Source organism: Arthrobacter sp. 01T414, assembly GCF_056398965.1.
The window spans coordinates 1-113,552 of sequence record NZ_JBFTQK010000003.1 but is presented as its reverse complement, the minus strand read 5'-3'; the positions used below and the strand labels follow the sequence as shown (position 1 = coordinate 113,552).

Sequence of the window (113,552 nt, the reverse complement as noted above, 5' to 3'; positions counted from 1 at the left end):
GACCGCCGGGTCCGACGCCACCGTCCGGGCCAGGGTCAGTGCCTGGTTCTCCGCCTCCCGGCCCAGCCGGTCGTAGGTCAGCCACGCGTGGACGGTGCTGCTGAGCAGCACCACGAGTGCCACCACGCCGAGCTGCAGCAGCAGGGTCTGGGTGGTGAACCGCAGGGGAGTGCGGGCTTTGAGGGCTTGCACGGCGGCCCTCCTTTGGTGTTCCGACGGCGTCAACAGCCTGTGAGCAAAATGCGCAAAATGCGTCCAACAAGCAGTATGCCAATCAATTGAGGCAAAGGCACCTCCGTGACGCACGCCACCCTAACGTCTGTAGTGCGCATCACAGCGGAGTGGTGCGGAACACAGAAGAAGGAGCCGGCCGTGCTGGTATTACTCGGATTCGCCATGATTGCGGTCTTCATGGTGCTGATCATGACGAAGAAGCTGACGCCGGTGCTGGCGCTCATCATCGTCCCCACCGTTTTTGGACTTTTCGCCGGCGCCGGCCTGGGCATCGGCCCCATGGTCCTCGATTCGATGAAGTCGATGACCTCCACGGCCGCGCTGCTCATGTTCGCCATCATCTACTTCGGCCTGATGATCGACGTCGGGCTCTTTGACCCGCTGGTCCGGTTCATCCTGCGCAAGCTCGGCAACGACCCGGCCAAGGTGGTCCTCGGCACCGCGATCCTCGCCGCCGCGGTTTCGCTCGACGGCGACGGCTCCACCACCTTCATCCTCACCACCGCCGCCATGCTGCCGGTCTACCTGCGGCTGAAGATGAGCCCCGTGGTCCTCACCTGCGTGGCCGGCCTGGCCAACGGCACCATGAACATCCTGCCCTGGGGCGGCCCCACCGCCCGCGCCGCCTCCGCGCTGAAGATCAGCGTCTCCGACGTCTTCGTCCCGATGATCCCCTCGCTGGTCGCCGGCCTCGTCGTCGTGTTCGTCTTTGCCTGGCTGCTCGGCTTGCAGGAACGCAACCGCCTGCGCACCGTCGCCCCGGAGATCTGGGCCGAAGGCGCCGAGTTCGACGGCGGAGCTGCCGCCGGCTCAACCGGCGACACCGGCACCGGCGGCGACGGCGGCACCGGCCGCTTCGGCTTCGCCCGCAAGGCCTCAGGCCCTGTCGGCGCCGGAGCCCCGGCCGCTGGCGGCACCGGCGTCGCAGTGCTGGAGCGCCCGGAAGACCTCGTCGACGACCGCGACTCCGCCATGGCGGACACCGCGCTGGATCCCAACCGCGCCACCCTGCGTCCCAAGCTGTTCTGGTTCAACCTCGGCCTGACCGTTGCCGTCATGGTGACCCTGGTTGCCAACATCATCCCGCTGCCGTTCGTCTTCATGGTCGGAGCTGCGATCGCCCTGCTGGTCAACTTCCCCAAGGTCAAGGACCAGAGCGCCCAGCTGATCGCGCACGCACCCTCCATCGTCGCCGTCGTCAGCATGGTCATGGCCGCCGCGGTCCTCACCGGCGTCCTCAACGGCACCGGCATGGTCAAGGCCATGTCCGAATGGCTCGTCCAGATCATCCCCGCAGACATGGGCCCCTTCATGGCGGTCATTACCGGCGTGCTGAGCATCCCGATGACGTTCTTCATGAGCAACGACGCCTTCTACTTCGGCGTCCTGCCGGTCCTGAGCGAAACGGCGGCGCACTACGGCGTCGGCGCCGCGGACATGGCCCGCGCCTCGATCACCGGCCAGCCCTTCCACCTGCAGAGCCCGCTGGTCCCTGCCATCCTGCTCCTGGTCTCGCTGGCCAAGGTGGAGCTGGGCGACCACCACAAGAAGGTCCTGTGGCGCACCGCCGTCATCTCCCTCGTCATGCTCGGCGTAGGAGTCCTGACCGGAGCCATCGGCATCGGCTAACCAAACCAATAAACAGAAGGAGGCAGGGTGCGGAAGATTTTCCCCACCCTGCCTCCTTCTCTATGTGAGGGGGAGTCCGACATCGCTGATGGTGAGAGCGGCACATCGGCGACGGGACGGACATCCGGAAGCGTGCGTCTAAGCGAGGTACGAGCGAGCACGCGGAGGATCGTCCGGCCCGCCGCCGAAAGGCGACCACGTCCGGCCTGGCGCCGGACGGCAACAACACGCGGGGACACGTAGACTGGGACGGAAAATAATCCGAACTTGCAGGGGAGATCCATGGCTGCGATCAACCGCGACGACGTCGCGCATCTCGCGCGTCTCGCGCACATCGAGATGAGTGCTGAAGAGCTGGACAGGATGGCCGGCGAACTCGCGGTCATCGTCGAATCGGTTAAGTCCGTCAGTGAAGCCGCCGGTGATGACGTCCCGGCCACGTCCCACCCGATCCCGCTGACCAACGTGTTCCGCGAGGACATCGTGGGCCACACCTTCACGGCCGAGCAGGCACTTTCCGGAGCCCCCGACGCGTATGAGGGCCGCTTCAAGGTCCCGGCAATCCTGGATGAGGACTAAGACCATGACTGAAACCACCCCCGAGCTGTTCCGCCTCTCCGCGGCCGCGCTCGCCGAGAAGCTCGCCGCCCGCGAAATCACCGCCGTCGAGGTCGTCCAGGCCCACCTGGACCGGATCGCCGCCGTCGACGGCCAGGTCCACGCCTTCCTGCACGTCAACGCCGAGGAAGCCCTCGCCGTCGCCGCCGAGGTGGACGCCATCCGCGCCGCCGGCGGCGCCGAGGCCGAGGCGCTGCACGAACTCGCCGGCGTCCCGGTCGCGGTCAAGGACCTGATCGTCACGATCGGCCAGCCCACCACGGCCGGCTCCAAGATCCTCGAAGGCTGGCACAGCCCCTACGATGCCACCGTGGTGGAGCGCCTCCGCGCGGCCAAGATGCCGATCCTGGGCAAGACCAACCTGGACGAGTTCGCCATGGGCTCCTCCACCGAGCACTCCGCCTACGGCCCCACCCGCAACCCCTGGGACCTGGACCGCATCCCCGGCGGCTCCGGCGGCGGATCCGCCGCCGCCGTCGCGGCCTTCGAAGCCCCGCTGGCCCTCGGCACGGACACCGGCGGTTCCATCCGCCAGCCCGGCGCTGTCACCGGCACCGTCGGCGTGAAGCCCACCTACGGCGGCGTGTCCCGCTACGGCGCGATCGCGATGGCCTCCTCGCTGGACCAGATCGGCCCGGTCACCCGCACCGTGCTGGACTCGGCCCTGCTGCACCAGGTGATCGGCGGCCACGACCCGCGCGACTCCACCTCGCTGCCGGACCCGCTGGAGGACCTGGTGGCCGCGGCCCGGACCGGCAACGTCGAGGGCATGAAGATCGGCATCATCAAGGAACTCCACGGCGAGGGCTACCAGGCCGGCGTCGAGAACCGCTTCAACGAGGCGCTGGAGCTGCTCAAGGGCGCCGGCGCCGAGATCGTCGAGGTCTCCTGCCCCAACTTCAAGTACGCCCTGGGTGCCTACTACCTGATCATGCCCTCGGAGGCCTCCTCCAACCTGGCCAAGTTCGACGGCGTCCGGTTCGGCCTGCGGGTGCTGCCCGAAGAGGGCCCGATGACGATCGAACGCGTCATGGGAGCCACCCGCGCCGCCGGCTTCGGCGACGAGGTCAAGCGCCGCATCATCCTGGGCACCTACGCGCTCAGCGCCGGCTACTACGACGCCTACTACGGCTCGGCCCAGAAGGTGCGCACCCTGATCCAGCGCGACTTCGACGCCGCCTTCGCCCAGGCCGACGTGCTGATCTCCCCGACGGCGCCGACCACGGCGTTCAAGCTCGGCGAGAAGCTCAACGACCCGCTCGCGATGTACCTCAACGACGTCGCCACCATCCCGGCCAACATGGCCGGGGTCCCGGGCCTGTCCCTGCCCGGCGGCCTCGCCGACGAGGACGGCCTGCCGGTGGGCGTGCAGCTGCTCGCCCCGGCCCGCCAGGACGCCCGCCTGTACCGGGTCGGCGCCGTGCTCGAGTCCCTGCTCGAGGCGCAGTGGGGCGGACCGCTGCTTGACCGTGCCCCCTCACTCACTGACGCCGCACTGAGCCACGGAGGTTCACACTAATGACTGACGCAACCCTCAGCTTCGAAGAGGCGATGGAGAAGTACGACCCCGTCCTGGGCTTCGAGGTCCACGTGGAGCTCAACACCAAGACCAAGATGTTCTCCTCCGCGCCGAACGTCTTCGGCGACGAACCGAACACCAACGTCAACGAGGTGGACCTTGGCATGCCGGGCGTACTGCCCGTGGTGAACAAGACCGCAATCGAGTCCTCGATCAAGATCGGCCTTGCGCTGAACTGCAAGATCGCCGAGACCTGCCGCTTCGCCCGGAAGAACTACTTCTACCCGGACACCCCGAAGAACTTCCAGACCTCCCAGTACGACGAGCCCATCGCGTACGACGGCTACCTGGACATCGAGCTCTCCGACGGCACCGTGTTCCGCGTCGAGATCGAACGCGCCCACATGGAGGAGGACGCCGGCAAGCTCACCCACATGGGCGGCGCTGCCGGCCGCATCCAGGGCGCGGACTACTCCCTGGTGGACTACAACCGCTCCGGCGTGCCGCTGGTCGAGATCGTCACCAAGCCGATCGAGGGCGCCGGCAGCCGCGCGCCCGAGCTGGCCAAGGCCTACGTCGCCGCGGTCCGCGAGATCGTCAAGAACCTCGGCGTCTCCGACGCGAAGATGGAGCGCGGCAACGTCCGCTGCGACGCCAACGTATCGCTGCGTCCGCACGGCCGCGAACGCTTCGGCATCCGCTCCGAGACCAAGAACGTAAACTCGCTGCGCGCCGTCGAACACGCCGTCCGCTACGAGATCCAGCGGCACGCCGCCGTGCTGGAGTCCGGTGCGCCGGTCATCCAGGAGACCCGGCACTGGCACGAGGACACCCGCTCCACCACCTCGGGCCGGCCGAAGTCCGACGCCGATGACTACCGCTACTTCCCGGAACCGGACCTGGTGCCGATCGTCGCCTCGCGCGAGTGGGTCGAGGAGCTCCGGGCCACCCTGCCCGAGCCGCCGGCCGCCCGCCGCAAGCGCCTGCAGGCCGACTGGGGCTACTCCGACCTGGAGTTCCGCGACGTCGTGAACGCCGGCGTGATGGACGAGATCGAGGAAACCATCGCCGCCGGCGCCACCGCCACGGTGGCCCGCAAGTGGTGGATGGGCGAGATCGTCGGCCGCGCCAAGAACGCCGACGTCGACCCCGGCCAGCTCGGCGTCGCACCGGCCACCATCGTGGAACTGAACCAGATGGTCGAGGACGGCAAGATCAACAACAAGATGGCCTCCGAGGTCCTGGACGGCGTCCTCGCCGGCGAGGGCACCCCGGCGGAGATCGTCGAACAGCGCGGCCTCGCCGTGGTCTCCGACGACGGCCCGCTGCTCGAAGCCATCGACGCGGTCCTGGCCGCGCAGCCCGGCGTCGCGGACAAGATCCGCGCCGGCAAGCTCCAGGCAATCGGCGCGATCGTCGGCGGCGTGATGAAGGCAACCCGCGGCCAGGCCGACGCCGGCCGCGTCAAGGAGCTGATCCTCGAGCGCCTCGGCGTCGAGGGCTAGCCCCTAGCCACCCAACTGACTCGCATTAGTTGTCGTTTTGAGCCCTCAAAACGACAACTAATGCGAGTCAGTTGGGTTAAGCGTGAAACTTATCCGACCAGCTCGGTCATGATGGCCTGCAGCGCTTCGCAGACCATCATGACCGATTTGCGTTTAAGGTTCTCCGGCCGCGCCAGGATGTCGATCCGGCGCCGCGTGCTGATGCCCTCCAGCGGCTTCAGGACGATCTCCGGGTTGAGGACGGGCCGCGCGGTGTGCCGCGGCAGCAGCCCGATCACGCTCCCCGTCGCCACCAGCGCCGCCACCGTCGAGTAGTCGTTGATCCGGTGCACGATGTTCAGCTCACGGCTGGAGACCGCGGCGACGGCGGAGAGCACGTCCGCGGGGGAGTACCCGGTGTGGCTGGTCACCCAGGGCTCGCCGACGACGTCGTCCGCCGTCACCGCGCGCTGCCCGGCGAGCCGGTGCCCGGCCGGCAGCGCCACGTCCAGCGGCTCGTGCGCGAGCGGAATCACCGCCACGCGTTCTTCCGGCCACCGCGGGCTGTGGTCCATCCGGTGCGCAAGGACCAGGTCGTACCGCGCGGTCAGCCCCGGAAAATCCTGCTGGGCAACGTCCTCGTCGGAGAGCTGGATCCTCGGCTGGCCGGGTTCGGCCAGCAGCCGGGCCAGCGGCGCGAACAAGGCCTGGCCGGCGCTGTGGAACCCGCTCAGGGTCACGGGCGCCACCGGCGAGCCGTGGTACGCGCCGATAGCCGTCCTGGCGTCCGCCATCGCGCTCACGACGGCGGCCCCGGCGTCCGCGAGCACCTGGCCGGCCTCGGTGAGGACCAGGTTCCGGCCCTCCTTCCGGGTCAGCGGCACCTCGACGGATTTCTGCAGGGCGGCCAACTGCTGGGATACCGCGGAGGGGGTGACCAGCAACGTCTCGGCCACCGCCTTTACGCTGCCAAGCGCGCCGAGTTCCCGGAGCATTTCAAGCTGGTGGATTTCCATGGGCACCATCTTAGAGGTAAGCAAAATCTAAATCGTCGATTGAGAAAAATCCGGTTGTGCTAATGCTTCCCGCCGGGTCTAATGAGGTGAGTTGTCCCACACCGCCGCTCCCTTTCCGCGGAGCGGCCACCACAGATAGGCAGGCCCATGAAGGCTCTCTACAAGTCCGGCGCCCACGCGGGATTCGAACTGGTTGACCGCCCGGAGCCGGAAACGGGAGCCGGCGACGTCAAGATCCGCGTCATGACCACCGGCATCTGCGGCACCGACCTGCACATCCAGTCGTGGGACGCCTGGGCGCAGGGCATCATCAACGCGCCGCTGATCGCAGGTCACGAGTTCTACGGCGAAGTGGTCGAGATCGGCGAGGACGTCATGGACGTCAAGGTCGGCGACCGGGTCTCCGGCGAAGGGCACATCGTCTGCGGCATCTGCCGCAACTGCCGCGCCGGTCGCAAGCAGATGTGCATCAACACCGTCAGCGTCGGCGTACAGCGCGACGGCGCCTTCGCCGAGTACGTCGTCATCCCGGAAACCAACGTCTGGGTCCACCACGACCCGTCCGTGACCCCGGAACTCGGCGCGATCTTCGACCCGTTCGGCAACGCCGTCCACACCGCCCTGAGCTTCCCGCTGGTGGGCGAGGACGTGCTGATCACCGGCGCCGGGCCTATCGGGCTGATGGCGATCGCCGTCGCCCGCCATGCCGGTGCGCGCAAGATCGCCATCACCGACGTCTCCGCCCCGCGCCTCGAGCTGGCCCGGCAGCTCGGCGTCGACCTCGCGATCGACGTTTCCAAAATGCGCGTCAAGGACGCGCAGCGCGAACTGGGCATGCGCGAAGGCTTCGACATCGGCATGGAAATGTCCGGGCACCCCACGGCGCTGCCTGAAATGATCGACAACATGAACCACGGCGGCCGGATCGCGATGCTGGGCCTGCCCAGCCAGTCCATCGACATCGACTGGGGCAAGGTGGTTACGCACATGCTGACCATGAAGGGCATCTACGGCCGCGAAATGTTCGAAACCTGGTACGCCATGAGCGCCATGCTGTCCTCCAACCCGGTGCTGCACGCGAACATTTCCGCCGTCGTGACCGATACGCTGCCCGCCGCGGACTGGGAAAAAGGCTTCGAGATTGCCCGCGCCGGCGTCGGCGGCAAGGTCGTCCTCGACTGGACCGGCTTCTAGCCCCGGCCCGTTTCCGGTACCGTACAAAAATTCACCCCTGCACAGGAGCGCACCCCATGTATTCAGCCATCAAGGACCAGCTGCAGCACGAACTCGACGAAATCCGCGGCGCCGGGCTGTTCAAGACCGAACGCCACATCGATTCCCCGCAGGCCAGCCACATCAAGGCCGGCCAGCTGGGCCAGGGCAGCTCGGAAGTGCTGAACTTCTGCGCCAACAACTACCTCGGCCTCGCGGACCACCCCGAGATCATCGCGGCCGCCAAGGAAGCCATGGACGAGCGCGGCTTCGGCATGGCCAGCGTGCGCTTCATCTGCGGCACCCAGGACCTGCACCTGGCCCTCGAGGAGCGGGTGTCGAAGTTCCTCGGCACCGAGGACACCATCCTGTTCTCCAGCTGCTTCGACGCCAACGGCGGCGTCTTCGAATCGCTCTTCGGCCCAGAGGACGCGGTCATCTCCGACGCCCTGAACCACGCCTCGATCATCGACGGCATCCGGCTCTGCAAGGCCCAGCGCTTCCGCTACGCCAACCAGGACATGGCGGACCTGGAGGCCCGGCTGATCGAGGCCACGACGCAGGAGAACCCGGCCCGCCGCAAGATCATCGTCACCGACGGCGTCTTCTCGATGGACGGCTTCCTCGCACCGCTCGCAGCGATCTGCGACCTCGCCGAAAAGTATGACGCCATGGTCATGGTGGACGACTCGCACGCCGTCGGCTTCATGGGTGCGACCGGTGCCGGAACGCCGGAACACGCCGGCGTCTCGGACCGGGTGGACATCTACACCGGAACCTTCGGCAAGGCCCTGGGCGGGGCCTCCGGCGGCTACGTCTCCGGCCGGCGCGAGGTCATCGCCATGCTCCGGCAGAAGGCGCGCCCGTACCTGTTCTCCAACTCGCTGGCCCCGGCGATCGTCGCCGCCACGCTGAAGGCCCTGGACCTGGTGGAGAACTCCGGCGAACTGCGCGCCAAGCTCTTCAGCAACGCGGAGCTCTTCCGCCGCCGGATGGGCGAGGAAGGCTTCGAACTGCTCGACGGCGAACACGCCATTGTCCCGGTCATGTTCGGCGACGCCGTGATGGCCGCCAAGGTAGCGGACGCGATGCTCGCCCACGGCGTCTTCGTCACCGCCTTCAGCTACCCGGTGGTGCCGAAGGGGGCCGCCCGCATCCGCGTCCAGCTCTCCGCCGCACACAGCGCGGACGACGTCGAGAGCTGCGTCCAGGCATTCGTGGCCAGCCGCGAGGCGGTGGCCGCGGCCTCCTAGCGGCGGATCTGCCGTCGTCCGCCTAGCGGAAAGTACTGACGTGACCTCCTGCCGGGTGCAAGGATGGAGGCATGTCAGCTACATACGATGTCGTGATCGTGGGCGGCGGCATTGCCGGCCTGTCCCTGGCCTCCGCCCTTGCCGGAAAATGCAGGGTGGCCCTGGTCGAGGCCGAGCAGACGCTGGGGTACCACACCTCCGCCCGCTCGGCCCGGCAGCTGATCCCCAGCTACGGGCCGCCCGTGGTCCAGGAGCTCACCATGCGCACGCTGGAGCTCATCGGCACCAAGGAGGGCACGCGGCCCGAACCCGTGCTCTCGCCGCGCCGCTTCATGCTGATCGGTGACGAAGAGGCCGTCCAACAGCAGGCCAGCGGCTTCATGCACCGGATCAGCCACGCCGAGGCCCTCGAGATCTGCCCCGCGCTCAAACCGGACTCCTTCGAGGCGGCCGGGCTGGACTCCGGGTCCTTCGCCTGCAACGCGTCCCTGCTGCTGGAGGATCACAGGGAGCGGGCCGTCGAGGCCGGCGTGGACATCATCACCGGCGCCCGGGTCCATTCTGCCCAGCGCCTCGGCTCCGGCTGGGAGCTCGGCGCCGGGCAGGAAGGCTTCGAGGCCGCCGTCGTGGTCAACGCCGCCGGAGCCTGGGCGGACGAACTCGCGGTCCTCAGCGGCGTCGAGAAACTCGGGCTACAGCCCTACCGCCGCACCGCGGCGATTGTCGACGTCGAACACCCGCTCCCGCAGGGCTGCCCGATGGTGGCGTCCGCCGGCAGTTTCTACTTCCGCCCGGACGGGCGGCGGCAGGTGCTGATCTCGCCGTCCGAGACCGTGCCCAGCGCCCCCGAGGATGCCCGGCCGTATCCGGGCGACATCGAAGCGCTGATCACCCGGCTCAACACCGTCACCACGATGGGAATAGGCAACGTCAGCCGGGCCTGGACCGGGCTGCGGACCGAGGCCTCCGACGGGATTCCCGTGGTGGGGTTCGACGCCGAGGCCACCGGGTTCTTCTGGCTCGCCGGCCAGGGCGGCTACGGCTTCCAGACCTCCTCGGCCATCGCCGAACTTGCAGCGGAACTGATCCTCGCCGGCCAGGGTTCGGCGCAGCCGCTCCCGGCCGACAGTCCGGCATCCCGGACAGCCGCGGCACTGGCAGCGACCCGGATGTCCATCCGGGCCTGAAGAATGGACCCATGAGTACCCTCATCACCAACATCGCCGAACTGATGACCCAGGACGCGGACCACCGGGTCCTGAAGGATGCGGCCATCGTGATCGAGGGCGAACGCATCGCCTGGCTCGGCGCCGCCGCTGACGCCCCGGCCGCGGACGACGCCGTCGACGCCGCCGGCCGCGCCCTGCTGCCAGGTTGGGTGGATTCCCACACGCACCTGATTTTCGCCGGCGACCGGACCGCGGAGTTCGAAGCACGAATGGCGGGGGAGAGCTACAGCGCCGGCGGCATCGCGGTCACCACCGGCGCCACCCGGAGCGCGGGCGACTTCGACCTGACCCGGCTTGCGCTGGGCCGCGTGGCCGAGGCCGTCGCGCAGGGGACCACCTACCTCGAAACCAAGACCGGCTACGGCCTGGACGTGGAGAACGAGGCCCGCAGCGCCCGGATCGCCTCCACGATCGCGGACGAGGTTACCTACCTCGGCGCGCACCTGGTCCCGGAGGGCATGGACGCGGAGGAGTACACGGACCTGGTCTGCGGTCCGATGCTCGCCGCGGTCCGGCCCTACGCCCGCTGGGCAGATGTTTTTTGTGAACGCGGCGCGTTCAACGAGGAGCAGTCCCGCCGCGTACTGACGGCCTGCCGGGACGCCGGCCTGGGCCTGCGCGTGCACGGCAACCAGCTCGGCGAGGGCCCGGGCGTAGGGCTGGCGGTGGAATTCGGGGCCGCGAGCGTGGACCACGTCAACTACCTCTCGCGGCGCGACGTCGAAGCACTTGCGGACAGCTGGTCCGGCTGGGAGGCGGCGGCCGGGGCAGGGGAGCGCGGCACGGTCGCGACCTGCCTGCCGGCCTGCGACCTGTCCACCCGGCAGCCGCTGGCACCGGGGCGTGAACTGCTCGACGCCGGCGTCCAGCTGGCGCTCGCGTCCAACTGCAACCCCGGCACTTCCTATACGAGCTCGATGGCGTTCTGCGTCACCACCGCAGTGCTGCAGATGCGGCTCAGCGTGCATGAGGCCGTCCGCGCCGCGACCTACGGGGGCGCGCTGGCGCTCGGCCGGGAGACGGGGAACGACGTCGACGGCCAGCGGGCGGTCGGTTCACTCGCCGTCGGGCACCGGGCGGACCTGCAGCTGCTCAACGCCCCCTCGGCCACGCATCTGGCCTACCGGCCGGGTATGCCGCTCACGCACGCCGTCTGGCGCGCCGGGGTCCGCGCCCGCTGACGGACCAGCCCACCGGAGCCAGGGCACCGACGAGGTCAGAGACACCGACGAGGTCAAAGGGAGAACAGCATGGCCGGGTTAGCCAGGGAGCTAGGCATCCTCCTGGATCTGCTGCGGGCCAAGCGCGGCGGCCCGCGGGCACTGTCGCGGCGCCGGGACGTCCGGCTGGCTGCCCTCGTGGCCCACGCCCGAACCAGCTCTCCCTTCTACCGGGAGCTCTACCGCGGCCTTCCGGAGAGCGTGCCGCTGGGCGTGCTGCCGCCGGTCTCCAAACCGGAGTTGATGGCCCGCTTTGACGACTGGGTCACCGACCCCGCCGTCACCCGGGCGGACCTCGAGGCCTTCGTCGCCGATCCGACCCTGATCGGCAGCCGTTACCGCGGCCGGTACTTCGTCTGCACCAGTTCCGGAACCACGGGCCATCCGGGACTGTTCGTGCACGACGCCGCCGCCGTCGCATGCTACCGGGCCCTGGGCGCCCGCGCCGCCGGGACCACCCTCGACGCCGGAAGCCTGTTGGCCGTGCTGCGGCGCCGAGTCCGCACCGCCGTCGTGGTCGGCTCCGGCGGCCATTTCGCGGGCGTCGTATGGCTCGAGACCGAACGGCGCCGCAGCCGGGCCCGGCGCCGGGCCTACCGCCTGATCTCGGTGCAGCAGCCGCTTCGGTCGCTGGTGCAGGCGCTCAACGGCTTCGATCCGGCCCTCCTGGTCGCCTACCCGAGTGCGCTCGAACTCCTGGCCGCGGAGCAGGAGGCGGGCCGGCTGCACATCCGGCCGGTGCTGGTGGAATCCAGCGGCGAATCCCTAGGCGACCCGCCACGGCTGGCCGCCGCCCTGGGTGCCAAGGTCCACAACGTCTACGCGGCCTCGGAGTTCGTCCCCATCGCCCTGGACTGTCCCCGCGGTTGGCTCCACGTGAACAACGACTGGGTCATCCTGGAACCGGTCGAGGCAGACTACCGGCCGACGCCCGAGGGGCAGCCGTCCCATACGGTGCTGCTGACCAACCTCGCCAACCGGGTCCAGCCGCTGATCCGCTACGACCTGGGGGACTCCGTGATCGCCAAAACCGGCCCCTGCGAATGCGGCAACCCGCTGCCAGCCGTCCGCGTGGCCGGCCGGCACGACGATATCCTGCATCTGCGTAACGCCGACGGCGGAACGGTGAGCGTCCTTCCCCTCGCCATCACCGCCCCGATCGACGACGCACCGGGTGTGGAGCGCTGCCAGCTGGTCCAGTCCGGCCCGGCGTCGCTGCGGGTCAGGCTCCAGCTGGGGCCAGACGCCCGGACGGACGCGGTATGGCAGGACGTGACGAGCAAACTGGCCGGGTTCCTGGCCGGCCAGGGGCTGGCGAACGTGGAGCTGGTCCGGGCGGAGGAGGCGCCGGAGCAGACCGGCGCGAGCGGGAAGTTCCACCAGGTCATCGCGCTGAAGCATCCCCCGCTCTAGAAGAACCGGCCAAGACCTAGAAGAACATCGGCGGGGCGTCCAGCACGGTCTCGTCCACCCGCCGCTGCTCCCACTGGCTGAACGGCTTGTCCAGCTCGTACTTGCCCTGCCGCGTGCGCAGGAGGGTGCGGATCTCGGCGTTGTCCGGATTGTTCAGGGACTCGAAGTACTCCACCGACCAGTGGAACCAGCGCATGCAGAACAACCGCATGGTCAGCCCGTGCGTCACGAACAAGGCATTCGGGGCATAGTTCGGCTTGGACCAGTGCCGGTAGAGCGTTTCCATGAACGAGGAGATCCGGTCGTAGACGTCGGAGCCGGATTCGCCTTCCCGGAAGCGGTAGAAGAAGTGGCCGTAGGCGTTGCGGAGCTCCTTCTGGTCCTCGATGTCGCCCGCTATCTGGAAATTCGCCCAGTCCTGCTCGCGCAGCCGCGGTTCTTCGATCACGCGTTCGGTGAGGGACCCCAGCCGGAGCGCCTCGAGGGTCTGGTAAGCCCGGAGGTAGGGGGAGACGTAGACGCAGACCTTTTGCCCGTCCAGCCGGCGCCGCAGCTGCTCGCCGGCGGCCGTAGCCTGCTCGACGCCGAGCGGGGTCAGCGGGATCCGGTAATCGGGCACCCGGTTGTAGATCGAGGTGTCGGCGTTGGCGGCGGACTGGCCATGCCGGATCATGAAAATTTTCCCGGGCGCACTCACAGCCCAAGCATAGGCACTTGCAGTCAACTCCCGGCAACGGCAGGCAAGATAGAACCATGTTGGTTCCCTCCCGCCGTCGGCTGCGGCTAGAAGTCTGGATTGTCCTGGGCCTGTCCCTGGGGCAGTCGGCGGTTTATTCGGTGGTGCAGCTGCTGGACAAGCTGACCCGGGCGCCGCTGGCGCAGGGCACCTCGACGCTGAACCGTTCGCAGAGCAGCCGCGAGTATTTCGACCTTACCTACCAGTTGCTGGACATCATCTTCGCCTTGGTTCCGGTGGTGCTGGTGATCTACTTCCTGACCGAGCACCGGCCCGCCGGCCTGTCCAGCGGCACCGGCGCCTCGGCCTTCCGGAAACTTGGCTTCAACTTTGCCCGCCCCGGCAAGGACCTGCTGCAGGGCCTGGGCCTCTTCGCCCTGATCGGCGTCCCGTCGCTCGGCCTCTATGCGGCCGGCCGAGCGCTGGGAATCACGACGGCGATCATCCCCAGCGCGCTGGACTCCTACTGGTGGACGGTGCCGGTTTTGATCCTCTCCGCGATCCGGCACGGGATCGTGGAGGAAGTGATCGTGGTGGGCTACCTGCTGGACCGGCTCGGCAAGTTCGGCTGGGGCATGCCGCTGGCGATCTTCGCCAGTTCGATGCTGCGCGGCAGCTACCACCTCTACCAGGGCTTCGGGCCCTTCATCGGCAACGCCATCATGGGCGTCATCTTCGCGCTGTTCTACACCCGGACGCGCCGGGTCATGCCGCTGGTGATCGCGCACGCGCTGCTGGACATCGTGGCGTTCGTCGGCTTCAGTCTCTTCGGCAAGGCCATCGGCCTGGGCTGACACCGGCGCCTGCCCGGGCGCCGCGAGCCGGATGACATATTTCGACACGAGACTCACCGTGGCCGCAGCCATGTCCGTAACATTGGAGCTATTCCAGGCTTCGGCTTGCCAGACTCGCTGTAAAGGACTATAGACGGTGACGCTCGAATCATTGCCCATTTTGGATATCTCGCTCCTGGCCGCGGGCCCGGAGGAGGCCTCCCGGTTCCGGGACGAGTTGCGCGATGCCATGCACGAGGTCGGATTCATCTACCTGGCCGGCCATGGCGTCCCGCAGGAACTCACGGACGCCATGCTGGACATCTCCCGACRCTTCTTTGAGTTACCCGAGAGCCAGAAGCTCGCGATCGAGAATGTCCATAGCCCGCAGTTCCGCGGCTACACCCGCGTCGGCGGCGAAATAACGGACGGCGGCGTCGACTGGCGCGAACAGATCGACATCGGCGTCGAGCGCAACACCGTGGATCAAGCCCCCGGCGTCGCCGATTACTGGCGGCTGGAGGGTCCCAACCTGTGGCCGGAAGACCTGCCCGAGATGCGGGAGATCGTCACCGAATGGACCGAGCGCCTCAGCGCCATCTCCTTGGACCTCCTGAGGGCGTTGGCCCTGTCCCTCGGTGCCCCTGAAGATACCTTCGACGCGGCGTTTGCCGCCCGGGCCTTCCCGCTGCTGAAGATCGTGCGGTACCCGGGGGAGTCCGATCCGGAACCCAAGCAGGGCGTGGGGTCCCACCGCGACGGCGGGGTGCTGACGCTCCTCCTCGTGGAACCCGGCAAGGGCGGCCTCCAGGTCGAGTACCAGGGCCAGTGGATCGACGCGCCCCAAGTGCCCGGAACCTTCGTCGTCAACATCGGCGAGATGCTCGAACTGGCGACCAACGGATACCTCAAGGCCACCCTGCACCGGGTGATCTCGCCCCTCCGCGGCACCGACAGAATCTCGCTGCCGTTCTTCTACAACCCGGCGCTGGATGCCACCATGCCGCGCCTCGCGGTCAGCCCGGAGTTCCAGGCCAAGGCCCGCGGCCTTTCGGTGGACCCCACGAACAGCCCGATCCTGGAGACCTACGGCGACAACGCCCTGCGCTACCGGCTCCGGGCGCACCCCAACGTCGTCGAGGTCCACCACCCGGACCTGCTCAAGCACTGACCGGCCTGGCCGGCCCAGAAGCGAATTCGGCCGCCAGCGGTGGGTGGCATCATTGGCACCCGCTGCTGGCGGCCGAAGTTTTTCGGGGAAGACGCGTCAGATGGTGACGGCTCCGGAATCGGTTTCGAAGGTGACGGACATGATTCCCGGCGTCCCGTGCGGGGCCAGCCAGTGCACGTCCACATCCTCCAGCGGCCTCTCGACGGGTTCGCCCAGCCACTCGGTCACACGCTCGGCCGAGCCCGCGATCGTGAGGGCAGACATCTTCACGCTGCTTGCGTAGGCGTTGGACGGGTGCAGCTCGGGGTCGCCTTCCCACTTCAGCATGTAGGGGACCTGCGGATCCGCGATCAGGCCCAGGATGCCGATCTGCTTCCAGACCAGTTCGCGACCGTCCGGGAACTTGCGGTTGCCATTGACGGCCGAGCGGCCCAGCCGCTCCTCGAAGGGCGCCAGGTCGTCGACCTCGACGCACCAGCCCATCCAACCGCCGCCGGCTGCCGAGCGGGCGCGGACTGCCTGCCCGAACGGTGCCTTGTCCGAGGCGGGGTGGTCCAGGACCTCCACGACCTCGAGGTATTTGTGCCCGGCGAGCGGGATGATCATGTTGCGGGTCCCGAATCGGGGGTGTACTCCGCCCTTGACGGCTTCGACTCCGAGGGCGGTCGCAATACGTTCGGTGGTGGCAGCCAGGCCATCCTGTTCACAGGCGTAAGAGACGTGATCCATGCGCATGCCATCATCTTGGCACTTTGTGATGGAGCTCTCAGCTTAGGGTGCCCTAACCGTGGTGGGATGTCATTTTCCGCGGCGATCGGGCGGATCAGCCGGCCGCCCGGGCGCGCTTTCCGGCGGGCTCTCCTTCAGGGGTGGCGTCCGGGGTGCCGGTGCAACGGTCCTTCATCTTTGTCACAAAGCTATTCGGCCGCCGGGGCTGCTTCCTAGACTGAAGCCAGGTCATGAGTGCCAGCACCAAGCCCCGGCTTGCTGGCCGGCAACCCTCCTTGCGCGGTGGGGTGCCCCGGGTGAAGACCTGGCCCTCCGGCGTCCGCCGGGCGGCAAGCGCGGCGCCTGAGCCGTTCCGGTCCCACGGGGCCCGGTGCGGCCTGTGCCCAGTCCTAGGAGCACACCAAATGTCTAACGCCTGGTCCTTTGAAACCCGCCAGATCCACGCCGGCCAGGAGCCGGACTCCGCCACCGGCGCGAGGTCGCTGCCGATCTACCAGACGACGTCGTTCGTCTTTCCCAGCGCCGAAAGCGCCGCCAACCGCTTCGCGCTCGCCGAACTGGCCCCCATCTACACGCGGATCGGCAATCCCACCCAGGATGCGGTGGAACAGCGGATCGCGAGCCTCGAAGGCGGCCTCGGGGCCCTCCTGCTAAGTTCCGGCCAGGCCGCGGAAACCTTCGCGATCCTCAACATCGCCGAAGCCGGGGACCACGTCGTGGCCAGCCCCAGCCTCTACGGCGGGACCTACAATTTGCTGGCCCACACCTTGAAGAAGTTCGGCATCTCCGTGACGTTCGTGGAAGACCCGGACAACCTGAAACAGTGGCGTGAGGCCGTTCAGCCGAACACCAAGCTGTTCTTTGGCGAGGTGGTATCCAACCCCCGCCAGGACGTGCTGGACATCGAAGGCGTCGCGGATGTGGCCCACCGGGCCGGGGTGCCGCTGATCGTGGACAATACCCTCTCCACCCCCTACCTGATCCGGCCGCTCGAGTGGGGCGCTGACATCGTGGTCCACTCGGCCACCAAGTACCTCGGCGGCCACGGTGCCGCGATCGCCGGCGTGATCGTCGACTCCGGGAACTTCGACTTCGGCAAGGACCCGGAGCGCTTCCCCGGCTTCAATACCCCGGATCCCAGCTACAACGGACTGGTCTACGCCCGGGACCTGGGGTCGGACGGGGCGCTGGGCGCGAATCTTTCCTTCATCCTCAAGGCACGGGTCCAGCTGCTGCGCGACCTCGGCTCGGCCGTCTCCCCGTTCAACGCCTTCCTCATCGCCCAGGGCATCGAGACGCTGAGCCTGCGGGTGGAGCGGCATGTCGCCAATGCCCAGCGCGTGGCCGAATGGCTCGAGGCCAGGGACGACGTCGAGTCCGTCGCCTACGCCGGGTTGCCGTCCAGCCCCTGGTACGAGCGCGGCCGCAAGTACGGCCCGAAAGGCACCGGCGCCGTCGTCTCCTTCAACCTGGCCGGGGGAGCGGAAGCCGGCAAGCGTTTCGTTGACGCCCTTGAGCTGCACTCCCATGTGGCGAACATCGGTGACGTGCGCTCGCTGGTGATCCACCCGGCGTCGACTACCCACGGCCAGCTTTCGCCGGAACAGCAGGCGGTAGCCGGCGTACACCCCGGCCTGGTCCGGCTGTCGGTGGGGCTCGAGCACATCGACGACATCATCGCGGACCTCGACGCAGGCTTCCGGGCGGCCAAGAACGGCTGAGGTCACACAGCCGTCACAATCTTCGCGCTTGCGCCGCCGTGTTTCGTAGAATCGAGCCAGGTCATGAGTGCCAGTGACAGCCCCGGCTTGCTGGCCGGCAACCCTCCTTTTGCGGCGGGGTGCCCCGGGTGAAGACCTGGCCTGCCGGTCAGCTGACGGCGGGCAAGCGCGAAGTTAGGTCCTCACATGACGATTGCTGTCACCCGCATGGGTGTACCCGAAAACAATACCTCCGGCGCCGAACGCACGACGGCGGCCGTTCCCGACGGGACGGTGCAGTGCCTCCCGGTCGGCTCCCTGTCCCTTGAGTCCGGCGCCGTCCTGCCGGAGGTCACCCTCGCCTACGAAACCTGGGGGACCCTCAACGCCGATGCCTCCAACGCGGTGCTGATCGAGCACGCCCTGACCGGTGACACCCACGTCACCCGCGGTGCCGGCGAGGAGCCGGGCTGGTGGGAACAGCTCGCCGGTCCAGGCGCCCCGGTGGACACCGAGAAGTACTTTGTGGTGTCCATCAACATCCTCGGCGGCTGCTACGGGTCCACCGGGCCGTCGACCCCGGCTCCGGACGGACGGCCCTGGGGCTCACGCTTCCCGCTGGTCACCCTCCGGGACAGCACCGCCGCCGAAGCCCGACTGGCCGATGCATTGGGAATCCCCAGCTGGTACGCCGTGCTGGGGGGTTCGCTGGGCGGAGCCCGGGCGCTGGAGTGGGCCGTCAGTTACCCGGAGCGGGTCCGGCGCTGTGCCGTGATCTCCATCGGCGCCAGTAGCACCGCCGAACAGATCGCGTTTGCCCAGGCCCAGACACTGGCGATCCGCCAGGACCCGAACTTCAAGGGCGGCGACTACTACGGCGGCCCGGAGCCGGAAGCCGGCCTCGCCCTGGCGCGCCGGATCGCCCACATCACCTACCGCTCCGCCGCGGAACTGGACGGCCGCTTCGGACGGAACGCCCAGGCGGCCGAGGCCCCGCTGGAAGCAGGGTCGCTGGCCGGCCGGGGCCGCTACCAGGTCGAGAGCTACCTGGACCACCAGGGTAACAAGCTGGTGCGGCGGTTTGACGCCAACAGCTACATCGCCATCACCGAGGCGCTGATGAGCCACGACGTCAGCCGCGGCCGGGGGAGCTTGGAGCAAGCCGTTTCCCTCGCGACCGCCGAGTTCTTCGTGGCGGCCGTAGACTCGGACCGCTTGTATTTTCCCGCCCAGTCCCAAGAACTCGCACGAGCCCTGCCGGGGGAGGTTCCGGTGCATCTCATCGAGGCCCCGATCGGCCACGACGGCTTCCTGACCGAAATCGGCCAGCTCAGCGGGCAGCTCCGGGGTGACTTCTTCGCCTAGCAGCGGCCGCCGGGTGTGCATTTTTGCAGACACCCTCTGCGCTATTAGTCGTTGAGCCTGCCGTGAACGACGTCCATACTCGTGGAGAATGACGCCGTGTGTTCCAACTCACACACGCACAGTCAGCCTAATAATCCACGGGGTGTCGAAGGGGACACCGAAGGAGTTCGCATGAGCACGGAAAACGCCGCCGTAAGGCGCGCAGAGGAGCCGGACGTCAAGACGTCCGGGCTGAAGAAGGTAGTAACGGCCTCCATGGCCGGCACGGTGGTGGAGTGGTACGAGTTCTTCCTCTACGCCTCCGCCGCCACCCTGGTCTTTGGCAAGATGTTCTTCCCCAACTCGGGCACGGAACTGGACGGCATTCTTGCTGCGTTCCTGACCTACGCAGTGGGCTTCGTGGCCCGCCCCATCGGTGGCATTGTCTTCGGCCACTTCGGTGACAAGTTCGGCCGCAAGCAGCTGCTGCAGCTCAGCATCATCCTGGTCGGCGTCTCGACCTTCCTGATGGGCTGCCTCCCGAGCTTCCAGCAGATCGGCTACTGGGCGCCGGCCCTGCTGGTCTTCCTGCGCTTCGCCCAGGGCTTCGCCGTCGGCGGCGAATGGGGCGGCGCCGTGCTCCTCGTTGCCGAGCACAGCCCCAGCAAGTCCCGCGGCTTCTGGGCCAGCTGGCCGYAGTCGGCGGTTCCGCTGGGCAACCTCCTCGCCACTGCCGTGCTGTTCGTCCTTTCCTCCACGCTGTCCTCCGCGGACTTCCTCGGCTGGGGCTGGCGCGTCGCCTTCTGGCTCTCCGCCGTGATCGTCGTCGTCGGCTACTACATCCGCACCAAGGTCCAGGACGCCCCGATCTTCCTGGAGGCACAAAAAGAAGTCGTCACGGAAAACAAGAGCTACGGCGTCGCCGAGGTCTTCCGCCGCTACCCCCGCGGCGTCTTCACCGCCATGGGCCTGCGCTTCGCGGAGAACATCCTCTACTACCTCGTGGTCACCTTCTCCATCACCTACCTCAAGACGGTTGTTCACGCCGACACCGCCAAGATCCTGCTCCTGCTGCTCGTGGCGCACGCCATCCACTTCTCCGTGGTTCCGATGGTGGGCCGGCTCTCCGACCGTCTCGGCCGCCGGCCGGTCTACATGGCCGGCGCCGTCCTGGGTGCGACCTGGGGCTTCTTCGCCTTCCCGATGATGGACACCGGCAACGATTTCGTCATCCTCGCCGCGGTCATCATCGGCCTGCTCTTCCATGCACTGATGTACGCCGGGCAGCCCGCCATCATGGCCGAGATGTTCCCGACCCGGATGCGCTACTCCGGTGTCTCGCTCGGCTACCAGGTGACCTCGATCGTGGCCGGTTCGCTCGCCCCGATCATCGCTGTCGCGCTACTGAGCCAGTACAAGTCCTCCGTCCCGGTGGCCATCTACCTGCTCATCGCCTGCGTTGTCACGATGGTGGCGGTGTACTTCCTGAAGGAAACCCGCGGCATCTCCCTGCACGACGTCGACGCCGCCGACGCCCAGGGCACGGCCGACCTCCTTGCCGCAGGCAAGCGGTAACAGCCAAGCGGTAACCAGCACCGTTAGCTAGCAGGCAACTGCACGCGTCACTAACAACAGCAGCCCCCCTCCCCGCACTGCGGAGACGGGGGCTGCTGCCGTTGGGGTCCGGTGCGTCGCGGGAGGGGCCCCGTGAGCCTCAAAGGGCAGCCTTGACAAGATAACTGAGTGCACTCATTATTGAGAGTGCTCGGTAAATAGCTCTGCCGGGCTTCGCGGAAAGCAAGGGATCAGACATGAAAGCGTTCGCCGTCAGCAACTACAGGGGCCCGGTGCAGGAAATCGAGGCACCCGAGCCCGCCGTTGGCTCCCGGGACGTCCTCATCCGGATGCAGGCGGCCGGCGTCAACATGCTGGACGAGAAGATCCGTGCCGGAGAGTTCAAGCAGATCCTGCCGTACACGTTGCCTCTGATCCTCGGCAACGACGTCGCGGGAACGGCGGTCCGGGTCGGTTCGGACGTGCGCCGGTTCGCGCCGGGCGACGTCGTCTACGGGCGGCCGCACACGGACCGCATCGGCACCTTCGCAGAACTCGTCGCCGTGGCCGACGCGGACTTGTCCCTGGCTCCCTCTACGGTCAGCATTGAGGAGGCCGGATCGCTGCCGCTCGTGGCCCTCACCGCCTGGCAGGCGTTAGTCGAGAGGGGCCGCGTCCAGCCGGGCCAGAAGGTCCTCATCCATGCCGGCGCCGGCGGTGTCGGATCCATCGCGATCCAACTCGCCAAACACCTGGGAGCGACCGTGGCGACCACTGCTAGCCGGGGGAACGCCGACTTCGTGCGCGCGCTGGGAGCGGACATCGTCATCGATTACCGGGCGGAGGACTTCGAGGAGCGGCTCAGCGGCTTCGACCTGGTGCTGGATAGCCTGGGTGGGGAGAACCTGGAGAAGTCGCTGCGGGTCCTCACGCCGGGCGGCAAGGCCATCGGCATCTCCGGCCCGCCGGACCCCCGGTTCGCCCGCGACGCCGGGCTGAACCCGGTGCTGCGCCTCGCCGTCGCCGTGCTGAGCCGCAAGGTCCGCGCACAGGCGAAGAAGCTCGGCGTCAGCTACGAATTCCTCTTCATGCGCGCCGACGGCGAACAGCTCGGCCGGATTACCGAGCTGGTGGAGCGCGGCGTGCTCAGCCCAGTCGTGGGGCGCGTCTTCCCCTTCGACCAGACCGTCGAGGCGCTCCGCAGTGTGGATCAGGGCGGCATCCGCGGCAAGACCGTCATCAGCAACCCCTGATCCCGGGCTTCGTCCCTGGCAGCGTACCCCAACCATTGGAGAAACATCATGACTATCCCGGAAAACGAACCCGTCGTCACCTCGTACGCCAAGGCGCCCACAAAGACCATCACCGCCGCGGGCACCACCTTCGCCTACCGGGAACTGGGGCCCAAGGGAGGCGTCCCCGTCGTGTTCTTCGTGCACCTCGCAGCCACCCTGGACAACTGGGACCCAGCCATCATCGAGCCGGTCGCGACGAACCGCCACGTCATCGCGTTCGACCAGGCCGGAGTTGGCGCCTCCTCTGGCAAGGTGCCGGGCACCATCGAGGAAGCCGCCGACGACGCGTTCACGTTCATCACTGCCCTCGGATACGAGAAGATCGATATCTTCTCCTTCTCCATGGGCGGCATGATCGCTCAGGATCTTGTGGTCAAACACCCTCAACTTGTCCGCAAGCTCGTTCTGACCGGAACGGGTCCCCGCGGGGGGAAGGATATGGACAAGGTCGTGGGCACCACCTACTACGACATTCTGCGGGCAGCCCTTACCCGGTCGGACCCGAAGGAATTCCTTTTCTTCAACCGCAACACCACCGGCAAGCGCGCCGCAAAAGCGTTCATCGCGCGTCTCCAAGAGCGGACAATCGACCGTGACAAAGCGATCAGCATCCGAGCGTTCGGTGCCCAGCTCAAAGCCATCCAGAAATACGGCCGCTCACGGCCCTCGGATCTGTCGGTCATCACACAGCCGACGCTCATCGCCAACGGCGATAACGACCGTATGGTCCCCTCGGTTCTCTCCGTTGACCTGCACGAGCGGATCGCCGGTTCACAGCTGGTCATCTACCCGGACTCCGGCCATGGGGGGATCTTCCAGTTCCACTCGACGTTCGCACCCACCGTGGTCGAGTTCCTGGGCCGATGACATTTTGCCGGCCGCCGGCCGCTGCCGGGCCGGTCACCGAAGGTCCCGTGCAACCGGCAGTGAATATACTCGGAGCTGAGCGCAGTCAGACTATATTCCCGAAGGACGCATCATGCCCACTGCTTCCCCGCGGCCCGGACGGCGCGAGCGCAACAAGAAGGACAAGCTCGAACGCATCACCGTCGCCGCCCGTGAACTCTTCACCGAGTTCGGCGTCGACGACGTTACAACCCAGCAGATTGCCGACAAAGCGGATATCGGGACCGGAACCCTTTTCCTTTACGCCAAAACCAAAAGCGAGCTGCTCCTGCTCGTGCAGAACTCGGCATACGCCGACGCGCTCGTCCGCGGAACCGCCGCCGCCGATCAGGCCACCGACACGCTCGAGGCTGTGATGGCGATCCTGCGTCCGGTGGTGGAGTGCAACCGAGCCCAGGTCGACAACGGTCGAACGTACCTCCGTGAAATTGTCTTTGGCGACCCCGAAGAACCACACCACCGCGACGCCCTCGGCTACACGATCGAAACCGAGAAGGCGATCGCCGGGGTCCTCCAGCGACGCAACGGACTCGCGCCGGACGCGGCGGCGACCCTGGCCCACGTTGTTTCCGCGATCATGTTCATCGCCCTGGCAATTACTGGCAACGTTGCCAAGAGCATTGAGGATCTCCTCACGGAGATCCGAGCCCAGCTTCGTGTCATTCTTCCTGCCTGACTGAAGGCCTCCCGCCAACGGGCCGTCGCCTCACCACCCAGCGTGCCGGCGCCAGCCGGTGAGCACCTGCTGGCGTTCGGCGTTCTAGCTAATGGGTATCTTCGTCTTGCGGAGTTGGGCGGCCCCAATGACAGTGAGTGCAGCCGTGCCCAGCAGGACCAGGACTAACAACCCCAGAAGCGGGAGCTCATGGATAGCGAGCTGGGGAATGCGGCGCGAGGGCACTGCCAGAACCCCTACAAAGGCCCCGATCAGGCCGAAGTAGCTGCCGGTCATAAAACTGCGGTGGGCCCGGACATTTCTCTTCCAGATTGCCCACAGTCCAGCTGTCAGCGTGCAAAACGTCAGCACCGAGAGTGCGTGGAGCCAATTGAACCCTCCGTCGATAGTTCTGATTCCGAACGAGGTCAGCACCACGACATACATGGCAACAGCCCAGATCCGGCCCACGGCCCGGTGAACGCTGCCGCCTTTGGTCCGGCGAATCAGGTTGACGGCTCCGAAAACCAAGGAGTAGCTGGCGGCGATTGCGTGAATTGAGATCAGAACGGTCCAGGAGGAAGGCATAGCCCGGAGCCTAGCGGACCATGCCTCACAAAGTTTTTCGAAATTCCCGTTACAGTTTGGAGGCTGCCGGACATTAACAGGGCATGAGCTTGCAAACAATGGGGGAACGCGTGGATCTGGAGAGGGAAAGTCGGTTCCTGGCAGCTCACGAATCGACCCACGACCGCATCTACCGCTATTTCCGGCGCAGGACGGACGGCGCCGCCACCGCGGAGGACCTGTCCGCTGAGGTCTTCCGGATTGTTTGGGAGAAGTCTGATCACGGCGATGACCTCTCGACAGTCGTCCTTTTTGGCGTCGCGAAGAACGTGCTCCGAAACCATGACAGGTCCGTCTCCCGGTCTGCCGGGCTCATCGGCGCTTTGCGGTTGGAACGCCTCCATGAAACCCCTGCGGAGGGATTCGATGTCCGGGATGGCATCGACCGCTTGGCCCCGAAAGAGCGGGAAGTGCTACTGCTGACGTACTGGGACGGACTGACCGCCGTCGAAGTCTCCCAGCTCCTCAACACCTCGGCGACTGCCGTGCGAATGCGACTGCACAGGGCCCGCAAGGAACTAGGGCGGATACTCCAGGAACAGGCAGTGCCGGAAGGAGCAACAGAATGAGTCAGAAGCAAGCTGCCGCCGAGCTGCTATCAGCCGCCGATCCCGCACTCACGATCACCGAGGACGAGCTGATCCGCAGCCGCCAGCGTTCGCTGTCATTTGTGAACTCCGAGGTCACCCACATCGCCGTGGGCGGATCTGTCGAAGACTTCCACCACGATTTCCACCGCGCGCCGGCACAACGTCACTGGGGCCGCATCGCCGCCGCCGGACTTGCGGCCGCGGCGGTCGCCGCCTGCGTAATCGTTGCCTCAGGGACCTCGCCAGCGCCGGACAACACGGCGGCGGCTCCGACTATCGCAGGGGCCGGCCCGACGGCGACACCGGCCGGCTCCGGGAAGTCTTCCCTTGCGGGGCCTATTGTGACGGATTCGTTTGGGAACGTGGATTACTACACCACCGTCTCCGGTGAAACGTCTGCAGCAGTGGCTGAATCCTTCGGCATCTCCGAGGCGAAACTCGCCGAATTCAATGGCCTCGAGCCCGGGGCGCCGCTGGCAGCAGGGACGAAGCTTCGCCTGATCCCGGCTCCGGGTCCGATCATGGGGGCGAAGGGGACGGCCACCGTCGACGGAAACGGCATCCCCACGAGCTACACCATCGAACCCGACGACACCTTGGACGGCATCGCCTACCGGTTCGGCATCACGGGGGAGCAGTTGGCCGAAGCGAACAAGGTCCCGTACGTGTACGAGAAGGGCAACGTCTACTTTGTCCGTGCCGGGAGGCATATCCAGCTGCAGAAGAATCCCGTCGACAGCCGATCCGGTGGAGGAACCAGCGTCACCAACTCATTCGGGCAGGCTATCTTCTACACCACCGTCGACGGCGACTCGTTCGACAGCCTCGGCTACAAATTCCGCTGCACCACCAACCAGTTGCTGCAGTACAACCCGTCCCTGGCCGCGGACCAGGCCATCCCCACGGGGACCAGAGTGAGACTCATCCCCGGCGAACTCAAGATCGACGGCGCCCAGGGCACCTTCACTGCCGACGCCGACGGCGTCCCCCAGACCTACACCACCGCTCCCGGGGACACCGAACGACAGATCTCCTTCCGGTTCGGACTGTCGGAGCAGGCGAATCTGGAGTGGGCGAACCGGCCGCTCACCGGCACCGACCGCGTCTGGTACACCTTCACCGACTTGCCTTCGGGGGAGCTGGCCCCGGGCCAGACGATCAGCCTCAACCTGACCAAGCCCCTCCACAAATGACCGCACCGCTTACCCGCTGAGCACGTCCTGGCGTTCGGCGATCTCGGCCCTGACCGCGGCCAGCACGGCCTGTACCGGCGCCGAGCGCAGCGATTCCGCCCTGGCCACAGCCCAGATCGGCAGTTGCCGCTGGAAGTCGCCCGGCAGCACCGGGACGAACCCTGGTTTGCCGACGACTAGGAAGTTCGGCAGCAGCCCGATCCCGGCAGCGCGGCGGACCGCCTCCAGCTGGGCGAAGATGCTGGTGGCCTGGAAGCTTGAGCGCGGCATTGGCAGCTGGGTGGAGCGGTGACCGAGCTCGGCCACCTGAAGCGCCGACTCGACGTAGGAGACGAAGCCGTGCTGCCGGACGTCGTCGAGCGTCACCGGCAGCCCGTGCTCGAGCTCGTACTGCGGGCTGGCGTAGAGCCGCAGGAAGTAGTTGGACAGGAAAATGGTCTGCGCGTTGCTGACGTCCAGGTTCCCCACCACCACCTCCAGGTCCACTCCTGAACGGTTCTGGCTGACCTTCCGGGTGGCGCTGAGCATTTCCACGTTCAGCAGGGGGTGCTCGCGCTGCAGCCGTACCAGGGCCGGCGCGACGAATTCCGCCCCGAAGCCATCCGGCGTGCTGATCCGGACCATCCCGGAGAGCACGTCCTCGGTCCGGGCAATCCGGCCCGACAGAGCGGCCAAAGTGCCCTCGATGGTTTCCGCCGCCGCCACCGCCTGGGAGCCCAGCTCGGTAAGTTCCCAGCCATGCGGGCTGCGCTCGAGCGTCCGGCCTCCCAGTTGCTTGTCCAGGGCGAGGATCCGGCGTGAGATGGTGGTGTGCGTGGTGCCGAGGGTCTCGGCGACGGCGTTGAACCGGCCCAGCCGGGCCACCGTCAGCAGGATCAGCAGATCGTCAGGACTGGGGAGCCGCTTCAGGTCCATCCTTGGTCTTACCCTTCCGAACAAATCTGGCCATCAATGTGCATCGTTGCACATGGCATCTTCACTTTTTCCCCTTGATTGCACTGTAACAGGGTGTGATGGTGGACACGGAACAACCGGCCATCGGGCCGGACACAATGCAAAGCAAAGGAGCTTATGCCATGGCAGTTGTCGCCTGGATCGGACTGGGAAACATGGGCGGGTTCATGTCGGTGAACCTGGCCAAGGCCGGAAACGAGGTCCGCGGATTCGACCTCAACCCCGAGGCCGTCGCCGCCGCGGAAGCCGGGGGAGTCAAGCCTGCCGGCAGCATCGCCGAGGCCGTGGCGGGCGCCGACGTCGTCTTCACAATGCTCCCCAAGGGCGAGCACGCCCGCGCCGTCTACCTTGGCGAGGACGGCGTCCTGGCCCACGCCGACACCAGGACCCTGCTGGTGGACTCGTCCACCATCGACATCGCCTCGGCCCAGGCCCTGCACGACGCCGCCGCGGAAGCGGGATTCCGCTTCGTTGACGCCCCGGTCTCCGGCGGCATGAGCGGCGCGAAGGCCGCCACGCTGACGTTCATGATTGGCGGCGAGGCCGACGCCGTCGCAGACGCCACCGAATACATCCGTCCGATGGCCGGAAACATCATCCCCACCGGTGGCGCCACCACCGGGCAGGCCGCCAAGATCTGCAACAACCTGATGCTCTTCATCAACCTCGCCTCCACGGCCGAGGGCGCCGTCCTCGCCGACCGCCTGGGCCTGGACAAGCAGGTCTTCTGGGACATCGCCTCCGTCTCCTCCGGCGACAGCTGGGCGCTGCGCACCTGGTACCCGGTGGCCGGCGTCGTGCCCACCGCGGCGTCAAACAACGACTTCGCGCCGACGTTCACCGCCGAGCTCGCCAACAAGGACATCGGACTGGCCATTAGCGCTGCAAAGGACACCGGCACGCCGCTGGAGATCGGCGAGCACGTCCAGACGCTTTTCCAGCGGCTCATCGACGGCGGCCAGTCCGGCACCGACTGCTCCGCGATCGTCAAGCTGGTCGACGGCTCCTTCGAGTCTGCCAAGTAGCCTCCACACCTTGTAGAAAGAGACCCACCCATGGAACGCATTCCGCACTTCATCAACGGCGCCCTCGTCTCCGACGCCGAGCGCTACGGCCCCGTCTTCAACCCCGCCACCGGTGAGCAGGAGAAGGAGGTGGCCCTCGCCTCCGCCGCCCGCGTCGAGGAAGCCATCGCCGCCGCGCGCGCCGCACTGCCGGGCTGGCGGGCCACCAGCCTGGCCAAGCGCACCAGCATCTTCTTCAAGGTCCGCGAACTGCTCATGCAGCGCCGGCCCGAACTGGCGGCCCTGCTGACCAGCGAACACGGCAAGGTCCTCTCCGACGCCGAGGGCGAAATCACCCGCGGCCTGGAGAACATCGAGTTCGCCACCGGGCTGTCCCACGCGCTCAAGGGCGAACGCTCCGAGCAGGTCTCCGGCGGCGTCGACGTGCACTCCGTCCGCCAGCCGGTGGGCGTCGTCGCCTGCATCACGCCGTTCAACTTCCCGGCCATGGTGCCGCTCTGGATGATCGGCAGCGCCCTGGCCTGCGGCAACACAGTGCTGCTCAAGCCGAGCGAGAAGGACCCGTCCTCGGCCATCTTCATCGCCCAGGTCTTCGCCGAGGCAGGCCTGCCCGCCGGCGTGCTCAACGTGGTACACGGGGACAAGGAAGCCGTCGACGTGCTGCTCGAGCACCCGGACGTGAAGGCCGTCAGCTTCGTGGGCTCGACCCCGATCGCCCAGTCGATCTACAAGCGCGCCGCCGATCACGGCAAGCGCGTCCAGGCCCTGGGCGGGGCCAAGAACCACATGGTGGTGCTGCCGGATGCTGACCTGGACATGGCTGCCGACGCCGCCGTCTCCGCCGCTTACGGCTCCGCAGGGGAGCGCTGCATGGCGGTGAGCGTGCTCGTCGCCGTCGGAAACATCGCGGATGATCTTGTGGACGCCATCAAGACCCGGATGGCCACGCTGAAGATCGGCCCCGGCACGGATCCGGCCTCCCAGATGGGTCCGCTGATCACGGCCGAGCACCGTGACAAGGTGGCTTCTTACGTGGCCGGCGCGGCGGACGAGGGCGCCTCCGTGGTGGTGGACGGCCGGGAGCAGGAGTTCGACTCCAACGGCTTCTTCATCGGCGTCAGCCTGATCGACCACGTCAAGCCGGGCATGAAGGTCTACGACGACGAGATTTTCGGCCCTGTGCTCTCGGTGGTCCGCGTCGAGACGTACGCCGACGCCGTGAAGCTCGTCAACGACAACGAGTTCGGCAACGGCGTGGCCATCTTCACCCGCGACGGCGGCGCCGCCCGGCAGTTCGAGTTCGACGTCGAGGCCGGCATGGTGGGCGTCAACGTCCCGATCCCGGTACCGGTAGGGACGTTCTCCTTCGGCGGCTGGAAGAACTCGCTCTTCGGCGACACCCACATGTACGGCCCGGAGAGCATCCGCTTCTACACCCGCGGCAAGGTGGTCACCACTCGCTGGCCGGATCCGTCCACCTCGGTGATCGACCTCGGTTTCCCGCAGGTCGACTAGCCTGGCTAGCCGTTCATGATCTCCGCGCGCTGGGCCATGTAGTCCTCCATCGCGAGCTCGCCGTTGCTGTACCTCTGGTCCAGCTCGGCGAGCTTGCGGGCGCGGTAGCCCTGCGGGCCAGACGGCGCCGGCGGAACGTCCGGGGAGAACGGCTCTGGGGAGGGTGCCGGAACAGGTGCAGGTGCCGGCGGCTGCCATTGTTGCGGCGGCGCAGCCTGCGGCGGGTTGTTCAGGTACTCGGGGCTGTCCTCATACGGGACCGGGTACTGCTGGTTCATCGGCGGCTGGTTGGCCGGGGGCTGCGGGGCGCCCAGCTGGCCGAACCCGCCGAAGTAGTCCCGCTGGGTGAACCCGTCCCGAGGCTGGTTGCTCTGCTGGCCAGGGAACTGACCGGGGAATCCACCAGGGTATTGACCGGGGAATCCGCCGGGCATGCCCGGATCCTGGTTCCGTCCGCGGACGGACTTCCGGTACAGGCGCAGTGCCGCCGGAACCACGAGGGACAGAAGGATGATCCAAAAGAAAATGCTCACGGTACCGGGCCTCTCAAAGGGTGTCGTTCCAGCTTAACGCGCAGGGCCCGTCCCGGGTGCCGGGCAGTGCGCCGGGCAGTGCGCCGCTGCCGGGCCGCCCGGTTCCGCTTAGGACCTCAACGCGTCCTCGGATCCGGGCGGTCCCTCGCCCGAACCGAGAGGGACCCCGGGGCCGAACACCGGCCCGGCCAGCGGCCGCTTAGCCGTAATGCCATCGCCGGAGGAACGGTGCCGGAGCCGGCGTACCACCCACGGAACGAAGTGCTCGCGGGCCCAGATGAGGTCCCCGGTGCGTGCCTCGCGCCAGCTGCGCGGCGGCAGCGGCTTGGGGGAGAGCGGTTCCAGGGTGTGCTGGACGTTGAGCGAGTCCAGCACCATGGCCGCGATGGTGTGGTGGCCCAGCGGGGAGAAGTGCAGCCGGTCCGCGTCCCACATCTGGGGGTCGTTGAGCTGCCGCAACGACCACATGTCAGCGATGACGGCATCGTGCCGGGCTGCCACGGTGCGCAGGTTCTCGTTATAGATCGCCACCTTGCTGCGGATCCGGCCCAGCACCGACGAGCCGGTGTCCGGGCCGTTGAACAGGACCACCGTTGCCCCGCCCAGGCTTAGGATCTGGACCACGGAGTCGAGCCGTTCGGCCAGGGCATCCGGGTCCCCGCCGGGCCGGATCAGGTCGTTGCCGCCTGCGGACAGGGTCACCAGGTCCGGCTTGAGCGACAGGCAATGGGCGAGCTGCTGGTCCACGATCTGCTGCAGCAGCCGGCCCCGCACGGCGAGGTTGGCATAGGCAAAATCCTCGTGGCCGCGGCTCAATTCCTCGGCCACCCGGTCCGCCCAGCCGCGGTGCCCGCCCGGACTCGCCGGCTCCGGATCGCCGATGCCTTCGGTGAAAGAGTCGCCCATGGCCACATAGCGGGTCCACGGGTGGTTGACGGTCCGGTCCGGGAAATTGTCCAGCGATTCAGTTTCGGTCACCTTCATATCCTGCACTCTTTTCCCAAAGCGGCGCCACCGTATCTGGTGACCCTCAGCTAACTGTAAGAATGGAGCCATGACTGAAGCCGCCCGTTTCCCCGCTGCCTTCCCCGCTCCCGTCGTCCTCTGGTCCCGGCCAGAAGAGGACCGTGCCGGCAGGCCCCTGCTGGTGCTGCTGCACGGCTACGGCGCCAACGAGCAGGATCTGTTCAGCCTGGCGGAGATGTTGCCGGCGGAGTTTGTGGTGGCCTCGCTGCGGGCCCCGCTCGTCTCCGGCCCCGGCTTCACCTGGTTCCCGCTTACGGCGTCGATCGAGTATTCGCTCGACGCCGTAAAGCACGCCGCTGCCTACGTAGAGGACTGGATCGACTCGGTCAGGGCGGACCACCCCTCGGTGACCCTGCTCGGCTTCTCGATGGGCATGGCCATGGCCACGACCCTGCTGCGGCAGCGCCCGGACGGCTATGCCGCCGTCGTCGGACTCTCCGGCTTTGCCGTCGACGCCGGCGCGGATCCCAGCTTCCACGACGGCGAACTGGACGGAACCGTGCCGATGTTCTGGGGACGCGACCAGCAGGACCCCGTGATCACGCCGGACAAGATCGAGTTCACCATGGGCTGGGTACGCAAGCACGTGAAGCTCACCAAGGTCCTGTACACCGGCATGTGGCACGGCATCAACCAGCAGGAGATCGGCCACGTCGGCGAGTTCCTCACCCACGAGGTGCTCAACAAGTAACCCCGGCGGGGGGTCGGGCGCAGCTAGGCGCTGCTAGGCTCCACTGAGCGTGGCGATCCGCACCGTCTGGCCGTTCACGGTGACCGTGTCGCCGTGGTGCAGCTGGCGTCCGCGGCGGTCATCGATCTCGCCGTTGACTTTCACCAGACCGTTCTTGATCAGCTCGGCAGCCTCCACCCCGTCCTCGACCAGGTTGGCCAGCTTCAGCAGCTGGCCCAGCCGGATCATCTCGTCGCGGATGGGAATGTCTTCAATCTCCGGGTTGCTCATACAAGCAATAATGCCTGACCAAAGGTAGCACCAATGACCCACGCTCCGCGGCTTCCCCTGCCTGTCGGACTTCTCCTTGCCGTTTTGGCCGGACTTTTCGTCCCCGTCCAGGGCCGGATCAACGGCGCCCTGGGATCCGTCCTGGCTGACGGCCTCGCCGCCGCGGTGGTCAGCTTCAGCGTCGGCCTGGCGCTGATGATCGTCGTCTCCCTCGTCCTTCCGAAAGGGCGCGCCGGGCTGGCTCAAGTCCTGCCAGCGCTGCGTGAACGCCGGTTCCCGCGCTATTACGTGCTCGCCGGGGGCATCGGCGCATTCTTCGTCTTCGCCCAGTCCTTCACGGTCGGGCTGCTCGGCGTCGCCCTGTTCACCGTCGCCGCCGTCACCGGCCAGACCCTCAGCGGATTGCTGGTGGACCGGATGGGGATCGGACCGGCGGGGAAGAAATCCATCACCGGCATCCGGGTGCTCGGCAGCGTGCTGACCGTCGCCGCGGTGGCCTGGGCCGTCTCGCCGCGCTTCGACGGCAGTGCGGCGGCCGGCCCGTCCGAGGCCACTGGGGCCGAGTCCAGCCCGCTGCAGCTGCTGGTTCCAGTGATGCTGCCGGTGCTCGCCGGTTTCCTGATGAGTTTTCAGCAGGCGATGAACGGCACCGCCACCGTGCACTACCGCACGCCCATCACCGCCACCCTGGTGAACTTCATCGCCGGCAGCGTGGTTCTCTGGGCCGCCTGGCTGGTCAAACTCGCCGTCGCCGGCCCGGGCCACGCCCTCCCCGCCGAGTGGTGGTACTACCTCGGCGGCCCGATGGGCTGCATCTTCATCGGCGTCGCCGCCTTCCTGGTCCGCGGCCTGGGCGTGCTGGTCACCGGGCTCGGCATGATCGCCGGGCAGCTGCTCGGTTCGCTCGGCCTGGACCTGGCCCTGCCGGTGCCCGGCACCGTCGTCGCGCTGCCCACCGTGCTCGGCACCCTGTTGACGCTGGCCGCCATCGTCCTGGCCAGCCTGCCCTGGTCCCGTGGAGCCCTCAAGAGGTAGCAGCGCGGGTAGGCTAGGAGTTTGCATCACACCGTTCGCAAGACCCCGCCCGGCAACCAGCCGGTGACCCGGGGCTGACAGCACGGACCGCACCCAGCGGCCCTGTAGAAATTGGAGTTCCCATGGCAGCAAAATCCGTACTCGACCAGATCATTTCCCTCGCCAAGCGACGGGGTTTCGTCTTCCAGGCCGGTGAAATCTACGGTGGCTCCCGTTCTGCCTGGGACTACGGTCCCCTCGGTGCCGAGCTGAAGGAAAACATCAAGCGCCAGTGGTGGCAGTCCGTGGTCCGCGGCCGCGAGGACGTCGTCGGCCTGGACTCCTCGGTGATCCTGCCCCGCCAGGTCTGGGAAGCGTCCGGCCACGTCGCGGTCTTCTCCGATCCGCTGGTGGAGTGCCTCTCCTGCCACAAGCGCTACCGCGCCGACCACCTCGAGGAAGAGTACGAGGAGAAGAAGGGCCGTCCCGCCGAGAACGGCCTCAAGGACATCGCCTGCGCCAACTGCGGCACCCGCGGCGAATGGACCGAGCCCCAGGAATTCTCCGGCCTGCTCAAGACCTACCTGGGCCCGGTGGCCAGCGAAGAGGGCCTTCACTACCTTCGTCCCGAAACCGCCCAGGGCATCTTCGTGAACTTCAACAACGTGCTCACCACCTCGCGGAGGAAGCCGCCGTTCGGCATCGGCCAGATCGGCAAGTCCTTCCGCAACGAGATCACGCCGGGCAACTTCATCTTCCGCACCCGTGAGTTCGAGCAGATGGAAATGGAATTCTTCGTCGAACCGGGCACCGACGAGCAGTGGCACCAGTACTGGATGAAGGAACGCATGGCCTGGTACACCGGCCTGGGCATCCGCGAGGAGAACCTCCGCTTCTTCGAGCACCCGCTGGAGAAGCTCAGCCACTACTCCAAGGGCACCACGGACATCGAATACCGCTTCGGTTTCCACGGTTCCGAATGGGGCGAGCTCGAGGGCATCGCCAACCGCACCGACTTCGACCTCTCCACGCACTCGAAGGCTTCCGGCCAGGACCTGAGCTACTTCAACCAGGCCACGAACGAGCGCTACACCCCGTACGTGATCGAGCCCGCGGCCGGCCTCACCCGTTCCTTCATGGCCTTCATGATCGACGCCTACACCGAGGACGAGGCACCGAACGCCAAGGGCGGCGTCGACGTCCGCACCGTGCTCAAGCTCGATCCGCGCCTGGCTCCGGTCAAGGCGGCGGTTCTCCCGCTGAGCCGCAACGAGGACCTGTCCCCGAAGGCCAAGGACCTCGCCGCGCAGTTGCGTAAGAACTGGAACATCGAGTTCGACGACGCCGGCGCGATCGGCCGCCGCTACCGCCGGCAGGACGAGATCGGCACCCCGTTCTGCATCACGGTGGACTTCGACACGCTCGAGGACCAGGCCGTCACCATCCGCGAACGCGACACCATGAGCCAGGAGCGCGTCTCCTTGGACAAGGTGGAGGGCTACCTGGCCGCACGGCTGATCGGCGCCTGAGCATGGCGATTGAATACCGTGAATGGCGCGAGGGCGATGACCTCGCGCTGCTGGAAATGTGGGGCGGTCCGGAGACGGACCAGGCCCGGCAGTTCCGCGGCGCCCTGGCGCCCTCGGGCAACAGCCCGTGGCGCCGCTGCATCGTGGCCGAGGACGTCGTCGACGGTGTCGCCATCCCCGTTGCGGCCGGCGTGGTCCATGAGGCCTCGCTGCACCCGGAACGCCTCTGGGTGTATATCGAGGTAGCCCGCGACCACCGCCGGACCGGCGTCGGCTCGACGCTGCTGGCCATGCTCCGGCACGAGGCCGAGCATTCGCCGTCGGGCGTCTCCCGGCTCCGGACCAAGGTGGAGCCGGGCACGCCCGGCGCGGCCTTCGCCGAGGCGGCCGGCCTGGCCCCGATCCAGCGGTCCCGCCTGGTGGTCGTGGAGCCCGGCTCCCTGAAGCTGCCGGTGTTCGGCGACGGCTCGGAGTCTGCAGCCTCGGAGCAGGTGGAGGACCTGGCCACCGGATCGGTGGAGCTCAGCGACGTTGTTGGCCGTTATTACACGGCCGTGCACCACTGGGACAGCCCCGGCGAACTCGGCATCGCCACCGTGCAGCGGCTTTTCCTGGACGATCTCAGCGGTGCCCACGGCGCGATCGTGCTGCGCGCACCCAAGGCCAGTGCCTTCGGCGCGGGCGTGCCGGCCAGCAAGAAGGGCCGGATCCAGGCGTTCGCGGTCAGTTACGCGCAGGGCGGCCCGGACCTGGGCGGCCCTGAGGAGGGCCACGCCGCGAAGTCCGGCGAACCGTCCGACGTGTTCCTGGGCCATGACCCGGAGCTGTCCGACGACGACGCCCGTGCAGTGGTCCGCGACCTGCTGGCGCTGATCGCGTACCAGTACCCGGTGCTGCTGGAACTGGACGACGCGATGACGGCGCTGCGCGCCGTCGTCGAGCCGCTGCTGGAGAACGGCAAGGCCCGCCAGACCGGCGCCGAGACGCTGATTGTCTCCGACCCCGCCTAGCGTCACAACGCAAAAAACTGACCCGCAGCGGTTGTCGCCTCAAACGACAACTACTGCGGGTCAGTTCGGTTAACGCTGTGGACAGGGGAGCGTTCGGCCTAGCGGCGCCGGCTGCGCGCGCGCCGCGGTCCTTCCGCCTCCTCCAGCCGCTGCCGCTCCGCCTCGGTGGGGGCCCCGCCGCCGAGCGCGGCCGGCATCCACCAGGCCCCTGGCTCGGGCCTGAGCGGGAAGTCGGCGATGCCGGCGTCGATTCCGCGCTGCAGGGCCTGGCGCAGCGCCTCGGTTGCCGCCGGGACGTCCAGGCCCGGTGCCGGGGTGATGGGCTCGCCGAYGTGGACGCGCACGGGGGCCCGCCAGGCGCGGAGCGGGGAGAAGCCATGGTGCCGGGTCATGATCCGGTGCGCGCCCCAGACCGAGACGGGGATGATGGGTACGCCGGCCTCGGCGGCCATCCGCACGGCGCCGGTCTTGCACTCACGCACCTCGAAGCTGCGGCTTACCCCGGCCTCGGGCAGGATCGCGATGTATTCGCCCTCGCGGAGCTTCTGCACGGCGGCGTCGTAGGCGTGCGCCCCGGTGTCGTAGCCGACGACGACGTGCCCGGCGGCGCTGACGGCCGGTCCGGCGAACCAGTGGTCCGCCGCGCCCTGGGTGATCAGGAATCGCATCTGGGCTTTGTTGTGCCGCCACAGCAACAACTCGGCGAAGGCGAAATCCAGGTAGCCGAAGTGGGTAATCGCGACGACGGCGCCGGTCCCCGGGACGGCGCGGCGTGAGGAGCCAAGCTGCTGGTTCTCCGGCTGCTGGTTCTCCGGCTGCGCCGGGGGGAGGTTTTCCCGGCCCGTGACGACGACCCGGATCTGGAACAGCCACCGAAGTACCTGCCCGGTCCGGACAATCACCCGGTAGAAGCGGTCGTTGGGCTGGGGTCGCCAGACCCGGCCGCCTGCCGCCATGTCAGCGGCCGCCGGTGTTCTGCGGACGCGGGCCCGACTGCGCGTCCAAGCCCTGCGGGTCCTGGCGCCGCGGCGGCCAAGGCAGGAAGCCGGAGGTCGATTCGACGTATTCCTTGTAGCCGGGCCGGTCGGACATGGCCTTCTCCGTCAGCGGCTTCCCGGTCTTGCCGGCCAGTGTCCAGATCATCAGGGCGGGGGAGAGGATGGTCAACACGCCGGGCCAGGAGTCCGCGGCGACCAGGAACAGACCGGCCCAGACGGCGGCGTCGCCGAAGTAGTTCGGATGCCGGGTGTACCGCCAGAGGCCGGTGTCCAGTACGGTGCCGCGCTTGGCCGGATCGGCTTTGAACCGCGCCAACTGCCAGTCGCCGACCGTCTCGAAGACGAAGCCGACAATCCACACGAGGACGCCCAGCCACGCCAGCCAGCCCAGGGAGCCGGTGCCGAACATGCCGACCTGGATGGTGAGTGAGACAAAGAACATCACCAGGCCCTGCGGCAGGTACACGCGGCGCAGGGCGTAGGTGTTGCGGGAACCCGGGGCGGAAGAGAGCATGTCCACGTAGCGTGGATCTTCATGGCCGCCACGGGCCCGGTGCCCGATGTGGACGGCCAGCCGGATGCCCCAGATGGCAACGAGGGCCAGCAGCAACAGGCGGCGGCCGCCGTCGCCGTGGCCCGCGGACAGGGTCCAGGAGACCGCGGCCGCCACCACGAAGCCCAGGCCCCAGACGGTGTCGATCACCGAGTGGCGGTTCTGGCGCACGGCCACGGCGAACGTCACGGCCAGCAAAGCCACCAGGGCCAGCGCCACCCACGGCAGGCTGGCCAGGAAGTCACCGAACGGGAAGGCCGGCATCAAAGCACCACCGGAAGGCTGGCGGCGGCGGGGAGAACCTGGCGCAGCGCGTCCGTGCCGCGGAGTTCGGCGCCGGCGCTGCTGCCGAAGGCCTCAAGAACGAAGCCGTTGGCGAGCGAGTTCCAGAGCCGGACCCGGCGGAACATGAAGTGGCCGGCGCCCTTGAGCGATACGTAGTCGATCGACTCCGCCACACCCTCGGCGCGCCGGGCGTAGGCCAGCGAATTCTTGGGACTCGTCCAGCGGTCCTCGTTTCCGTGCACAATCAGGACCCGGCGTCCGGCGACTGGTTCCACCGGGGTGGATGCATCAAGCCACGGGGCCAGCGCGACGACCGCTTGCACCTGGGGGTCGTCCGCAACACAGAGCGCGGTGAGGCCGCCCATCGAGTGGCCCAGCAGGTAGACCGGCACGCCGGGATGTTCCAGACTGATCTGGGCGAGGGCCCAGCGGGCGTCCTGCACCGGGGACATGTTGGGCCCGTTCCAACCCCGGTACCGGTTCCGGAGCGTCCAGACGGCCAGCCCGTGCGGGCCGCCCTCGTTTCGGAGCGCCTGGGCGAAGGGCAGCATCCTGGCCGGGCTGAGGTGCCGGGCCCGGACGGCCTCGAAGCTGTCCGCGCGGCCGCCGTGCAGCACCAGGGCGACGCCGCTGGTCTCACCGGCGGCGTCCGCGATGCTCAGTTCGGCCCGGGCCGCCGGGCCCGCTCCGGCCCTCTGGTGCTCCCGGTCGTCTGTCTTGCGTCTGGCCACGTCTGTGTCCTCCACCTCGTTTTGGTACCTGCAATTACCAACAATAAGTTGCGCTGCGGCGTTCCCGGCCGCGATTCCGTCGGCTGGTTGCCCGTGGGAAATTCGGAGCGGTGACCGGGAAGGATGGGAGCCCTTGACTCCCTTCGGGCCAAGGAGTAGGCCTGTGCTCGTAAACCTCCGGACGCCATGCCGGCTGGGAGCACAGATCACCGTCCGGGTCGGAAATCACGACGAAATCGACGGTACAGAAAATGAACGAAACTGACTTCGAAGGCCTGCGCGGCCAGGTCCGCGGGCAAGTCATCACGCCCGGCGACGCGGACTATGACGAGGCGCGGACTGTGCACAACGGCATGATAGACAAGCGCCCCGCTGCGGTGCTCCGGGTGTCCCAGGTGGCGGACGTGATTGCGGGCGTCAACTTCGCCCGGGACAACGGCCTCGCCGTGGCCGTCCGCGGCGGTGGCCACAGCGGCCCGGGATTCGGCACGGCGGACGACGCGCTGGTGATCGACTTCGCCCGCACCCGCGGTGTCCGGGTCGATCCGGCCGGCAAGACGGCCAGGACGGAGGCGGGCGCCACGTGGGCCGACTTCAACCACGCCACCCATGCCTTCGGACTGGCGACCACCGGCGGCGTCGTCGGATCCACCGGGGTGTCCGGGCTGACCCTCGGCGGGGGCATCGGCTATCTTGACCGCAAATACGGGCTGAGCTGCGACAACCTCCTCTCCGCCGACGTCGTCACCGCGGAAGGCAAGTTCCTGACGGCCAGTGACAGCGAGAATGAGGACCTCTTCTGGGCGCTGCGCGGCGGCGGCGGGAACTTCGGCGTCGTCACCTCGCTGGAGTTCCGCCTGCATCCCGTGGACATGGTCCACGCGGGCATCATCATCTACCCCGCGGAGCACGCCGAAACGGTGGCGAAGTTCTACCGCGAGCACATGGCGTCCGCGCCGGAAGAGTTCGGCGCCTTCCTCGCCTTCCACCAGGGCCCGCCCGTCCCGTTCCTTCCGGAAGAATGGCACGGGAAGCCGGTCTGCATCGTCGTCGGCATGTGGACCGGGGACCCGGCCGAAGGGGCCGCCCGCTGGCAGCCCTTCCTCGGCGCCGCGCCGGTGGCAGGATCCATGGTGGGCCCCATGCCATACCCGGCGTTGAACTCGGCCTTCGACGGGATGTATCCCAAGGGCCTCCTGGCGTACTGGAAAGCGGCCTTCCTGACCGAACTCAACGACGGCGCCATCGACGCCCACCTTGACTACGGCCGCCGGGTTCCCAGCGTGCAGACAGCCGTGCACATCTACCCGATCGACGGCGCCGTGCACCGGGTGGGGGTCACGGACACGGCATTTCCCAACCGCAACGCCAAGTTCTCCCCGGTCATAGCGTGCCACTGGGAGGATCCGGCGGACAGCGAGGCGAACATCGCCTGGGTGCGGGACTACGCGGCGGCGCTGCAGCCCTTCTCCGAGACCGCCGGCTACATCAATTTCATGGACGGCGACGACATGAACCGCGTCGCGGACAACTACGGACCCAACTACGCCCGTCTGAAGGAAATCAAGGCCAAGTACGATCCGCAGAATCTCTTCCATGTAAACCAGAACATCGTGCCGGCCTAGCTGTATACCTAGCCGGGCGGTGCCGACGCCGTAGAGTTTTCGGCATGAGGTTGAACTGCTAGTGGGCGCCGGACATTCACACACCCGAGGGCATTTCGACCCGACACCCCGCGCGCTCGCCGCACGGAAGAAGGCCAACTGGATCCTGGCCGCCGTCCTGGTGCCGCTGACGCTGCTGACCATCGTGGCCATGGTGCTAATGTGGCCCTCGGGCAGCAAGGAGGGACTCAAGCTGTCCAGCCCCTACGCGGCCGCGCCCGGTGTCAGCTTCGACACCGGAAAGATCCAGCGCGTCGTCGTCGCCGGCTGCATGGATGCCGCCGCCCAGCCGGGGGCCCCGGCCGCAGCCGGGCCCGGCGCAGGCTCGCAGTGCACCTTCGCTTACACGGAACCGGACAAGGGCGGCAACCCGGTCAAAGTGGTGATCAACCCCGACGTCGCCAAGTCGCACGGCGTCAAGGCCGGCGACGACATCCGCTACCTGAACCTTTCGAAAGCCCAAGGCGCCGGCGCCCAGGGCACGCCCGCGTACGTGTTCGTCGACTTCGTCCGGACCCTTCCCATCATCCTGCTCGCCGTCCTCTACGCCGTCGTCGTGATCGCGGTGGCGCGCTGGCGCGGCCTGCGTGCCCTCATCGGCCTAGTCGGGGCCTACGCCGTGCTCGTCACGTTCATGCTGCCCGGCCTGGTCGAAGGCAAGCCGCCGCTGTTGCTGGCGCTGGTCGGATCCACGGTGATCATGATCGGCGTGCTGTACTTTGCCCACGGCTTCACCGCCCGGACCTCGACGGCGTTGCTGGGCACGATGTTCGGCCTGGGCATCACGGCAGCCCTCGCGGCCTGGGCCACGGACGCGGCGAACCTGGCCGGCGTCGGCAACCACGACGCCGCCACGCTGGCCAACGTCTCGGACCACATCTCGATCTCGGGGATCATCCTCTGCGGGCTCATCATTTCCGGGCTCGGCGTGCTCAACGATGTCACGATCACCCAGTCCTCCGCGGTGTGGGAACTGTGGGAGCTCGCGCCCGGGACATCGGCGCGGAAACTGTTCGCCTCGGCCATGCGGATCGGCCGGGACCACATCGCCTCCACGGTGTACACCATCGCCTTCGCCTACGCCGGCGCGGCCCTGCCGATCCTGATCATCGTGATGCTCTACGAGCGGCCGCTGGGCGACGCCCTGACCAGCGCCGAACTTTCCGAGGAAGTCATCCGCACCCTCGTCGGTTCCATCGGGCTGGTCCTGGCCATCCCGGTGACCACGCTGATCGCGGTGCTCGTCGTCAAAGCCACCGGGCTCAAGGGCGGCAACGCGGTGGAGGGCGGCACCGGCGGCAGGCCCGCCGGTGCCGGCGCTGCTGGCACCCCGTCCCGGCACGGTTTCGACGACAGCTCCGCGGGCGGTTCCGACGATGGGGAATCGGATGCCGGCGCCGACGGCTCGACACTGCCGAGCCGCCGCGGCCGGCGGGCCGCCGTGCGCGGCTGACAACGGCGGAGACCGGCGTCGGGCTGGCCGCGATATCCACATAGCCGTGCCGGATCCTGCCGATTTGCCCGGCTTTGAGACAATGGACGGGTGACTGTTGTAGCAACCCCTCCCGCCCCCAAGCTGGAACTGCCGCCCCTGAAGCTGGGCCCCCTCACGGTGGACACCCCCGTGATCCTGGCCCCGATGGCCGGCATCACCAACTCCGCCTTCCGCAGGCTCTGCCGTGAATACGGCGGCGGCCTGTACGTGGCGGAGATGGTCACCTCCCGCGCCCTCGTGGAGCGCACGCCCGAATCCCTGCGCATCATTTCGCACGACGAAGACGAGAAAGTCCGCTCCGTCCAGCTCTACGGCGTGGACCCGGTGACCGTGGGCCAAGCTGTGCGGATGCTGGTCGAGGAGGACCGTGCGGACCACATCGACCTCAACTTCGGCTGCCCCGTGCCCAAAGTAACCCGGCGCGGCGGCGGCTCGGCGCTGCCCTGGAAAACGGACCTCTTCACCTCGATCGTCCAGACCGCGGTCAAGGAAGCGTCCAAAGGCAACATCCCGCTGACCATCAAGATGCGCAAAGGCATCGACGAGGACCACCTCACCTACCTCGACGCCGGCCGCATTGCCCGCGACTCGGGCGTCGCCGCCGTCGCCCTGCACGGGCGCACCGCCGCGCAGTTCTACTCCGGCAAGGCCGACTGGTCCGCCATCGCCCGGCTCCGCGAAGCGCTCCCGGACATCCCCGTCCTCGGCAACGGCGACATCTGGTCCGCCGAAGACGCCGTACGGATGGTCCGCGAAACCGGCGTGGACGGGGTCGTGGTGGGCCGCGGCTGCCAGGGCCGGCCGTGGCTGTTCGGGGACCTCATGGCTGCCTTCGAGGGCAGCGACGTCCGGCACACCCCGGCCCTGCGCCAGGTGGCCGAAAGCATCTACCGCCACGCCGAACTGATGGTCGAGACGTTCGGTGACGAGGGCAAGGCCCTGCGCGAGATCCGCAAGCACATGGCCTGGTACCTCAAGGGCTACGTGGTGGGCAGCGACCTGCGGCACCGGCTGGCGCTCGTGACCAGCCTGGAAGTCCTTCGGGCCACGCTCGACGAACTCGACCTCGACTCGCCCTATCCGGGGGCCGACGCCGAAGGCCCGCGCGGCCGCGCCGGATCACCCAAGAAGCCTGCCCTGCCCAAGGACTGGCTGCTCAACCGCAGCCTCGATGCCGAGCAGTCCCAGGACATCTCCTTCGCCGAGCTGGACGTATCCGGTGGCTGAAACCAGGACAACGGCGCCGGTTCTCGACGGCTACGTGGACCGTGACTGCGCCCGCTGGGTCGAGGAGCCGCCCAAGAGCACCTACCGGTCCGACTTTGAACGCGACCGCGCCCGTGTGCTGCACTCCTCGGCGCTGCGCCGGCTCGGGGCCAAAACCCAGGTGGTCGCCCCGGACACGGACGACTTTGTCCGCACCCGGCTGACCCACAGCCTCGAGGTGGCACAGGTTGGCCGTGAACTCGGCCGCGCCCTGGGCTGTGACCCCGACGTCGTGGACACCGCCTGCCTCAGCCACGACCTCGGCCACCCGCCGTTCGGCCACAACGGTGAATCGGCGCTCAACGAGGTGGCACACGCGATCGGCGGCTTCGAAGGCAACGCCCAGACCCTGCGCCTGCTGACCCGGCTGGAACCCAAGGTGCTGGCACCGGACGGCCGCCCCGCCGGGCTTAACCTGACCCGCGCCAGCCTCGACGCCGCCGCGAAATACCCGTGGTCGGCAGAGAACGCCCCCGTCATCCACGGCCAGCGGACCAGCAAATTCGGCGCCTACGAGGACGACCTGCCGATCTTCGACTGGATCCGCGAGGGCGCGCCCGAGCGCCGCTCCTGCCTCGAGGCCCAGGTCATGGACCTCGCGGACGACATCTCCTACTCGGTGCACGACGTCGAGGACGCGATCGTTGCCGGGCACTTCCAGCTGCGCTGGATGGACAACCCCGACCACCGTGCCAGGGTGGTGGGCTACGCCAAGCAGTGGTACCTGCCGCACAACGATCCGTCCGCCATCGACGCGGCCTTGGCCCGGCTGGAGGCCACCAGTGTCTGGGTCCGCGAGGCCGACGGCAGCCGGAAATCGATGGCGGCCCTCAAAGACATGACCAGCCAGCTGATCGGCCGGTTCTGCCAGAGCGCGCTCGAGACCACCCGCGCCGTCTACGGTCCGGAGAACCTCACCCGCTACAACGCCGAGCTCATCGTCCCGGACGAAACCGTGATGGAGATCGCCGTGATGAAGGGCCTGGCCACCACCTTCGTGATGACCACCGAACACCGCCAGCCCATCTACGAGCGCCAGCGCGAGGTCCTGCACGCGCTCGTGACCGCGCTCAGCGCCAGCGGCGACCGCCACTTGGAGCCGATGTTCGCCGCCGACTGGCGCGCCGCGGAGGACGACGGCGCCCGGCTGCGCGTAGTCATCGACCAGGTGGCGTCGCTGACCGACGGCTCGGCGCTGGCAATGTACGAACGACTCGTCGGAAGCCTGCCGTCGCTGTGGTGACGGTGCGGGTGGCGGGCGCCATAGGCAGCCGTCCGGCGTCGCACCCTGGGACTAGGATGGCATCGTGGCCGGCCTGATCAAACGTGAAGATATCGACGAGGTGCGCCAGCGCACCGACATCAAGGAAGTCGTCGACGGCTATGTGACCCTCAAGGGCGCCGGCCTGGGGTCCTACAAGGGCCTGTGCCCCTTCCATGACGAGCGCTCGCCCTCGTTCACCGTGCGCCCCCAGGTGGGCCGCTACCACTGCTTCGGCTGCGGCGAGGACGGCGACGTCATTTCGTTCGTGCAGAAACTGGACCACACCACCTTCCACGAAGCAGTGGAGAAGCTCGCAGCCCGGATCGGTTACGAACTGCGCTACGAGGACGGCGGTTCGGGCCCGAACCGGGAGGAAATCGGCCGCCGCCAGCGGCTGCTCGACGCGCACAAGATCGCCGACGAATTCTTCCGCGCCCAGTTGCTGACTCCTGGGGCCACCGAAGGCCGGAACTTCCTCTACGGCCGCGGCTTTGACCGTGCCGCCTCGGAACAGTTCGGCGTCGGCTACGCGCCGCAGGGCTGGGACTCGCTGCTCAAACACCTCCGCGGCCGCGGCTACACCGACGCGGAACTCAAACTGACCGGCATGTTTTCGGAAGGTGGCCGGGGGATCTACGACCGTTTCCGCGGCCGGCTGATCTGGCCCATCCGCGACATTGCCGGCGACACCATCGGCTTCGGCGCACGCAAGCTCTACGAGGACGACCAGGGTCCCAAGTACCTCAACACCCCCGAGACCGCGCTCTACAAGAAGTCGCAGGTCCTGTATGGGATCGACCTCGCCAAGCGGAACATCGCCAAGGACCGCCAACTGGTGGTGGTGGAGGGCTACACCGACGTGATGGCCTGCCACCTCGCCGGGATCACGACGGCGGTGGCCACCTGCGGCACCGCGTTCGGCACCGAGCACATCAAGATTGCCCGCCGGCTGCTCTCCGACGACGGCAGCGGGGGAGAGGTCATCTTCACCTTCGACGGCGACGCCGCGGGCCAGAAGGCGGCATTGCGCGCCTTCGAGGAGGACCAGCGCTTCGTGGCACAGACCTACGTGGCCGTAGAGCCCGGCGGATCCGACCCCTGTGAGCTGCGCCAGGCCAAGGGTGACTCGGCCGTCCGTGACCTGATTGGCACCCGCCGGCCGCTGTTTGAATTCGCGATCCGTGCCACCCTGCGGCGGCACAACCTGGACACGGTCGAGGGGCGGATCGCGGCACTGCGCGAATCGGCTCCCGTGGTCGCCCAGATCCGTGATGCCGGCATCCGGCCCGCCTATGCCCGCGAACTAGCCGGCTGGCTGGGAATGCCGGTCGAAGAGGTCAGCCGGGCGGTTGGTGCCGCGGCCAAACGCAACGCCCAGGGGACGTCCGGAGGAGCCGGGCAGGGATACGGGCAAAACCAGGCGCGCCCCGCCGGAACGGCCCCCGGCGCCGCCCCCGGAGTGGCGCCGCTGCCGCCGTCGGCCACGCTGCCTGCCTTCAACCGGCCGGACCCGCGCGATCCCGTGGCCGCGATGGAACGCCAGGCGCTCGAGGTGGTGCTCCAGCATCCTTCGACCCTCGAAGGGGCGACGTGGCAGCGTTTCTCCGAGGCGCGGTTCTCCACGCCTGCCTACCTGGCGATCCACGAAGCGATCCGTGCCTCCGGCCCGGGCTCCATCGGAGATCCTGCGCGGTGGGTCGAGCAGCTGCTGCAGGAGGTTCCGGAGCCGCTTCGGCCGCTTGTGTCCGAGCTCGCCGTCGTGCCGCTGCCCGCAAGCACCGCCGAGGCTGTTCAACGCTACTGCCGGGACATCCTGGCGCGGCTGTTCGAGCTGCAGATCACCAGGGTCAAGGCCGACAAGATGGGGCAGTTGCAGCGCCTCGACGCCGCGGCGGACCCGGAAGCATTCCAGCGACTGAACCGGGAACTCATGGAACTGGAGATGCAGCGGCGCTCGCTCCGCATGGACTCCTGATCCTCCGCGTGTGATTGGGCCGAGGCTGAGCCCTGCTGTGCTCACTCCGGGGCTCAATTTCGCTTCCCGGCACGGTGTTTGCTAGGCTTATATCCGCTTCATTCCTCCTTAGCTCAATTGGCAGAGCATTCGACTGTTAATCGAAGGGTTGCTGGTTCAAGTCCAGCAGGAGGAGCGCACAGTCCCCGTTCCGGGCCACCGGAACGGGGACTTTTTGTATACCCGGAGGGGGTATGTGACCGGAACGGAGCGGGCGCCGTCCGTGTCCGCCGCCGCCGATTTCCCTCGCGGTAAAACCTTTGCTAATGTCGTACCTGCTTCATTCCTCCTTAGCTCAATTGGCAGAGCATTCGACTGTTAATCGAAGGGTTGCTGGTTCAAGTCCAGCAGGAGGAGCGGACAGGTCCCGCGGCCGGTGAAAAACCGGCCGCGGGACCTTTTTTCTTGCCCCAGTCACGCACGCCGGTTACGGACGAGACTTCAGACGAAGAACATTTCGACCTGCAGGAAGCGCTCCGCCTCGGCCACGGCGGCCTGGAAGGCTTCCTCTGCGGTGGGGGACTGCCGCGGCTCCCGCGGATGCCACTCGTGCGCGGAGGAATGTACCCGGGTGAAGCCTCCGCGCGGCGGCGCGTAGAAGATGCCGAAGCGCTGCACCGGCCATTCCGGCGATGTCTCGAGGGCTACCAGCAGGGCTGAGTCGTAAGCGGGGTTGTACCACTGCGCGATCGGCCGTCGCCGGTCCTCGGTGAACAGCCCGGCCGCGTAAAGGGCAGCGGACTGGGGGCTCGTTTGCGAGCACAGCCGCTCCCACCACAGAGGCAGAATACCGTCGTCGCAGCGCTGCCACGTGGCCGGTAGGGGAGGAGGATCCTGCCAGTCAGGCACACCACAACTTTATCGCCAGCTGCAGGCCGCGAACAGGGCAGCATGGCACCCCCGCACCCTCTGTCGTGCCCCGTCCGCTGGACATGCTCACAGCTGCCACGCAGCACCGGACATGCCCGTCGTGTACGCCCGGGCTAGTGGATCGAGGGCACGGTCCGCGGCCGGACTACGAGCCACAGGGACGCAGCCGCCAGCAGGATGCAGCCAGCCTGGACCGCTCCCATTGGCGTCGCCGAGCCGAGGCCCAGCCAGCCGACCACGGGGGAAATGATGCCGGCCATCAGGAAGGTCGCTGCACCAAGCAGGGAGGCCGCAGTCCCGGCCTGTGCACCGTGCTTGGCCAGGGCCAGCACCTGGACACAGGGGAAGGTGAAGCCCGCGCCCAGGATGTAGAGCCAGAGCGGCACCATCACACCCCACAGGCCGAAGCCCAGCTGGTCGAAGAGCACAATCAGCAGGGCCATCAGGAACATCCACGCCGTCGAGCAGGCCAGGATCCACTGCGGCGGGACGCGCTTGATGAGCCGGGAGCTGGTCTGGACCCCGGCGACGATCCCCAGCGAGTTGATGCCGAACAGCAGGCCGTACTGCTGCGGTGAGAAGCCGTACACGCCTTGGAACAGGAACGGGGAAGCCGACAGGTACGTGAACAGGCCGCCGAAGTTCATGCCGCCCAGCATCAGCATGCCCACGAAGATGCGGTCGGCGAAGAGGACCCGGTAGCGCTGGCGCATGGTCAGGCCGCTTGTCCCGCGCAGCTCCCTGGGCAACGTCTCGCGCACCACAAAGAGGGCCGCGATGATGACGCAACTGCCGTAGCTGGCGAGGAAGAAAAAGATGCCGGGCCACGGCATGAGCAGCAGCAGCTGGGATCCGATGACGGGTGCCAGGATGGGGGCCAGGCCGTTGACGAGTGCCATCCTGGAGAACATCCGGACCATCGCGTAGCCGCTGAAAAGGTCCCGCACCATTGCCATCGCCACCACGCCGCCGCCGGCGGCGCCGATCCCCATGAGCACCCGGAACAGGCCCAGCGTGCCGATGTCGGTAGACAGGGCGGCCCCGAGCGAGGCTCCGATGTGAACCCCGGTGGCCAGGATCAGCGGAAGCCGCCGGCCGAACTTGTCGCTCAGCGGCCCCACTACAAGCTGGCCCAGGGCAAAGCCGACGGTCGTGCCGGTCAGGGTCAGCTGCACAGCCGCCTCGGTGACACCAAAACTCGCCTCCAGAGCCGGGAACGCCGGAAGGTATAGGTCCACCGTGAACGGCCCAAGGGCCGTCAAAGCGCCGAGCATCAGGATGTAGAGGAGCTTGCGACGGCGGCTCAGGGAATCCCCGGGATTGCTGGGTGTATGCACAGAGGACAATCCTAGGGCCAGCACGGGACAGCCCGCCGCACGCCGGCGCCGCCCGCCACGCCCGTGCCCACGAGCGCAGGCGGGACGCCGCCGGGACCCTGAATGGTAGTTTTGACACCTGGGAGTGCGTGAAGCCGCGCAGACCCGGCAATCCAGCGGAAGCGGAATCACAGATGGCACCAGTTAGGCGGAACCGATGAGCGGACGGCACACCGGCAGGACAAACGGGGGGCTACGCCTTTCGGCGCTGCCCAAAACCCTGAAACTGATCTTCAAGCTGGCACCCCGGCAGCTCAACGACGAAATCGCCTTCGCCAAGGCCGAACTCAAGCGCAAGGGCATCCAGCTCGGCGTCGCGGCCGCCTTCTTCGGCGTCGCCCTCGTCTTTGTCGCCTTCCTCGTGATCGGGCTCATCGTGGCGGCCATCATGGGCCTCGCCACCATCATGCCGGCGTGGCTCGCCGCCCTGTTGGTCTGCGCCGCCTTCCTGGTGATTGCCCTGATCGTTGGCCTGATCGGCTACGGCCGGTTCAAGAAGGCCATGCCGCTGCTCCCCGAGGAGACCATCCGCGGCCTGAAGTACGACCTTGGCATCGCGAAGGAAGGCTCAGCGTTCGACGCCGCCGTCCTGGACCCCAACTCCCCGCAGGCCAAGGCGGCGAAAGCAGCCAAGGAAGAAGCCGCCGCGAAGGCCAAAGCGGAGAAGGAAGCCAAGAAGGCAGCCGAACAGCCCGATCTGGGCCCTGCCCCGACCGAGGGTGAGCTTCGGCGCCGCCTGGACCAGCGCCGGCAGCACCTCACCGGCGTGCGCGACGAACTCGGGCAGGAACTCGACGTCAAGACCCAGGCCCAGGCCCTCCTCGCCGCCACCCAGCAGAAGCTGGAAGAAGGCAAGGAACTCGTGGATGACAAGATCGCCGGGTTCCGCAGCCAGGCCAAGGCTTCCGGCGAAAGTGCCTCCGCGTCCGCCGGGGCTAACGAATCCGGCATGTCCGGAGCCGCCGCCGAGCTCGGCAAACGCTGGAAGCCGCTGGCAGCCCTCGCCGCCTCGACGACGGCCCTCGTGATCCTGCTGCGCCGACTGCTCAAAGGCTAGGCTCCACCCTGGACTCCGACACTAACTCGTTGCCGGCTGTGGAAAGGGGGAACGGATGAAGTTCATCGGCGCTGGCGCACGCGCCGGGCAGCCCCAGATCCATCACGACCTGGTCTTCACCGTTCCTAACCTGCTGACCGTGGTCCGGTTCCTCGGCGTGCCGCTCTTCATCTGGCTGGTCCTGGCCGAGCAGGAGTACGGCACCGCCGCGCTCGTGCTGGCAGTGATGGCCAGCACGGACTGGGTGGACGGCTACATCGCACGCCGCTTCAACCAGATGTCCAAGCTGGGCCGAGTCATGGATCCCATCGCCGACCGGCTGTCCCTGATCGCCGTCGCCGTCACCCTCGTGATCGCCGGCGTCGTGCAGTGGTGGTACCTGGCCGCGCTGCTGGTGCCGGACCTGGTATTGCTCGTCCTCTCGCTGTCCTACTTCCACAGCCATCCCGACCTGCCCGTCAGCCGGATCGGCAAGATCCGTACCGGGCTGTTGCTGGTCGGCACGCCGCTGCTGGTGCTCTCCAAGCTGCCCGTCCCCGGCACCGGCGCTTACTTTGTGGCTGCCTGGATCTTCCTGGGGCTGGGCCTCGTGGGGCACTGGATCGCGGCCTACAACTACTTCTGGGCCATCATCCGCAAGGGCCGGGACCTCACACAGGGCAATGCGGCCGGGAACCTCCCCGGACAGCGCAGCGGAAACGACATCGACGACGGCGGCCTCCGCTGATGGTCTGGTTCGCAGTTGTGCTGGCGGTACTTGGCGCCTTCTTCCTTGCCTTCGGCGCCCAACGGCAGGGGAGCGCGGTCAAGGCGGACACCGGAGGGCTGGCGCTCAGCTCCCACGGGTTGCTTCGCCTGATCCGCAACCCGCGCTGGGTCCTGGGGCTGCTGCTGCTCTGCGTAGGGACGGCGATGAATGCCGTCGCCCTGGTCTCGGCGCCGCTGACCGTGGTCCAGCCGATCGGGGCGATCGCGCTGGTCATCACCACCGTCATCAATGCCAAGGACCAGGGGCTCAGCATGAACCGGGCCACCGTCGTGGCCATCAGCTCCTGTGTCACCGGCTCGGCCCTGTTCGTGGTGCTGGCGGTCAATGTCACGCAGGAAAACCACCACGTGAGCGGTTCGGACGAGCTCACCATCGTGCTGCTGCTGGCCCTGGCCGTGAGCCTCTTCGGAACACTCGCGCTGCTGTTCAAGCACCGGATGAGCGCCTTCGTCTATATCCTCGGCGCGGGCGTGCTGTTCGGCTTCGTGGCGGTCCTGACCCGCATCATCGGCAAGCATCTCGTCGATCCGAACGGGATGTTCCTGCTCAACGTCCAGTGGTACACGCTGGTCGCTATCCTCGCCGCCGGCGGCCTGGGCTCCTGGTTTGTGCAGAGCGCCTACTCCGGCGGTCCGCCCGATCTGGTGATCGCCGGGCTGACGGTCATCGACCCGATTATCGGCATCGCGATCGGCATTGTGATCCTGGGGGAGCTGCGTCCCGACGTCCACGCCGTGACGGCGATTGCCATGGGCGCGGCCGCACTCCTTGCTATCGTGGGAGTGATCGCCCTTTCCAGGCACCACCCCGAGGTCACCAAGCGCAAGAAGGACGCGCGGAAGGCCGCGGGCAGGCCGTCCTAGGGCGGCGCCACAGACTTCCGGCGCAGGCCGCCGCCTGCGTCGACGGCCAGCCGGCCACCACAGCCCAGCTGACCGCACCGTGACCACCAGGAGCTATCCCCGTGACCATGCCCGAGAACGACCAAGCCGACAAAAAGCTGACCATCCTGATTGCGGCGGATACCTATCCGCCGGATGTCAACGGTGCCGCGCAGTTCGGCTACCGCCTGGCCAAGGGCATGACCGGCCGCGGGCATGACGTCCATGTCCTGGCCTGCCGCCCCAGCAAGGGCAAGAGCTACAGCGAGTTCCGCGACGAGGCCACCGTGCACCGGCTCCGCTCGCACTCGGTGCCGACCCACGAGTACTTCCGGATCACCTTCCCGTGGGAGACCAAGAAGGAAATCGGCCTGCTGTTCGACCGGATCCAGCCCGACGTGGTGCACATCCAAAGCCACTACATGATCGGCGAACACGTCCTCTACGAGGCGGTGAAGCGCGGCATCAGGATCGTCGCGACCAACCACTTCATGCCCGAAAACCTCAACCCGTTCCTGCCCTTCCCGCAGTGGTTCAAGAACATCGTCGGCCGCGTGTCCTGGCGCGACATGGGCAAGGTCATGGGCCAGGCCGACGTCGTCACCACGCCGACGCCGCTCGCCGCCAAGGCCATGCACCAGCACGCATTCCTGCGCAAAGTACTGCCGCTGTCCAACGGCATCGATGCGGCAGCCTATGAACTGAAGCCGGGCGAGGAGGCAGTGCAGCACTCCAGCCCCACCGTGCTGTTTGTCGGCCGCCTTGCGGAGGAAAAGCACATCGACGTGCTGATCGACGCCGTCGCCCAGACGCCCCCTGCACTCGACGTCCACCTGGAGATCGTCGGCGGCGGCGAAGTCCGGCCCGCGCTTGAGGCGCAGGTCGATCGGCTGGGCCTGCAGGACCGGGTCAAATTCCTGGGCCTGGCCAGCGACGAGGAACTGCGCCGTGCCTACCTGAGCGCGGACCTGTTCTGCATGCCCGGCACCGCCGAGCTGCAGTCCCTCGTCACGCTCGAGGCGATGTCCGCATCCACCCCGGTGGTGCTGGCCGACGCCATGGCCCTGCCGCACCTGGTGCACGACGGCGAGAACGGCTTCTTGTTCACGCCGAACGACAGCGACGACCTGGCCTCCAAGATCGAACGGGTGCTGTCATTGCCGGCGGACGAGCGTGCGGCCATGGGCAAAGCGAGCCGAAGCATGGTGGAAAGCCACAGCATCGAACGCACGCTGCAGACCTTTGAGGACATCTACCGCGGCGCCAGCTACGACGACCTGGTCGTCTAAGCGGGCAGCAGCCCCGGCGGAGGCGGTTGGCCGGGCCGGGGCGACTACTATTGCTAGAGTGTTTTTGCCCGGAACGGTCCGGCCCTTCGGGGCATGGCCGTTCGGGCCCACGGGGCTATAGCTCAGCTGGTTAGAGCGCGGGACTCATAATCCTAAGGTCCTCGGTTCAAGTCCGAGTAGCCCTACAACATCACCAAAGTTCCCTGGACACACCGTGTCCCCGGGGCCGCAGCAGACGTCCTTCGTCAGTTGCGGCCCCTTTTTGTACCGCGCCGGCCATCCCGCAGCCCTCGCGCGACCGCCCCCTGGCTGTCCCGGATCACATCCCGCGCCGGTCCGCCCCAGCTCACTGCCAGGCCGGCAGGATTCAGGCCCCGGCGTGTGCCCGGTCACTTGCCACCCGGTCGAAAACTGGGATATGTTACTCACGAGTAACATATCCGCGGCGCGGTGCCCGTGCCCTTTTGATCGCTGCTGATCACAAGTGAAGGAACAACATGTCCAAAGCTGCAATCGACATCAACAACCTCCCCTACGCCGACGGCGACTTTTTCGCTTTCGAGCAGCTGCTCAGCGGCAAGGAGAAGGACCGGCTGGCGGAGGTCCGCGAGTTCCTGGCCCGCGAGGTGAAGCCGATCGCCGTGGACTGCTGGAACCGCGGCGAGTTCCCGATGGACCTGATCCCGAAGCTGGCTGAGATCGACCTGGTCAGCCCGGTCAAGCGCCAGGGCTACTCGAACCTCTTCGCCGGGATCCTGCACGCCGAGGCAACCCGGGCGGACACCTCGATCGCGACCTTCATGGGCGTGCACGACGGGCTGTTTACCGGCTCCATCGAGGCGCTCGCCTCCCAGGAGCAGCAGGAGGCCTGGCTGCCGGACATCTACTCCCTGAAGAAGATCGGCGCCTTCGGCCTGACCGAGCCACTGGGCGGCTCCGACGTCGCCGGCGGCACCCGCACCACCGCCCGGCGCGAGGGCGACAGTTGGATCCTCAACGGCGCCAAGCGCTGGATCGGCAACGCCACCTTCTCCGACTGGGTGGTCATCTACGCCCGCGACCTTGCCGACAACCAGGTCAAGGGCTTCCTCGTGGACACCAAGACCGAGGGATACAGCGCCACCAAGATCGAGAACAAGATTTCGCTGCGCACTGTCCAGAACGCCGACATCACCCTCGACAACGTTATGGTGCCGGACTTCTTCAAGCTCGCCAATGCCAACAGCTTCCGGGACACCAACAAGGTCCTGAAGGTCACCCGCCTGTCGGTGGCCTGGCAGGCCGTCGGCCAGCAGCTCGCCGCTTTTGACGTCGCACGCCGCTACGCCGTCGAGCGCAGCCAGTTCGGCCGCCCGATCGCCTCCTTCCAGCTTGTCCAAAACCAGCTCGTGCAGATCCTCGGCAACGTCGTCAGCTCGATGGGCATGATGGTCCGCCTGTCCCAACTCGAGGATGCCGGCGAAGCAAAGGACGAGCAGTCGGCCCTGGCCAAGGCGTTCACCACGGCGCGGATGCGCGAAAGCGTCGCCATCGGCCGCAGCCTCCTGGGCGGCAACGGCATCGTCACGGACTACGAGATGGCCAAGGTTTTCTCTGACGCCGAAGCCATCTACTCCTACGAGGGCACCCACGAGATCAACACCCTGGTCACCGGCCGGGCGATCACGGGGATCTCGGCCATCGTCTAGGCGCTCGACTGACGCCACCGAATGACGGGGCGCCCGCGCAGCACCCTTGCGGCCCTTCATCCGGAACCGCCCTGTCCCGAGCCGGGACTGACGGGCGGAAGCAGGATGGAGGGCCGCAGGTCCATCACAAACGCCAGCGGATTGAGGTATTCGTCGCCGCGCCGCACGCCCCAGTGGATGCACGGCGTTCCGCCGCAGTGGCCGGGCAGCTCCCGTCCCAGCGCCGACCCCCGGCCCACGGCGTCGCCGGGCCGCAGCGTGCTGTCGACGGGTTCGAAACTGCTCCGCAGGCCGTTGCCGTGGTCGATGACGACCACGGGCCGGTCCACCACCATGCCCACGAAGCTGACCGTGCCCAACGCCGGCGAGGTGACTGGAGCGCCGTCGAACGCAGCCTGGAGATCCACCCCGCGGTGACCGCTGAGCCAGGGCCTGGCGGGCGGGTCGAAGGCGCGCAGCACGGCAGGCCTGGGGGAGAGCGGCCAGCTCCAGTCCCCGGCCGGGGAAGCCGGCTGCGCAACCATGGACTGCGGGACGAGCAGCAATGCTGCGAGCACAATGGAAACCTTCATGCCGCCAGCCTGCAGCGGGCGTCCCCGGCCGGAAAGAGCCCCGGCCGGCTATGTGGATTTCCGCCCCGAACCAGTCCCGCTGCACCGCGTGCAACCCCGCCCGCAGCCCCGCCCTCAGCCGGGCGGGCCGCCACCCAAAAACCGGGCCCGAAACCGGGCCCGAAAGCCGTCCTTCCCGACGCCCGAAACCGTCCAATCGGGCAGGTCCGCTGTAGTACACTAGGTGGAGCAGTTTGCTGTGCCCTCATGCCTACGTCCAGTTATCTGGACCGGCAGCACGTCTCATTCAGGAGTGCGGGAGCAGCGGCTGACTACGCGTATCCAGCCCTCCCTGTCCGAAGCCCGGCTTCCGGGTGCGGAGGACTGCGCCTCTTACGGTCCGGCCCCATGGTCCGGATGAGGGGTGCGGTGGATGCCAGGAGGAACACCCGTCTTGGGTGTTGCTAAACAACCGTCAACTATTGGCAGGGTAAGAGAGCCCAGGGCTTTCTCATGAATGACCTGCCGGAAGGAGCGTCGGCATGCCCGTCGTAACTATGCGCCAGCTGCTTGACAGCGGCGTCCACTTTGGACACCAGACCCGTCGTTGGAACCCGAAGATGAAGCGTTTCATCTTCACGGAGCGCAACGGCATCTACATCATTGACCTGCAGCAGTCGCTGTCCTACATCGACCGTGCCTACGAGTTCGTGAAGGCCACCGTTGCACACGGCGGCACCGTTCTCTTCGTCGGCACCAAGAAGCAGGCGCAGGAAGCCATCGCCGAGCAGGCCACCCGCGTCGGCCAGCCGTACGTGAACCAGCGTTGGCTCGGCGGTATGCTGACCAACTTCCAGACGGTTTCCAAGCGCATCCAGCGCATGAAGGAACTCGAAGAGATCGACTTCGACGACGTCGCCGGTTCCGCTTACACCAAGAAGGAACTGCTGCTCCTTCGCCGCGAGCTGACCAAACTGGAGACCAACCTCGGTGGTATCCGCAACCTGACCAAGGCGCCTTCGCTCCTCTGGGTTGTCGACACCAAGAAGGAACACCTCGCCGTTGACGAGGCCAAGAAGCTGAACATCCCGGTTGTGGCCATCCTGGACACCAACTGCGATCCGGACGAAGTCGACTTCCCGATCCCGGGCAACGACGACGCCATCCGCTCCGTCAACCTGCTGACCCGCGTTGTTGCCGACGCCGTTGCTGAGGGCCTGATCGCCCGCAACCAGCGCGCCACCGGCACCACGGAAGCTCCGGAAGAGCCGCTGGCCGAGTGGGAGCGCGAGCTCCTCGAGGGCAGCAAGGCCGAAGCTGCTGCCGCTCCGGCCGCCGCTGAAGCTGCTGCTCCGGAGGCCGCTGAGGCTCCCGCCGCCGACGCCGCTCCGGCCGCCGACGAAGCCAAGTAGTCAGACAAGTAAATCTGGATCTCCCCGCACGCTCTTAGCAGCGTAAGGGGTACTGACAGGATGGCCGCTCACTGGGTGAGCAGCCGTCCTGTCAGTCCGTACACCACACAAATTTCTAGACAGAGGGGTTCACATGGCGAACTACACTGCCGCTGATATCAAGGCTCTGCGCGAGCGCACCGGCGCCGGCATGATGGATGTCAAGAAGGCTCTTGACGAAGCCAACGGTGACGCCGACAAGGCCATCGAGATCATCCGCATCAAGGGCCTCAAGGGCGCTACCAAGCGCGAAGGCCGCTCCACCGCCGAGGGCCTGGTTGCTGCCAAGGTCGCCAACGGCGTCGGCGTGATGATCGAAGTCAACTGCGAGACCGACTTCGTCGCCAAGGCTGACAAGTTCATCCAGCTCGCCGACAAGGTTCTGGCCGTGGCCGTCGAGTCGGGCGCTGCCGACCTCGAGACCCTGCTGGCAACCGACGTTGACGGCAAGCCGCTCTCCGAGGTTGTCGTCGAAGAGGGCGCCATCCTGGGCGAGAAGGTCGTCGTCCGACGCATCTCCCGCATCGAGGCCCCGACCGTCGACGCGTACCTGCACAAGACCTCCAAGGACCTCCCGGCCCAGGTCGGCGTGCTGTTCGCCGTTGATGGTGAAGGCGAAGCAGCTGCCACCGCAGCCCACGACGTCGCCGTGCACGTCGCCGCTATGGCCCCGAACTACCTGACCCGCGAGGACGTTCCGTCCGAGCTGGTCGAGTCCGAGCGCCGCATCGCGGAGGAAACCGCCAAGGCCGAGGGCAAGCCCGAGGCAGCGATGACCAAGATTGTGGAAGGCCGCGTTACCGGTTTCTACAAGGGCGAGGTCCTCGTTGACCAGGCATTCGCCAAGGATGCCAAGAAGTCCGTCGCCCAGGTCCTCGAAGAGGCCGGCGTCAAGGCAACCGCTTTCACGCGTTTCCGCGTCGGTTCCTAAGTAAGTCACGCTGAGGGGGTGGTCACTGCGGTGGCCACCCCTTTTGCATGCACCCGGGAACGCTGCCCGGAGGGGAATGCAGCCTTTTGTCCCCGGCACGATACCCTTTTTCAGAGCTCACCAACGGGAAGGCACCATGGATACCGTCAACAATTCAGCCCAGCCAAAGAAGACCAGGCGCCGCGTGCTCCTGAAGCTGTCCGGCGAAGTTTTCGGCGGCGGCAAACTGGGCGTTGACCCGGACACTGTCCGCGGTGTCGCCAAGCAGATCGCGGCAGCCGTTCCCGACGTCGAGGTCGCAATCGTCGTCGGCGGCGGAAACTTCTTCCGCGGCGCCGAACTCTCGCAGAGCGGCATGGACCGCTCCCGCGCGGACTACATGGGCATGCTCGGCACCGTGATGAACTGCCTCGCCCTCCAGGACTTCCTGGAGCAGGCCGGTGTGGAGACCCGCGTGCAGAGCGCCATCACCATGGGCCAGGTCGCCGAGGCCTACATCCCGCGCCGCGCCATCCGCCACATGGAGAAGGGCCGCGTCGTGATCTTCGGCGCCGGCGCCGGACTCCCGTACTTCTCCACCGACACCGTCGCCGCGCAGCGCGCCATGGAGGTGCACGCCGACGTCGTCCTGATGGCCAAGAGCGGCGTCGACGGCGTCTACACCGCCGACCCGAAGAAGGACCCCACCGCCGAGAAGCTGCACAAGCTCAGCTACGACGAGGCCCTGCGCCGCGATATCCGCGTCATGGACCAGACCGCGATGACCATGTGCAAGGACAACAACCTCACCATGGTCGTGTTCGGCATGGAGGGCGAGGGCAATGTCACCCGGGCCATCCGCGGCGAGGACCTGGGCACCGTAGTCACCCCCTAGCTGCGGCTAGGATGTTTTTTAGGACAGTTCCGCTCCCCGCGCTCTTGGGGGACGCACCAATTTCTTAGGAGAGAACGTGATCGAAGAAACCTTGCTCGAAGCCGGGGACAAGATGGACAAGGCGGTTGAGGTAGCCAAGGAAGACTTCGCCTCGATCCGCACCGGACGTGCCACCCCGGGCCTGTACAACAAGGTCCTGGTGGACTACTACGGTTCGCCGACGCCGCTGCAGCAGCTGGCCTCCTTCGCTGTCCCTGACGCCCGCACGATCCTCATCACCCCGTTCGACAAGACCGCCCTGCGGGACATCGAGCGGGCCCTGAGCGACTCCGAGGTGGGCGCCAACCCGTCCAACGACGGCAACGTCATCCGGATCACCATCCCGGAGCTGACCAAGGAACGCCGCAAGGAATACGTCAAGATCGTCAAGTCCAAGGGCGAGGACGCCAAGGTGTCCATCCGCAACATCCGCCGCAAGGCCAAGGAAACCCTGGATAAGCTGGTCAAGGACGGCGAAGCCGGCGAGGACGAGGGCACCCGCGGCGAGAAGGAACTCGACGCCCTGACCAAGGCCCACGTCGAGGGCATCGACGAGCTGCTCAAGCGCAAGGAAGCCGAGCTGCTCGAGGTCTGATGGGGGACGAACAGCAGGCAGCCGGACCGCGCGTCCGGGTGCGGGGGAAAGAGCGGAAGAACCCGACGCCCAAAGCCGGCAGGAACCTTCCGGCCGCTACGGCGGTCGGCCTTGCCATGCTCTTCGCCGTACTGGGCGGCCTGCTGTTCCTGCCACTGGCCTTCGTGCTGATCGTGACCGCCTTCGCCGTGTTCGGCGTCTGGGAAGTGTTCCGCGCGCTGGAAGCTTCCGGCACCCGGCTGCCGATCATTCCGGCCATGACGGGAACCGTGGCGATGCCGCTTGCCGCCTACTTCGGCGGCCCGGAAAGCCTGTTGTTCACGCTGCTGCTCAGCAGTGTGGCGGTCCTGCTGTGGCGCTCCCTGGAGGGAGCGGCAGGATCCGCGCGCAGCATCTTTGCCGGCGTCTTCACGATGGCCTGGGTGCCGTTCCTGATCAGCTTCGCCGTGCTGCCGCTGCATGCCTCCGGCGGTGTCACCCCGATCGGGCCCTGGCCCGGGGGTGTGGTGCCGATCGGGGCCTGGCAGATCGGCACGCTGCTGCTGCTGGTGGTCTCCAATGACACCTTCGGCTACCTCGTGGGAGCCTCGCTGGGCAAGCACCCGATGGCGCCGAAGATCAGCCCGAAAAAGTCCTGGGAGGGCTTCGGCGGCTCGATCGCCGGCGCGGCCCTGGTGGGCATCCTCGCCAGCATCTACGTGCTGGGGGAGCCTTGGTGGTTCGGTGCCGCGCTGGCCGTGGGCATGGTCGCGGCGGCAACTGCAGGCGACCTGGCCGAATCCATGGTCAAACGTGAGCTCGGCATCAAAGATATGAGCAGCATCCTGCCCGGCCACGGGGGAGTCATGGACCGACTCGACTCCATCGTTTTCGCCTCCCCGGTGGCATTCATGATCTTCTCCGCCGGCGCCGGCGGCTAAGGGAGCGCACCGCCTCCTCCCGGTGCCTAGAATGGTGCCGGGCAAACACGCCTGAACTTGGCGCAACAAGAGCCGAACGGCATCGAAGGAAACATAGTACAGTGGACATTCAACGGCAGATTCCGGCCTCCTTTGACCGCGTGCAGCGGAACCAGTACGGCTACAACGCCAAGCAGGTGGACCAGTTCCTGCAGCGCGCGCGGGTCTCGTTTGAAACGCCCCATGCCGCCGGGCGCGCGGTCAAGAGCGCCGATGTCCGGGCCGTCTCCTTCGACCCGGTCAAGGGCGGCTACTCCGCCGCCGGGGTGGACGCGGCCCTGGACCGCCTCGAGGACGCCCTCGCCCGGCGGGAACGTGACGAACTGATCGGGGAGCGCGGCGAGGAGGCCTGGCTGCGTGAAATCGGCCGGCTCGCAGGGCTGTTGCGCGGCCGCCTGCACCGCCCCGACGGCCAGCGTTTCCGCCGTCCCACCAAGGCCAAGGTGCGCAGCTACAACACCACCGACGTCGACGACCTGTGCCACGAACTGATCGGCTACCTCGAGGAGGATCAGCCGCTCAGCGTGGACAACATCCGCCGCGCCGTCTTCCGCCCCGCCGTCGGACGCGAAGGCTACGAGGAAAGCCAGGTCGACGCGTTCCTGGACCGCGTCGTCGAACTCATGGCCGCGATCGACTGACGCAGCGCCGCTTCATTGGCGGCGCGTCACCGTTCGGTGGCGAGCGGCCGTTCCGGGGTGTGCAGCCGGGTCATCAGCCGGGTGATAGTCCGCGGAACGCGGCCCTGTGTGGCCCGCGAGACGAGGACCATGACGGCGAAGGCTGCCGGCACCGTCCAGGCGGCCGGCTGCGCGAGCCACGGTGGCGTCGCGGCCGAACCCAGCACGGTGCCTGCCAGCATGGAGCCGCCGCAGAGCAGGGCTCCGGTCAGCATCCCGGCGATCGCGCCGGCGTCCGTCAGCCCGCGCCACCAGATGCCCAGCAGCAGCACGGGGCAGATGGTCGAGGCCGTGAAGGCAAAGACGAGTCCCACACTCCCGGCCAGCGCGGTGGAGTCCGTCATGGTCGCGATCCCCAGCGGAACCACGGCCGAGATCAAGGCGGCGAGCCGGAAGCCGCGCACGCTGCCGCCCAGGATGTCCTGGCTGATGACACCCGCGAGCGACACCACCAGGCCCGAGGTGGTGGACAGGAAGGCGGCGAAGGCGCCCGCCACCACGAGGGCGGACAGCAGGTCCCCGGCCGTTCCGCCGATCAGCCGGCCCGGAAGCAGGAGCACCAGGGCATCGGTCTGGCCGCTCTTGGCCAGCTCCGGTGCGAACACCCTCCCGATCAGGCCGTAGGCGGTCGGGAACAGGTAGAAGACGGAAAGCAGGCCCAGCACGATGAGCGTGGTCCGGCGCGCGGAGTGGCCGTCCGGGTTGGTGTAGAAGCGCACCAGCACGTGCGGCAGTCCCAGGGTTCCGAAGAGCAGGGCGACCAGCAGCGAGATGTTCTGGTACGGCCCTGCCGGTGCCATCGCCGTGGGATTCACCGACGCCTCGGCGACCGCGCTGGAGCCGCTGCCGGCCAGGACAAACAGGATGAACAGCGCCGGGACGGCCAGCGCCGTCAGCTTCAGCCAGTACTGGAACGCCTGGACGAAGGTGATGGACCGCATCCCGCCGGCCACCACCGTCACACAGACGACGGCGACCACGGCCACCTGTCCCACCCAGGCCGGCAGGCCGGTGGTGATCCGGATAGCCAGCGCGGCGCCGTGGAGCTGCGGGACGATATAAAGCCAACCGACCACCACCACCACGAAGCTCGTCACCCGGCGGACCGCACGGGAATCGAGCCGGGCCTCGGTGAAATCGGGAATCGTGTACGCGCCGGACCGGCGCAGCGGGGCGGCCACGAACAAGAGCAGCATCAGGTAGCCGGCGGTGTAGCCGACCGGGAACCATAGGGCGTCGGTGCCGGAGAGCAGGATGAGTCCGGCGACGCCGAGGAAACTCGCGGCGGACAGGTACTCGCCGCCGATCGCCGAGGCGTTCCACCACGGCCGCACCGTGCGGGAGGCGACGTAGAAATCCCCGGTGGTGCGTGAGACCCGGAGGCCGTAGAAGCCGATGACGGCGGTGGCCAGCGAGACGGCCGCGAAGGCCGCGATGCCGACGACCGGGTTCACCGGCGCCTCACTTGTCCCCGGCCAGGTCGCGGTAGCGGGATTCGTTCCGCGCGGCCGTCCGGACATACAGCCAGGCGCTGAGCCCGATCACCGGATAGATTCCTGCGCCCAGCAGCACCCAGTCGAAGGGCAGCCCGGCGATCCTCAGCTCGGCCAGGCCGGGCAGCAGCCCCAGCATCAGCGCGAAGGCGAGCAGGATCAGCAGGAACCCGGCGGCCACCACCACTCCGAGCCGGAGCTGGGAACGGATCAGCGAGCGGACGAACACCTGCCCGGCGTCGGACTCCTCGGCAGCCTCGCGCGTGTCGGCGGCCGAGCGCCCGGCGGCGCCGCCTGCCTTGGTGCTGCCTGCCTGGAGCGCGCGGGGCGCGGTAACGCGGACCCGGGTCATGCCTGCGGCCGGATCCGGGTCGCCTCGAGTTTCTCCCGGACCGGCGGCAGGTGCCGGCGGCTGATCGGCAGTTCGGCCCCGGCCACGGTCACGCTGGGACGGGCCGCGGCCAGCTTCATGTGGCCGATGTGGTTCAGGGCGATCAGGTACGAGCGGTGGATGCGCAGGAATCCGGCGTCGGCCCACTGCTGCTCCAGGTCCGCCAGCGGCACCCGGATGAGATAGCTCGCGTCCGCGGTGTGCAGCCGGGCGTAGTCACCCTGCGCCTGCACGTAGGTGACGTCCTCGCGGCGGATCATCTTGGTGTTCCCGCCCAGGTCCACCGTGATCATCTCCGGCGCCGGCGCCCCCTCCCGGAGCAGCTCGCTGATCCGGCCGACCGACCTGGCCAGCCGCTCGGCGCGGACCGGCTTGAGCAGGTAGTCCACGGCGGCGAGCTCAAACGCCTCCAGCGCGCAGTCCTCGTCGGCGGTGACGAAGACGACGGCGGGCGGCTTGGCGCTGCGCGAGATGACCCGGGCGATGTCCAGTCCGGAGAGGGCGGGCATGTGGATGTCCAGGAATACGGCGTCGACCTCGTGGGACTCCAGCACGCGCAGCGCCTCGGCGCCGGAGGAAGCGCGGTGGATGGCACCGATCCGCTCGTCCCGGCCCAGCAGGAAGGCCAGCTCCTCGACAGCGGGCAGCTCGTCATCGGCGACGAGGACGTTAATCATGGTTCTAGGGTACTGCCGTGTAGGGCCGGGGCCGCTCAGGCGTCGTGCATTGGCTGGGACTTGGGCACCCGCATCGTGATCAGGGTGCCCTCGCCGGGGGCCGTCTCTATCACCAGGCCGTTGTCCTCGCCGTAGACCTGCCGCAGCCGGGCGTCGACGTTATGCAGGCCCACGTGTTCGCCATCGCTGTGCCCGGCCAGGACGGCCCGCAGCTTCTCCGGATCCATGCCGACGCCGTCGTCCTCGATGGTCACCTCGGCGAAGGCGCCGGAATCGTTGGCCGTGATGGAGATATGGCCGGGGCCCTCCTTGGCTTCCAGGCCGTGCCGCACCGCGTTCTCCACCAGCGGCTGCAGGCTCAGGAACGGAATCACCGTGCTGAGCACCTCCGGCGCGATCCGCAGGCTCACCTGCACCCGGTCGCCGAAGCGCGCCCGCTCCAGGAGCAGGTACCGGTCGATGCAGCGCAGCTCCTCGGCCAGCGTGGTGAAGTCCCCGTGCCGGCGGAAGGAATAGCGGGTGAAATCGGCGAACTCCACCACCAGCTCACGGGCCCGGACCGGGTCCGTGTTGATGAAGGACGCGATCGCGTTCAGCGAGTTGTAGATGAAATGCGGGCTGATCTGGGCCCGGAGCGCGCGGACTTCGGCCTCCATCAGCAGCGTCCGGGACGCGTCCAGCTCGGCCAGCTCCACCTGCGTCGCCACCCAGTCGGCCACCTCACTGGTGGCCCGGACCAGCCCGGACCCGGCTGCCGGGGCGAAGGCCGCCACCACGCCCACCACCCGGCTGCCGGCCTTGACGGGGGCGATCACGACGGCGCGCTCCACCCCGGGGGCGAGCGTCGCCCCGGCCTTGCCGTTGGCCAGCAGCGACAGCTCGCCCGCCGGGATCACGGCGGTGTGGCCCCCTTCCAATACCTTGGCAGCGAGCCCCATCAGCGCCGGCTTGAGCTCCTCGGCGGCGCCGTCCCAGGCCAGTACGCCCGCCGTGTCGGTGATCGCCAGGGCATCGCAACCCAGCAGGCTCCGCAGCTGCCGGCTCGCCTTGGCCGCGCCGGCCGGGTTCAGCCCGGTGCGCAGATACTGGCCGGCGCGCGAGGCGGCGTGCAGGGTCTTGTACGTGGCGCGTTCCGCGTCGGTGCCCAGCTCGCGGAAGGAGCGCAGGACCTTGAGTCCAACGGCCACGACGACGGCGATCGCCAGGGCAATCACGGCGATCGCCGCGGCGGTGAAGAGGGGAGAGTCCGGCATGCTGCCAGCGTAGCGCGGCGGGCCACACGGGTGCCCGGAAGCGGTCTGGAACGGCCACAGAGTGCCGCCGGGGGCGTGCAGGCGCCGTTGGGCGCAGCATCGCGACCGTTGAGCGACAGGAAACACGGCGGTGCTGGAATGTAACACGCGTCACGATGCACAGTGATTGCAGTCACACAAGGCCGGAAGTCTGTTTCCCGGAGCCCGGGATACCCGGGGGTGGCTCGCCAGTCTCAATGAGGAGGAACGATGGGTCACGAAGCCCAAGAAACGGACGCACCGGCGTTCGTGGACTTCAAGGAAGTCCAATCGACTGAGCAGTTCCAGGAACTGCGCAAACGGCACCGCAGCTTTGTCTTTCCGATGGCCATCGCATTCCTGCTGTGGTACTTCGCCTATGTCCTGCTGGCCGACTACGCGGTGGGCTTCATGTCCACCAAGGTCTGGGGCAACATCAACATCGGCCTGATCCTGGGCTTGCTGCAGTTCGTCTCCACGTTCGCCATCACCGGCTGGTACGTCAGCTACTCGAACCGGAAGCTGGACCCGATCGCCTCCGAGATCCGGCACGAAATCGAGGGCCACGAGTTCGACAAGCACGGTAACCGAGTGAGCGGAGAAGCGAAATGACCCTTATGGTTCCCGCGGTCAACGTCGCCGCCCTCAAGGACACCACCCTGCTGAACATGGGCATCTTCGCCCTGTTCGTCGCGGTCACCATGGTGATCGTGTTCCGCGCCAGCCGCAACAACAAGACGGCCGCCGACTACTACGCCGCCGGCCGTTCGTTCACCGGCTCGCAAAACGGCACCGCCATCGCCGGCGACTACCTCTCCGCGGCTTCCTTCCTCGGCATCACCGGCGCCATCGCGATCAACGGCTACGACGGCTTCATGTACTCCATCGGCTTCCTCGTGGCGTGGCTCGTGGCGCTGCTGCTGGTGGCCGAACTGCTCCGCAACACCGGCAAGTTCACCATGGCCGACGTGCTGTCCTTCCGGCTCAAGCAGCGCCCCGTGCGCATCGCCGCGGCCATCTCCACCCTGGCGGTCTGCTTCTTCTACCTGCTGGCACAGATGGCCGGTGCCGGCAGCCTGATCTCGCTGCTGCTGGGCATCAGCGACTGGGGCGGCCAGGCGCTGGTGATCATCGTCGTCGGCGCGCTGATGATCATGTACGTCCTGATCGGCGGCATGAAGGGCACCACCTGGGTCCAGATCATCAAGGCCATGCTGCTGATCGCAGGCGCCGCCGTGATGACCTTCTGGGTCCTGGCGATCTACGGCTTCAACCTCTCGGACCTGCTCGGCGGCGCGGCGGAAACCGCCAAGAACCCGGCCGTCCTCAACCCGGGCCTGCAGTACGGCAAGTCCGACACATCCAAACTGGACTTCATGTCCCTGGGCCTGGCCCTGGTGCTCGGCACCGCCGCACTGCCGCACGTGCTGATGCGTTTCTACACGGTCCCGACCGCCAAGGAAGCCCGCAAGTCGGTGGTCTGGTCCATCTGGCTGATCGGCATCTTCTACCTGTTCACCCTGGTGCTGGGCTACGGCGCCGCGGCCCTGGTGGGTGCGGACACGATCAAGAGCGCTCCGGGCGGAGTGAACTCGGCGGCTCCGCTGCTGGCCTTCCACCTGGGCGGCCCGCTGTTGCTGGGCTTCATCTCGGCGGTGGCCTTCGCGACCATCCTCGCCGTGGTCGCCGGCCTCACCATCACGGCGGCAGCGTCCTTCGCCCATGACATCTACGCCAACGTCCTGGCCAAGGGCAAGGCGGACGCGGACACGGAGGTCAAGGTTGCACGCCGCACGGTCGTCGTGATCGGCCTGCTCGCCATCGTCGGCGGGATTTTCGCCAACGGCCAGAACGTCGCGTTCCTCGTGGCTCTCGCCTTCGCGGTGGCGGCCTCGGCCAACCTGCCGACGATCGTGTACTCGCTGTTCTGGCGGAAGTTCACCACCCAGGGCGCCATCTGGAGCATGTACGGCGGCCTCGGCTCGGCCATCATCCTGATCGCACTTTCCCCGGTGGTCTCCGGCGCCAAGACGTCGATGATCCCGGGGGCCAACTTCGCGGTCTTCCCGTTGAGCAACCCCGGCATCGTCTCCATCCCGCTCGCGTTCTTCCTGGGCTGGCTGGGCACTGTCCTGGACAAGAAGCTCGAGGACACCACCAAGCAGGCCGAAATGGAGGTCCGCTCCCTGACCGGGGTGGGCGCCGAAAAGGCCACCAACCACTAACCGCACTGCCGGGCCGCAGCGACAGCGGGCCGGCCCGGCAGGCTAGGCCAGAGAGGCGGAGCCCCCGTGCAACAGCACGGGGGCTCCGCCTCTTCTTCGTTGGCTGGCAACACGGCGCGGCCGGCCCCGGCGGCTCAGGTATCCGCGGAGCCGCGTTCCAGCAGCGGCTGGATCCGGAAGGGGATCAGTTCGCCCATGGCCAGGGCGGTGTCGGTGCGGTCCACGCCGTCGCAGGCGAGGATCTTGCCGTTGATCCGGAACAAATCCTCGGCGTCGAGCGCGACCACCCGGAGCAACAGGTCCGCCGAGCCGGTGAGTCCGTAACCCTCCAGGATCTCCGGGATGCCTGCCAGTTCCACGGCCAGCTGGCCGAGTTTCTGCTGCTGCACGTGCACCGAGATGAACGCCATCAGGGGGTAGCCCAGCGCCGCCGGGTTGATCCGCCGCTCGAAGGACAGGAAGACGTGCTTTTTCTCCAGCTGCGACATGCGGGCCTGCACCGTATTGCGGGACAAGCCCAGCTTTTGCGCCAGGGCCACCACGGTGCGGCGGGGATCCCGTGCCATGGCCGAAAGTAGGCGGGTGTCTGTGCCATCCAAGGGTTGCATAATGCGCAAGGTTAGCACGGTCACGAACGCCCAAGCTGTGCATAATGCTCAATTTTTTTGAGGGTGGTTGTACCCAATGGCACTTGTGAGTAGGGTCACAATTATCCGGGGCAACGGCGCCCGGGTGGCCGTCGCGCGCAGGGATCACGAGTCCCGCGGGCAGGGTCAGACGACGTCAGAAGGTTGCGGACAAACTGTGTTTACCGACGACGCGGGCAAGGGCGGCATTGCCGCTGGCGGCCCCGGGAACAGTGCAGAATCAAACAGGCGCTCGGGCGGGGATCTCGTCCAGCTCATCACCCCGGGGGGTGAACGTGTAAGCCATCCGGAGTTCGACTCCTGGGTCCAGGACGTCAGCGACGAACAGCTCGCCTCGCTCTATCAGGACATGGTCGCCATCCGCCGGATTGACGCCGAAGCCACCGCCCTGCAGCGCCAGGGCGAGCTCGCGCTGTGGCCGCCGCTGCTTGGCCAGGAAGCGTCCCAGATCGGCTCAGCCCGTGCGCTCCGCGACGACGACTTCGTCTTCCCCAGCTACCGGGACAACGGCGTCGCCTACGTCCGGGGTGTGCAGCCGGCGGACATCGTCAAGGCCTGGCGCGGCAACGCCCTTGCCGGCTGGGATCCCTACACCGTGAACGTGGCGACGCAGCAGATCATCATTGGCGCCCAGTCGCTGCACGCCACCGGCTACGCGATGGGCATCCAGAACGACGGCGCCGATTCGGTGGCCGTGGCCTACTTCGGCGACGGCGCCACCAGCGAGGGCGACGTCAACGAGGCCATGGTCTTCGCGGCGAGCTTCCAGGCCCCGGTGGTGTTCTTCTGCCAGAACAACCACTGGGCCATCTCCGAACCCGTCATGCTGCAGTCCCACATCCAGATCGCGGACCGTGCCTCCGGCTTCGGCATTCCCAGCATGCGCGTGGACGGCAACGACGTGCTGGCCGTCATGGCCGCCACCCGGATCGCCATCGACCGCGCCCGCCACGGCGGCGGACCCACCTTCATTGAGGCCGTCACCTACCGGATGGGCCCGCACACGACGGCGGATGACCCCACCCGCTACCGCGACGCCAACGAACTTGAGGACTGGGCCGCCAAGGACCCGATCGCGAGGCTCAAGACCCTGCTCGAGCGCAAGGGCCTGCTCACCGCCGAACTCGAAGCCGCCGTCGCCGCCAACGCCGACGCCGTGGCCAAGGAACTGCGTTCCGGCACCATCAACATGCCCGAACCGCAGCCGCTGGACATCTTCAAGCACGTGTACAGCACGCCGAACTCCTGGCTGGAACGCCAGCAGGACCACTACACCCGTTACCTGGCTTCCTTCGGCGATCCCGCAGAGGCCGCTTCCGAAGAAGGTGCACGCTGATGACACAGATGACCTTTGCCCGAGCCATTAATTCGGGCCTGCGCAAGTCCCTCGAAAACGATCCCAAGGTGATCCTCATGGGAGAGGACATCGGCACCCTCGGCGGCGTCTTCCGCGTCACCGACGGCCTGCAAAAAGATTTTGGAAAGCACCGCGTGGTGGACACGCCGCTGGCCGAATCCGGAATCCTCGGCACCGCCGTCGGCCTCGCCTACCGCGGCTACCGGCCCGTGGTGGAGATCCAGTTCGACGGCTTCATCTACCCGGCATTCGACCAGATCGTCAGCCAGGTCGCCAAGATGCACTACCGCACCCAGGGTGCGGTCAAGATGCCCATCACCATCCGCGTGCCCTTCGGCGGCGGCATCGGCTCGCCCGAACACCACTCCGAGTCGCCCGAGGCCTACTTCACCCACACCTCGGGCCTGCGCGTAGTCAGTGTCTCGAACCCGCAGGACGCCCACACCGTGATCCAGCAGGCCATCGCCTCGGACGACCCGGTGCTCTACTTCGAACCCAAGCGCCGCTACCACGACAAGGGGGAAGTGGATGAGTCGCTCGACCTCGCCGCCGCCCTGTCGATGGAGAAGGCACGCGTGGTCACCGAGGGTACCGACGTGACCCTGGTGGCCTACGGACCGCTCGTGAAGACCGCCCGCGACGCCGCCCTCGCCGCCGCCGACGAAGGCGTCTCCATCGAGGTCATCGACCTGCGCTCGCTGGCCCCGCTGGACTTCGCCACCCTGGAAGCCTCGGTACGGAAGACCGGACGGCTCGTCATCACGCACGAGGCCAGCCAGTCCGGCGGCCTCGGCGCGGAAGTCGCGGCCAGCATCACCGAACGCTGCTTCTACCACCTCGAAGCCGCGCCCGTCCGGGTGACCGGCTTCGACGTCCCGTACCCGTACTCAAAGCTTGAAATGCACCACCTGCCGGGCCTGGACAGGATCCTCGACGGCGTCGACCGGGCCCTGGGCCGCCCCAACTCCCTTAGCGGGCTGGAAGGATGACCGCCACCATGATCAAGGAATTCCGGCTCCCGGACCTCGGCGAAGGCCTGACGGAATCAGAAATCGTCGCGTGGAAAGTCGGCGTCGGGGACACCGTCACGCTCAACCAGATCATCGCCGAGGTGGAAACCGCCAAGGCTGTCGTCGAACTGCCCTCGCCGTTCGCCGGCGTCGTCACCGCCCTGCATGAGCAGCCGGGCACGGTCGTTGAGGTCGGCAAGCCGATCGTGTCCTTCGAGATCGAGGGCGACGACGGCGGGGAGGCCGGGGAAGCTCCCGCCAAGCGCGAGCCGAACCTGGTTGGCTACGGCGCCGTGCTGGAAGGCTCTGGCCGTCCGGCCCGCCGCGCCCGCAGCTTTGCCGCAGCGCCGGCGCCAGCTGCGCAGGCGCCCGCCGTCGCCCCGGCCGAGGCGCCCGTGTCGGCGCAGGTCACGGCGCAGGTCACGGCGCCCGTCCCGGCGGCCGTGCCCCAGGCCCCGGCGCCCGCCGCTGCCGGCAGCGCCGAACGGCCGCGCTCCACGCCGCCGGTGCGCAAGCTGGCCAAGGACCTCGGCGTCGACCTCGCAGCGATCACCGGCACGGGGGAGCGGGGCCTCATCACCCGCGACGACGTGCGGAACTTCGTTGGCGGCGGCGACCTTCCGGTGGCGCCGCAGGAACTGGCCGGCGGCCAGGCCGCTGCCCCGGGAATTGCCCGGTCGGCGGTTCCGGGCGAGCGGGAAACCCGGACCCCGATCAAGGGCGTGCGGAAGTTCACCGCCGCGGCCATGGTCTCCAGCGCCTTCACCGCTCCGCACGTCACCGAATTCCTGACTCTCGACGTCACGCCCACCATGGAACTGCTGGCGAGGCTCAAGGCCAGCCGGACGTTCGCGGGCTACAAGCTGACGCCGCTGACGCTGGTGTCCAAGGCCGTGCTGATCGCGCTGCGCAACCATCCGACGCTCAACGCCCGGTGGGACGAAGCCAACCAGGAGATCGTCCAGTTCAACTACGTCAACCTTGGCATCGCGGCCGCAACGCCGCGCGGGCTGACCGTCCCGAATATCAAGGACGCGGACCGGATGTCCCTGCTGGAGCTGTCCACCGCGCTGACCGAGCTGACCGACACCGCGCGGACGGGCAAAACCGCTCCGGCTGATCTATCCGGCGGGACCATCTCCATCACGAACATCGGCGTCTTCGGCATTGACGCCGGCACGCCCATCCTCAACCCCGGCGAGGCCGCCATCCTGGCGCTCGGCGCGGTGCGGAAGATGCCGTGGGAGTACCAGGACGAGGTGGCGCTGCGCCAGGTCATGACGCTGAGCCTGTCCTTCGACCACCGGCTGGTCGACGGCGAGCAGGGCTCCCGCTTCCTCCAGGACCTTGGCGCCATCCTTGCCGATCCCGGCATGGCCCTGGCCATGGTTTAGACGCAGCAAGGTCAAAGGCCGGGCATCCATCCACATGATGGGTGCCCGGCCTTTGCCGTGCGGGGGCACTTTGATGGCGGGGCTCGTCGTCGGACTCGCAGCTGACGGCGGGTGCCGCGTTATGGGAGTGGCGTCGGTCAGCCGAGCGGGCGGGGAGCCGCCGGTGCCGTCAGGGCAGCCAGGGCCATGCTCTCCAGCAGCGGCCGGGCCCGCTTCAGCGCCATCCGGCGGCCGTGGTTCCGGACCGAGTGCGGGGTGGAGTTGATCAGGCCGAAGGTGGCATGTGCCCGCATCCGGAGCTCGGCCGGATCGGTGTCCGGATGCACGCCGGCCAGCACGTCCACCCAGAGCTCAACGTAGCTGCGCTGCAGGGCGCGGACCTCTGCCTCGTCGTCGTCGTCGAGGTTGCTGAAGTCCTGGTCCTGGACCCGGATGACGTCGGCGTTGCTGAGGGCGAAGTCGACGTGGAACTCGACCAGCCCGGCCAGTGCCGCGGCGGCGCCGTCGGAGCCGGCCACCACGCTGCGCCCGCCCTCCAGCAGGTCCTGGCTGACGCTGAGCAGCAGCGCGCCCAGAACTGCCTGCTTGCCCGCGAAGTGGCGGTAGACGGCGGGACCGCTGACCCCCGCCGCGGCCCCCAGGTCCTCAAGCGAAACGCGGTTGAAGCCGTCGGCGGCGAAGAGGGCGGCGGCCGCGGTGAGCAGCGCCTTCCGGCGGTTCTCCTTGGCCTGGCTTCGCTGGGTTGTCTGGCTGGACTCGGTCACCGGCGCGTCCCTCTCGACTGTTCTGTGTTGAAGCTGCCCTGTGTTGGACATCACAGTTAATAGAGACTAACCTAAATCTCAGTTATGCGGCACTAACCGAAATGCCCCAACGGAAATGTCCAGGACAAGCGCCGGCACCACGGCCGAGGATGGAAGCAGTCAATGGAGACAATCGCCAGCCAGCTGGACGTTGCCAGCGCCGGCTACGCCGCGAACCGCGAAGCGCAGCTCGGCCTGGCCCGGGAGCTGAAGGACCGCCTCGCCGTCGCGGCGCTGGGCGGGCCGGAGAAGTCCCGGGAACGGCACGTAGCACGCGGCAAGCTCCTGCCGCGGGAACGGATCGACCGGCTGCTCGACGACGGCAGCCCCTTCCTCGAGATTGCCCCGCTCGCAGCCAACGGCATGTACAACGACGAATCGCCCGGCGCCGGTGTGATTGCCGGGATCGGCCTGGTCCACGGCCGCCAGGTCCTGGTCATTTCCAACGACGCCACGGTCAAGGGCGGCACCTATTACCCGATGACCGTCAAGAAGCACCTCCGGGCGCAGGAAATCGCTCTGGAAAACCGGCTGCCCTGCATCTACCTCGTGGACTCGGGCGGAGCCTTCCTGCCCAAGCAGGACGAGGTCTTCCCGGACAAGGAGCACTTCGGCCGGATCTTCTTCAACCAGGCGAAGATGTCCGCGGCTAGGATCCCGCAGATCGCCTCCGTGATGGGCTCCTGCACCGCCGGCGGCGCCTATGTGCCGGCGATGAGCGACGAGACCGTAATCGTCCGCAACCAGGGCACGATCTTCCTCGGCGGCCCGCCGCTGGTGAAGGCGGCGATCGGCGAGATCGTCACGGCCGAGGAGCTCGGCGGCGGCGAGGTGCACTCGAAGATCTCCGGTGTCACCGACCATCTGGCCGAGAACGACGAGCACGCCCTGCAGATCGTCCGCGACATCGTCTCCACCCTGCCGAAGCCGGCAGCCCCGGCCTGGGACGTGGACACCGTCGTCGAGCCGCTGGCTGACGAAGGCGAGCTGTACGGTGCCGTCCCCACAGACGTGAACGCCCAATACGACGTCCGCGAGGTCATCGCCCGGCTGGTCGATGGCAGCCGCTTCCACGAGTTCAAGAAGAACTACGGCACCACCCTGGTCACCGGCTTCGCGAAACTGCACGGCCACCCGGTGGGCATCGTGGCCAACAACGGCGTGCTGTTCAGCGAATCCTCGCTCAAGGGCGCGCACTTCATCGAACTCTGCGACCAGCGCGGCATCCCGCTGATCTTCCTGCAGAACCTCTCCGGCTTCATGGTCGGCAAGGACTACGAGCAGGGCGGCATCGCCAAGAACGGCGCCAAGATGGTCACCGCCGTCGCCACGGCGCGCGTGCCCAAGCTGACCGTGGTGATCGGCGGCTCCTTCGGCGCCGGCAACTATTCCATGTGCGGCCGGGCCTACTCGCCGCGCTTCCTCTGGATGTGGCCGGCCTCCCGGATCTCGGTGATGGGCGGGAACCAGGCCTCCAGCGTGCTCGCCACCGTCAAGCGGGACCAGTACGAGGCCCGCGGCGAGGAATGGTCCGCCGCGGACGAGGAAGCCTTCAAGGCCCCGATCAAGCAGCAGTACGAGGACCAGGGCAGCCCCTACTATTCCACCGCCCGCCTCTGGGACGACGGCGTGATCGACCCCGCGGACACCCGCACCGTCCTGGGACTGGCGCTCGACGTCGTCTCCCGCACCCCGCTGCCGGAGACCTCCTTCGGCCTCTTCCGGATGTGAGCCCCGCTGTGACTGTTACTTCCACACCCACCGTTTCGACCCCCGCGCCGCTCTTCGGCACCGTCCTGGTCGCCAACCGCGGCGAGATCGCCTGCCGCGTGATCCGCACCCTGCGTGCCTTGGGCATCCGTTCGGTCGCCGTTTACTCCGACGCCGACGACGACGCCCGCCACGTGCGGGAGGCCGATGTCGCCGTCCGGATCGGTCCCGCGGCCGCCACCGAGAGCTACCTCAAGATCGAGGCCATCATCCAGGCCTGCCGCGACACCGGCGCCGAAGCCGTGCACCCGGGCTACGGCTTCCTGAGCGAAAACGTTGAGTTCGCCCGCGCCCTGGAGCAGGCCGGCATCACGTTCATCGGCCCCGGCGTCGAATCCCTGAACGTGATGGGCGACAAGATCCGCTCCAAGAACCACGTCACCGGCTACGGCGTCCCGGTGGTCCCGGGTATCGCCGAACCCGGCATGAGCGATGCGCAGCTGATCGAGGCGGCGGCCGGCGTCGGCTATCCGCTGCTGATCAAGCCCTCCGCCGGCGGCGGCGGCAAGGGCATGCACGTTGTCGAACGGCCCGAGGACCTGGCGGACACCCTCGCCACGGCCCGCCGGGTCGCGGCCAGCGCCTTCGGTGACGACACGCTGTTCCTGGAACGGCTCGTCACCACCCCGCGGCACATCGAGGTTCAGGTGCTGGCGGACAACCACGGCAACGTCATCCACCTGGGCGAGCGCGAGTGCTCCCTGCAGCGCCGCCACCAGAAGGTCATCGAGGAAGCGCCGTCGCCGCTGCTGGAGTCCCTCCCCGACGGGGCGGACATCCGTGCCCGGATCGGCGAGGCTGCTTGCAACGCCGCACGCAGCGTCAACTACAGCGGCGCCGGCACCGTGGAGTTCCTGGTCTCCGACAACGCCCCGGACGAGTTCTTCTTCATGGAGATGAACACCCGCCTGCAGGTCGAGCACCCGGTTACCGAGATGGTCACCGGCATCGACCTGGTCGAATGGCAGGTCCGCATCGCGGCCGGTGAAGAACTCACCGTGACGCAGGACGACGTCGTGCTCACCGGGCACTCGGTGGAAGCCCGCGTCTATGCGGAGGTGCCGGAGAAGAACTTCCTGCCGTCCGGGGGAGAGGTCCTGCTGCTCGACGAGCGCGGCACGATCTTCACGGCGCTGGATGACCTGGATTCCTTCACCCCGGCCGCCGCGGACCCGGACATCCGGATCGATTCCTCGTTGATCACGGGTCTCGAGATCTCCAGCGACTACGACCCCATGCTGGCCAAGGTGATCGCCCGCGGCAAGGACCGCGCGGCCGCGCTGGACCGGCTCGACACGGCCCTCACCCGGTACACCGTTCTGGGGGTGGACACCAACGTCGAATACCTGCGGATGCTGATCAACGACGCCGACGTCCGCGCCGGCCGGCTCGACACCGGCCTGATCGAACGCAAGATGCCTGGCTTCGCATTCCGCCGCATCGGCGACAACGAACTCATCGCCGCGGCCATGCCCTTCTGGGTCCTCGCCGGGGGCCCGGAAACGGTGGGGTCCCCCTGGGACACCACCCGGGGCTGGCGCCTGGGCGCGCCCGCGGCGTGGACCATGAGCTTCGGCACACCGGGCGGCGGGGTCTCCGAGGTGGCCGTGACCTGGCTCGAGAATATCGACCTCGGCCGTGCCCGGGTGCGGGTCGACGGCGGGCCCGAGCATGACGTGACGGTCATTGGGATGGCCAGCGACAACATTTTCCTTGAGATCGACGGCGGGGAATTCCGGTTCGCCCACACGCTGTCCGGGCAGGATTATCCGCGGGAGAACCTGCCGGAGTCTGTCTATCTCGGCAACGAGGGCTGGTCTTGCCGGCTCGAGCCGCTCACCCGCGAGGCCCGGCTCGCCCGGGTGCTCGCCGCCGTCGAACGCGAGGAAGGCGCCGCCGACCCCGCGGTGCGCTCGCCGATGCCCGGCACGGTGGTGTCGGTCTCGGTAGCTAACGGCGACACCGTGACGGCCGGCCAGGTCCTGCTTTCGGTCGAGGCGATGAAGATGGAACACCAGCTCGTCGCACCGCTGGACGGCACCGTCCACATCAGCGCAGGCGCCGGGGACCTCGTCAAAGCCGACCAGGTCCTCGCCACCATTCACCCCGCCGAACCTTCAAAAGCCGAGGACACCGTCGAAGAATCCGTCATCGCCATGGGCGCGGCGGAGTAGCAAGCCACAACGTCAGCACCACACCAGAACAGCCACCAGACACAGGAGTCACCCCATGCCGGATTTTGAACTCAGCGAGGACTACCAGGACCTCAGCGATACCGTCCGCGAATTCGCCGACCAGGTGGTGGCTCCGGTCTCCGCCAAGCACGACGAAGAGCACAGCTTCCCCTACGAGGTCGTCTCCCAGATGGCGGACATGGGCCTCTTTGGCCTGCCGTTCCCGGAAGAGTCCGGCGGCATGGGCGGGGACTACTTCGCCCTGGCCCTGGCGCTCGAGCAGCTCGGCCGGGTGGACCAGTCGGTCGCGATCACCCTGGAGGCCGGCGTCTCGCTCGGCGCCATGCCGATCCACCGCTTCGGCAACGAGGCGCAGAAGGAGGAATGGCTGCCGCTGCTGGCCTCCGGAAAGGCGCTCGCCGGCTTCGGCCTGACCGAGCCCGAGGCCGGCTCCGACGCCGGCGGAACCAAGACCACCGCCCGGCTCGAGGGCGGTGAATGGGTGATCAACGGCAACAAGGCGTTCATCACCAACTCCGGCACCGACATCACCAAACTCGTCACCGTCACCGCGGTGACCGGCCAGGAGGAACGCCCCGACGGCAGCATCAAGAAGGAAATCTCCACCATCCTGGTGCCCACCGACACGCCCGGCTTCACGGCCGAAAAGGCCTACAACAAGGTCGGCTGGAACGCCTCGGACACCCACCCGCTGACGCTGGACGACGTCCGGGTACCGGAGGCCAACCTGCTCGGCACCCGCGGCCGCGGCTACGCCAACTTCCTGTCCATCCTCGACGAGGGCCGGATCGCCATCGCCGCGCTCGCCGTCGGCGCCGCACAGGGCTGCGTGGACCAGTCGGTCAAATACGCCAAGGAGCGCAGCGCGTTCGGCCAGAACATCGGCAAGTACCAGGCCATCGCGTTCAAGATCGCCCGGATGGAGGCGCGCGCCCACACCGCCCGCCTGGCCTACTACGACGCGRCTGCCCGGATGCTCGCCGGCAAGCCGTTCAAGACCCAGGCCGCCATCGCTAAGATGATCGCAGGCGAGGCAGCCATGGACAACGCGCGGGACGCCACCCAGGTGTTCGGCGGCTATGGCTTCATCAACGAGTTCACCGTGGCGCGCCACTACCGCGACTCCAAGATCCTTGAAGTCGGCGAGGGCACCACGGAGGTCCAGCTGATGCTGATCGCCCGCGAACTGGGACTGTAGCCGGCCGGAAGGATCCCCAGATGATCAACAAAGTTGTTGCCAGCGCCGCCGAGGCCGTCGCGGACATCCACGACGGCGCCTCCCTCGCCGTCGGCGGGTTCGGGCTGTGCGGCATACCGGTGGCCCTGATCGACGCCCTGCACGCGGGCGGCGCAACCCAGCTGGAAACCGTGAGCAACAACTGCGGCGTGGACGACTGGGGGCTCGGCATCCTGCTCAAGGACGGCCGGATCCGCCGCACCATCAGCTCCTACGTGGGGGAGAACAAGGAATTCGCCCGCCAATACCTTGCCGGCGAGCTCGAGGTGGTCCTCACCCCGCAGGGCACGCTGGCCGAGAAGCTGCGTGCCGGCGGGGCCGGCATCCCCGCCTTCTACACGCCCGCCGGCGTCGGGACCCAGGTCTCCGACGGCGGGCTGCCGCAGAAGTACGACGCCGACGGGAACGTCGCGATCGCCTCGGCGGCCAAGGAAGTCCGCAGCTTCCACGGCGCCGACTATGTGCTGGAGGAGGCCCTGACCCCGGACTTCGGCCTAGTGCACGCGTGGAAGGGCGACCGGCACGGCAACCTGGTCTTCCACGCCACGGCGATGAACTTCAACCCGCTCTGCGCTATGGCCGGACGGATCACCATCGCCGAAGTCGAGGAGCTCGTGGAGCCGGGGGAGCTGGACCCGGAGCACGTCCACGTCCCGGGGATCTTCGTCCAGCGGGTGGTCCTCGCGCCGCAGGCGGAAAAACGGATTGAAAAGCGCACGGTCGCGGTCACCGCGGCCCCCACCGAGCAGGCAGGAGCGTAGCCGTGGAGACGAACGACGCGCAGGGCGCGCCGCCCCGGCCCGAGGCGGTCCGGCACGAATACCGGCGTTCCGCCGTCGAGCACGTCGGCGGCGCCCACGGTAAAGGCTGGACGCGCAACGAACTGGCCGCCAGGGTGGCGCAGGAACTGCATAACGGCCAGTACGTGAACCTCGGCATCGGCATGCCCACCCTGATCCCGAATTACATTCCGGCCGGCGTCGAGGTGGTGCTGCACTCGGAGAACGGCATCCTCGGGGTCGGGCCTTACCCGGCGGAGGACCAGGTGGACCCTGACCTGATCAACGCGGGCAAGGAAACCGTCACCGTCAACAAGGGGGCCGCCTTCTTCGACTCCGCCGCCTCCTTCGGCATGATCCGCGGCGGCCACGTCGACGTGGCGGTGCTGGGGGCCATGGAAGTCGCCCAAAACGGCGACCTCGCCAACTGGATGATCCCCGGCAAGATGGTGAAGGGCATGGGCGGGGCGATGGACCTTGTCTTTGGCGCCAAGAAGGTCATCGTGATGATGGATCACGTGGACCGCAACGGCATCCCCAAGATCGTGGAAAAGTGCACGCTGCCGCTTACCGGCAAAGGCTGCGTCGACCGGATCATCACCGACCTTGCCGTGATCGACGTTGTGACCGAAGGTGGCAAATCCCGGCTCGTGCTGCGGGAGCTCGCCCCCGATGTCACCGCGGAGGACGTGGCCGCGGCCACCGGTGCCGAACTTTTCGAGGAAGACCAGGAACTGACCGTATGACAACGAATGCAGTGCCCGGCTCCGGAACCGGCCACCGGGTGATTGAACAGCGCGGCCTCTACTTCGACGAACTCGAAGAAGGCGTGCTCTACGCGCACCGCCCGGGCCGGACCGTGACCGAGACGGACAACGTCCTGTTCACCACCATGACCATGAACACCCAGGCGCTGCACCTCGACGCTGCGTGGAGCGCCGGGCAGCCGTTCGGGCAGCGGCTGATGAACTCCATGTTCACGCTCGCCACCCTGGTGGGCCAGTCCGTCCCGCAGCTGACCCAGGGCACCATCATTGCCCAGCTGGGACTGACGGATGTGTCCTTCCCGCACCCGCTTTACCACGGGGACACGCTGTATACGGAGACCGAGGTGACCGGCAAACGGCTGTCCTCCTCCCGGCCCGGCCAGGGAATCGTGACCATGCGGCACACCGGACGGAATCAGGACGGTGTGGTGGTGGCGCTGGCCACGCGCAGCTGCCTGATGTGGACCCGCGAGGCGCATGCCGCGCAGGAGGGGGCGCAGGAGCCGGGCTCGGCGCATCCGGGTTCGCAGGAGCCGGGGCGGCAGGCGCGCTCGCCGCAGGCGGGGCGGCAGGAACCGGCCGAAAAGGGGACAATCGAAGCATGAGTTTCCTGATGGGCCCCGCCCTGCTGTTTTGCCCTGCCGACCGGCCCGAACGGTACCAGAAGGCGGCCGAGCGCTCCGACGCCGTGATCGTGGACCTTGAGGACGCCGTCGCGCCCGCGGACAAGCAGCGCGCCCGCGGCGCCATCCTCGCCCAGCTGGGCTCCGCCGGTGACGTTCCGGAGCTCGACCCCAGCCGCACGATTGTCCGGATCAACCCCGCCGGCACGGAAGAATTCGAAAAGGACCTGCACTGCCTCAAGCACACCCCGTACCGGCACGTGATGCTGGCGAAGGCCGAGAGCGCCGCCCAGCTCAAGGAGCTTGAGGGCTACAGCGTGATCGCCCTGTGCGAGACGGCCGCTGGCATTGTCAACGCCGCCGAGATCGCCGCGGAGCCCAACGTCGTCGGCCTGATGTGGGGCGCCGAAGACCTGCTCGCCTCGCTTGGCGGCACCTCCAGCCGCAACGACGACGGCGGCTACCGCGCCGTGGCACTGCACGCCCGCTCCACGGTGCTGCTCGCCGCCCGCGCCTTCGGCAAGGACGCGATCGACTCCGTTTACGTCAACATTCCCGACCTAGACGGCCTCGCCGCCGAGTCCCGGGACGCCGTGGCCTCCGGCTTCGGTTCCAAGGCCTGCATTCACCCGAACCAGGTGGCAGTGGTCCGGGAAGCCTACGCCCCGTCCGAGTCCGACGTCGCCGCGGCCACCGAACTGCTGGCCGCCGCTGCCTCCGCCGGCACGGGCGTGTTCCAGTACCAGGGCAAGATGATTGACGGGCCGATCCTCAAGCACGCCGAGGCCACCCTCCGCCGCGCGGGCCGCTAGGACTCCGAGGGGCTCGTTGCCCGGGCACCGTGGTGGGTGCGCGGGCCGGGGCGTCTTTGGCGGCGCCGCGGTTGTCGTGGGCCCAGGCCTCGTCGATTAGCCAAAAATGGCCGCTATGACACGCCCATTGCGGCCATCTGTGGCGAATTACGGATCTGGCGGGCCACATCTTGGTGCCAGGACCGAGCCGCGGGGTGTCCCGGCGGCCACGGGGTGTAACAACGACCGCCGTGGGCCCAGGCCGGCACGGCGGTGTGAGCGTGCACCGTGCTGCCCCCGCCCAAAGCCTCGCCGATTAGCCAGAGATGGCCGTTATGACACGTTCTTTAGCGGCCATCTGTGGCAAACGGCTAGTTCGTCCGGCCCACCTGGTGGCGGGGTCTGGATTCCCGATGTCCCAGCGAGCCCAGGGTGCGTCACCTTGGACCGTCGCGGGCCCGGGCCGGCACGACGGCGTGGACGTGGACCGCCGGGGGCCAAGACCGGCGCAGCGGCGTGGACGTGGACCGCAGTGGGCCCAGGCCTCGTCGATTAGCCAAAAATGGCCGCTATGACACGCCCATTGCGGCCATCTGTGGCGAATTACGGATCTGGCGGGCCACATCTTGGTGCCAGGACCGAGCCGGGGGATGTCCCGGCGGCCAAGGGGTATAACAAGGGCCGTCGTGGGCCCAGACCGGCACGGGGATGTGAACGTAGACCGCCACCGCCCAAAGCCTCCTCGATTAGCCAACGACGGTCGTTATGACACGTCCCATAGCGGCCATCTGTGGCAAATGGCCCTCGGCGGCAGCGCGGATCCCCGAGCCTGAACTCCGAAGGATGGGCATGTCCACCCGGACCAGTCGACGCGGAGCATGCTCAGCGCTTCCACTGGTACCTGTTCTCCGGCCGGCCCGCGGCTCCGTACCTTGGGGTGAGCCGGGCATAGCCGTTGACCACCAGGTACTCGAGGTAGCGGCGGGCACTGACCCTGGAGAGCCCCATCCGCAGCGCCAGACCCGCCGCGGAAACATCCTCCGGGCTGGCCTGCAGCGCCTCAATGACCGCGTCGAGGGTAGGCCGGGACAACCCCTTGGGCAGCCGCGGCGCCGGGCTTCCCGCAGGACCAGCGGACTGTGGCGCCGACTCGGAAGCGTCCACACCTTCAGCCGCCGCGACGCGGGGTGCCGGTGCCACCAACCGGTCGATGCGTGCCTGGTCCAGTGGGCCCGCGGCCGCCCCGGCGACCAGTTCGTCGCGCAGCAGGACGTAATCGTCCAGCCGCTCGTTCAGGGCCTGCGAGGTGAAGGGCTTGACCAGGTAATGCAGCACGCCGCCGGCCATCGCCGAGCGCACCGTCTCCAGCTCGCGCGACGCCGTGATGACCAGGACGTCGACAGCCTGGCTTGGTCGGTTTCGGAGCCCCTGCAGCACGTCCAGTCCGGACATGTCGGGCAGATGGATATCGAGCAGGACAAGCTCGGGCAGCAGCTCCGCCGCAAGGTCCAGTCCCTGCTGCCCGGTGTGCGCCGTGCCGACGACGTCGAAGCCACCGCGCGCCAGCAGGAAGCCGTGGTGGATCCCCGCCACTGCCACGTCATCGTCAATGATGAGGGTGCGTATGCCGCTCATGGTCGTTCCAGTACCTCCTCTTGTGTCTTGGCCCCGCCGGTCGGCAGCCCCGCCGTCGCAAGCCCGCCCGCCGGAACCCCGTCTGCCGTCGCAACCCCCGCCGTCTTGAAAACTACGGTAAAGCAGGCACCGCCCAGTTCTGAACGCGTTACCGCGGCGCTGCCGCCCCGTCGGCGGGCCACGCGCTGCACCAGCGCCAGGCCCAGGCCGCGGGTGTTGATGCCGTCCGGCTTCTTGCTGGTTACCCCGGCCTCGAACACCGCTTCCCGCTCGGCCTCCGGTACGCCCGGACCCTCGTCCTCTACGGTGAGGGTCCGCCGGCCTTCTGGTGCCTCAGCCAGGGCGACGGCGATCGTGCTGTCGTAGCCGGCGGCGTCGACGGCGTTATCGAGCAGGTTGCCCAGCACCGTGATGACGTCGTCGGTGCCGTCGGGGGAGCAGACGGAATCCGGTGCCACGACAATGTCGATGCCGCGCTCCGCGCAGACGGTGGACTTGGCAATCAGCAGGGCCCGGACGCCGTCGTCGGTGATCCCCGGAGCGAGCGGCCGGTTCACGAACGCGGCATCGTCATGGCTGCGGCCCAGGTACTCCACCGCCTTGGACTGCTCGCCGAGTTCCAGGAGCCCGGAGATTACGTGCAGCTTGTTGGCGAACTCGTGCGCCTGGGCCCGGAGCGCCTGCGTCACGTCCAGGGCGCCGTCGCGGTCGCGCAGCATGGTGTGCAGCTCGGTCCGGTCGCGCAGGATCAGGACCTTGCCCACCTCGCGGCCGTCCACGGTGGCCGAGTTGACCTTGCCCAGCAGGATCCGTTCACCGGAGAGCACCAGTTCCTCGGTGCTGGACCCGGCCGAGAGGAGGCGGTGGATGCCGGGCTCCAGGGAGGCGGTGGCGGCGGTGCCAAGGATCTCCTCGCCGACGCCTAGAAGCCGCCGGGCTTCGTCATTCACCAGCGCCACCCTGCCATCGGCGTCGACAGCCACCAGGCCCTCGCCGAGGCCGTGCAGCATGGCATCGCGGGTTTCCAACAGGGCGGCGATGTCCTCGGGCTCGAGCTTGTAGATCCGCCGCCAGACCAGCTTCGAAACATACATGGCGCCCAGCGAACTGAGCAGTGCGGCCCCGAGCAGCCAGCCGAACAGCAGCGGGAGGTCCTCGTTCAGGTCCGCCGCCAGGGTGCTTTCCAGCACGCCCACCGATGCGGAACCGATCACCGTGCCGGCGCGGTCAAAGATGGGAACTTTGACCCGCCAGGACTCGCCCAGGGTCCCCGTCTGGGTGCCCACGTAGATGTCACCGGACAACGGCACCGAGGGGTCGGTGGAGACGTGCTTGCCGATCTCCTCCGGGTTCGGGTGTGACTGCCGCACGCCGTTACGGTCCGTCACCACCACGTAGGTGACGTTGGAGGCCTGGCGGATGACCTCGGCGATCGGCTGGATGGTCTGCGCCGGGGACTCGGTGCGGAAGGCGGAGACAACGGAGGGCAGCCGGGCCACGCTTTCGGCCACGCCGATCAGGCGGCCCTTGTACGCGTCGCGGAGCTGTTGTTCCTGCATCCGGATCGTCACGGCGCCCACCACGGTGAGGACGGCAAGGACGATCCCAAGCTGGAGGGCAACCAGCTGGAAGCGCAGCGGAATCCTGTGAAACATGTCACAAGTCTCCCATCCGGCGGCGCTGCGGCCCGCCGGATGACGCCATCCCGCCGTGACCAATATGACCACTACTACCTCTACGTCCGAATACTGTTCCCGGCCCCGCCCCGCCCCTACGGTCGCAGAAGTGATTCCAATGATGTGCATCACATTCGTACAAGGAGAGATAATGACGTCCCACCTCAACTTCACCCGCCGGGCAGCCCTCACCGCAGGCGCAGCCGGCCTCGCGCTCGCCATGTCCGCCTGCGCCGGTGGCGGGGCCGCCACCGGTTCAAGCGGGGACTCGGTCAAGAAGCTCAGCATCATCGTCCCCGCCAACCCGGGCGGCGGCTGGGACCAGACCGGCCGCGCCATCCAGGCCGACCTGCAGTCCAACAAGCTCGTCTCCTCGGCCCAGGTGACCAACATCGGCGGCGGCGGCGGAACCAACGGACTGGCCAAACTCGCCACCGAAAAGGACGCCAACACCCTCATGGTGATGGGCTACGTCATGGTCGGCGCGGTGGAGACCAACGGTGCGAAGACCCGCCTCGAGGACACCACCCCGATCGCCCGCCTGACCGAGGAGCCCCTCGTGCTCGTGGTGCCGGCGTCCTCGAAGTACCAGACCGTGCAGGACCTGGTGGCAGACATCAAGGCCAACGGCAAGGGCGTCGCCATCACGGGCGGCTCCGCCGGCGGCGCCGACCACATCCTGGCCGGCCAGATCCTGAAGTCCCAGGGCGTCGAGCCGGAGAAGCTGAACTACATCGGCTACTCGGGCGGCGGCGAATCCATCGCGGCGCTGCTCGGCAACAAGGTCCAGGCCGGCATCTCCGGCATCGGCGAATACGCCGAGCAGGTCAAGGCCGGTAAGGTCCGCGCGCTCGCCGTCTCCGGCAAGGCCGAAGTTCCCGCGCTGCCGGGAATCAAGCCGCTCAAGGACCAGGGCATCGACGTCGTGCTGACCAACTGGCGCGGAGTCGTGGCACCCGGCTCCATCGACGATGCCCAGCGCACCAAGCTGACCGAACTCGTCACCAAGCTGCACGATTCCGAAGCCTGGAAGTCCACCCTGAAGAAGAACAACTGGGATGACGCCTTCCTCGCCGGCGACGGTTTCAAGACCTTCCTCACCGAGGACATCACCAAGGTCAAGACCACCCTGACGCAGATCGGCCTGGTCAAGTAACAATGTCTTCGCAAGCTCTTACGCCCACCAGGCGGCCGACAGGGGAGATTCTTTTCGCCCTGTTGTTCGTGAGCGTGGGCGCGGCAGGACTCCTGGCGGCGGGATCCATTCCGGTCCCGCCGTCGGAGACCGGCATCGGCCCCCGGGCTTTCCCCTACATCGTGTGCAGCATGCTGGTGCTGGTCGGCGCTGGAATTGTCGTCCAGGTCCTGCGCGGCAAGGTCGGCCAGGCCGAGGAAGGCGAGGACCTCGATGTCACGGCCAAGACGGACTGGATTGCCCTGGCCAAGCTCGTCGGCTTCGTGGTGCTCCACATCTTCCTGATCGAACCGGCGGGCTGGCCCGTGGCTGCGGCCGTGCTGTTCAGCGGATCCGCGTGGACCCTGGAGGCCAAGCCGCTCTGGAAGGCCATCCTGGTCTCGGTGATCATGGCCCTCGTGCTGCAGTACGTCTTCGGCGGCCTGCTGGGCGTCTCACTCCCGCCGGGCCCGCTGCTTGAGGGGGTGCCGTTCTTCCATGGATAGCTTCATGCTCCTGCTCGAGGGGTTCACGACGGCGCTCCAACCGGTCTACCTGCTCTACGCCCTGGGCGGCGTGTTCGTCGGCACCGCCGTCGGCGTGCTGCCCGGCATCGGCCCCGCCATGACGGTGGCCCTGCTGATGCCGATCACCTACGCGCTGGACCCGGCGGCGGCCTTGATCGTCTTCGCCGGGATCTACTACGGCGGCATGTACGGCGGCTCCACCACGTCCATCCTGCTCAACACCCCTGGCGAATCCTCCTCGATCGTCACGGCGCTGGAGGGCAACAAGATGGCGAAGGCCGGCAGGGGAGCGGCGGCGCTGGCGACGGCGGCGATCGGCTCGTTCATCGCCGGCACCATCGCCACCGTGCTGCTGTCCTTCCTCGCCCCGGTGGTGGCCGAACTCGCCGTCGGCCTCGGCCCGGTGGACTACGTGGCTCTGATGGTGGTGGCCTTCCTGACCGTGGGTGCACTGCTGGGGGCATCGGTGCTGCGCGGGCTGGCCTCACTGTCCCTGGGGCTGTTCATCGGCCTGATCGGCATTGACGACAGCACCGCCCAGCAGCGATTCACCTTCGACAACCCCAACCTGGTGGACGGCATCGACATGGTGCTGGTGGCGGTGGGACTCTTCGCCCTCGGCGAGGCGCTGTACGTGGCGTCCAAGCTGCGGCACGGGCCGGTCGAGGTGATCCCGGTCAGCAAAGGCAAGAACGCCTGGCTGTCCAAGGAGGACTGGAAGCGTTCCTGGAAGCCGTGGCTGCGCGGAACCTTCATCGGCTTCCCGATCGGCACCGTACCGGCCGGCGGCGCGGATGTGTCCACCTTCCTGTCCTACGCGGCCGAGCGGAGGCTCGCGAAGGGCGCACACAAGTCGCAGTTCGGCAAGGGCGCGATCGAGGGCGTCGCCGGACCGGAGGCGGCCAACAACGCCGCCGCCGCCGGTGTCCTGGTGCCGCTGTTGACCCTCGGCATCCCGACGACGGCCACCGCCGCCATGATGCTGACGGCATTCCAGCGCTACCAGATCCAGCCCGGACCGCTCCTGTTCGAAAACCAGGGCGCCCTGGTCTGGACCCTGATCGCCTCGCTGTACGTGGGCAACTTGATGCTGCTGGTGCTCAACCTGCCACTCGTGGGCCTCTGGGTGAAGATCCTGCAGATTCCGCGGCCCTTCCTGTACGCCGGCATCCTGGTCTTCGCCGCGCTCGGCGCGTTCTCGGTGAACTTCTCGCCGAGTGACGTCGGCGTCCTGCTAGTGGTGGGCATCCTCGGCTACTTCATGCGCCGCTACGGCTACCCCGTGGCGCCCATGGTGGTGGCGATGATCCTGGGCCCGATGTTCGAGGTGCAACTGCGGCGCTCGCTGCAACTCTCCCAGAACGACCCCTCGGCCCTGTTCTCCACCCCGTTCGCCGTCGTGGTCTACGCGACCATGGCGCTGATCTTCCTGGGTTCCTGGTGGCTGCGCCGCCGGCAGGCCGCCATGGAAGCGGTGGCGGAGAAGGAGTCCGTGTCCGTCTGAGCGATCGAAATGACAGATCACGGCAGTGATTCCAGCAAACACTGCCGTGATCTGTCACTTGGCGCCGAAGGACGGGGCACGGGCCGGGTGCGCGATACTGGAACCATGCAGCCGCGCAGAATCGTCCTCCTCGGATCCACCGGGTCCATCGGTACCCAGGCCATCGACGTCGTCGACGGCGCCCCGCACCGCTTCGAGATCGTGGCCCTCAGCGCCGGCGGAGGCAACCTGGAACTCCTCGCCCGGCAGGCCGTGCACACCCGGGCCCGGGCGATCGGCATTGCCGGCGGGGACGCCGCGGCCCTGCAACAGTTGATCGACGACGCCGCCCGCGCGGCCGGCGTCAGCGGCTACCGTCCTGAGATCATCACCGGACCTGACGCCTCCACCCGGATCGCGGAAATCCCGGCCGACGTCGTGCTCAACGGCATCACCGGTTCGATCGGGCTTGCCCCCACCCTGGCCGCGCTCAGGTCCGGCGCGACGCTGGCGCTTGCGAACAAGGAATCCCTGATCGTGGGCGGCGCGCTGGTCAAGGCGGCCGCGCGCGAAGGACAGATTGTCCCGGTCGACTCCGAACATTCCGCCATCGCCCAGTGCCTGCGCTCCGGCACCGCGGCCGAGGTGGACCGGCTGGTGCTGACCGCTTCCGGTGGCCCGTTCCGCGGCATGACCCGGGAGCAGCTCCACGACGTCACGCCGCAGGATGCCCTGGCCCACCCCACCTGGGACATGGGACTGATGGTCACCACCAATTCCGCGAGCCTGGTCAATAAGGGCCTGGAGGTCATCGAGGCCCACCTGCTCTTCGACATCCCCTTGGACAGGATCGACGTCGTGGTCCACCCGCAGTCGGTGGTCCACTCCATGGTCCAGTTCGTGGACGGGTCCACCATCGCGCAGGCCTCGCCGCCGGACATGCGCCTGCCCATCGCCCTGGGCCTGGGCTGGCCGGACCGGGTGGCCGGCGCCGCGCGGCCCTGCGACTGGAGCAAGGCCACCAGCTGGACCTTCGAGCCGCTGGACACCCTGGCCTTCCCCGCCGTCGGACTGGCCAAAGACGCGGCCGGGCGGGGGAGCACCTTCCCGGCCGTCTTCAATGCGGCCAACGAGGAAGCCGTGACGGCCTTCCACGCCGGCCGGATCCGCTTCACCGATATTGTCGATACCATCGAAGCCGTCCTCAGTGAGCATTCAGGATCCTCCGGGCTGACGGTCGAATCCGTGCTGGATGCTGAACAGTGGGCACGTGCGCGGACGCTTGAGCGTTTGTCCGTGGGAAGTGCCTAAGAAGCAGCCGACCAATGGCCAGGAAGTAGCAAGCCCAGCATGAGCCCCGTAGTCCTCTTTATCCTCGGCGTCGTCTTCGTCGTGATCGGCATAGCCGTGTCCATCGCCCTGCACGAGGTGGGGCACCTGGTCCCGGCCAAGCTCTTCAAAGTGCGCGTCACGAAGTACATGATCGGCTTCGGACCCACCCTCTGGTCCAAGCGCCGGGGCGAAACCGAGTACGGCTTCAAGGCGATCCCGCTGGGCGGCTTTGTCTCCATGATCGGCATGTATCCGCCGAACAAGACCGACGGCAGCGTCCGGCCCTCCAGTACCGGCATGTTCCAGTCCCTCGCCTCCGACGCCCGGTCCCTGGCGCATGAAGAAATCGGTCCCGAGGACGGGAACCGGGCCTTCTACCGGCTGCCGGTCTGGAAGAAGATCATCATCATGCTCGGCGGTCCCGCGATGAACCTGCTGATCGGCCTGGCGCTGACCGCCGTGCTGCTGATGGGCTTCGGGGTTTCCGAGTCCACCACCACCATCGCCGACGTCTCCAAATGCCAGGTCAAGGCCGGCCAGACCGTGGATCCCAATTCCGCCGACTGCAAGCCCACCCCCGCCGCCGCAGCCGGCCTCAAACCGGGCGACCGCATCACTTCCTTCGACGGCAAGGCTGTCACCAACTGGGAGGAGCTCACCGGCTGGATCCGCGCCTCGGCCGGCAAACAGGTCAGCGTCACCGTGGAGCGCGACGGCGCCCCCGTCGCCACCACGGTCACCCCGGTGCTGTCCTCGCGCCCGGTCGTCGGCTCGGACGGACGCCAGGCCAAGGACGCCGACGGCAAGCTCCAGTACCAGGACGTCGGTTTCCTCGGCATCGGCGCCCAGACCGCGCTCGTGCAGCAGCCGGCCTCGTCCGTGCTGCCGATGGCCGGCGAGAACATCAAGGAGATCGCCGGCGTCGTCGTGAACCTCCCGGCCCGCGTGGCCGGCGTGGCGCAGGCCGCCTTCAGCGAGGAGCCCCGCGACCCCAACGGCCCCATCAGCGTCGTCGGGGTGGGCCGGGTGGCCGGCGAGGTCGCCGCCATGGAGCAGGTTCCGTTGCAGAGCCGGGTGGCGGCCCTGGTGGGCTTGCTGGCCGGACTCAACTTCGCGCTGGCTGTGTTCAACCTCGTCCCGCTGCTGCCGCTCGACGGCGGCCACGTGGCCGGGGCGCTGTACGAGGGGGCCCGCCGGCAGATCGCCAGGCTGCTCGGGCGGCCGGATCCCGGCGCGTTCGACATCGCTAAGCTGCTGCCGGTGACCTACGTGGTGGCTGTGCTGCTGATGGGCATGGGCGCGCTGCTGATCTACGCGGATATCGTCAAGCCGGTCAACCTCTTCGGCTAGCCACACCGCCCGGCCCCGGGTCAACCGAAGACGGCAGTTTCTTCACACTTAGCTTATTTCGGCTGATTATAGATAATCAGTTGTAAATGGTTGATTCATCGGAATCAGCCGCCTAGGGTTGGGGCTATGTACGTGATGACCATCGATCAGCGCGGCAGCAGCACCGACGTGGACCGTGTCCCCGGGCTGCTGGCGGAAGTGGCGAAGCTTTGCCCCGACGCACGCTTCGAGCGCTCCGTCGGAGACGAGATCCAGGGGGTGCTGGAGCATCCCGGCCCGGTGGTGGAGCTCGCCCTGCACGCGCTCCGCAGCGGGCGCTGGTACGTGGGCATCGGCGTCGGACCCGTGGAGCTCCCGCTGCCTGCGAGCCCGCGGGAAGGGGCGGGTCCGGCCTTCGTGGCGGCCCGCGCCGCCGTGGAGCGGGCCAAGGCGGCGTCCTCCCACGTCCCGCTCGCCGTCGTTTCCGGCGGCCGCCCGCGGGGGAGCGCCGCCGGCTCGGCGGAAGAGCCGCCGGGCGCCACGGAGTGCGCCAATGCGGAGGCGGTGCTGCGGCTGATCGGACGCGTTGTTCAGGACCGCACCGCTGCGCAGTGGAAAGTGGTCGACGCGCTGCGGGGCCTCAGGCAGGGACAAGCCGGAGCGCACGGGACGCAGAAGATCGCCGCCCGGCAACTCGGAATCACCGAACAATCGGTGAGTCGCGCCCTGCTCCGCTCCGGCTGGCAGGAAGAATGGGCGGCGAGGCCCGCGGCGGAAATGCTGCTGGCCCTGGCCCACGGCCTGACCACCGGGACGGAGACCGCCGCCAGGCAGAACCCAGCCCGGCAAGACCATAGCGAAGGAGCCCGGTGAACGCCCTCTGGATCACGCTGGCCCTGCTGATTTCCGGGTTCGGCGGCTGGCCGGTCACCGCCCTCGTCTTCCGGCTCGCCCGGACCATCGATGACCGCTCGGACAGCCGCGCCGACGCTGCCGCCGGCTCCCTGCACACCGCGGATGACCCGGCCGGGGCGGTCGACGGCGACATCACCCTGCCTGCGGAGGAGCCTGCGGGGGTGGGCGCGGCTGCGGTCGCCCTGCCCGCGGAGCACGGCGCCGTCACCCCGGCCCCAACCGACGGCGCCGGGCCGGCTCCCGCGGTTCCCGGAGCCGGCACGCGGATCCTGCGCGGCGGCGCGATCATCGGCGTGCTCGAGCGCCTGGCAGTTTGCCTGGCCATCCTGACCGGCCAGCCCGTCGCGATCGCCTATGTTGTCGCGATCAAGGGGCTCGGACGCTTCGCCGAACTGAAGGAAACGCCGGTGGCCGCAGAGCGGTTCATCATCGGCACCCTCACCTCGCTGCTGTGGGCGGCGGGGGTCGCGGCCCTGGTCAAGGTCCTCTTCCTCGGCTGAAAGTAATGGTCCCCACGGACGCCGGGACCGAACACGCTCGCCCTGCGGGCCGGAGGCCTGCTGTAGCCGGGCATCTTCGCCGACGGGAACGGACCTGGGCGGATGGGAACCCGGCGGGCAGGGCGATAGGGTATCTCTATGACTGTTTTTGCTGTTGAGTACGTTTTCGATGCCGAATCCGCCGAAATCCGCGACGCCACCCGGCCCGCGCACCGCGAATGGACCGCAGCACTCGCGCAGGAGGGGACCCTCCTCGCCAGCGGCCCTTACACGGATGGCGCCGGCGCCCTGCTGCTCTTCAAGGCTGCCGACGAGCAGGCCCTCAACGAACTCCTCAAGCAGGATCCCTACGCCGGTACCGGTGCCGTCTCCGGCACCCGCACGATGGCCTGGGCGCCGGTGACCGGCCTCCTGGCCGGCCACGCAGCCTAGCCTCTTACCGCCCACCCGCCATCGATTTTTCGACCTAGAATTCGATTCACAGAGGAGTCCATGTGACCTCGGTCAGCCTGGGAATGCCGTCGGCACCGCCCCCCGTTCTTGCCCCGCGCCGGAAGACCCGCCAGATCAAGGTGGGCTCGGTCGGCGTCGGCTCCGACTCGCCGATCAGCGTGCAATCGATGACGACGACGCCCACCACGGACATCAACGCCACCCTGCAGCAGATCGCCGAACTGACGGCCTCCGGCTGTGACATTGTCCGTGTTGCCTGCCCGTCCGCGGACGACGCCGAGGCCCTGCCGATCATTGCCAAGAAGTCGCAGATCCCGGTGATCGCGGACATTCATTTCCAGCCGAAGTACGTGTTCGCCGCGATCGAGGCTGGCTGCGCGGCAGTCCGCGTGAACCCGGGCAACATCCGTAAGTTCGACGACCAGGTCAAGGAAATTGCCCGCGCGGCCAAGGACCACGGCACCTCCATCCGAATCGGCGTCAACGCCGGCTCGCTGGAGCCGGGCATCCTGAAGAAGTACGGCAAGGCCACGCCGGAAGCCCTGGTGGAATCCGCCGTCTGGGAGGCCTCGCTGTTCGAAGAGCACGGCTTCCACGACTTCAAGATCTCGGTCAAGCACAACGACCCCGTCATCATGGTGGCCGCCTACGAAATGCTGGCGGAAAAGGGCGACTGGCCGCTGCACCTCGGCGTCACCGAGGCGGGCCCGGCGTTCCAGGGCACCATCAAGTCCGCCACGGCCTTCGGCGCGCTGCTCTCCCGCGGCATCGGCGACACCATCCGGGTTTCCCTCTCCGCACCCCCGGTCGAGGAAATCAAGGTGGGCAACCAGATCCTGCAGTCCCTGAACCTGCGCCCGCGCAAGCTCGAGATTGTCTCCTGCCCGTCCTGCGGCCGTGCCCAGGTGGACGTCTACACGCTGGCCGAGCAGGTCACGGCCGGACTGGAAGGCATGGAAGTTCCGCTGCGCGTCGCCGTCATGGGCTGCGTCGTAAACGGACCCGGCGAGGCCCGGGAAGCGGACCTCGGCGTGGCGTCCGGCAACGGCAAGGGCCAGATCTTCGTAAAGGGCGAGGTCATCAAGACTGTCCCCGAAGACCAGATTGTTGAGACACTGATCGAAGAGGCCATGCGTCTCGCTGAAGAGATGGGGGAGTCCGATGGCGAAGATGCTGTCCCGGGTAGCCCCGTGGTTAGCGTCTCGTAGGGACGGCGCCGCAGCCGGCGCTCCTGCGGGTGTGACTGTCAGGGTGCTGGCGGGCGCGGATACCCGTGCCCTGCTGGACCTAGCCCGGCAGGACGCCGTCGCCAACGTCTTTATCCTTTCCCACCTCGAGACCGCGGGGACGGCGTCGCCCACCGCCGGGGGTGCCAGCATCTTCGGCGTGTTCGACGGCGACGTACTGATCGGCGCCTGCTGGGCCGGTGCCAACCTGGTCCCGGTGCAGCTGGATGCGGAACTGGCGCCCGCGGTGGCGGCGGTTGCGCACCGGACAGGCCGCCGCTACGCCTCCATCTTCGGCCCGGCCGAGGCGGTCATGGCGCTCTTCGCCGCGCTGGACGAGCTGGGCCACTCCGCCCAGGAAATCCGCAGCGAGCAGCCCCTCCTGACCATCAGCGGGACGCCTGCCATCGAGCCCAACCCCGCACTTGGTTTTGGCCGTCTCGCCGACTTTGACCGGATACTGCCCGCCTGCGCGGCCATGTTCGAGGAAGAAGTCGGCTATTCGCCCTACCTGGGCGGCCGCGAATACTACAGCAGGCGGGTCAAGGGCCTGATCCGGGCCGGCCATTCCCTGGTCCACCTGGGGCCGGACGGCGAGGTGGTGTTCAAGGCCGAGCTCGGCGCGGTGACTCCCGAGGTCACACAGGTACAGGGCGTCTGGATGAATCCGGCGTTCCGCGGACGCGGCCTGAGTGCCGGCTACATGGCCGCCGTCGTGATCCTCGCCCAGACCCTGGCGCCCGTCACAAGCCTGTACGTCAATGACTTCAATACCCGCGCCCGCGCCAGCTACGAGCGTGTCGGGTTCCGCCAGGTGGGTACTTTTGCGACCGTGCTCTTCTAGACATATTTGTGACAGTCACTTGTGACAGAAATCTGGTTGGCAACTCTTGTTTTTGCGACGGGGATCACATACGTTTTAGCTAGCCGCGCCGAGCAGGCGCGTGCGGTCTCAGGGGGAAACCGCGGACTGCGGGGCCCGGCAGGGCAACATTAGTCAACCCGTCAGTCTTGGACTTAGCGGCACTGGGGTCGCAGGGGCCACGCCATCACTGGATGACCAGCCGGAAACGGCCAGGGGCTTCCGTGCCATGGCGTGGCTCTTCCATTTCCGGAAGCAAACCCGGAGGGCGCCTTGGCGGTAGATTAGTCTCTGGACAATTTCGTACCTACCCAGTCCGCCCGCACTTCCTCAGAAACGGATACCTCCCAGTGGTCCTTCGACTCTCAAAGCTGTTCCTGCGCACCCTGCGTGAAGACCCCGCCGACGCCGAAGTGGCCAGCCACCGGCTTTTGGTCCGAGCCGGCTACATCCGCCGCGCGGCCCCGGGCATCTACACGTGGCTCCCGCTGGGGTTGAGCGTGCTGCGCCGCGTGGAGCAGATCATCCGTGAGGAGATGACGGCGATCGGCGCGCAGGAAGTCCACTTCCCGGCGCTGTTGCCGAAGGAGCCCTACGAGGCGACCAACCGGTGGACCGAGTACGGTGAGGGCATTTTCCGGCTCAAGGACCGCAAGGGCAACGACTACCTACTCGCCCCCACGCACGAGGAAATGTTCACCCTGCTGGTCAAGGACCTGTACTCCTCGTACAAAGACCTGCCGCTGAGCATCTACCAGATCCAGAACAAGTACCGCGACGAGGCGCGCCCCCGGGCGGGCCTGCTGCGCGGCCGCGAGTTCATCATGAAGGACTCCTACTCCTTCGACGTGGACGACGCCGGCCTGGACGCGAGCTATGCCGCACACCGCGCCGCCTACCTGAAGATCTTCGAGCGCCTCGGCCTCGAGGTCGTCCCGGTCACCGCGACGGCCGGCGCCATGGGCGGGTCCAAGAGCGAGGAATTCCTGCACCCGACCGAGATCGGCGAGGACACCTTCGTGCGCTCGGCCGGCGGCTACGCGGCCAACGTCGAAGCCGTCACCACGGTGGTCCCCGCGGACATCGACTTTTCCAACGCTCCGGCCGCAGAGGTCCGCGATACCCCGGATACCCCGACGATCGAAACGCTCGTCGACGCCGCCAACGCCCTGGCACCCCGCAGCGAGGCCGACGGCGGCGCCTGGACCGCCGCGGACACGCTCAAGAACGTGGTCCTCGCCGTCACGCTGCCCACCGGCGAACGCCAGCTCGTCGTGATCGGCGTTCCCGGCGACCGCGGCGTCGACCTCAAGCGCGTCGAAGCGAACATCGGCGCCTTCCTGCCCATCGGCGGCGAAATCACGCTCGAGGCAGCCAACGAGGAAGACCTCAAAAAGCAGGCCCTCCTGGTTAAGGGCTACATCGGCCCCGGGCTCTCCCTGGACGCGCCGCTGCTCGGCGCCGAAGGCGCCTCGAAGCTCCTCTACCTCGTCGATCCCCGCGTGGTCCGCGGTACCGCCTGGATCACCGGCGCCAACGAGGCCGGCAAGCACGTCTTCGGCCTGGTCGCCGGCCGTGACTTTGGCTGGGACGGCGTGATCGAAGCCACCGAGGTGCGCGCCGGCGACGAGGCTCCGGACGGTTCCGGCCCGCTGGAGACCGCCCGCGGCATCGAAATGGGCCACATCTTCCAGCTCGGACGCAAGTACGCCGAGGCCCTGGATCTGAAGGTCCTGGACCAGAACGGCAAGCAGGTCGTCGTGACCATGGGTTCCTACGGCGTGGGCGTCACCCGTGCCGTGGCCGCACTGGCCGAATCCAACCACGACGACAAGGGCCTCGTCTGGCCCCGCGCCGTCGCCCCGGCCGACGTCCACGTCGTCGCGGTCGGCCGCGGCGAGGAAATCTTCGCCGCCGCCGAGCAGCTGGCCCTTGAGCTGGAGGCCGCCGGCCTTGAGGTCATCTACGATGACCGGCCCAAGGTATCCCCGGGCGTCAAGTTCGGGGACGCCGAGCTGGTGGGCGTCCCGACCATCCTCGCCGTCKGGCGCGGGCTGGTGGACGGCGTCGTGGAGATCAAGGACCGCCGCAGCGGCAGCGCCGAGAACGTTGCCGTGGACAAGGCCGTTGATTACGTGGTCAACGCCGTCCGCAACAACTGACCCGCCCCGGCGTTGCAGGGTATGGTCTCCGGCCTTGAGTCAATCCAGCTCGCCACGCTCATCCTCGTGGTGGTGGCCGGGTTCGCCGCCGGCTGGGTGGATGCCGTGGTGGGCGGCGGCGGGCTGATCCAGTTGCCGGTCATGCTGCTGGTCCCCGGGATCAGCCCGGTGCAGGCACTGGCGACCAACAAGATGGGCTCCATCTTCGGCACCACCACCAGTGCGGTCACGTTCTACCGCCGTGTCGGCCCGGACCTGCGCACGGCGGTGCCGATGGCCGTGATCGCGCTGGCCGGCAGCTTCGGCGGGGCCGTGCTGGCGGCGACCCTGCCGGCGAGCGTGTTCAAGCCCATCATCGTGGCGGCGCTGGTGGCCGTCGCGCTGTTCACCGCCTTCCGGCCCAACGTGGGGGAGCTGACCCAGCTTCGTCACGACGGCCACCGGCACTATGTCGTGGCCTGCCTGATCGGCGGCGTGATCGGCTTCTACGACGGCATGATCGGCCCCGGCACAGGATCATTCCTGATCATCGCGCTGGTGTCCGCGATGGGCTACGCCTTCCTCGAGGCAAGCGCCAAAGCCAAGATCGTCAACATGGCCACCAACGCCGGCGCCCTGATGTTCTTCCTGCCGCACGGTTCGCTGCTGTGGGGCCTCGGCCTTGTCCTGGGCGCCGCGAACATGGCCGGCGGCTACCTCGGCGCCCGGACCGCCGTCAGCCGCGGCAGCAAATTCATCCGGATCGTCTTCCTGGTGGTGGTCGCCGCGCTGATCATTAAACTCGGCTCCGACGTCTGGCACGACACCTTCGGGTAGTGCCGGGCGGACCGGGGCCGGATGGCGCGCAGGACTGCCGCGGGCCCGGGCGCGGGCGTAGCATGCAGCTATGTCAGCACCCGAAGAGCGTTATCGCGACGCCCTGGCGGCCGCCGCCCGGCATGCCCGCGCGTGGCTGGAGAGCCAGGACACCCGGCCCGTCGGCCCTAGGACGACGGCGGCCGGACTCGCCGCCGACTTCGGCGGACGGCTGCCCCGGGTCGGCATGCCGGCCGCGGAGGTGGTGGACTACCTAGCGACGAAAGCCGAACCCGGGCTGATGGCCATGCCCTCCGGGCGGTTCTTCGGCTGGGTGATCGGCGGCACCCTGCCGGCCGCGCTGGCGGCGGACTGGCTGGTCAGCGCCTGGGACCAAAACGCCGTCCTGCGTTTCGCCACCCCTGCCACGGCGGCCATCGAGGAGGCCGCCGGTGCCTGGCTGCTCGAACTGCTGGGGCTTCCCGAAGAATCCGACGTCGGCTTCGCCACCGGCGCCACGATGGCCAACTTCACCGGCCTGGCTGCGGCGCGGTGGCGCCTGATGGCCGACGCCGGCTGGGACCTCGACGCCGACGGCCTCGCCGGCGGACCCAAGATCCACTGCTTTGTGGGCCAGGAACGGCACGACACGATCGACCTGGGCCTGCGCTACCTGGGCCTGGGCCGGCCCACGGTGGTCCCGGCCGACCGGCAGGGCCGCATCGACCCGGCGGCACTCGGCGCCGCCCTGGACCGCGCCGCAGCAGAGGCGGCGGGACGGGTTCCGCTGCTGGTCTGCCTGCAGGCCGGCAACCTGCATTCGGGCGCCTTCGACCCGTTCCGTGAGGCCATTGCCGTTGCCAAGGAGCACGGCGCCTGGGTGCACGTGGACGGAGCCTTCGGACTGTGGGCCGCCGCCGTCCCCGAACTCGCCGCCCTCACCGATGGGCTGCAGGACGCCGATTCCTGGGGCACCGACGCGCATAAGACCCTCAATGTGCCCTACGACTGCGGCATCGCGGTGGTCCGGGATGCGCAGGCGTTGCGCTCGGCCATGGGCGCGCACACCAGCTACCTGATCCAGGCTGCGGACGGCGCGCCGGACCCCTTCGAGACAGTTCCCGAGCTGTCCCGCCGGGCCCGCGGGGTGCCGGTCTGGGCGGCGCTCAAATCGCTCGGCCGGGACGGCGTCGCCGCGCAGGTGCGGGGCCTGGTGGGCCGTGCCCGCGAACTGGCGGAGCGGCTCGCCGCACTCGACGGCGTCGAGGTGCTGAATGACGTCAAGTACACCCAGGTCTCGCTGGCCTTTGGCGACGACGCCACCACGCGCGCCGTGACGGCCCGGATCATCGAGGAAGGACGCGTCTGGATGTCCGGCTCACGCTGGCAGGACCGGGACATCCTGCGGATCTCAGTGAGCAACTGGAGCACGGACGACGCCGATGTGGCAGCCGCCGTCGACGCCGTGCGCGCTGCCATGGCAGCGGTTCGGGGACAGCGCTAGGACTGGACCGGCCGGTGCATGGACTCGCCCGGCGCGGGCAGCTCCTGCGGGCCGGGCAGGTTCTCCAGGGTGTTCCCGGCGAGGCTGCTGGCCACCCAGAGCGAGCGGGCCAGGTCGCCGTCGTGGTTGGGTTTGGCCGCGTACCACAGGGCGTTGTCTACTTCACGGGCGAGCGCCCACTGGCGCGCGGTCTCGCCGTCGAGTCCCGCGGCCGAGCTGAAATCCAGGCAGCGCTGCAGCAGGGCCCCGCAGGCGCCGGCCCGGGGGAGTTCGGCCAAGCGGTTCCAAAGCAGCGGGGCCACGGCGAACTCCGCCTCGCCGATCATCGGTTGCGGATCGATCGCCTTGAAGTCGCCTGGTTTGAACTCCCCAGGCTTGGAGTCCCCGGGCGCCAGGGTTCCGGGCCAGGCCGGGGCGTCCGGCCGGGCGAGGATGTTCAGGAAGTGCAGGTCGGTGTGCACCAGTACGTCCGTCCCCGATCGCCGGCCGACGGCGCCTCGGGTCTGGCAGACTTCCAGGGCAGCTTCCAGCAGCCAGCGCGGGAAGGGCCGGCCCAGCCGTTCCCAGCTTTCCGGGAGTTCGTCGCTCCACTGCTCGGCACGGGCGGCCACATGGTCGAACTCGCGCCACTGCGGCCGATCGTCCGGCAGCAGGCTCAGCTGGCGTACCAGGCCGCCCCAGACGCCGGTGGCGAGCTCCAACGGAACGTCCTGCAGCGAGCGTTCGGCGTCGAGCCGCTCCAGCAACAGCGCCCCGGCGTCGGGATCGGATGCAAGGGCCAGTACGGCGCCCCGGCCGTCCCACAACGCCAGCGCATGTGGTTCGGCCAGGGCTTCCTCGTGCGGATAGGCAAGCTTCAGGACCGCCCCTGGGCCGGGCAGTTCGAGTCCGGTCCCGCCGTCGCCAGCGCGGCGCCGGACCGGGACCACGACGGCGCCATGGCCATGCCAGGGCAGGCTCCCCGGCGCGAGGTCCGGTTCGAGCTGCCATTGTTCCAGGCACCGCCCGATCAACCGGGGGAGGGACGCCAGCCACTCCCGGCCCTCCGCGCTGCCGCTGTAGCGCCGGGCGAGTGCGGGCGGGATCGGGACGGCTGGTGGCGTACTCATCGCCTCCAGCGTAGTGCGGGCGATCAGGCGGCGATGCCGCTGGCGCCCAGCCAGCTGCCGATCAGGAAGGTTGCCACGAGTGCCGCGGCGCCACCAATCACCACCCGGACGGCCGCCTTCAGCTTCGAGCCTCCGCCGATCCAGGCGCCGATGGCTCCGGTCGCCGCGAGTGCCACGAGCACGGCGGCGAAGGTCAGCGGAACACGGATATTCTCCGGCGGCAGCAGGATGGCCAGCATCGGCAGGATGGCACCGATCAGGAAGGCCATGGCGGACGCGAAGGCCGCGTGCCAAGGGCTGACGATGTCCGTCTCGTCGATGTGCAGTTCGGCGGACAGGTGCGCGGCGAGGGCATCGTGCGCGGTCAGCTCGGTGGCGACCTGGTGGGCCGTTTCCGGGCTCAGTCCCTTGCCCTGGTAGATCGCGGCCAGTTCGGCCAGTTCCTCTTCGGGCTGTTCCGCCAGTTCACGGCGCTCCTTCTCGACCAGCGCCTGCTGGCTGTCCTTCTGGCTGCTGACCGAGACGTACTCGCCGAGGGCCATCGAGATAGCGCCACCCACGACGCCCGCGGCGCCGGCAATGAGGATCGGCCCCGAATCCGTGGTCACACCGGCGACGCCGACCACGATCGCGGCGACCGAAACGATGCCGTCATTGGCGCCCAGGACGCCGGCGCGGAGCCAGTTGAGGCGATGCGCGATGTCGTTGTGGTGGGGCTCGTTGTCATGAAGGGCTGCTGTGCCGCTGGTTTCCATGCCTACAGCAAATCACCGGCGGGCACGGCTGGCCAGTATTGGAAGGCTAAGCAAGGTAAGTCGCACCTTGCCTGTCGGCCGGCGTCAGCCCGCGGGCAGGGTGGGGAACGACGCCGGATCCACGGCCAGCCCAGGCGTCGGCCCCGGGTTGGCGCCCCAGGCTGCGGCTCGGCGCGCGGCGCCCAGTAGCCCGGAGACTGCCCACTTGCGGGTCTCGCCGTCGCTGAGGGCGACGAGATCCCCGTAGGCGGGCAGCGCGGCATTCTCGAGCGCGCCGAGGCCGGAAGCCGGGGACGCCAGGAAGCTTGGGTCCAGGGCATAGCCGGGTTCCCGCGGCGGGATCGGCGCGCAGTGCGACCGGCTCAGGGATTCCGCTCCGGAGAGCAGCGTCTCGTGCAGCGCGAGCTGCCCGGCGGCCGACTTGGCGGCAGCCCCGTCCAGTCGCGTCAGGGCCACCTGGTAGCCGTATACCGTCTCCAACTCAGCTCTGATAAGCGCCGCCAGGGCACCTGGCAGGCCCGCGCTACCGGAGGCGGCTTCAGTGTCGCCGCCAGCGGGCGCCGACGGCGGCGCGGTCGTTTCGGGGCAGGCCCCGGCGGAGGCGGCGTCCGGGGCAGGCTGCCCGGCGCCCGCCGCGGGGCTGGACACCGAACCCGCAGGGTCGGGGGCGCCGGCCGCGGCAGCGAGGGCGGACGACTGGAGCAGCTGCGCGGTTCCGACGGCGGCCAGCAGCCTGGCCATCCCGCCGTCGGCCGTGGCGGCATCGGCGAGCCGTTGCCGGCCGCTCTTGGCGAGGTCCGCGGCGAGGGCGGCGGCGTCCGGCGCGACTGCAGAAGCCGACGCCGACGGCGTGGGTTCCGGTGCAGCCGACGGCGTCTGGGCGGGGCGCAGCAGGGCGCGGGCCTGGGTTGTCAGCAAACTCACAGTCCGAGTGACGGCCGTTCCCGCGCCGGCCGTGGCCGCCGGACGGCCGGCCCCGGCAGGGGCAGCACCCAGCTGCTCGCCGGCGGTCCGCAGGTGCAGGGCATCGGCCAGGGCGGCGGCGCGGGCCTGCTCCGAACGGGACGGTTCCGGTGGTTTCGGCGCGTTTCCGGGCCTAAACGCGATGCCCAGGCTCACCACCACGAGGGCAAGGCAGAGCAGTAGGGCGAGCCGGGGAAGGTGCCGGGAAACCCGGATCCGCGCCCGTTCTTCCCCGCTGTCGTCTTTCACAACAGACCATGTTGTCATGGTTGGGATACCAGCCGGGAACTCGAGTGCACCACGTTGCCGGGAATATCGCTACGCTAGTAGACACAACATCATCTAGCGGGAGGCGGGCGGCATCATGACCAACGCAGAAGCCACGACTTCGACAGACCGGACCGGGACGGGGAAGGCTGAAGCCGCACCCGCTCACAATCTGGAGGCCGAGCGCCTGTACGCGCTCCTTGAGCCTGCAGTCCTGGCGAACCGGCTGTACCTGGAGGACGTTTCCATCCACATTGCCGGCGCCAACCGGGTAGTCCACGTGGTGGTGGACCTGCCGCAGGAGGAGACCGGCGGCGTCAGCCTTGACGTCATCGCCGAGATTTCGAAGACCCTCTCGGACATCCTGGACAACGATCCGAGCACCGACTCGCGCCCCTACGACCTCGAGGTGTCCTCGCCCGGCGTTGGGCGGCCGCTCACCGAGGAACGGCACTGGCACCGCGCCCGCGGCCGGCTCGTCACGGTCAACGTGATCCAGGGCGACAATGTCACCGGCCGGATCCAGTCCGTGGACGACGGCGGCGTGACCCTGGTCCCGGAACTGGCCGTCAAGAAGGGGATGAAGCCCAAGCAGGGCGACCCCATCAAGCTTCCTTTCGACAGGATCCGTAGCGGAAAAGTCGAGATAGAGTTCAGCCACCTCGAAGAGGCCGGTCTGGAGAACGACAATGGACCTTCCGAGGAGGCCTAATGGATATTGACATGAGCGCACTGAGACTCCTGGAGCGTGAGCGCGAAATCCCCCTGGATCTCCTGATTCCGACCATCGAGCAGGCCCTGCTGGTGGCCTACCACAAGACGCCCGGCGCCTTCGAGAAGGCCCGTGCCGAACTGGACCGCAAGAGCGGCCACGTGACCATCTGGGCCACCGAAATCGACGACGACGGCGCGCCGATCGGCGAGTTCGAGGACACCCCGGCCGGCTTCGGCCGTATCGCGGCGAGCACCGCGCGGCAGATCATCCTGCAGCGCCTTCGCGACGCCGAGGACGACAACGTGCTGGGCCAGTTCAAGGGCCGCGAAGGCGAACTCGTCGCGGGCACCATCCAGCAGGGCAACAACCCGCACATGATCCAGGTCAACCTCGGAACGGTGGAGGCGCTGCTGCCGCCGCCCGAGCAAGTTCCCGGCGAGAAGTACACCCACGGCAACCGTTTGCGCGCGTTCGTGATCGACGTGCACCGCGGCACCAAGGGCCCGTCCATCACGCTGTCCCGGTCCCACCCCGGTCTGGTCCGGAAGTTGTTCGAACTGGAGGTCCCGGAAATCGCGGACCGCTCGGTCGAGATCGTGGCGCTGGCCCGTGAGGCCGGCCACCGGACCAAGATCGCGGTCAAGGCGAACACCCCCGGCATCAACGCCAAGGGTGCCTGCATCGGTGAAATGGGTTCGCGTGTCCGGGCCGTGATGACCGAGCTGAACGACGAAAAGATCGACATCGTCGACTACAGCGACGATCCGGCCGCGTTCATTGCCAGCGCGCTGTCGCCGTCGCGGGTGAATTCCGTCACCATCACGGACGAGGCCACCCGGTCCGCCCGAGTGGTCGTCCCGGACTACCAGCTCTCGCTCGCCATCGGCAAGGAAGGCCAGAACGCACGCCTGGCCGCCAAGCTCACCGGTTGGCGTATCGATATCGTCTCTGACGCCGCGGAAAACCGCGACAAGTAGCGCTGGTCCGGGACCGCTCCGCGGCGTCCGGACCAGCGACCCCTCCAGGGTTCCCCGCTATGCCCCCATTTCGGGGGATAGGGGCCGGAGGGGCTAGAATAGACATGACCGCGCCTAACGGCCGGTGTCCGCGTGCCTCGCTCGCAACCGGTTTTTTGACCGGAAGCCGGGGCCGGCAGATGCGTACTGGCAGGAAGATACTCGTAGTGGCAGAAGTGCAGCACCTCGGGAATCAGCCGCAGCGCACCTGCATCGGATGCCGAAAGAAGGGTCTGCGGTCGGAGTTAATCCGGCTCGTCGCCGACGCCGGCGGTTCATCCGCTGTCGTAGTGGATGAACGACGCCGGATGGCTGGCAGGGGAGCATGGTTGCACCCCAGCGAAAAGTGCCTGGCACTGGCGGTCAAACGTCGAGCGTTCGGACGTGCCCTCAACGGGGCAACCGGAACAGCCGACGTCGAACGCCGGATTATGGCAGGAACGCAAGCAGTGGACACCCCGGTGGCCGCAGCAAAAACCGTCCAACCTGAAAGCGGGTCAGAAAACTGATGGAAACCCGATGAGTTCCCAGCGATGAGTGCGCAACGATGACAACTTTGTTGCGCTCTGCAATGGGTCTTTCAGCTGCAACAGCGGCGGAGGCCCGCAGTAAGAAGTAGACGGTTCGTGCCTGGCTCGGTGCGGACCGAGACAGGAGAAATGTGGCCAAGGTCCGCGTACATGAGCTTGCAAAAGAGCTCGGTATTACTTCCAAAGATGCAGTAACCAAACTGCAGGAACTGGGCGAATTCGTTCGCTCCGCCTCTTCCACCATTGAGGCCCCCGTTGTGCGGAAACTCCGCAACGCTTACCCCGACGCACCTGCCGCTTCGAAGACCGAAGCGCCCGCGTCCGCCCCCAAGGCCAGCCCGGCAGCGACTCGACCGGCGCCCGCGCCGGCTCCGGCCGCACCGAAGGCAGCCGAAACCAAGACTGAAGCTCCGGCTCCGGCGGCTCCTTCCGCCCCGGCTGAGGCGCCCGCAGCAGCGGCCCCCGCCGCCGCACCGGCTGCCGAGGCTCCGGCGGCTCCGTCCACCGGCGCCAAGCCCGGCGCACGGCCGGCACCCAAGGCTGAAGCCCCGGCTGCTCCGGCACGCCAGGGCGGCTCGGCACCGCGTCCGGGCGGCCCCCGTCCCGGCAACAACCCGTTCGCCACGTCCCAGGGCATGCCCCGCGGCCGCGGCGGCGACAACGAACGCACGGCGCGTCCGGGCAACAACCCGTTCGCTCCCTCGCAGGGCATGCCGCGTCCGGGCGGAAGCCGCACCGAGGGCGAACGCCCCGGCGGTCCCCGTCCCGCAGCAGGCGCAGGCGGCCCCCGTCCGGGCGCTCCGCGTCCGGCCGGCGCTGCCGGTGCACGTCCGGGCGCTCCGCGTCCGGCCGGCGCTCCCGGCGCCCGTCCCGGAGCCGGCGGAAACCGCCCGACTCCCGGCATGATGCCCAACCGCACCGAACGTCCCGCGCCCACCGGCGCCGGCCGTCCCGGTGGCGGCCGTGGCCCGGGCCGCCCCGGTGGCGCTCCTGGCACCGGTGGTCCCGGCGCCGGCGGCGGCGCTCCGGCCGGCGGTGGCTTCGGCAAGGGTGGCCGCGGTCGCGGTGGCACCCAGGGTGCATTCGGCAAGGGCGGCGCAGGCCGCGGCAAGCAGCGCAAGTCGAAGCGTGCCAAGCGCCAGGAACTCGAGCAGATGAGTGCCCCGTCGCTGGGTGGCGTGAGCGTACCCCGCGGCGACGGCAACACCGTAGTCCGGCTCCGCCGCGGCTCGTCCATCACGGACTTCGCCGACAAGATCGAGGCAAACCCCGCCGCACTGGTGACGGTCCTCTTCCACCTCGGCGAAATGGCCACGGCCACGCAGTCGCTGGACGAGGAAACCTTTGCCCTGCTCGGCGAGGAGCTTGGCTACAAGCTCCAGGTCGTGTCGCCGGAGGACGAGGAGCGCGAGCTGCTCTCCGGCTTCGACATTGACTTCGAAGCTGAGCTGGAAGCCGAAGGCGACGAGGAGCTTGAGGCTCGTCCGCCGGTAGTCACCGTCATGGGTCACGTTGACCACGGTAAGACCCGACTGCTCGATGCCATCCGCAAGTCCGACGTCATGGCGGGCGAACACGGCGGCATCACGCAGCACATCGGTGCGTACCAGGTCACCCACAACCACGAGGGCACCGATCGCAAGATCACCTTCATCGATACTCCGGGCCACGAGGCGTTCACCGCCATGCGTGCCCGTGGTGCCAAGGTCACCGATATTGCCATCCTCGTGGTGGCAGCGGACGACGGCGTTATGCCGCAGACCATCGAGGCGCTCAACCACGCCCAGGCGGCCAACGTGCCGATCGTCGTGGCCGTGAACAAGATCGACAAGGAAGGCGCCAACCCGGACAAGGTCCGCGGCCAGCTGACCGAGTACGGCCTGGTTCCGGAAGAGTACGGTGGCGACACCATGTTCGTTGAGGTCTCTGCCCGCCAGAACCTCAACATCGACGAGCTGCTCGAGGCAGTCCTGCTCACCGCGGACGCCGCCTTGGACATGCGCGCCAACCCGAACAAGGACGCCCGCGGTATCGCGATCGAAGCCAACCTGGACAAGGGCCGCGGTGCTGTCGCAACCGTCCTGGTCCAGTCCGGTACGCTCCACGTCGGCGACACGATCGTGGCAGGCACGGCCCACGGCCGCGTCCGCGCCATGTTCGACGACGACGGCAGCGCCCTGACCGAGGCCGGCCCGTCCCGCCCCGTGCAGGTGCTGGGTCTGTCCAACGTCCCGCGCGCCGGTGACACCTTCTTCGTGACCGCTGACGAGCGCACCGCCCGCCAGATCGCCGAGAAGCGTGAAGCCGCAGACCGCAACGCCGCCCTGGCCAAGCGCCGCAAGCGCATCAGCCTGGAAGACTTCGACCAGGCCGTCGCCGAAGGCAAGATCGACACCCTCAACCTCATCCTCAAGGGTGACGTGTCCGGTGCGGTCGAAGCCCTCGAAGACGCGCTGCTCAAGATCGACGTCGGCGAGGGTGTCCAGCTCCGCGTTATCCACCGCGGTGTCGGTGCGATCACGCAGAACGACGTCAACCTGGCAACGGTCGACTCCGCCGTCATCATCGGCTTCAACGTCAAGCCCGCCGAGCGTGTTGCCGAACTGGCAGACCGCGAAGGCGTGGACATGCGCTTCTACTCCGTCATCTACGCAGCAATCGATGACATCGAAGCAGCCCTCAAGGGCATGCTCAAGCCGGAGTACGAAGAAGTCCAGCTTGGTACCGCCGAGGTCCGCGAAGTGTTCCGTTCTTCCAAGTTCGGCAACATTGCAGGCTCGATCGTCCGCTCCGGTGTTATCCGGCGCAACGCCAAGGCCCGCATCAGCCGCGATGGCAAGGTCATCGGGGACAACCTCACCGTTGAGACGCTCAAGCGCTTCAAGGACGACGCCACCGAGGTCCGCACGGACTTCGAGTGTGGTATCGGTCTTGGTTCGTACAACGACATCAACGAAGGTGACATCATCGAGACCTTCGAGATGCGCGAAAAGCCGCGCGTCTAAGTCGGACCGCCTGATGGCGAGTCAGCAGTAACAGGTGCGGGGCCGTTGGATTTTTTCCGGCGGCCCCGCCCTTTCCGCCGTTGTGGGGGCCCCGCCCCTGCGCTGGGCGGCCAACGTCTGACGACGTCGGCCGCCCAGCTCCGGCAGGCCCGATGCCACTCCCGGGCCCCCACAACGGCTCCAAGGATCCGCGGGAGAATCCCGTGCGCGTCCGTCGTAGACTCGCTTTAGGGCGTGGCATCAAATCCCAACAGTTGTATGGCGACCGTTTCGGCGCCGTCGTACATCCAAATTTTTTAGGAGTGGAAATGGCTGATCCCGCACGGGCTGCCAAGTTGGCGCAGCGGATTAAGGTTGTTGTGGCTGAGGCTTTGGGCCGGAGGGTGAAGGATCCCCGGCTTGAGGGCGTGACGGTGACTGACGCGCGTGTGACCAATGATCTGCAGCACGCCACGGTCTACTACACCGTCTTCGGTGACGAAGTGGCCCAGACCGATGCGGCCAAGGGGCTGGAGAAGGCCAAGGGTGTGCTGCGCCAGGAAGTGGGCCGCAACATCACCGTCCGGCTGACGCCGACGCTGGAATTCGTCGCCGACCAGATCCCCGTCGTCGCCTCCAACCTTGAAGAGCTCCTGCGGGCGGCGAAGAAGCGCGACGCGGAGGTGGCGGCCCTCGCGGCCAGCGCAAAGCACGCCGGCGACGCCGATCCGTACAAGAGCGACATCCCCGAGGACGTAGAACTCGACGAGGACGACTTCGACGAAGAGGACACTGACCTCAGTGGCGACAGCGACGTCGACGAAGACAGCAACAAGTAGCTGCAGCAGGCAATAGACGCAGCGCTGCCACGACTGGCCGGACCCCTAAGGGTCCGGCCAGTTTCGTGTCTGGCTAGCCGGGGGACTTTGGACTCTAGGCCCGGTCCGGGCGGGAGCGTCCCATGGAGTCATGACTGCGGGCGAGCGGAACGACGGCGACCGGCCGTGACTAGCGCGCTGCTTAAGTGCCCCCAGTGCGGCACGACCAACCGCATCCCGGACGTGGCGTCAGGGCACCCGCGGTGCGGCAAATGCCGCCGCGACCTGCCCTGGGTTGTCGAGGCCGGCGACGCAGACTTCGCCGCCGTCGCAGAGCAATCCCCGGTGCCCGCCCTCGTCGACTTTTGGGCGGCCTGGTGCGGCCCGTGTCGAATGGTCAGCCCGGTGCTGGATAAACTCGCGCAGGAACGGGCCGGCAGGGTCAAGCTCGTCAAGGTCGACGTCGACCGGTCCCCGCAGTTGTCCCGGCGCTTCGAGGTGCAGGCGATCCCCACCATGCTGGTGATCATCGACGGCAAGGTCGTGGCCCGGCAGGCTGGAGCCCCGCCGGCCGCGGCACTGCGCAACTGGCTGGACGGTGCGCTGGCAGCCCGGCCCGAAGGGAGCACGCCATGACCGAAATCTTGCGCTACGAGGTCGGGTCCGGAACAGTGCTGGTGGAGGTCGAGGAAGGCAGCTTCGGCGTCGAACGGCCCGCCCGCAATGAATTGGGCATCCTCGACGCCGGCCGGCGGCTCGAGGACGCCCTTGCGGCGGTGCGGCCGGCCGCCAGGGCCGCCGCCGACGTAATGCGGGAGCTCGCCCCCGAGCACCTGGAGCTCCAGTTCGGGGTAAAACTGGCCGGCGAAGCCGGGGCCATCATTGCGAGGAACTGTTCCGAGGGGCACTTCATCGTCAAGATGTCGTTCACCGCGCCGCCGTCGTCCTTGCTGCCGGAGGACGAAATCAGGCTCTGACGCCGACCGCCCGGGCAGCGTCACTGAGGCACACGCGCCGCAGCGCCGCCTTCTAGCGTGGGCGCCTCAGCGCCGCCGCCGGCCCAGGGTTCCGAGCAGCGGGGAACCCATGCCCAGCAGGAAGCCGAAATCGTACCAGTTGCCGGCCCGCCCCGTGTTGTAGAAGGGGAACTCTTTCCATGCGCCGAACACATGCGCAATCAGCACAATCCAGGCCGTGATGCCGTTCCAGACGCCCCACAGCAAATCCTGCCACCACATGAGGTCCTCCTCCCGGGCCGGCCGCGTACCCGCCGTGGATCCGCCCGCACCCGCGTTGTGGTCAGGCTACTGCCTGGTCCCTCCGGGCGGTAGGACTAGAAAGCCCCGTCGCGCGCCGGAAGCCGGCCCAGGCCTTCGACGAGCTCGGCCTGGCCGCCGCACAGGGCAATCCGGATCCACCCCTCACCGATGGAGCCGAACGCGGTACCCGGCGCGAATGACACCCCGGAGTCAGCGAGGAAGCGTCGCACCCAGGCACGAACGTCACCGCCGCTGGCGTGCGAGACATCGGCCCAGAGGTAGAAGGCGCCCTGCGCGCTAAGGAACGGGATGCCCTTGGACTCGAGTACGGCGGAGGCGGCGTCCCGGTTGGCACGGTAATGCGCGCGGGCATGGCTGACGTAGTCCTGCGGACCGGTCAGGGCTGCGAGGGCGGCGTACTGGGAAGGCGACGCGACGCAGGAAACGATCGCCTCCATCACGTTGTTCATCTGCTGCTCGAGCCCGGGCGGGCAAATCAGCGCGCCGATCCGCAGCCCCGTGAGGCCATAGGTCTTGGAGAGGGTCAGCGAAGTGAAGACCCGGGCCTCACCCGGAACGTCGCTGTCGAAGCGGGCCGGGCTGATGTGCGGGACGTCGTAGGTGAAGGCCTCGTAGCATTCGTCGGAAATGATCCAAAGGTCGTGCCGGACGGCCAGTTCCACGAGGCTGCGGGTGAGATCCTCGCCCAGTACCGCGCCGAGCGGGTTTGACGGGGAATTGAGGATCAGGACCTTGGTCCGCGGAGTGATGAGCGCTTCGATGTCCTCGATCCGGGGCTGGAAGTCGTGGTCCGGGTAGAGCGGGTACTCGACCGGTACGGCGTGCAGCAGCCGGGAGGTCATCGCGAACGTCGGGTAGCCCGGGTTCGGGATCAGGATCTCGTCGCCGGGGGAGAGTAGCAAGGTCATGGCGAAGTGCAGGCCCTGCTGCGCGCCGTCGACGACGTACACCCGGTCCGCGCCGACGTCCGTCGCATTGTGCTCCCGGAACCGCGCCGCAAAGGCCTCGCGCAGCGCAGGAATGCCGGCGTTGGGCGTGTAGTTGGTCTCGTCCCGGTCCAGGCACGCCATGCCGGCTTCGAGGATGTGCCGGGGGAGGGCGAAGCCTGGTTCGCCGATACTCAGCACGATCGCGCCGGGGGTGTGCCAGGCGGCCTCGGTGATCTCGCGGATCTGGTTGACGGGAACGTCGCGGACATGGGCTGCAAGCTCGGGCATGTGTGCCATCCTAGCCGCGGCCGGCAGCGTGCCCCGCCGTCCGCGCCGGGGGCCGTCCCGGCGCGGATATACTGGGAGGCGTGCTTTCTGGACTGGTGATAGTGGACAAGCCGCAAGGCTGGACCAGCCACGATGTGGTTGGACGGATGCGGCGGATCGCCGGTACCCGAAAGGTGGGCCATGCCGGAACCCTGGACCCCATGGCGACCGGGGTGCTGGTGCTTGGCATCAACAAGGCGACACGCCTGCTGACCTACATCGTGGGAACCTCCAAGACTTACACCGCCACCATCCGCCTCGGCGAGTCGACCGTCACGGACGACGCCGAAGGCGAGGTCACTGCTACCCGCAGCGCCGCCGCGGTCACCGAGGAAGCCGTCCGGGTCGGCGTCGCCGCCCTGACCGGCGAAATCCAGCAGGTTCCCAGCAGCGTCAGCGCCATCAAGGTCAACGGCGAGCGTGCCTACGCCCGCGTCCGCTCCGGCGAAGACGTCAAGCTCGCCGCGCGGCCCGTCACGATCCACCGCTTCGAGATCCACGAACTCCGCCGCACGCAGGACGGCGAAGCCCTCGACCTGGACGTCACCGTTGAGTGCTCCTCCGGAACGTACATTCGTGCCCTCGCCCGGGATCTTGGCGAGGCCCTCGGTGTCGGCGGCCACCTGACAGCCCTGCGCCGGACCCAGGTGGGCCCCTACACACTGGACCAGGCACGGACCCTGGAGCAGCTCGCCGAGGAGTTGGACGTCCTGGAGATGTCGCAGGCCGCCCGGGCGCTGATGCCCAACCGGGAGCTGACCGCGGACGAAACAACGGAGCTGTCCTTCGGCCGTAGGATCGCGGCAGGACCCGCTGCCGGCACGCCGGACGCCGCAACGCCGGAGAAGCCCGCGGCGGCCTTCGCCCCCGACGGCTCCCTCGTGGCCTTGCTGGCCGACGCCGGAAGCTATGCCAAGCCCGTGCTGGTCTTCGCGCCGGACAATGAGAAACCGGCTGCCGGGAAAACTGCCGCCACGCAGGCTTCCTCCGCAGAGCCGGGGGGTTAGCCGTGGACGCATACTTCTACATCATCCTGGCGGTGGGACTGCTCTCCAGCCTGCTTTGCATCGGCGCCGGCGTCCTGAAGAAGGCTCCGAACGACGCGACGATCCTCTCGGTAGCCGCCGTCGAGCTGTCCCTGCTGGTGTACCTGCTGGGTTCGATCATCCGGGTCGCGTCCGGGGAGCACATCGCGGGCGAGCCCTGGGAATTCTGGGGATACCTCGTCACCGCGCTGATGCTGCCGGTCGGGGCCGTGTACTGGGCCATCCTGGAACGCACCCGGTGGAGCAACTTCGTGCTGGCAGCTGTCGGCGTCACCGCTCTGGTGATGGCGGCCCGAATGAACCAGATCTGGTACTGACGTGGAAGAGGCAAAGAAGAACATGACGGCTTCACAGCAGGACGCCAGCGGCGACGCCGGGACCGCGGCCGGGGCCGCCGGGGCCGGGGGCGCCGGGACTGGAGCCGGAGCTGCCGGGACCGCGGCCGGAGCTGCCGGCCCGGCGGATGCCGCCCCAGCGGCGAAGGACACCCGCAACACCGGTCCCGGCCGGCTGCTGATCGCCGTCTACGCGGTGTTCGCGCTCTCGGCGACCGCCCGCGCCGGGTACCAGATCCTCACCAAGTTTTCCGAGGCGCCGCTCGCGTACCTGCTCTCCGCCTTCGCCGCCGTCGTCTACATCGTGGCGACGGTCTCACTCGCAAAGGCCGGCAGGACCTGGTTCAAGGTGTCCGTGACCGCCGTGCTGGTAGAGCTGATCGGAGTCCTGGTGGTTGGCGCGCTCAGCCTGTTCGACGCCGTCAACTTCCCGCATGAGACGGTTTGGTCCTTGTTCGGGCGCGGTTACGGCTTCATCCCCTTGTTGCTGCCCATCCTTGGCCTCATCTGGCTCTACCGCCGGCGCCCCGCACCCAAACAGGCCTGACAAGACCTCCCGCACAAGCTAAGCAGCCCCGAGGAGGGGTTCTTTGGAGTGCCCGGGTGATCCGGAATACTAAGCAAACTTGCCAAATGCATAGTAAGCATGCTTATTGTAGTACCGGAGCGCGGGTAGTGATAGCCGCTATCCCACGTTTGTCCACCGGAGCGAGGGAGGCATCATGAGCATTGTGAACGCCGTTCCCCGAGCAACATGGGAACCGAGAAGACCAGGCATGGGGCTCCAGCCCGGGTGGCGCGCATGAGCCAGAGTCACGATACGAACCCCGATACTAAGCCGGACAAGAAGTGGCGGACAGACCAACTCCTGTCGATGGCCGCGCGAGTTGTAGAGCGGCGCAAGGATCAGGCCTTGGCCGCCCTGGGTCTGACGCATGCCGCCGTGATCGCCCTTCAAGGCCTCGCCGCAGGGCCGCTAAACCAAGAGCAGTTGGCGCGACGGATCGCGGTCCAAAGCCAGTCGCTGGGCAAGGTCCTCGGCCGGCTCGAAGAGTCCGGACTGGTCACTCGAACCCGGGACCAGCGCGACCGTCGGCAGTTCTCTGTCGCCCTGACGCCGTCGGGCCAGGCCGCGTTGGCGACGGCCCATCAGATCGAGCGCAACGCACTTCCCGAGGACTTGGAGGGCTGGACCACCCTGCAGAAGGATCTGGCCAGGATTCTGGCCGCGTTTGAGGTCCCGGGGCGCTACTGAGCGCTTTCCTTCGCGCTAGCAAGGTGTTTGTTCGACGGCGGAGCCGCTGACGTTCGCGTTGGCAGCTCCGCCGTCGTGGTCGTTTAAGGCGTTAGTTGGGGCGCCCGGCACCTCCGTGGCGCGACTGGAGCCTGCTGCGCAGCGCGGGCCAGGCAGCTGCGAACCCCGGATGAAGCTCCTTCTCGCTGACACCGTCGAGGCTGACCCATTCCAATTCGAGGCTCTCCGGATCGCTAATGACCGGCTCGAACGGCTCCACCACCTGGGCGGCAACCGTCGTGTACGACCAGTAGCCCACGTCGAACACCGAGGTGAACAGCACACGGACGGATTCAGGCGGGACGGCGGCCTCTTCTTTCGCCTCCCGCAGCGCGCCGTCGACGGCGTCCTCACCCTGGTGCAACGCGCCGCCAGGAAGGCCCCAGGTGCCACCCTGGTCGCTCCACGTCGCTCGGTGCTGCAGCAGAACGCCCTTCGCCGCATCGTGTACGAGCAGGCCGGCGGAGCCGAAGCGGCCCCAGAAGCGGCCCTGTTCGCCTTCAACCCAGGCATCGCCGGGGTCCCGTGGTCCGTGCGGCCGGCGGGGCTCGGGATACGAGTCGCGCGGCCGCAAGTCCTGCTCTTCCGGCTTTCCGCGCGTTGCCGACGGGCGGTCACTGGGGTTCTTCTGGGCTTGCTGCGGTGAACCTGAGCTGTCCATCTGGATAGTCTGTCATGCCACGGCTGGGGGATTGGGGTTGACCTTCGGAACCAACGCAGCGGTCACTTTCTTGCCAGTCAATCAGTCGGGCGATGATGTTTGGCGGTTGTCCGTTGCCCGCCCCGTGCCACCCGGGCCGGGGGATAGTGCCGGTTGTTCCTGGGCGGGCAATAATGTCGTAGGTCCGCGGCAGGATTGACTCATGGGAACCAGCGCAGCGGTCACGTTGTTGCCAGCCATACGGCCGGCTGATGACGTTCGACGCTTGCACGGTGCCCAGCCCGTGACGCCCGGACCCGAAGAGAGCGCCGGTTGTACCGGTGCGGGCAATAACGTCGCAGGTCCGCGGCAGGATTGACTCATGGGAACCAGCGCGGCGGTCACCTTCTTGCCAGCCAACCGGCGGGCCGATGACGTTCGACGCGTTCCGTCGCTGGGCAGTGTCCTGGGGCAGTTGCGGGAGCTGTGCGCGAGGGCGGTCGGGGATGCGGCGTTGCTGGGGTTCGGTGAGGCGGCGGAGTTCGCCGGCCGGGTTGAGGAGATCTCCCGGGCGGTGGAGTACCTGCAGGTGGTTGCCGCGGAGGCCGTGGACCGGACCCGCAAGGAAGACGCCGCCGATGCGCTCCCGGCCGCTGGCGACGGCTACCGCAAGACCGGGGACTTCCTGCGCGCCCGGCTCCAGATCAGTGCCGCCGAGGCCCACCGCCGGCTCTGCCTGGCCGGGACCGTGTTGCCGCGCACCGGGATCATCGGGCAGGTCCTTCCGCCCCTGCGCGAGGAACTCGCCGTAGCCGTGGCCGCCGGTTCGGTGCCTTCCCGGTCCGCGACCATCGTCAGCCAGGCACTGGAGCGGGTCCGGCCGGTGTGCGACCCGGACGCGGCCGTCCGGATGGAACACGCCCTGACCGCTACCGCGGCGGAGCACGACCCGGATTTCCTGGCCCGGATCGCCCGCCGCTGGATGGACGCGATCGACCAGGACGGCGCCGAACCCTCTGAGGAGCTCCTGCGCCAGCTCCAGGGCGCGTTCATCCGGAGGCCCCGCCACGGCCTGCAGCATCTGGAAATCTTCGCCACCACCGAACAGTTCGAACACCTCCTGACCGTGATGAACACCGCCACCAACCCCCGCACCGGCGCGGGTGCAGAGGCAGGCGCGGACCAGAGTGAGGCGTGCGCCGACGGCGGCGGCCCGGCCAGAGACGGCGACGGCGGAGCGGCTGACCTGGACCGGCGGTCGAGGCCTCAGAAACTTCTCGACGGACTCGTCGGCGCCTGCAAAGTCGCCCTCGCCTCCGGCGGTCTGCCCGCCGCAGGCGGCCTGCGCCCCCAGGTCATGGTCACCATCGACTCCCGCGATCTCCTCGAACGCCTCCAACGCACCACCCGCACTGGGGAAACCTTCGGAAACGGCCACACCGGCACCGACCGGCTCGGCTTCACCGGCACCGGCACGATGGCATTCACCGGACCCGTCACCGCCGCGACCATCCGCAAAATCGCCTGCGACGCCGACATCATCCCCGTCCTCCTCGGCACCCAACGCAGGATCCTCGACATCGGCCGCACCACC

At 67.9% G+C, this 113,552-nt stretch carries 107 protein-coding genes, 3 tRNA genes and 2 riboswitches (1 of these 112 running past the window's edge); of the genes, 81 read left to right on the top strand and 29 right to left on the bottom strand.

Features of this window, described 5'->3' with window-relative positions; all coding sequences use genetic code 11:
- Positions 1–192 carry the 5' end (the start) of a sensor histidine kinase gene (locus tag AC1DK9_RS09050; protein WP_476915704.1) on the bottom strand. Its footprint begins 1,572 nt before the window's first position, so the window shows 192 of its 1,764 coding nt (coding positions 1–192); the start codon lies at positions 190–192; its stop codon lies off the left edge, out of view.
- Positions 193–372: 180 nt separating this feature from the next.
- Between AC1DK9_RS09050 and AC1DK9_RS09045 the strand changes: the two genes are divergently transcribed.
- The 4 genes from AC1DK9_RS09045 (at position 373) to gatB (ending at position 5,505) form a co-directional block, all read left to right on the top strand.
- Positions 373–1,863, top strand: a complete 1,491-nt coding sequence (locus AC1DK9_RS09045) for a CitMHS family transporter (RefSeq protein ID WP_476915703.1) — start codon at positions 373–375, stop codon at positions 1,861–1,863.
- A gap of 282 nt (positions 1,864–2,145) precedes the next feature.
- Entirely contained in the window at positions 2,146–2,442 is a 297-nt protein-coding gene (gatC, locus tag AC1DK9_RS09040; protein WP_476915702.1) for an Asp-tRNA(Asn)/Glu-tRNA(Gln) amidotransferase subunit GatC, read from the top strand.
- Between the two features lie 4 nt (positions 2,443–2,446).
- A complete protein-coding gene (gatA, locus tag AC1DK9_RS09035; RefSeq protein ID WP_476915701.1) occupies positions 2,447–4,000 on the top strand; it encodes an Asp-tRNA(Asn)/Glu-tRNA(Gln) amidotransferase subunit GatA in 1,554 nt (517 codons plus the stop codon).
- Entirely contained in the window at positions 4,000–5,505 is a 1,506-nt protein-coding gene (gene gatB, locus AC1DK9_RS09030) for an Asp-tRNA(Asn)/Glu-tRNA(Gln) amidotransferase subunit GatB (protein WP_476861706.1), read from the top strand. Before gatA ends, gatB begins: the two co-directional genes overlap by 1 nt.
- Positions 5,506–5,594: 89 nt before the next feature.
- On the opposite strand, the gene AC1DK9_RS09025 is transcribed toward gatB, so the two are convergent.
- Entirely contained in the window at positions 5,595–6,500 is a 906-nt protein-coding gene (locus tag AC1DK9_RS09025) for a LysR family transcriptional regulator (RefSeq protein ID WP_476861705.1), read from the bottom strand.
- A gap of 147 nt (positions 6,501–6,647) precedes the next feature.
- Here AC1DK9_RS09025 and tdh point away from each other — a divergent pair, with 147 nt between their 5' ends.
- From tdh to AC1DK9_RS09000, 5 genes are all read left to right on the top strand, one after another.
- Positions 6,648–7,694, top strand: a complete 1,047-nt coding sequence (tdh, locus tag AC1DK9_RS09020) for an L-threonine 3-dehydrogenase (protein ID WP_476861704.1) — start codon at positions 6,648–6,650, stop codon at positions 7,692–7,694.
- 56 nt (positions 7,695–7,750) lie between these two features.
- Positions 7,751–8,965: a glycine C-acetyltransferase gene (locus AC1DK9_RS09015; RefSeq protein WP_476861703.1), complete on the top strand. Its 1,215-nt coding sequence runs from the start codon at positions 7,751–7,753 to the stop codon at positions 8,963–8,965.
- Between the two features lie 71 nt (positions 8,966–9,036).
- A complete protein-coding gene (locus AC1DK9_RS09010) occupies positions 9,037–10,152 on the top strand; it encodes an NAD(P)/FAD-dependent oxidoreductase (protein WP_476915700.1) in 1,116 nt (371 codons plus the stop codon).
- Between the two features lie 11 nt (positions 10,153–10,163).
- A complete protein-coding gene (gene hutI / locus AC1DK9_RS09005) occupies positions 10,164–11,375 on the top strand; it encodes an imidazolonepropionase (RefSeq protein ID WP_476915699.1) in 1,212 nt (403 codons plus the stop codon).
- 69 nt (positions 11,376–11,444) lie between these two features.
- The gene (locus tag AC1DK9_RS09000; protein WP_476915698.1) at positions 11,445–12,827 is read left to right on the top strand and encodes a phenylacetate--CoA ligase family protein; all 1,383 of its coding nucleotides are present in this window, start codon (positions 11,445–11,447) and stop codon (positions 12,825–12,827) included.
- 16 nt (positions 12,828–12,843) lie between these two features.
- On the opposite strand, the gene AC1DK9_RS08995 is transcribed toward AC1DK9_RS09000, so the two are convergent.
- The gene (locus AC1DK9_RS08995; RefSeq protein ID WP_476915829.1) at positions 12,844–13,500 is read right to left on the bottom strand and encodes a histidine phosphatase family protein; all 657 of its coding nucleotides are present in this window, start codon (positions 13,498–13,500) and stop codon (positions 12,844–12,846) included.
- 80 nt (positions 13,501–13,580) lie between these two features.
- On the opposite strand from AC1DK9_RS08995, the gene AC1DK9_RS08990 reads away from it, so the two are divergent.
- The gene (locus tag AC1DK9_RS08990) at positions 13,581–14,357 is read left to right on the top strand and encodes a CPBP family intramembrane glutamic endopeptidase (protein WP_476915697.1); all 777 of its coding nucleotides are present in this window, start codon (positions 13,581–13,583) and stop codon (positions 14,355–14,357) included.
- A gap of 136 nt (positions 14,358–14,493) precedes the next feature.
- The gene (locus AC1DK9_RS08985) at positions 14,494–15,507 is read left to right on the top strand and encodes an isopenicillin N synthase family dioxygenase (protein WP_476915696.1); all 1,014 of its coding nucleotides are present in this window, start codon (positions 14,494–14,496) and stop codon (positions 15,505–15,507) included.
- 96 nt (positions 15,508–15,603) lie between these two features.
- Here the strand turns inward: AC1DK9_RS08985 and AC1DK9_RS08980 are convergent, their stop codons facing one another.
- Positions 15,604–16,242: a VOC family protein gene (locus tag AC1DK9_RS08980; protein WP_476915695.1), complete on the bottom strand. Its 639-nt coding sequence runs from the start codon at positions 16,240–16,242 to the stop codon at positions 15,604–15,606.
- Positions 16,243–16,462: 220 nt separating this feature from the next.
- Positions 16,463–16,578, top strand: a riboswitch (SAM riboswitch).
- A gap of 62 nt (positions 16,579–16,640) precedes the next feature.
- Between AC1DK9_RS08980 and AC1DK9_RS08975 the strand changes: the two genes are divergently transcribed.
- From AC1DK9_RS08975 to AC1DK9_RS08950, 6 genes are all read left to right on the top strand, one after another.
- Complete coding sequence (locus tag AC1DK9_RS08975; protein WP_476915694.1) at positions 16,641–17,957, top strand: bifunctional o-acetylhomoserine/o-acetylserine sulfhydrylase; 1,317 nt, start codon at positions 16,641–16,643, stop codon at positions 17,955–17,957.
- A 59-nt stretch (positions 17,958–18,016) separates the two neighbouring features.
- Positions 18,017–18,132: riboswitch (SAM riboswitch) on the top strand.
- Between the two features lie 11 nt (positions 18,133–18,143).
- Complete coding sequence (metX, locus tag AC1DK9_RS08970) at positions 18,144–19,301, top strand: homoserine O-acetyltransferase MetX (RefSeq protein ID WP_476915693.1); 1,158 nt, start codon at positions 18,144–18,146, stop codon at positions 19,299–19,301.
- A 171-nt stretch (positions 19,302–19,472) separates the two neighbouring features.
- Positions 19,473–20,855 (top strand): MFS transporter, encoded by a 1,383-nt coding sequence (locus AC1DK9_RS08965; protein WP_476915692.1) that lies wholly within the window; start codon positions 19,473–19,475, stop codon positions 20,853–20,855.
- Between the two features lie 236 nt (positions 20,856–21,091).
- Positions 21,092–22,087, top strand: a complete 996-nt coding sequence (locus tag AC1DK9_RS08960; protein ID WP_476915691.1) for an NADP-dependent oxidoreductase — start codon at positions 21,092–21,094, stop codon at positions 22,085–22,087.
- A 48-nt stretch (positions 22,088–22,135) separates the two neighbouring features.
- A complete protein-coding gene (locus AC1DK9_RS08955; protein WP_476915690.1) occupies positions 22,136–22,996 on the top strand; it encodes an alpha/beta fold hydrolase in 861 nt (286 codons plus the stop codon).
- 112 nt (positions 22,997–23,108) lie between these two features.
- Positions 23,109–23,711 (top strand): TetR/AcrR family transcriptional regulator, encoded by a 603-nt coding sequence (locus tag AC1DK9_RS08950; protein WP_476861691.1) that lies wholly within the window; start codon positions 23,109–23,111, stop codon positions 23,709–23,711.
- Positions 23,712–23,795: 84 nt separating this feature from the next.
- Here the strand turns inward: AC1DK9_RS08950 and AC1DK9_RS08945 are convergent, their stop codons facing one another.
- Complete coding sequence (locus AC1DK9_RS08945) at positions 23,796–24,278, bottom strand: DUF2306 domain-containing protein (protein WP_476861690.1); 483 nt, start codon at positions 24,276–24,278, stop codon at positions 23,796–23,798.
- Positions 24,279–24,361: 83 nt separating this feature from the next.
- Here AC1DK9_RS08945 and AC1DK9_RS08940 point away from each other — a divergent pair, with 83 nt between their 5' ends.
- Entirely contained in the window at positions 24,362–24,886 is a 525-nt protein-coding gene (locus tag AC1DK9_RS08940) for an RNA polymerase sigma factor (protein WP_476915689.1), read from the top strand.
- Positions 24,883–26,100, top strand: a complete 1,218-nt coding sequence (locus AC1DK9_RS08935) for a LysM peptidoglycan-binding domain-containing protein (protein ID WP_476915688.1) — start codon at positions 24,883–24,885, stop codon at positions 26,098–26,100. Before AC1DK9_RS08940 ends, AC1DK9_RS08935 begins: the two co-directional genes overlap by 4 nt.
- A gap of 9 nt (positions 26,101–26,109) precedes the next feature.
- On the opposite strand, the gene AC1DK9_RS08930 is transcribed toward AC1DK9_RS08935, so the two are convergent.
- Positions 26,110–27,015, bottom strand: a complete 906-nt coding sequence (locus AC1DK9_RS08930) for a LysR family transcriptional regulator (RefSeq protein ID WP_476915687.1) — start codon at positions 27,013–27,015, stop codon at positions 26,110–26,112.
- 161 nt (positions 27,016–27,176) lie between these two features.
- Between AC1DK9_RS08930 and mmsB the strand changes: the two genes are divergently transcribed.
- Entirely contained in the window at positions 27,177–28,079 is a 903-nt protein-coding gene (gene mmsB, locus AC1DK9_RS08925; RefSeq protein ID WP_476915686.1) for a 3-hydroxyisobutyrate dehydrogenase, read from the top strand.
- A gap of 30 nt (positions 28,080–28,109) precedes the next feature.
- The gene (locus AC1DK9_RS08920) at positions 28,110–29,594 is read left to right on the top strand and encodes a CoA-acylating methylmalonate-semialdehyde dehydrogenase (RefSeq protein ID WP_476861685.1); all 1,485 of its coding nucleotides are present in this window, start codon (positions 28,110–28,112) and stop codon (positions 29,592–29,594) included.
- 5 nt (positions 29,595–29,599) lie between these two features.
- Here AC1DK9_RS08920 and AC1DK9_RS08915 read toward each other — a convergent pair whose 3' ends face one another.
- Both AC1DK9_RS08915 and AC1DK9_RS08910 read right to left on the bottom strand, forming a co-directional pair.
- Positions 29,600–30,127, bottom strand: coding sequence for a hypothetical protein (locus AC1DK9_RS08915; protein WP_476915685.1), 528 nt, complete (start codon positions 30,125–30,127; stop codon positions 29,600–29,602).
- Positions 30,128–30,235: 108 nt separating this feature from the next.
- Positions 30,236–31,111 carry an SGNH/GDSL hydrolase family protein gene (locus AC1DK9_RS08910; RefSeq protein ID WP_476915684.1) on the bottom strand — a complete coding sequence of 292 codons (876 nt, stop codon included), beginning with the start codon at positions 31,109–31,111 and terminating at the stop codon, positions 30,236–30,238.
- A gap of 70 nt (positions 31,112–31,181) precedes the next feature.
- Here AC1DK9_RS08910 and AC1DK9_RS08905 point away from each other — a divergent pair, with 70 nt between their 5' ends.
- Entirely contained in the window at positions 31,182–31,844 is a 663-nt protein-coding gene (locus AC1DK9_RS08905; RefSeq protein ID WP_476861682.1) for an alpha/beta hydrolase, read from the top strand.
- A 33-nt stretch (positions 31,845–31,877) separates the two neighbouring features.
- Here AC1DK9_RS08905 and AC1DK9_RS08900 read toward each other — a convergent pair whose 3' ends face one another.
- Positions 31,878–32,114 (bottom strand): RNA-binding S4 domain-containing protein, encoded by a 237-nt coding sequence (locus tag AC1DK9_RS08900; RefSeq protein WP_476861681.1) that lies wholly within the window; start codon positions 32,112–32,114, stop codon positions 31,878–31,880.
- 33 nt (positions 32,115–32,147) lie between these two features.
- On the opposite strand from AC1DK9_RS08900, the gene AC1DK9_RS08895 reads away from it, so the two are divergent.
- The 3 genes from AC1DK9_RS08895 to AC1DK9_RS08885 all read left to right on the top strand — a co-directional run bounded on the left by AC1DK9_RS08895 (position 32,148) and on the right by AC1DK9_RS08885 (position 35,667).
- Complete coding sequence (locus tag AC1DK9_RS08895) at positions 32,148–33,149, top strand: DMT family transporter (protein ID WP_476915683.1); 1,002 nt, start codon at positions 32,148–32,150, stop codon at positions 33,147–33,149.
- A 122-nt stretch (positions 33,150–33,271) separates the two neighbouring features.
- Complete coding sequence (locus AC1DK9_RS08890; protein ID WP_476861679.1) at positions 33,272–34,657, top strand: glycine--tRNA ligase; 1,386 nt, start codon at positions 33,272–33,274, stop codon at positions 34,655–34,657.
- Between the two features lie 2 nt (positions 34,658–34,659).
- Positions 34,660–35,667, top strand: coding sequence for a GNAT family N-acetyltransferase (locus AC1DK9_RS08885; RefSeq protein ID WP_476915682.1), 1,008 nt, complete (start codon positions 34,660–34,662; stop codon positions 35,665–35,667).
- Between the two features lie 98 nt (positions 35,668–35,765).
- Here the strand turns inward: AC1DK9_RS08885 and AC1DK9_RS08880 are convergent, their stop codons facing one another.
- Genes AC1DK9_RS08880 through AC1DK9_RS08870 form a run of 3 tightly spaced genes read right to left on the bottom strand, consistent with a single transcriptional unit; the run spans position 35,766 to position 38,234 of the window.
- A complete protein-coding gene (locus AC1DK9_RS08880; RefSeq protein WP_476915681.1) occupies positions 35,766–36,623 on the bottom strand; it encodes a lysophospholipid acyltransferase family protein in 858 nt (285 codons plus the stop codon).
- Position 36,624: 1 nt separating this feature from the next.
- Positions 36,625–37,482: a DUF1295 domain-containing protein gene (locus AC1DK9_RS08875; RefSeq protein ID WP_476915680.1), complete on the bottom strand. Its 858-nt coding sequence runs from the start codon at positions 37,480–37,482 to the stop codon at positions 36,625–36,627.
- Positions 37,482–38,234, bottom strand: a complete 753-nt coding sequence (locus AC1DK9_RS08870) for an alpha/beta hydrolase (protein ID WP_476861675.1) — start codon at positions 38,232–38,234, stop codon at positions 37,482–37,484. Before AC1DK9_RS08870 ends, AC1DK9_RS08875 begins: the two co-directional genes overlap by 1 nt.
- Before the next feature lie 251 nt (positions 38,235–38,485).
- On the opposite strand from AC1DK9_RS08870, the gene AC1DK9_RS08865 reads away from it, so the two are divergent.
- The 7 genes from AC1DK9_RS08865 (at position 38,486) to AC1DK9_RS08835 (ending at position 46,294) form a co-directional block, all read left to right on the top strand.
- Positions 38,486–39,859 (top strand): FAD-binding oxidoreductase, encoded by a 1,374-nt coding sequence (locus AC1DK9_RS08865; RefSeq protein WP_476915679.1) that lies wholly within the window; start codon positions 38,486–38,488, stop codon positions 39,857–39,859.
- 61 nt (positions 39,860–39,920) lie between these two features.
- Positions 39,921–41,351 carry a YibE/F family protein gene (locus tag AC1DK9_RS08860; protein ID WP_476915678.1) on the top strand — a complete coding sequence of 477 codons (1,431 nt, stop codon included), beginning with the start codon at positions 39,921–39,923 and terminating at the stop codon, positions 41,349–41,351.
- A gap of 90 nt (positions 41,352–41,441) precedes the next feature.
- On the top strand, positions 41,442–42,620 hold the full coding sequence (gene dusB / locus AC1DK9_RS08855) for a tRNA dihydrouridine synthase DusB (protein ID WP_476915677.1): 1,179 nt from the start codon (positions 41,442–41,444) through the stop codon (positions 42,618–42,620).
- The gene (locus tag AC1DK9_RS08850; RefSeq protein ID WP_476861671.1) at positions 42,613–43,902 is read left to right on the top strand and encodes a deoxyguanosinetriphosphate triphosphohydrolase; all 1,290 of its coding nucleotides are present in this window, start codon (positions 42,613–42,615) and stop codon (positions 43,900–43,902) included. The genes dusB and AC1DK9_RS08850 overlap by 8 nt, the downstream gene beginning before the upstream one ends.
- Before the next feature lie 64 nt (positions 43,903–43,966).
- The gene (gene dnaG / locus AC1DK9_RS08845) at positions 43,967–45,898 is read left to right on the top strand and encodes a DNA primase (protein WP_476915676.1); all 1,932 of its coding nucleotides are present in this window, start codon (positions 43,967–43,969) and stop codon (positions 45,896–45,898) included.
- Positions 45,899–46,000: 102 nt separating this feature from the next.
- Positions 46,001–46,073 (top strand) — tRNA-Asn (locus AC1DK9_RS08840).
- Between the two features lie 148 nt (positions 46,074–46,221).
- A tRNA-Asn gene (locus AC1DK9_RS08835) sits at positions 46,222–46,294 on the top strand.
- Positions 46,295–46,378: 84 nt separating this feature from the next.
- Here AC1DK9_RS08835 and AC1DK9_RS08830 read toward each other — a convergent pair.
- The gene (locus AC1DK9_RS08830) at positions 46,379–46,786 is read right to left on the bottom strand and encodes a hypothetical protein (RefSeq protein WP_476861669.1); all 408 of its coding nucleotides are present in this window, start codon (positions 46,784–46,786) and stop codon (positions 46,379–46,381) included.
- Positions 46,787–46,920: 134 nt separating this feature from the next.
- Complete coding sequence (locus AC1DK9_RS08825) at positions 46,921–48,144, bottom strand: multidrug effflux MFS transporter (protein WP_476915675.1); 1,224 nt, start codon at positions 48,142–48,144, stop codon at positions 46,921–46,923.
- A 196-nt stretch (positions 48,145–48,340) separates the two neighbouring features.
- Between AC1DK9_RS08825 and AC1DK9_RS08820 the strand changes: the two genes are divergently transcribed.
- The 6 genes from AC1DK9_RS08820 to AC1DK9_RS08795 all read left to right on the top strand — a co-directional run bounded on the left by AC1DK9_RS08820 (position 48,341) and on the right by AC1DK9_RS08795 (position 53,867).
- Positions 48,341–49,240 carry a phage holin family protein gene (locus tag AC1DK9_RS08820; protein WP_476915674.1) on the top strand — a complete coding sequence of 300 codons (900 nt, stop codon included), beginning with the start codon at positions 48,341–48,343 and terminating at the stop codon, positions 49,238–49,240.
- A 55-nt stretch (positions 49,241–49,295) separates the two neighbouring features.
- A complete protein-coding gene (locus AC1DK9_RS08815) occupies positions 49,296–49,967 on the top strand; it encodes a CDP-alcohol phosphatidyltransferase family protein (protein WP_476861666.1) in 672 nt (223 codons plus the stop codon).
- Positions 49,967–50,872 (top strand): DMT family transporter, encoded by a 906-nt coding sequence (locus AC1DK9_RS08810; RefSeq protein ID WP_476861665.1) that lies wholly within the window; start codon positions 49,967–49,969, stop codon positions 50,870–50,872. Before AC1DK9_RS08815 ends, AC1DK9_RS08810 begins: the two co-directional genes overlap by 1 nt.
- Before the next feature lie 107 nt (positions 50,873–50,979).
- Complete coding sequence (locus AC1DK9_RS08805; protein ID WP_476915828.1) at positions 50,980–52,179, top strand: glycosyltransferase; 1,200 nt, start codon at positions 50,980–50,982, stop codon at positions 52,177–52,179.
- 111 nt (positions 52,180–52,290) lie between these two features.
- A tRNA-Ile gene (locus AC1DK9_RS08800) sits at positions 52,291–52,364 on the top strand.
- 312 nt (positions 52,365–52,676) lie between these two features.
- Positions 52,677–53,867 (top strand): acyl-CoA dehydrogenase family protein, encoded by a 1,191-nt coding sequence (locus AC1DK9_RS08795; RefSeq protein ID WP_476915673.1) that lies wholly within the window; start codon positions 52,677–52,679, stop codon positions 53,865–53,867.
- A 56-nt stretch (positions 53,868–53,923) separates the two neighbouring features.
- Here AC1DK9_RS08795 and AC1DK9_RS08790 read toward each other — a convergent pair whose 3' ends face one another.
- Positions 53,924–54,439 (bottom strand): M23 family metallopeptidase, encoded by a 516-nt coding sequence (locus AC1DK9_RS08790; RefSeq protein ID WP_476915672.1) that lies wholly within the window; start codon positions 54,437–54,439, stop codon positions 53,924–53,926.
- A gap of 521 nt (positions 54,440–54,960) precedes the next feature.
- Here AC1DK9_RS08790 and rpsB point away from each other — a divergent pair.
- The 6 genes from rpsB (at position 54,961) to AC1DK9_RS08760 (ending at position 59,908) form a co-directional block, all read left to right on the top strand.
- On the top strand, positions 54,961–55,830 hold the full coding sequence (gene rpsB, locus AC1DK9_RS08785) for a 30S ribosomal protein S2 (protein WP_476915671.1): 870 nt from the start codon (positions 54,961–54,963) through the stop codon (positions 55,828–55,830).
- A 133-nt stretch (positions 55,831–55,963) separates the two neighbouring features.
- Positions 55,964–56,800: a translation elongation factor Ts gene (tsf, locus tag AC1DK9_RS08780; protein ID WP_476861661.1), complete on the top strand. Its 837-nt coding sequence runs from the start codon at positions 55,964–55,966 to the stop codon at positions 56,798–56,800.
- A 136-nt stretch (positions 56,801–56,936) separates the two neighbouring features.
- On the top strand, positions 56,937–57,674 hold the full coding sequence (gene pyrH, locus AC1DK9_RS08775) for a UMP kinase (protein WP_476861660.1): 738 nt from the start codon (positions 56,937–56,939) through the stop codon (positions 57,672–57,674).
- A gap of 76 nt (positions 57,675–57,750) precedes the next feature.
- A complete protein-coding gene (gene frr, locus AC1DK9_RS08770) occupies positions 57,751–58,308 on the top strand; it encodes a ribosome recycling factor (RefSeq protein WP_307037393.1) in 558 nt (185 codons plus the stop codon).
- Positions 58,308–59,228: a phosphatidate cytidylyltransferase gene (locus tag AC1DK9_RS08765; RefSeq protein WP_476915670.1), complete on the top strand. Its 921-nt coding sequence runs from the start codon at positions 58,308–58,310 to the stop codon at positions 59,226–59,228. The genes frr and AC1DK9_RS08765 overlap by 1 nt, the downstream gene beginning before the upstream one ends.
- A 101-nt stretch (positions 59,229–59,329) precedes the next feature.
- Complete coding sequence (locus AC1DK9_RS08760) at positions 59,330–59,908, top strand: DivIVA domain-containing protein (protein WP_476861658.1); 579 nt, start codon at positions 59,330–59,332, stop codon at positions 59,906–59,908.
- Positions 59,909–59,934: 26 nt separating this feature from the next.
- Here the strand turns inward: AC1DK9_RS08760 and AC1DK9_RS08755 are convergent, their stop codons facing one another.
- The 4 genes from AC1DK9_RS08755 to AC1DK9_RS08740 are packed head-to-tail and all read right to left on the bottom strand — an operon-like array spanning position 59,935 to position 63,761.
- A complete protein-coding gene (locus AC1DK9_RS08755) occupies positions 59,935–61,401 on the bottom strand; it encodes a sodium/solute symporter (protein WP_476915669.1) in 1,467 nt (488 codons plus the stop codon).
- A gap of 7 nt (positions 61,402–61,408) precedes the next feature.
- Entirely contained in the window at positions 61,409–61,792 is a 384-nt protein-coding gene (locus AC1DK9_RS08750; RefSeq protein WP_476915668.1) for a hypothetical protein, read from the bottom strand.
- Positions 61,789–62,508 (bottom strand): LytR/AlgR family response regulator transcription factor, encoded by a 720-nt coding sequence (locus AC1DK9_RS08745; protein ID WP_476915667.1) that lies wholly within the window; start codon positions 62,506–62,508, stop codon positions 61,789–61,791. Before AC1DK9_RS08745 ends, AC1DK9_RS08750 begins: the two co-directional genes overlap by 4 nt.
- 35 nt (positions 62,509–62,543) lie before the next feature.
- Positions 62,544–63,761 (bottom strand): sensor histidine kinase, encoded by a 1,218-nt coding sequence (locus tag AC1DK9_RS08740; RefSeq protein WP_476915666.1) that lies wholly within the window; start codon positions 63,759–63,761, stop codon positions 62,544–62,546.
- 249 nt (positions 63,762–64,010) lie between these two features.
- Between AC1DK9_RS08740 and AC1DK9_RS08735 the strand changes: the two genes are divergently transcribed.
- On the top strand, positions 64,011–64,391 hold the full coding sequence (locus AC1DK9_RS08735; RefSeq protein WP_476861653.1) for a DUF485 domain-containing protein: 381 nt from the start codon (positions 64,011–64,013) through the stop codon (positions 64,389–64,391).
- Complete coding sequence (locus AC1DK9_RS08730) at positions 64,388–66,004, top strand: solute symporter family protein (RefSeq protein WP_476861652.1); 1,617 nt, start codon at positions 64,388–64,390, stop codon at positions 66,002–66,004. The genes AC1DK9_RS08735 and AC1DK9_RS08730 overlap by 4 nt, the downstream gene beginning before the upstream one ends.
- 134 nt (positions 66,005–66,138) lie before the next feature.
- On the opposite strand, the gene AC1DK9_RS08725 is transcribed toward AC1DK9_RS08730, so the two are convergent.
- Positions 66,139–66,612, bottom strand: a complete 474-nt coding sequence (locus AC1DK9_RS08725) for an Lrp/AsnC family transcriptional regulator (protein WP_476861651.1) — start codon at positions 66,610–66,612, stop codon at positions 66,139–66,141.
- A gap of 196 nt (positions 66,613–66,808) precedes the next feature.
- Between AC1DK9_RS08725 and pdhA the strand changes: the two genes are divergently transcribed.
- From pdhA to AC1DK9_RS08710, 3 genes are read left to right on the top strand one after another with little or no spacing between them, the layout of a single operon-like run.
- Entirely contained in the window at positions 66,809–67,987 is a 1,179-nt protein-coding gene (gene pdhA / locus AC1DK9_RS08720; protein WP_476915665.1) for a pyruvate dehydrogenase (acetyl-transferring) E1 component subunit alpha, read from the top strand.
- Positions 67,987–68,997, top strand: coding sequence for an alpha-ketoacid dehydrogenase subunit beta (locus tag AC1DK9_RS08715; RefSeq protein ID WP_476861649.1), 1,011 nt, complete (start codon positions 67,987–67,989; stop codon positions 68,995–68,997). The genes pdhA and AC1DK9_RS08715 overlap by 1 nt, the downstream gene beginning before the upstream one ends.
- Positions 68,994–70,412 carry a dihydrolipoamide acetyltransferase family protein gene (locus AC1DK9_RS08710; protein ID WP_476915664.1) on the top strand — a complete coding sequence of 473 codons (1,419 nt, stop codon included), beginning with the start codon at positions 68,994–68,996 and terminating at the stop codon, positions 70,410–70,412. Before AC1DK9_RS08715 ends, AC1DK9_RS08710 begins: the two co-directional genes overlap by 4 nt.
- 137 nt (positions 70,413–70,549) lie before the next feature.
- On the opposite strand, the gene AC1DK9_RS08705 is transcribed toward AC1DK9_RS08710, so the two are convergent.
- Positions 70,550–71,227 (bottom strand): SACE_7040 family transcriptional regulator, encoded by a 678-nt coding sequence (locus tag AC1DK9_RS08705; RefSeq protein ID WP_476915827.1) that lies wholly within the window; start codon positions 71,225–71,227, stop codon positions 70,550–70,552.
- A gap of 111 nt (positions 71,228–71,338) precedes the next feature.
- Here AC1DK9_RS08705 and AC1DK9_RS08700 point away from each other — a divergent pair, with 111 nt between their 5' ends.
- The 7 genes from AC1DK9_RS08700 to AC1DK9_RS08670 are packed head-to-tail and all read left to right on the top strand — an operon-like array spanning position 71,339 to position 79,398.
- Entirely contained in the window at positions 71,339–72,946 is a 1,608-nt protein-coding gene (locus AC1DK9_RS08700; RefSeq protein ID WP_476915663.1) for a carboxyl transferase domain-containing protein, read from the top strand.
- Positions 72,947–72,954: 8 nt separating this feature from the next.
- Positions 72,955–75,159: an acetyl/propionyl/methylcrotonyl-CoA carboxylase subunit alpha gene (locus AC1DK9_RS08695; protein ID WP_476915662.1), complete on the top strand. Its 2,205-nt coding sequence runs from the start codon at positions 72,955–72,957 to the stop codon at positions 75,157–75,159.
- A gap of 55 nt (positions 75,160–75,214) precedes the next feature.
- A complete protein-coding gene (locus tag AC1DK9_RS08690) occupies positions 75,215–76,378 on the top strand; it encodes an acyl-CoA dehydrogenase family protein (RefSeq protein ID WP_476915661.1) in 1,164 nt (387 codons plus the stop codon).
- A 20-nt stretch (positions 76,379–76,398) separates the two neighbouring features.
- Complete coding sequence (locus tag AC1DK9_RS08685; RefSeq protein WP_476861643.1) at positions 76,399–77,178, top strand: CoA transferase subunit A; 780 nt, start codon at positions 76,399–76,401, stop codon at positions 77,176–77,178.
- Positions 77,179–77,180: 2 nt separating this feature from the next.
- Positions 77,181–77,942 (top strand): CoA transferase subunit B, encoded by a 762-nt coding sequence (locus tag AC1DK9_RS08680; RefSeq protein WP_476915660.1) that lies wholly within the window; start codon positions 77,181–77,183, stop codon positions 77,940–77,942.
- A complete protein-coding gene (locus AC1DK9_RS08675; protein ID WP_476915659.1) occupies positions 77,939–78,568 on the top strand; it encodes a MaoC family dehydratase in 630 nt (209 codons plus the stop codon). Before AC1DK9_RS08680 ends, AC1DK9_RS08675 begins: the two co-directional genes overlap by 4 nt.
- Positions 78,565–79,398: an HpcH/HpaI aldolase/citrate lyase family protein gene (locus tag AC1DK9_RS08670; protein WP_476861640.1), complete on the top strand. Its 834-nt coding sequence runs from the start codon at positions 78,565–78,567 to the stop codon at positions 79,396–79,398. Before AC1DK9_RS08675 ends, AC1DK9_RS08670 begins: the two co-directional genes overlap by 4 nt.
- 861 nt (positions 79,399–80,259) lie before the next feature.
- Here AC1DK9_RS08670 and AC1DK9_RS08665 read toward each other — a convergent pair.
- Together AC1DK9_RS08665 and AC1DK9_RS08660 are read right to left on the bottom strand one after the other, a co-directional pair.
- Complete coding sequence (locus AC1DK9_RS08665; protein WP_476861639.1) at positions 80,260–81,012, bottom strand: response regulator transcription factor; 753 nt, start codon at positions 81,010–81,012, stop codon at positions 80,260–80,262.
- The gene (locus AC1DK9_RS08660; RefSeq protein WP_476915658.1) at positions 81,009–82,667 is read right to left on the bottom strand and encodes an ATP-binding protein; all 1,659 of its coding nucleotides are present in this window, start codon (positions 82,665–82,667) and stop codon (positions 81,009–81,011) included. The genes AC1DK9_RS08665 and AC1DK9_RS08660 overlap by 4 nt, the downstream gene beginning before the upstream one ends.
- A gap of 172 nt (positions 82,668–82,839) precedes the next feature.
- On the opposite strand from AC1DK9_RS08660, the gene AC1DK9_RS08655 reads away from it, so the two are divergent.
- From AC1DK9_RS08655 to AC1DK9_RS08595, 13 genes are all read left to right on the top strand, one after another.
- Positions 82,840–83,844 carry a Bug family tripartite tricarboxylate transporter substrate binding protein gene (locus tag AC1DK9_RS08655; RefSeq protein WP_476861637.1) on the top strand — a complete coding sequence of 335 codons (1,005 nt, stop codon included), beginning with the start codon at positions 82,840–82,842 and terminating at the stop codon, positions 83,842–83,844.
- 2 nt (positions 83,845–83,846) lie between these two features.
- Complete coding sequence (locus tag AC1DK9_RS08650) at positions 83,847–84,368, top strand: tripartite tricarboxylate transporter TctB family protein (protein ID WP_476861636.1); 522 nt, start codon at positions 83,847–83,849, stop codon at positions 84,366–84,368.
- Complete coding sequence (locus AC1DK9_RS08645) at positions 84,361–85,893, top strand: tripartite tricarboxylate transporter permease (protein ID WP_476915657.1); 1,533 nt, start codon at positions 84,361–84,363, stop codon at positions 85,891–85,893. Before AC1DK9_RS08650 ends, AC1DK9_RS08645 begins: the two co-directional genes overlap by 8 nt.
- 105 nt (positions 85,894–85,998) lie before the next feature.
- The gene (dxr, locus tag AC1DK9_RS08640) at positions 85,999–87,183 is read left to right on the top strand and encodes a 1-deoxy-D-xylulose-5-phosphate reductoisomerase (RefSeq protein ID WP_476915656.1); all 1,185 of its coding nucleotides are present in this window, start codon (positions 85,999–86,001) and stop codon (positions 87,181–87,183) included.
- 39 nt (positions 87,184–87,222) lie between these two features.
- Entirely contained in the window at positions 87,223–88,554 is a 1,332-nt protein-coding gene (locus AC1DK9_RS08635; RefSeq protein ID WP_476915655.1) for a M50 family metallopeptidase, read from the top strand.
- Positions 88,555–88,680: 126 nt separating this feature from the next.
- Complete coding sequence (locus tag AC1DK9_RS08630) at positions 88,681–89,406, top strand: MarR family transcriptional regulator (RefSeq protein WP_476915654.1); 726 nt, start codon at positions 88,681–88,683, stop codon at positions 89,404–89,406.
- Complete coding sequence (locus AC1DK9_RS08625) at positions 89,403–89,948, top strand: hypothetical protein (protein ID WP_476861631.1); 546 nt, start codon at positions 89,403–89,405, stop codon at positions 89,946–89,948. Before AC1DK9_RS08630 ends, AC1DK9_RS08625 begins: the two co-directional genes overlap by 4 nt.
- A 138-nt stretch (positions 89,949–90,086) precedes the next feature.
- On the top strand, positions 90,087–90,380 hold the full coding sequence (locus tag AC1DK9_RS08620; RefSeq protein WP_476861630.1) for a YciI family protein: 294 nt from the start codon (positions 90,087–90,089) through the stop codon (positions 90,378–90,380).
- A gap of 62 nt (positions 90,381–90,442) precedes the next feature.
- Positions 90,443–91,609, top strand: a complete 1,167-nt coding sequence (gene ispG, locus AC1DK9_RS08615) for a flavodoxin-dependent (E)-4-hydroxy-3-methylbut-2-enyl-diphosphate synthase (RefSeq protein WP_476861629.1) — start codon at positions 90,443–90,445, stop codon at positions 91,607–91,609.
- Positions 91,572–92,471, top strand: a complete 900-nt coding sequence (locus AC1DK9_RS08610) for a GNAT family N-acetyltransferase (RefSeq protein WP_476861895.1) — start codon at positions 91,572–91,574, stop codon at positions 92,469–92,471. Before ispG ends, AC1DK9_RS08610 begins: the two co-directional genes overlap by 38 nt.
- A 368-nt stretch (positions 92,472–92,839) precedes the next feature.
- Positions 92,840–94,651, top strand: coding sequence for a proline--tRNA ligase (locus AC1DK9_RS08605; protein ID WP_476915653.1), 1,812 nt, complete (start codon positions 92,840–92,842; stop codon positions 94,649–94,651).
- Positions 94,652–94,672: 21 nt separating this feature from the next.
- On the top strand, positions 94,673–95,467 hold the full coding sequence (locus AC1DK9_RS08600; RefSeq protein WP_476861627.1) for a sulfite exporter TauE/SafE family protein: 795 nt from the start codon (positions 94,673–94,675) through the stop codon (positions 95,465–95,467).
- A 70-nt stretch (positions 95,468–95,537) separates the two neighbouring features.
- Positions 95,538–96,950 carry a pyridoxal phosphate-dependent decarboxylase family protein gene (locus AC1DK9_RS08595; RefSeq protein WP_476915652.1) on the top strand — a complete coding sequence of 471 codons (1,413 nt, stop codon included), beginning with the start codon at positions 95,538–95,540 and terminating at the stop codon, positions 96,948–96,950.
- Here AC1DK9_RS08595 and AC1DK9_RS08590 read toward each other — a convergent pair.
- From AC1DK9_RS08590 to AC1DK9_RS08580, 3 genes are all read right to left on the bottom strand, one after another.
- Positions 96,947–98,059, bottom strand: coding sequence for an aminoglycoside phosphotransferase family protein (locus tag AC1DK9_RS08590; RefSeq protein WP_476915651.1), 1,113 nt, complete (start codon positions 98,057–98,059; stop codon positions 96,947–96,949). The two genes, AC1DK9_RS08595 and AC1DK9_RS08590, sit on opposite strands and share 4 nt — an antisense overlap.
- 23 nt (positions 98,060–98,082) lie before the next feature.
- On the bottom strand, positions 98,083–98,814 hold the full coding sequence (locus AC1DK9_RS08585; RefSeq protein WP_476861624.1) for a VIT1/CCC1 transporter family protein: 732 nt from the start codon (positions 98,812–98,814) through the stop codon (positions 98,083–98,085).
- Between the two features lie 84 nt (positions 98,815–98,898).
- Entirely contained in the window at positions 98,899–100,026 is a 1,128-nt protein-coding gene (locus tag AC1DK9_RS08580; protein WP_476915650.1) for a DUF4439 domain-containing protein, read from the bottom strand.
- Positions 100,027–100,141: 115 nt separating this feature from the next.
- On the opposite strand from AC1DK9_RS08580, the gene AC1DK9_RS08575 reads away from it, so the two are divergent.
- From AC1DK9_RS08575 to AC1DK9_RS08545, 7 genes are all read left to right on the top strand, one after another.
- Positions 100,142–100,756, top strand: a complete 615-nt coding sequence (locus AC1DK9_RS08575) for a ribosome maturation factor RimP (RefSeq protein ID WP_476861622.1) — start codon at positions 100,142–100,144, stop codon at positions 100,754–100,756.
- Entirely contained in the window at positions 100,756–101,736 is a 981-nt protein-coding gene (gene nusA, locus AC1DK9_RS08570; protein ID WP_476915649.1) for a transcription termination factor NusA, read from the top strand. Before AC1DK9_RS08575 ends, nusA begins: the two co-directional genes overlap by 1 nt.
- A gap of 59 nt (positions 101,737–101,795) precedes the next feature.
- Entirely contained in the window at positions 101,796–102,284 is a 489-nt protein-coding gene (locus AC1DK9_RS08565) for a YlxR family protein (protein WP_476915648.1), read from the top strand.
- 152 nt (positions 102,285–102,436) lie between these two features.
- Positions 102,437–105,310, top strand: a complete 2,874-nt coding sequence (gene infB, locus AC1DK9_RS08560) for a translation initiation factor IF-2 (RefSeq protein ID WP_476861619.1) — start codon at positions 102,437–102,439, stop codon at positions 105,308–105,310.
- A 308-nt stretch (positions 105,311–105,618) separates the two neighbouring features.
- Positions 105,619–106,128, top strand: a complete 510-nt coding sequence (rbfA, locus tag AC1DK9_RS08555; protein WP_476915647.1) for a 30S ribosome-binding factor RbfA — start codon at positions 105,619–105,621, stop codon at positions 106,126–106,128.
- Positions 106,129–106,293: 165 nt separating this feature from the next.
- The gene (trxA, locus tag AC1DK9_RS08550) at positions 106,294–106,743 is read left to right on the top strand and encodes a thioredoxin (protein WP_476915646.1); all 450 of its coding nucleotides are present in this window, start codon (positions 106,294–106,296) and stop codon (positions 106,741–106,743) included.
- A complete protein-coding gene (locus tag AC1DK9_RS08545) occupies positions 106,740–107,084 on the top strand; it encodes a CU044_2847 family protein (RefSeq protein ID WP_476861616.1) in 345 nt (114 codons plus the stop codon). Before trxA ends, AC1DK9_RS08545 begins: the two co-directional genes overlap by 4 nt.
- Before the next feature lie 66 nt (positions 107,085–107,150).
- On the opposite strand, the gene AC1DK9_RS08540 is transcribed toward AC1DK9_RS08545, so the two are convergent.
- Together AC1DK9_RS08540 and AC1DK9_RS08535 are read right to left on the bottom strand one after the other, a co-directional pair.
- Positions 107,151–107,345 (bottom strand): hypothetical protein, encoded by a 195-nt coding sequence (locus tag AC1DK9_RS08540; RefSeq protein ID WP_476861615.1) that lies wholly within the window; start codon positions 107,343–107,345, stop codon positions 107,151–107,153.
- Positions 107,346–107,440: 95 nt separating this feature from the next.
- On the bottom strand, positions 107,441–108,604 hold the full coding sequence (locus AC1DK9_RS08535; protein WP_476915645.1) for a pyridoxal phosphate-dependent aminotransferase: 1,164 nt from the start codon (positions 108,602–108,604) through the stop codon (positions 107,441–107,443).
- Between the two features lie 80 nt (positions 108,605–108,684).
- Between AC1DK9_RS08535 and truB the strand changes: the two genes are divergently transcribed.
- From truB to AC1DK9_RS08515, 4 genes are all read left to right on the top strand, one after another.
- Positions 108,685–109,650, top strand: coding sequence for a tRNA pseudouridine(55) synthase TruB (gene truB / locus AC1DK9_RS08530; protein WP_476915644.1), 966 nt, complete (start codon positions 108,685–108,687; stop codon positions 109,648–109,650).
- 2 nt (positions 109,651–109,652) lie between these two features.
- Positions 109,653–110,006, top strand: a complete 354-nt coding sequence (locus tag AC1DK9_RS08525; protein ID WP_476915643.1) for a hypothetical protein — start codon at positions 109,653–109,655, stop codon at positions 110,004–110,006.
- A 22-nt stretch (positions 110,007–110,028) separates the two neighbouring features.
- Positions 110,029–110,571: a hypothetical protein gene (locus tag AC1DK9_RS08520; RefSeq protein ID WP_476915642.1), complete on the top strand. Its 543-nt coding sequence runs from the start codon at positions 110,029–110,031 to the stop codon at positions 110,569–110,571.
- 255 nt (positions 110,572–110,826) lie between these two features.
- On the top strand, positions 110,827–111,279 hold the full coding sequence (locus AC1DK9_RS08515; RefSeq protein ID WP_476861610.1) for a MarR family winged helix-turn-helix transcriptional regulator: 453 nt from the start codon (positions 110,827–110,829) through the stop codon (positions 111,277–111,279).
- A 91-nt stretch (positions 111,280–111,370) separates the two neighbouring features.
- Here the strand turns inward: AC1DK9_RS08515 and AC1DK9_RS08510 are convergent, their stop codons facing one another.
- Positions 111,371–111,979, bottom strand: a complete 609-nt coding sequence (locus AC1DK9_RS08510) for an NUDIX domain-containing protein (RefSeq protein WP_476915641.1) — start codon at positions 111,977–111,979, stop codon at positions 111,371–111,373.
- Between the two features lie 361 nt (positions 111,980–112,340).
- Here AC1DK9_RS08510 and AC1DK9_RS08505 point away from each other — a divergent pair.
- On the top strand, positions 112,341–113,552 hold a 1,212-nt coding region (locus AC1DK9_RS08505), incomplete at its 3' end, for a DUF222 domain-containing protein (RefSeq protein WP_476915640.1).

Coding starts and splice junctions, on each gene's coding strand:
- AC1DK9_RS08520 (WP_476915642.1), top strand. CDS start 110,029: ATGACGGCTTCACAGCAGGACGCCAGCGGCGACGCCGGGACCGCGGCC.
- AC1DK9_RS09025 (WP_476861705.1), bottom strand. CDS start 6,500: ATGGAAATCCACCAGCTTGAAATGCTCCGGGAACTCGGCGCGCTTGGC.
- AC1DK9_RS08540 (WP_476861615.1), bottom strand. CDS start 107,345: ATGTGGTGGCAGGATTTGCTGTGGGGCGTCTGGAACGGCATCACGGCC.
- AC1DK9_RS08660 (WP_476915658.1), bottom strand. CDS start 82,667: ATGTTTCACAGGATTCCGCTGCGCTTCCAGCTGGTTGCCCTCCAGCTT.
- gatC (WP_476915702.1), top strand. CDS start 2,146: ATGGCTGCGATCAACCGCGACGACGTCGCGCATCTCGCGCGTCTCGCG.
- AC1DK9_RS08790 (WP_476915672.1), bottom strand. CDS start 54,439: ATGAAGGTTTCCATTGTGCTCGCAGCATTGCTGCTCGTCCCGCAGTCC.
- AC1DK9_RS08935 (WP_476915688.1), top strand. CDS start 24,883: ATGAGTCAGAAGCAAGCTGCCGCCGAGCTGCTATCAGCCGCCGATCCC.
- AC1DK9_RS08920 (WP_476861685.1), top strand. CDS start 28,110: ATGGAACGCATTCCGCACTTCATCAACGGCGCCCTCGTCTCCGACGCC.
- AC1DK9_RS08700 (WP_476915663.1), top strand. CDS start 71,339: ATGGAGACAATCGCCAGCCAGCTGGACGTTGCCAGCGCCGGCTACGCC.
- AC1DK9_RS09000 (WP_476915698.1), top strand. CDS start 11,445: ATGGCCGGGTTAGCCAGGGAGCTAGGCATCCTCCTGGATCTGCTGCGG.
- AC1DK9_RS08990 (WP_476915697.1), top strand. CDS start 13,581: ATGTTGGTTCCCTCCCGCCGTCGGCTGCGGCTAGAAGTCTGGATTGTC.
- hutI (WP_476915699.1), top strand. CDS start 10,164: ATGAGTACCCTCATCACCAACATCGCCGAACTGATGACCCAGGACGCG.
- AC1DK9_RS08715 (WP_476861649.1), top strand. CDS start 67,987: ATGACACAGATGACCTTTGCCCGAGCCATTAATTCGGGCCTGCGCAAG.
- AC1DK9_RS08645 (WP_476915657.1), top strand. CDS start 84,361: ATGGATAGCTTCATGCTCCTGCTCGAGGGGTTCACGACGGCGCTCCAA.
- AC1DK9_RS08765 (WP_476915670.1), top strand. CDS start 58,308: ATGGGGGACGAACAGCAGGCAGCCGGACCGCGCGTCCGGGTGCGGGGG.
- AC1DK9_RS08745 (WP_476915667.1), bottom strand. CDS start 62,508: ATGATTAACGTCCTCGTCGCCGATGACGAGCTGCCCGCTGTCGAGGAG.
- AC1DK9_RS08975 (WP_476915694.1), top strand. CDS start 16,641: ATGTCTAACGCCTGGTCCTTTGAAACCCGCCAGATCCACGCCGGCCAG.
- AC1DK9_RS08895 (WP_476915683.1), top strand. CDS start 32,148: ATGACCCACGCTCCGCGGCTTCCCCTGCCTGTCGGACTTCTCCTTGCC.
- metX (WP_476915693.1), top strand. CDS start 18,144: ATGACGATTGCTGTCACCCGCATGGGTGTACCCGAAAACAATACCTCC.
- AC1DK9_RS08815 (WP_476861666.1), top strand. CDS start 49,296: ATGAAGTTCATCGGCGCTGGCGCACGCGCCGGGCAGCCCCAGATCCAT.
- AC1DK9_RS08575 (WP_476861622.1), top strand. CDS start 100,142: ATGACCAACGCAGAAGCCACGACTTCGACAGACCGGACCGGGACGGGG.
- AC1DK9_RS08910 (WP_476915684.1), bottom strand. CDS start 31,111: ATGAAGGTGACCGAAACTGAATCGCTGGACAATTTCCCGGACCGGACC.
- AC1DK9_RS09015 (WP_476861703.1), top strand. CDS start 7,751: ATGTATTCAGCCATCAAGGACCAGCTGCAGCACGAACTCGACGAAATC.
- AC1DK9_RS08865 (WP_476915679.1), top strand. CDS start 38,486: ATGAACGAAACTGACTTCGAAGGCCTGCGCGGCCAGGTCCGCGGGCAA.
- AC1DK9_RS08510 (WP_476915641.1), bottom strand. CDS start 111,979: ATGGACAGCTCAGGTTCACCGCAGCAAGCCCAGAAGAACCCCAGTGAC.
- AC1DK9_RS08705 (WP_476915827.1), bottom strand. CDS start 71,227: ATGTCCAACACAGGGCAGCTTCAACACAGAACAGTCGAGAGGGACGCG.
- AC1DK9_RS08650 (WP_476861636.1), top strand. CDS start 83,847: ATGTCTTCGCAAGCTCTTACGCCCACCAGGCGGCCGACAGGGGAGATT.
- AC1DK9_RS08740 (WP_476915666.1), bottom strand. CDS start 63,761: ATGCCGGACTCTCCCCTCTTCACCGCCGCGGCGATCGCCGTGATTGCC.
- AC1DK9_RS08565 (WP_476915648.1), top strand. CDS start 101,796: ATGCCCCCATTTCGGGGGATAGGGGCCGGAGGGGCTAGAATAGACATG.
- AC1DK9_RS08670 (WP_476861640.1), top strand. CDS start 78,565: ATGAGTTTCCTGATGGGCCCCGCCCTGCTGTTTTGCCCTGCCGACCGG.
- AC1DK9_RS08535 (WP_476915645.1), bottom strand. CDS start 108,604: ATGCCCGAGCTTGCAGCCCATGTCCGCGACGTTCCCGTCAACCAGATC.
- AC1DK9_RS08665 (WP_476861639.1), bottom strand. CDS start 81,012: ATGAGCGGCATACGCACCCTCATCATTGACGATGACGTGGCAGTGGCG.
- AC1DK9_RS08795 (WP_476915673.1), top strand. CDS start 52,677: ATGTCCAAAGCTGCAATCGACATCAACAACCTCCCCTACGCCGACGGC.
- nusA (WP_476915649.1), top strand. CDS start 100,756: ATGGATATTGACATGAGCGCACTGAGACTCCTGGAGCGTGAGCGCGAA.
- AC1DK9_RS08750 (WP_476915668.1), bottom strand. CDS start 61,792: ATGACCCGGGTCCGCGTTACCGCGCCCCGCGCGCTCCAGGCAGGCAGC.
- AC1DK9_RS08940 (WP_476915689.1), top strand. CDS start 24,362: ATGAGCTTGCAAACAATGGGGGAACGCGTGGATCTGGAGAGGGAAAGT.
- AC1DK9_RS09010 (WP_476915700.1), top strand. CDS start 9,037: ATGTCAGCTACATACGATGTCGTGATCGTGGGCGGCGGCATTGCCGGC.
- AC1DK9_RS08930 (WP_476915687.1), bottom strand. CDS start 27,015: ATGGACCTGAAGCGGCTCCCCAGTCCTGACGATCTGCTGATCCTGCTG.
- AC1DK9_RS08635 (WP_476915655.1), top strand. CDS start 87,223: ATGAGCCCCGTAGTCCTCTTTATCCTCGGCGTCGTCTTCGTCGTGATC.
- AC1DK9_RS08945 (WP_476861690.1), bottom strand. CDS start 24,278: ATGCCTTCCTCCTGGACCGTTCTGATCTCAATTCACGCAATCGCCGCC.
- AC1DK9_RS08995 (WP_476915829.1), bottom strand. CDS start 13,500: ATGATCCGGCATGGCCAGTCCGCCGCCAACGCCGACACCTCGATCTAC.
- gatB (WP_476861706.1), top strand. CDS start 4,000: ATGACTGACGCAACCCTCAGCTTCGAAGAGGCGATGGAGAAGTACGAC.
- dxr (WP_476915656.1), top strand. CDS start 85,999: ATGCAGCCGCGCAGAATCGTCCTCCTCGGATCCACCGGGTCCATCGGT.
- AC1DK9_RS08885 (WP_476915682.1), top strand. CDS start 34,660: ATGGCGATTGAATACCGTGAATGGCGCGAGGGCGATGACCTCGCGCTG.
- AC1DK9_RS08980 (WP_476915695.1), bottom strand. CDS start 16,242: ATGCGCATGGATCACGTCTCTTACGCCTGTGAACAGGATGGCCTGGCT.
- AC1DK9_RS08730 (WP_476861652.1), top strand. CDS start 64,388: ATGACCCTTATGGTTCCCGCGGTCAACGTCGCCGCCCTCAAGGACACC.
- tdh (WP_476861704.1), top strand. CDS start 6,648: ATGAAGGCTCTCTACAAGTCCGGCGCCCACGCGGGATTCGAACTGGTT.
- AC1DK9_RS08955 (WP_476915690.1), top strand. CDS start 22,136: ATGACTATCCCGGAAAACGAACCCGTCGTCACCTCGTACGCCAAGGCG.
- AC1DK9_RS08805 (WP_476915828.1), top strand. CDS start 50,980: ATGCCCGAGAACGACCAAGCCGACAAAAAGCTGACCATCCTGATTGCG.
- AC1DK9_RS08875 (WP_476915680.1), bottom strand. CDS start 37,482: ATGCCGGCCTTCCCGTTCGGTGACTTCCTGGCCAGCCTGCCGTGGGTG.
- tsf (WP_476861661.1), top strand. CDS start 55,964: ATGGCGAACTACACTGCCGCTGATATCAAGGCTCTGCGCGAGCGCACC.
- AC1DK9_RS08515 (WP_476861610.1), top strand. CDS start 110,827: ATGAGCCAGAGTCACGATACGAACCCCGATACTAAGCCGGACAAGAAG.
- gatA (WP_476915701.1), top strand. CDS start 2,447: ATGACTGAAACCACCCCCGAGCTGTTCCGCCTCTCCGCGGCCGCGCTC.
- AC1DK9_RS08630 (WP_476915654.1), top strand. CDS start 88,681: ATGTACGTGATGACCATCGATCAGCGCGGCAGCAGCACCGACGTGGAC.
- AC1DK9_RS08810 (WP_476861665.1), top strand. CDS start 49,967: ATGGTCTGGTTCGCAGTTGTGCTGGCGGTACTTGGCGCCTTCTTCCTT.
- AC1DK9_RS08600 (WP_476861627.1), top strand. CDS start 94,673: ATGGTCTCCGGCCTTGAGTCAATCCAGCTCGCCACGCTCATCCTCGTG.
- AC1DK9_RS08950 (WP_476861691.1), top strand. CDS start 23,109: ATGCCCACTGCTTCCCCGCGGCCCGGACGGCGCGAGCGCAACAAGAAG.
- AC1DK9_RS08905 (WP_476861682.1), top strand. CDS start 31,182: ATGACTGAAGCCGCCCGTTTCCCCGCTGCCTTCCCCGCTCCCGTCGTC.
- AC1DK9_RS08890 (WP_476861679.1), top strand. CDS start 33,272: ATGGCAGCAAAATCCGTACTCGACCAGATCATTTCCCTCGCCAAGCGA.
- AC1DK9_RS08585 (WP_476861624.1), bottom strand. CDS start 98,814: ATGGAAACCAGCGGCACAGCAGCCCTTCATGACAACGAGCCCCACCAC.
- AC1DK9_RS08545 (WP_476861616.1), top strand. CDS start 106,740: ATGACCGAAATCTTGCGCTACGAGGTCGGGTCCGGAACAGTGCTGGTG.
- AC1DK9_RS08820 (WP_476915674.1), top strand. CDS start 48,341: ATGAGCGGACGGCACACCGGCAGGACAAACGGGGGGCTACGCCTTTCG.
- AC1DK9_RS08610 (WP_476861895.1), top strand. CDS start 91,572: ATGCTGTCCCGGGTAGCCCCGTGGTTAGCGTCTCGTAGGGACGGCGCC.
- AC1DK9_RS08590 (WP_476915651.1), bottom strand. CDS start 98,059: ATGAGTACGCCACCAGCCGTCCCGATCCCGCCCGCACTCGCCCGGCGC.
- AC1DK9_RS08960 (WP_476915691.1), top strand. CDS start 21,092: ATGAAAGCGTTCGCCGTCAGCAACTACAGGGGCCCGGTGCAGGAAATC.
- AC1DK9_RS08685 (WP_476861643.1), top strand. CDS start 76,399: ATGATCAACAAAGTTGTTGCCAGCGCCGCCGAGGCCGTCGCGGACATC.
- AC1DK9_RS08595 (WP_476915652.1), top strand. CDS start 95,538: ATGTCAGCACCCGAAGAGCGTTATCGCGACGCCCTGGCGGCCGCCGCC.
- AC1DK9_RS08620 (WP_476861630.1), top strand. CDS start 90,087: ATGACTGTTTTTGCTGTTGAGTACGTTTTCGATGCCGAATCCGCCGAA.
- AC1DK9_RS08900 (WP_476861681.1), bottom strand. CDS start 32,114: ATGAGCAACCCGGAGATTGAAGACATTCCCATCCGCGACGAGATGATC.
- AC1DK9_RS08675 (WP_476915659.1), top strand. CDS start 77,939: ATGACAACGAATGCAGTGCCCGGCTCCGGAACCGGCCACCGGGTGATT.
- mmsB (WP_476915686.1), top strand. CDS start 27,177: ATGGCAGTTGTCGCCTGGATCGGACTGGGAAACATGGGCGGGTTCATG.
- AC1DK9_RS08655 (WP_476861637.1), top strand. CDS start 82,840: ATGACGTCCCACCTCAACTTCACCCGCCGGGCAGCCCTCACCGCAGGC.
- AC1DK9_RS08710 (WP_476915664.1), top strand. CDS start 68,994: ATGACCGCCACCATGATCAAGGAATTCCGGCTCCCGGACCTCGGCGAA.
- rpsB (WP_476915671.1), top strand. CDS start 54,961: ATGCCCGTCGTAACTATGCGCCAGCTGCTTGACAGCGGCGTCCACTTT.
- rbfA (WP_476915647.1), top strand. CDS start 105,619: ATGGCTGATCCCGCACGGGCTGCCAAGTTGGCGCAGCGGATTAAGGTT.
- AC1DK9_RS08735 (WP_476861653.1), top strand. CDS start 64,011: ATGGGTCACGAAGCCCAAGAAACGGACGCACCGGCGTTCGTGGACTTC.
- pyrH (WP_476861660.1), top strand. CDS start 56,937: ATGGATACCGTCAACAATTCAGCCCAGCCAAAGAAGACCAGGCGCCGC.
- AC1DK9_RS08725 (WP_476861651.1), bottom strand. CDS start 66,612: ATGCAACCCTTGGATGGCACAGACACCCGCCTACTTTCGGCCATGGCA.